Below are 81249 nucleotides of genomic sequence, written 5' to 3'. Positions count from 1 at the left end.
GGTCTGGACTCGGCCGACATCGCCTCGCTGCAGAGCAGTTCGATAGCCGGCGACACCGGGATCCAGGTCGTGGAGGGCACCGGCGCCGAGGTCCAGCACCTGGTGTTCAACCTCAAGGACCCGGTGGTGGGCGACAAGGCGGTGCGGCGTGCGGTGGCCTATCTGATCGACCGCAAGGCGTTCATCCGGGACGTCTACCAGCGCACCGCGACCCCGTTGTACTCGATCGTGCCGGCCGGTATCACCGGTCACAACACCGCGTTCTTCGACCGCTACGGCGAGGGCGGCGACCGGGCCGGGGCGCAGGCCGTGCTGGCGCAGGCGGGGATCACGAGCAAGGTGTCCTTCACGCTGTGGGCGACGCCGGTGCGGTTCGGGCCGGGCACCGTGGCGGAGCTGAAGGCGATCGCCAAGCAGCTCAACGACAGCGGGCTGTTCGACGTGGACGTCAAGAGCGCCGACGCCGACCAGTACGCCAAGGACATCGAGGCCGGCAAGTACGCCGTGTACGTGCGCGGCTGGGTGCCGGACTACCCGGACCCGGACAACTTCACCGCCCCGTTCTTCGGTGACGGCAACGTGCTGTCCAACAACTACGTCAACAAGAAGATCACCGGCGAGCTGATCCCGCGCACCGCCGCCGAGGACGGCCGCGCCGCGACCAGCGGCGACTTCGAGGAACTGCAGGACATCGTCGCCGACGACGTCCCGATCATCCCGCTGTGGCAGGGCAAGCAGTACGTGGTGTCCAAGGACAACATCAACGGCCTGGAGTGGACCCTCGACCCGTCCACCATCTTCCGCTTCTGGGAGATCCAGAAGGGCGTCTCGACCTCCTAGCCGCCGTCTGGTCCGGGCCGCCCGGCCCGGACCACGACGCGACGAACGCCCTGGGGACGCTACTGCGCCCCGGGGCGCACCAGTCCGCTCTCGTACGCGTACACCGCCGCCTGCACCCGGTCGCGCAGCGCCAGCTTCGTCAGCACATGCCCTACGTGGGTCTTCACCGTCGTCTCGCTCACGAACAGCTCCGCGGCGATCTCCGCGTTCGACAGGCCGCGCGCCACCAGCTTCAGCACCTCGACCTCCCGCTCGGTGAGGGTGTGCAGCGCCTGCGGCACCGGCTCCTCACCCGACGGCAGCCGCCCCGCGTACTTGTCCAGCAGACGCCGCGTGATGCTCGGCGCGAGCATCGCCTCACCCGCCGCGACCACCCGGATCGCCTGCACCAGCTCGTGCGCCGGAGCGTCCTTCAGCAGGAAGCCGCTCGCCCCCGCACGCAGCGCCTCCACCACGTACTCGTCCAGATCGAACGTGGTCAGCACCAGCACCTTCGCCGGACCGTCCCGGCCCGGCCCGGTGATCTGCCGGGTCGCCTCCACCCCGTCCATCCGCGGCATGCGGATGTCCATCAGCACCACATCGGGCTGCAGCACCCGCACCTGCTCCAGGGCCTGCTGGCCGTCCCCCGCCTCGCCGACCACCGCCAGGTCGCCCTCGGCCTCCAGGATCATCCGGAAGCCCGTACGCAGCAGCGGCTGGTCGTCCACCAACAGGACGCGAATAGCCACAAGATCTCCTTCGCCCTCAGGACTCCCCATTCTTCCCCACCACGGGCAGCGGATACGGTGGGGGAGTCCCCCCGAAAGAGGGGCACACCGCCCGGTGGTCGCACCAGTCGCACAACCGGCTCGGCCGCGGCCGCCAGTCACCCGACTCCGTGGCCCGCGTGATCGCCTCCCACAGGGCCTCCAGCTTCCGGCCCACCGCCCGCAGCTCACCCTCCGACGGGTCGTACGTCAGCACCTCGCCGCTGCCCAGGTAGACCAACTGCAGCCGGCGCGGCACCACGCCCCGCAGCCGCCACAGCACCAACGCGTAGAACTTCATCTGGAACAGCGCCTCGTCCGCGTACTCGGGGCGCGGCGCCCGGCCGGTCTTGTAGTCCACCACCCGCAGGTCGCCCGAGGCCGCCGCGACGTCCAGACGGTCCACGTAACCGCGCAGCGTCAGCCCCGACTCCAGCTCCGTCTCCACGTACAGCTCGCGCTCGGCCGGCTCCAGCCGCGTCGGGTCCTCCAGCGAGAACCACCGCTCGACCAGCCGCGCCGCCTCCTCCAGCCACTCCGCCAGCCCCTGCCCGTCCGCGGCGGCGAACAGCTCCGACAGCTCCGGACGCTCCTCCAGCAACCGCTGCCACTGCCCCGGCACCATCGCCCGGGCCCGGTCCGCCGTCCGCTCCGCCGCAGGCACGTCGAAGAGGCGCTCCAGCACCGCGTGCACCACCGTGCCCCGCGTCGCGGCCTGGCTCGGCTTCTCCGGCAGCTTGTCGATCACCCGCAGCCGGTACAGCAGCGGACACCGCATGAAGTCGGCGGCGCGCGACGGCGACAGGGAGGACGGCGGCCTGGGAGGAACGGCTTCGGTGCTGGTGCCCATGGCAGGACCCTACGGGGTGGCGCCGACAGCCGGTGTCGGGTCCCCGCAACCGGGCAATACCATCGACGTCGGAGCGTCAGCGACACGAGGGGAACCAGTGAGCGAGAGCCAGCAGCCGCCGCCGGGCGGCGAGAGGACTCCCGGACCCGACGACGGGCCCGCCAAACGTCCCCCGGGACCCGGCGGCGGCATCCTCATGGGCCGCTTCTTCGGCGTGCCCGTCTACGTCGCCCCCAGCTGGTTCCTCGTCGCGGCCCTCATCACCTGGGTGTTCGGCGGACAGCTCGACCGCGTCCTGCCCGAGCTCGGCGGCGCCCGCTACCTCGTCTCGCTCTTCTTCGCGGTCGCCTTCTACGCCTCCGTGCTCGTCCACGAACTCGCCCACACCGTCGCCGCCCTCCGCTTCGACCTGCCCGTGCGCCGCATCCAGCTGCAGTTCTTCGGCGGCGTCTCCGAGATCGAGAAGGAGTCCGAGACCCCCGGGCGCGAATTCGTCCTCGCCTTCGTCGGCCCGCTGCTCTCCCTCGTCCTCGCCGGGGTCTTCTACCTCGGCATGTACGGCGTCGACCCCGACACCGTCCCCGGCGTACTCCTCGCCGGACTCATGATCAGCAACCTGCTCGTGGCCGTCTTCAACCTGCTGCCCGGCCTGCCCCTCGACGGCGGCCGCATGCTCCGCGCCGTCATCTGGAAGATCAGCGGCAAAGCCATGACCGGCACCGTCGCCGCCGCCTGGACCGGCCGCGCCCTGGCCATCGCCGTCCTCGTCGGCCTGCCCCTGCTCTCGTACGCCGGCGGCATGAGCGACGGCGGGGACGGCGCCACCGGCTTCGACTCCCTCACCGACGCCCTGCTCGCGGCCATCCTCGCCGCCATCATCTGGACCGGCGCGGGCAACAGCCTGCGCATGGCGCGGCTCCGCGAGCACCTGCCCGAACTCCAGGCCCGCTCACTCACCCGGCGCGCCCTGCCGGTCTCCTCCGACACCCCGCTGTCCGAGGCCCTGCGCCGGGCCAACGAGGCCGGCGCCCGCGCCCTCGTCGTCGTCGACGGCCAGGGCACCCCCACCGCGGTCGTCCGCGAGGCCGCCATCGTCGGCGTCCCCGAACACCGCCGCCCCTGGGTCGCCGTCTCCGGCCTCGCCCAGGACCTCAAGCCCGGCATGAAGGTCTCCGCGGAACTCGCCGGCGAGGACCTCCTGGACACCCTGCGTGCCACCCCGGCCACGGAGTACCTCGTCATCGAGAACTCCGGCGAGGTCTACGGCGTCCTGTCCACCGCCGACGTCGAAAAAGCCTTCCTCGCCGCCATGGCTCGCCCTTCTTCTTAGGGCTCGTTCGCCTCCGGGGCGCTCAAGACGGTGTCGACAGTCGACCGTGCTCGGTCACTCGTTCCTCGCGACCTCCGCGCTCCCCCGGCTACCGCCGGGAGGTGCCCCCACCCTTTCGACACCGTCCGCGCCCCTTTGGCTCACTCGCCGAGGCAGTCCATCGATGTGCTGCTCCGGAGCAACCCGCAGGGGCGGCTGCCTCGGCCCATCGCGCCGGTCGACCGTCGACAGGTGCAGAGGGCGCCCCGGAGGCGAACCGAGCCTCAAAAAGGGGAGCGCCCCGGAGGCGAACGGAGCCCTTAAAAATGAACGGTAGGCTTGTCCGCATGTCCGAACCGACCGGTGCCGCCCGCCGTCGCGGGCCCTTCAAGGTCGGGGACCAGGTCCAGCTCACCGATCCCAAGGGACGCCACTACACGTTCACGCTCGAGGCCGGGAAGAACTTCCACACCCACAAGGGTTCCTTCCCCCACGACGAGCTGATCGGTGCCCCCGAGGGCAGTGTGGTCCGAACCACGGGAAACGTCGCCTACCTCGCGCTGCGCCCCCTGCTCCCCGACTACGTCCTGTCCATGCCCCGCGGCGCCGCCGTGGTCTACCCCAAGGACGCGGGGCAGATCCTGTCGATGGCCGACATCTTCCCCGGCGCACGCGTCGTGGAGGCAGGCGTCGGCTCCGGCTCGCTCAGCATGTTCCTGCTGCGCGCCGTCGGCGACCAGGGGATGCTGCACTCCTACGAGCGCCGCGCCGACTTCGCCGAGATCGCCACCCAGAACGTCGAACGCTACTTCGGCGGCCCGCACCCCGCGTGGCAGCTCACCGTCGGCGACCTCCAGGACAACCTCAGCGACGCCGACGTCGACCGGGTGATCCTCGACATGCTCGCCCCCTGGGAGTGCCTGGAGGCCGTCTCCAAGGCGCTGGTCCCCGGCGGCATCCTCTGCGCGTACGTGGCCACCACCACCCAGCTCGCCCGCACCGTCGAGGCGATCCGCGAGCACGGCACGTTCAACGAGCCGTCCGCCTGGGAGACCATGGTCCGCACCTGGCACATCGAGGGCCTGGCCGTGCGCCCCGACCACCGCATGATCGGGCACACCGGCTTCCTGCTCACCGCCCGCCGTCTCGCCGACGGCGTCGAGCCCCCCATGCGGCGCAGGCGCCCCGCGCCCGGCGCGTACGGCGAGGACTACACCGGCCCGGGCGGCGGCAAGACGGCCACCGGCGGAGCGTAACCACCCGACCCCGAAGCGCCGCCGCCGGCAAGACCGGCGGCGGCGCTTCGTCACACCCCCGCGGACATCTCCCGAAACACGGGCCCCGGTCGTACCAAGCGACTGTGACCTGTGGCACCATGCTGGCCACCCCGCTCGACCAACTCCACAGGAGACAGGCGCGTGCAGCCATCCGCAGGGCCGGCCCTTCCGCACACCCGAGCCCGTTCGGTGCACTGGATCACGACCGCCGCGGTGATCGCCGCCGTCATAGGCAGCGCCGCGCTCGTGCAGCCCGCCGGCGCCTCCACGGGCAGGCCCGCCGCGGACGCCAGGACCGGCAAGCCCGCGACCGCCGCCGTGACGCCGCCGGACCCCCGTGCCGCGCACTTCCCCCTGGAATGCGCCGGGGCGCCCGTGGACGTCGTGGACCAGGCGTCGGGAGACCTCGACGGGGACGGCCGCCCCGAGACCGTCGCCGTCGTCCGCTGCCACTCCGAGACCGGCACCCCGCCCAGTGGCCTGTACGTGCTGTCGGCGGACCCCGACGCCGGCGCCGCCCCGCGCATCGTCGAGACCCTCGTCGATCCCAAGGAGCAGCGCAGCTTCAAGGACCTGAAGATCGACGGCCGCATCGTGCGGGCCACCGTGCTCGGCTACTCCACCGACGACGTGCCCCGTTGCTGCCCCGACCAGATGCGCGACTACAGCTGGGAATGGAGGTCCGGGACCTACTACGAGATCCCCGGACCGCTCGCGAACAGCGTGTGACAGATCACTCCGCGTCGGGTCCGTACAGTTCTACACTGTCCGAAACCCGACGCACATGAATACAGTCGCCAGGGCAGTCCCTGGCCGAATCCACCACATCGGTCAACAACGGCAGGGGAACCGGGACCGTCGCCCCGGGTGCCTGACGGAGTTCGTCGTCGTCGCCCTTGACGTAGGCGAGCCCGTCGATGTCCAGCTCGAAGACCTCGGGCGCGTACTGCACACAGATGCCGTCCCCGGTGCACAGGTCCTGATCGATCCAGACCTCAAGCGCCTCGACGACTTCCTCGCTCACCGCTACCTCGCCTGCCGTTCATCGTTCGGGAAGGGACAGCCCTTGACGGGCGTTGACCGAACCGACGATACAACCGGCCGCTTTCGGATGGTGATGGCTGGGTATCTCCCTGGCGGGAGGACGTGCGCAAGGGTGAAGATCGGACACACCCAGGACGTCTTTGTGATCTAGGGGTTTCAACCCCTACTGGCCCAGGTAGGGTCTGGAAGCGTCCAGCTCCCCTTGGAGGAGGTGAGGACCGTGGCGGCCCACGACGACGACATCAACCGTGGCGGCCGACCCGCTCGTGGATCGGAAGACCCCATGAGCCAGGTCGCCTTTCTTGAGCAGGAGATCGCCGTCCTGCGACGTAAGCTCGCCGACTCTCCGCGGCACACGAGGATTCTCGAGGAGCGGATCGTCGAGCTGCAGACCAACCTGGCAGGCGTGTCCGCTCAGAACGAGCGGCTGGCCAACACCCTCCGAGAGGCCCGCGACCAGATCGTGGCCCTCAAGGAAGAGGTGGACCGGCTCGCACAGCCCCCTGCCGGATTCGGTGTGTTCCTGCAGGCGAACGAGGACGAGACGGCCGACATCTTCACCGGCGGCCGCAAGCTGCGGGTGAACGTCAGCCCGTCCGTCGAACTGGACGGCCTCCGGCGCGGCCAGGAAGTCATGCTCAACGAGGCGCTCAACGTGGTCGAGGCCATGGAGTTCGAGCGCATCGGAGACATCGTCACCCTCAAGGAGATCCTCGAGGACGGCGAGCGGGCCCTGGTCATCGGGCACACGGACGAGGAGCGGGTGGTGCGGCTCGCCGAGCCGCTGCTGGACGGCACCCTCCGCGCCGGCGACGCGCTGCTGCTCGAACCGCGCTCCGGGTACGTCTACGAACGGGTCCCCAAGAGCGAGGTCGAAGAGCTCGTCCTCGAAGAGGTCCCCGACATCGACTACCGCCAGATCGGCGGCCTCAGCAACCAGATCGAGCAGATCCGCGACGCCGTCGAACTGCCCTACCTGCACGCCGAGCTGTTCAAGGAGTACGAGCTCCGCCCGCCCAAGGGCGTGCTCCTCTACGGCCCGCCCGGCTGCGGCAAGACGCTCATCGCCAAGGCCGTCGCCAACTCCCTTGCCAAGAAGGTCGCCGAAGTCACCGGGCAGCCCCAGGGCAAGAGCTACTTCCTGAACATCAAGGGCCCCGAGCTGCTCAACAAGTACGTCGGCGAGACCGAGCGGCAGATCCGGCTGGTCTTCCAGCGCGCACGCGAGAAGGCCAGCGAGGGCACCCCCGTCATCGTCTTCTTCGACGAGATGGAATCCCTCTTCCGGACCCGCGGCTCCGGCGTCAGCTCGGACGTGGAGAACACCATCGTCCCCCAGCTGCTCGCCGAGATCGACGGCGTCGAGGGCCTGGAGAACGTCATCGTCATCGGCGCCTCCAACCGCGAGGACATGATCGACCCCGCGATCCTGCGGCCCGGCCGCCTGGACGTGAAGATCAAGATCGAGCGGCCGGACGCCGAGGCGGCCAAGGACATCTTCTCCAAGTACCTGGTGACGACCCTCCCGCTGCACGGCGAGGACCTCTCCGAGCACGGCGGCTCGCCCGGGGCCACCGTCGAGGCCATGATCCAGTCCGTGGTCGAGCGGATGTACTCCGAGTCCGAGGAGAACCGCTTCCTGGAGGTCACCTACGCCAACGGTGACAAGGAAGTCCTCTACTTCAAGGACTTCAACTCCGGCGCCATGATCCAGAACATCGTGGACCGGGCCAAGAAGATGGCGATCAAGGCCTTCCTCGACCACAACCAGCGGGGCCTGCGCGTCTCCCACCTGCTCGCCGCCTGCGTGGACGAGTTCAAGGAGAACGAGGACCTGCCCAACACCACCAACCCGGACGACTGGGCCCGCATCTCCGGAAAGAAGGGCGAGCGGATCGTCTTCATCCGCACCCTCGTCACCGGCAAGCAGGGCGCCGACACCGGTCGCTCCATCGACACCGTCGCCAACACGGGCCAGTACCTGTAACACGCGACCACCCTCCGGCTGCGGGTGCCCACGCAGGGGCACCCGCAGCCGGAGCATTTCACCCCGGCACCACCCAGGAAAGCGCGTAATGATCTCCCCACCACCGCCATCGCGTTCTAGGCTCAGCGGTACCGCACGAGGGCCAATTGCGAAGCGGTACTTGAGCGACCGGCCCAGCACGGGCCGCAGCCGGGCAAGGAGGGCCGCATGACCGTACGGCGAGTAATGGGCATCGAGACGGAGTACGGGATCTCCGTTCCGGGCCACCCGAACGCCAATGCCATGCTCACCTCGTCCCAGGTCGTCAACGCCTACGCGGCGGCGATGCACCGGGCGCGCCGCGCCCGCTGGGACTTCGAGGAGGAGAACCCACTGCGGGACGCCCGCGGCTTCGACCTCGCCCGAGAAGCCGCGGACACCAGCCAGCTCACCGACGAGGACATCGGCCTGGCCAATGTCATCCTCACCAACGGAGCCCGGCTCTACGTCGACCACGCCCACCCCGAGTACAGCGCCCCGGAGGTCACCAACCCCCGCGACGCCGTCCTGTGGGACAAGGCCGGCGAGCGCATCATGGCCGAAGCCGCCGAGCGCGCCGCCCAGCTCCCGGGCGCCCAGCCCATCCACCTGTACAAGAACAACACCGACAACAAGGGCGCGTCCTACGGCACCCACGAGAACTACCTGATGAAGCGGGAGACCCCCTTCTCGGACATCGTGCGCCACCTCACGCCCTTCTTCGTCTGCCGCCAGGTCGTCACCGGAGCCGGCCGCGTCGGAATCGGCCAGGACGGCCACGAACACGGCTTCCAGATCAGCCAGCGCGCCGACTACTTCGAGGTCGAGGTGGGCCTGGAGACCACCCTCAAACGGCCCATCATCAACACCCGCGACGAACCGCACGCCGACGCCGAGAAGTACCGCCGGCTGCACGTGATCATCGGCGACGCGAACCTGTCGGAGATCTCCACCTACCTCAAACTCGGCACCACCGCCCTGGTGCTGTCGATGATCGAGGACGGCTTCATCAACGTCGACCTCGCCGTCGACCAGCCCGTCCGCACCCTCCACCAGGTCAGCCACGACCCCACGCTGCGCCGCCTGATCACCCTGCGCAGCGGCCGGACACTGACCGCCGTCCAGCTCCAGATGGAGTACTGCGAACTCGCCCGCAAGTACGTGGAGGACCGCTTCGGCACGGACGCCGACGACCAGACCAAGGACGTCCTCGGACGGTGGGAGGACGTGCTCAACCGGCTCGAGGGCGACCCCATGAGCCTCGCCGGCGAACTGGACTGGATCGCCAAGCGCGAGCTCCTCGAGGGCTACCGGCGCCGCGACTCCCTGGGCTGGGACGCCGCGCGGCTCCACCTCGTCGACCTCCAGTACGCCGACGTGCGCCCCGAGAAGGGCCTCTACAACCGTCTGGAGGCCCGCGGCCGCATCCAGCGACTGGTGACCGAGGACGAGGTCGTCCGGGCCATGAGCAAGCCCCCGGAGGACACCCGCGCCTACTTCCGCGGCCGCTGCCTGGAGCAGTACGCGGACGACGTCGCGGCGGCCTCCTGGGACTCCGTGATCTTCGACCTCCCCGGCCGGGACTCGCTGCAGCGCGTCCCCACCCTGGAGCCGCTGCGGGGCACCCGCAACCACGTCAAGGAGCTGCTGGACCGCTGTCGCACCGCGGAGGAGCTGGTGCGGATCCTGTCGGGCGGCTGAGCAGGGCTGAAATCCGTCCGAACCGGGAATCATCGGGGTGGCCCCCGGACGTTGGGCAATACCGGGGGCCGAAGTCGGACCCTCCTTGTAGGGTCTGATCTTGTAGGACATGGACACCGAGCGGGGTGAGGGACACATGGCTACCAAGGACACCGGCGGCGGGCAGCAGAAGGCCACGCGTTCGACCGAGGAGGTCGAGGAGACCGCGCAGGACGCGCAGGCCGCCTCCGACCTCAAGGAGCGGCAGGAGAAGCTGTCGGACGACGTGGACTCCGTGCTGGACGAGATCGATGACGTCCTCGAGGAGAATGCTGAGGATTTCGTGCGTTCCTTCGTTCAGAAGGGTGGACAGTAGTCCACATCCATGAACGAGGGGGGCGTGAAGCGGTGCTCTCGGTGCAAGCAACTGCTGCCGTGTGAGGCGTTCGCCAAGAACAGGGCGTCGCGCGACGGTCTCCAGGCCTACTGCCGGGAGTGCTGGGCCGGGTACCACCAGCAGAGGCAGTTGGCGAGAGGGAAGAACGTACGGCCGCGAGTGCTTGTGCCCGACGGGCACAAGCACTGCCGTCGTTGCGGGGAGACCAAGCCGCACAGCGAGTGGGACCGCAACAGCAGCGCGTCGGACGGCCTGTCGAGCCGGTGCAAGTCGTGCCGGGCGGTGGAGGGCCGGGCCGGCCATCTGAAGCGCAAGTACGGGATGACCGAGGCCGAGCGGGACGCCATGGTCACCGAGCAGTTCGGTATCTGCTGCATTTGTTTGGACGCCCCGGCCGAACATGTGGATCACGACCACGGGACGGGTAGGGTCCGTGGCGTACTGTGCTTCAGCTGCAACGCCGCGCTGGGGCAGTTCAAGGATCGGCCCGACGTCATACGGCGGGCGGCCGCCTACGTGGAAGGAAACGTGTGGAAGCCAACACTCGTAGCACCGGGCGTCTACCATCTGCCTTCCTGACGCCTGGCTCGTCCTCGTTCGTGGACTTCCTGGGGGCGCACGCGCCGGGGATGCTCCCGGGCAACCGCACCCTGCCCGCCGTGAAGGGGGCCGTGGAGCTGCCGCACGGCACGACGATCGTGGCGGCGGCCTTCCCCGGCGGCGTGGTGCTCGCCGGTGACCGGCGCGCCACGATGGGCAACGTCATCGCCCAGCGGGACATCGAGAAGGTGTTCCCGGCCGACGAGTACTCGGCGGTCGGCATCGCGGGCACGGCGGGCCTGGCGGTGGAGATGGTCAAGCTGTTCCAGCTGGAGCTGGAGCACTACGAGAAGATCGAGGGCGCCACGCTCTCCCTGGAGGGCAAGGCGAACCGCCTGTCGACCATGATCCGGGGGAACCTGGGGATGGCGCTGCAGGGGCTGGCGGTGGTGCCGCTGTTCGCCGGCTACGACACGGACCGGGAGAAGGGGCGGATCTTCTCGTACGACGTGACGGGCGGGCGTTCGGAGGAGCACGGTTTCGCGGCGACGGGTTCGGGTTCGGTGTTCGCGCGGGGCTCGATGAAGAAGCTGTACAAGCCGGACCTCACGGAGTCGCAGACGGCGACGCTGGTGATCCAGGCGCTGTACGACGCGGCGGACGACGATTCGGCGACCGGTGGCCCGGATCTGGGGCGGCGGATCTTCCCGATCGTCACGGTCATCACCGACGAGGGCTTCCGCAAGCTGACCGAGGCCGAGTCGTCGGAGATCGTCCGGGCCGTCCACGAGCGGCGGCTGGAGCTGCCGGACGGCCCGCGGGCCGGGCTGCTCTGACCTGGTCGTCCGAGATGCACTCGCTACTGACAGAAAGGGACGGATAGCCGGTGTCGACGCCGTTCTATGTCTCACCCCAGCAGGCCATGGCCGACCGTGCCGAGTTCGCCCGCAAGGGCATCGCGCGCGGGCGCAGCGTCGTCGTGCTGCAGTACACCGACGGCATCGTCTTCATCGCCGAGAACCCGTCCCGTGCCCTGCACAAGGTCAGTGAGATCTACGACCGGATCGCCTTCGCGGCGGTGGGGAAGTACAACGAGTTCGAGAACCTGCGGATCGGTGGTGTGCGCTACGCCGACCTGCGGGGTTACACCTACGACCGGGACGACGTGACCGCGCGCGGCCTGGCGAACGTGTACGCGCAGACGCTGGGCACGATCTTCTCGAGCGTGGGGGAGAAGCCCTACGAGGTGGAGCTGATCGTCGCGGAGGTGGGCGCGGACCCCTCCGAGGACCAGATCTACCGGTTGCCGCACGACGGTTCGATCGTCGACGAGCACGGTGCGGTGGCGGTCGGTGGCAACTCGGACCAGATCGGCAGTTACCTGGACCAGCGGCACCGTGACGGCATGACGCTTGCGGAGGCGCTGAAGCTGGCGGTGGAGTCGCTGAGCCGGGACAACAACGGCAGTGACCGGCAGCTCACGGCGGAGCAGCTGGAGGTCGCGGTGCTGGACCGTACGCGGCCGCAGCAGCGCAAGTTCAAGCGGATCCTGGGCCGGCAGTTGTCGCGGTTGCTGGAGGGGGAGGGGGCGGCGCCGTCGGTGGAGAAGGCGGAGAAGTCGGAGAAGCCCGCTCCGCCTGCGGCTCCGGTGGAGGGGGACGACGACCTTCCGGAGTTGGACGAGGACGTGTGACGGGTTCCGGCCCGTTGCCGACGCCCCGGCCCGCCTGTGCGGTGGCCGGGGCGTCGGTCGTTTCAGGGGTTGCGTGGTGGGGCGGTGGAGCCGCGGACGACGAGCCGGACGGGGAGTTCGGTGCCGGTGGCGGGGCGGTCGGCGAGGGTGTCGAGGAGTGCGGTCATGCCTCCGGCGCCGACGGCGTCGGCGGGGAGGGCGACGGTGGTGAGTTCGGGTTCGACGGCGGTGGCGAGGGCGGAGTCGTCGTAGCCGGTGACGGAGACGTCGTGGGGGACGCGTAGTCCGTGGCGGCGCAGGGCCTTGCAGGCGCCGACGGCGAGGACGTCGTCGTCGCAGATGAGGGCGGTGGGGGGTGGGCCGGGCCGGGTGAGGAGGCGTTCGGTGGCCTGGCGGGCGTCCTCGTAGGTGAGCGGGGAGCGTTCGGTGGGCGGGGTGGTGCCGAGGGTGTCGGCGAGGGCCTGGGCGCGTTCGTGGAAGGTCCAGGTGTCGATGTCGGCGGCGAGGTGGGCGACGTCCCGGGGGTGGTGGCCGAGGCCGAGGACGTGCCGGGTGATCTGGCGCATGCCGTCGGCGATGGCGAGGTTGACGGTGGCGGCGGGGCCGGGTGCGGCGGGGTCGGCGTCGAGCATGACGAGGGGGAGGCCGCCGTCGCCGATGGCGGCGAGGGCGTCGGCGGCCATGGAGGAGGCGATGATGCCGTCGAGGGCGGCGCGGGCGGAGCCGAAGGGGTCGCGGGCGGGGCCGACGCCTTCGGGGGAGGGGTAGAGGACGACGCCGAAGCCGTGGTCGTCGGCGACGCGGGCGGCGCCGGTGTAGACGCGGGCGAAGTACTCGTTGGTGAGGGTGGGCACGACCAGGAGCGCGGTGCGGGTGCGGCCGAGGCGGAGGTTGCGGGCGGCGAGGTTGGGCCGGTAGCCGAGGTCGCGGGCGGCGGTGCGGACGGTGTCGGCGGTGCGTTCGGAGACCCGGCCGCGCCATTTGTCGCCGAGGACGAGGGAGACGGTGGCCTGGGAGACGCCGGCGGCGCGTGCGACGTCGCGTGAGGTCGGGCGCGCTGTGTCGGTCACCGTGGGGGCCTCTTTCGGCTGGGTGGGCGAGTGGCGGCGGGGTGTGCGGCTGGACCGGTGGACTGGGCTCATGGTACGTATGACCCACGACGTTATACGTACAACTAGCGAAGGGGCGGGCATGGGGACCGGTTACGCGGACCTGCTGCGGGCCCGGCACGCGGTCCGGCTGCTGACCGGCACCCTGGTCGGCCGGCTGCCGAACGCGACGGCGGCCCTGGGCATCGTGCTGCTGACCCGTGCGCAGGGCGGCGACTTCGCCCTGGCGGGGGCGCTGTCGGCCGTCTACGGCCTCGCCAACGCCGTGGGGCAACCTTTGCTGGGGCGGGCGGTGGACCGCCTGGGGCAGCCGAGGGTGATGTTCCCGGCGGCGGTGGTCTCGGCCGTGGGCATGGCCGTCTTCGCGCTCTCCGGGCCCCGGCCGCTGCCGCTGGCGTACGCCGCGATGCTGGTCGCGGGCTTCTTCACCCCGCCCCTGGAGGGCGGGCTGCGGGCGCTGTGGCCGGGCGTGCTCAAGCGCGAGGACCGGATCCACGCGGCCTACGCGCTGGACGCGGCCGCGCAGGAGGTCATGTTCGCGGTCGGCCCGCTGCTGGTGACGCTGCTGGTGGCGGCGTTCTCGGAGACGGCGGCGCTGCTGTGGATCGCGGCGGTCGGTGTGGCGGGGGCGCTGAGCGTGGTCACCGCGCCGCCGTCGCGGGCGTGGCGGACGCAGCCGCGCACCCCGGACTGGCTGGGGCCGCTGCGCGCGCCGGGCCTGCGGGCGCTGGTCGGCTCGTTCTTCTTCGTGGGGCTGGCGCTGGGCTCGATCGCGGTGGCCGCGGTCGCGTACGCCGACGAGCACGGCGGCGGGATGGTCTCCAGCTACGTGCTGTCGGGGATCGGCGCCGGGGCGCTGGCCGGCGGGGTGTTCTACGGGGCGCGGCAATGGGCCGGGGTCCCCGAGCGGCGGCTGCGGCTGCTGATGGCGGGCCTGGCCGTGTGCTACCTGCCGCTGGTGCTGGTGCCGGGCGTCGCGGCGATGTCGGGCCTGGCGGTGCTGGCGGGGCTGTTCCTGGCGCCCTCGCTGGCCTGCGCGTTCGTGGTGGTCGACCGGCACGCCCCGGTGGGCACGGTGACCGAGGCGTTCTCATGGATCGTCACCACGTTCGGGGTGGGTGCGGCGGTCGGCACGGCGGTCGCGGGACCGGCCGCGCAGTACGGCGGGACCGCGGCGGCGTTCGGCGTGGCGGGTGCCGGCGGGGTGGTGGCGCTGGTGGTGCTGCTGGCCAGTGGGCGCTACCTCACGGTTCCAAACCCGGCAAGCGGGACAGAAAAAGATCGAATCGCCGCGGTCGAACCCGGTTTGAGGTCCACGCATCAGGCGTAAGGTCTCATCATGGACCGCCGCATTTTCGGGCTGGAGAACGAGTACGGCGTCACGTGCACGTTCCGGGGACAGCGGCGTCTGTCCCCGGACGAGGTGGCGCGGTACCTCTTCCGCCGTGTCGTGTCATGGGGTCGCAGCAGCAACGTCTTCCTCCGCAACGGCGCCCGTCTCTACCTCGACGTGGGTTCGCACCCGGAGTACGCCACTCCCGAGTGCGACAACGTGACGGAACTGGTCACCCACGACAAGGCGGGGGAGCGCATCCTGGAGGGCCTCCTGGTGGACGCAGAACGGCGCCTGCACGAGGAGGGCATCGCGGGCGACGTCTACCTCTTCAAGAACAACACCGACTCCGCGGGGAACTCCTACGGGTGCCACGAGAACTACCTCGTCGCCCGGCACGGGGAGTTCTCCCGCCTCGCGGACATCCTCATCCCCTTCCTGGTCACCCGGCAGCTGCTGTGCGGCGCGGGCAAGGTGCTGCAGACCCCGCGCGGCGCGGTCTACTGCGTCAGTCAGCGCGCGGAGCACATCTGGGAGGGCGTCAGTTCCGCCACGACCCGCTCCCGGCCCATCATCAACACCCGGGACGAGCCGCACGCGGACGCCGAGCGCTACCGGCGGCTGCACGTCATCGTGGGTGACTCCAACATGTCCGAGACGACCATGCTGCTGAAGGTCGGCGCGACCGACCTGGTGCTGCGCATGATCGAGGCGGGCACCGTGATGCGGGACCTGACGCTGGAGAACCCGATCCGGGCGATCCGCGAGGTGTCGCACGACATAACGGGCCAGCGCAAGGTCCGTCTCGCCTCGGGCCGGGAGGCCTCGGCCCTGGAGATCCAGGAGGAGTACTACTCCAAGGCGGTGGACTTCTGCGACCGGCGCGGCATCCGCAGCGGTGTCATCGAGCAGGTCCTCGAACTGTGGGGCCGGACCCTGGAGTCGATCGGCAGCGGTGACCTGGACAAGATCGGTACCGAGATCGACTGGGTGATGAAGTACCGCCTGATCGAGCGTTACCGGGCGCGGGACAACATCACGATGTCGCACCCGCGCATCGCGCAGATAGACCTCGCGTACCACGACATCCACCGCCGCCGCGGGTTGTACTACCTGCTGGAGAAGCGGGGTCAGGCCAAGCGGATCTGCAACGACCTGAAGATCTTCGAGGCCAAGTCCGTGCCCCCGCAGACGACGCGGGCGCGGCTGCGCGGCGACTTCATCCGCCGTGCCCAGGAGCAGCGGCGCGACTTCACCGTCGACTGGGTGCACCTGAAGCTCAACGACCAGGCGCAGCGCACGGTGCTGTGCAAGGACCCGTTCCGGTCGGTGGACGACCGGGTGGAGAAGCTCATCGCCGGTATGTAGCGGCGGTGGCACAGGCGACGCGGGGCCCCGTACGTGTTCGTACGGGGCCCCGCCCACGCCGTAGAGTGGCGCGCACGCCAGACAACGCAAGATCGACCTGATGGGGATCCCCGTGCGCCGACGCTCTCTTCTCCTCGCCGTCCCTGCCGGCCTGCTCACCCTCGCCGGCTGCGGTGACGACAAGTCCGGCAAGTCCGCGACCAGCGCCACCCCGTCGGGTTCCGCGTCCGCGTCCGCGCCGGTGAAGATCGTGGACGGCCCGCTGCCGGACATCACCGCCGGTACGAAGTTCGGCGAGAAGCCGACGGTCGCCAAGGGCGCGGGCCAGCCGAGCAAGGACCTGGCCGTCAAGACGGTGATCCAGGGCAACGGCACCACCGTCGCCTCGGGTGACTACCTCCAGGCGAACTACCTGGGCCAGATCTGGGACACGGCCAAGGTCTTCGACAACTCCTGGGACCGGGGCGCGCCGGCCATCTTCCCGATCGGCGTCGGGCGGGTCATCCAGGGCTGGGACAAGGCCCTGGTGGGCAAGAAGGTCGGCGACCGGGTCGAGCTGGCGATCCCCCCGAACCTGGGCTACGGCGCGCAGGGGCAGCCGGACGCCGGGATCAAGGGCACCGACACGCTGGTCTTCGTCGTCGACGTGGTGGACACCTTCAACGGCAAGAGCTCCGCCCAGGGCAAGGCCGTCCCGCAGACCGACGCCAAGCTGCCCAAGGTCGGCACCGGCACCGACGGCAAGGCGCCCTCCATCGAGGTCCCCAAGACGGCCGCGCCGGCCAAGCTGGTCGCCAACTACGTGCTGGAGGGCGACGGCGCGGCGGTCAAGCCCACCGACACCCTGCTGCTGCAGTACAAGGGCGTGGTGTGGGACGGCGGCAAGGAGTTCGACTCCAGCTACAAGAACGGCCAGTTGGCCCAGTTCCCGCTGCAGCAGCTGATCAAGGGCTGGCAGGAGGGCCTGGTGGGCAAGAAGGTCGGCAGCCGCGTCATGCTCGTGGTGCCGCCGGACCTGGGCTACGGCGACAAGGCGCAGCCGGGCATCCCGGCCAAGTCCACGCTGGTGTTCAGCCTCGACATCCTCGCGGTGATGTAAGACTAAGCAGGTTGTCCGCACCTCTTTAGGAGCACGTACGTGAGCATCGAGAAGCCCGAGATCGACTTCCCCGGCGGTGAGCCGCCGGCCGAACTGGTGATCAGGGACATCTGGGAGGGCGAGGGCGCCGAGGCGAAGGCGGGTCAGAACGTCACCGTCCACTACGTCGGCGTGGCCTTCAGCACCGGCGAGGAGTTCGACGCCAGCTGGAACCGCAACTCTCCCTTCAGCTTCCCGCTGGGCGGCGGCCGGGTCATCAAGGGCTGGGACCAGGGCGTGCAGGGCATGAAGGTCGGCGGCCGTCGTGAGCTGACCATCCCCGCGCACCTGGCCTACGGCAACCAGAGCCCGAGCCCGCTCATCAAGCCGGGTGAGACGCTGATCTTCGTGGTGGACCTGCTGTCCGTCTGAGCGGCGTCCGGCCCGACCACGGCCCGTAGCCCCCGCCGACCGGCACCGCCGGCCCGGCGGGGGCTCCGTCGTACGGGGGCCGGCAGGGGCGGTCACCGGAACCGGCCTTCGCTTCAGCCACGCGGCCCGGTCGCGATAGGGTCTCGACGGAGAGCTGAACACGGAAGAAGGTTGCTTCGAGTGGCGATTGCCAAGGCCGAGCGGCTGATGAACCTGGCGCTGTGCCTGATGAACACCCGGCGCCCGGTCAGCAAGCGGGAGCTGCGCGCGTCCATCGAGGCGTACCACGAGATCGGCTCCGACGAGGCGTTCAACCGCATGTTCGAGCGCGATAAGGACGACCTGCGTGAGCTCGGCATGGTCATCGAGACGGTGGAGAGCCTGGACGGTGAGATCGGCTACCTCGCCCGCCGTGACCGCAACCGCCTCCCCGAGATCGCCCTGGACGCCGAGGAGGCCGCCGCGCTGAGCCTGGCCGCGAAGGTCTGGCAGCAGGCACGCTTCGCCGAGGCCGCCAGCGGAGCCCTGCAGAAGCTGCGGGCCGCGGGCGTGCCCTTCCACGACGAGGGCGACGACGGCGTGCGGGAGGCGGCCGGGCACAGTGCCCTGGAGCCCCGCATCCCCACCCCCGAGCCGGCGTTCGAGCCGCTGATGGTCGCCACCCGTGAGCGCCGCCCCGTCTCCTTCGACTACCGCAAGGCCAACGCCGTGCGCCCCGAGCCCCGCCAGGTCGAGCCCTGGGCGCTGGAGTGCTGGCGCGGCCACTGGTACCTGGCCGGCTGGGACCGCGACCGGTCCGCCGTGCGCGTCTTCCGGCTCTCCCGGATCACCGGCCGGGTCCGCACCCGCGGCGGCGCCTTCACCACCGAGGTGCCCGACCACGTCGACGTGCGCGCCGCCGTCGCCAGCTGGGCCGGGGAGGGCGCGACCGCGACCGCCAGGATCCGGCTGCGCCGCGACTCCGGGTACCCGCTGCGGGCCCGCGCGGTGGAGATACTGCCGGTCGACGCCGACTGGGACGAGCTGGAGATCCCGTACGGGCACGGACTGGACGCCTGGCTGGTGGAGTTCGGCCCGGACGTGGTCGTACTGGGGCCCGACGAGCTGCGGGCCGACGTCGTGGACCGGCTGCGCGCCGTCGCCAAGGGCTGAGCGGGGGAGTACGGAGAGATGGCCAACGCGATCGACCAGACGCGCCGGATGCTGTCCCTGGTGACGTATCTGCGCGAGCGCCCCGGCGCCCGGGTGAGCGACGTCGCCCGGGCGTTCGGGGTCACCGAGGCCGAGCTGATCGGCGACCTGAACGTGCTGCCGCTGTGCGGCACGAGCTTCAGGGGCGGCGACCTGCTCGACATCGACACCGACGGCGAGCGGATCTGGTGGCACAACGTGGACGACGTCGCGCAGCCGCTGCGGCTGGCCGCCGACGAGGCCGCCGCGCTGCTGGTCGCCGCCCGTGCCGTCGCCAACCTGCCCGGGCTGCGGGAGAGCGACCGGCAGGCCCTGCTGCGCGCCACCGCCAAGATCGAGGGCGCGGCCGGCGAGGCCGCCGGCGCGTCCTCCCGGCTGTCGGTCACCTTCGAGTCCGAGGGCAGCGTCTTCGCCGACGTCGACCGCGCCATCGCCGAACGGCGCCGGCTGTGGATCCGCTACTACTCGCCGTCCCGGGACGAGCTCACCGAGCGCGAGGTCGACCCGATCCGGCTGTTCGCGGTCGGCCACACCTACTTCGAGGGCTGGTGCTACCTGTCGGAGGACCGGCGCACCTTCCGGCTGGACCGGGTCGCCGAGATCCGGCTGCTGGACACGCCCAGCGACCCGCCGCGCGTCGAGCCGCGCGACCTGTCCCAGGGGTTGGTGCAGCCGGCCGGCGACGACCCGGAGGTCGTGATCGAGGTCGGCCCCGGCGGCCGCTGGGTCGCCGAGTACTACCCGCACGACCTCGCCGAGGAACTCCCCGACGGCGGCCTGCGGGTCACCCTGCGCACCCCCGACCCGGGCTCGCTGCGCCGTCTCGCGCTGCGCCTCGGCCGCGACGGGCGGATCGTCTCCCCGGCCGGACTCGCCGGCAGCGCCCGCGACGCGGCCGCCCAGGCCCTCGCGGCCTACGGCGAGTGAGGTGAGCGCCGGCATGGACGACCTCGACACCCTGGACACCCTCGGTACCGTCGGCGAACCCGGCACGACCCCGCCCGGGGTGATCTTCAGGGCCTCCTGCCCGGAGTGCCGGACCAGTTTCGAGCTGTCGGCCGACGCCCTGCGGCTGGCCATCGGCGGCAGCCACCGGACCACCTTCTACTCCTTCACCTGCCCCGACTGCGGCTCCTCCGTCCGCAAGCCGGCGGGCGACCGCATCGTGGAGCTCCTCACCGACGGCGGTGTCCGCACGATGCGGCTGCACATCGGCTGAGCCGCTACGCTCGGCTCCCATGTGGTGGCTCTACCTGTACGTCGGCCTCGCGACCGCCGGCCTGCTCGTGCTCGGTGTCCTCGGCTTGCGTGTGTACGCCGAGGTGCGCGGCCTCGCCCGTCAGGTGGGGCGCAGCAGCGACCGCCTGCGACAGGCCTCCGAGGACCTGCGGCGGGCCGCGGAGCCGCTGGCGCGCGGCGCCGGCGAACTGTCGCGCTGACGACGCCGTCCCGCCGGCCGTGCCCGGACGCCGGGTCGGTGCCGTCCGCGGCACCCTCGTCCTCCCCCCTCCAGGAAGGTACGCTGCTGAAGCGGCCCCGATAGAGCGCGGCGGGGGCGGCAACGGCAAGGACGCCGGGGGATTGCCAGGCGTTTACCCCCGCAGGTTACGATCGCTGGCAGAGCGGACACCGTGTCCACGGACCCGGAGCCCGCTGCTCAAGAACCCATGCCGCCTCGGTGAGAAGGTAAAGCTTATGTTCGGCAGGCTCGGCGCCCCTGAGATCATCCTCATCCTTGTCGTCGTTCTGCTGCTGTTCGGGGCCAAGCGCCTTCCGGACATGGCCCGCGGCCTTGGGAAGTCGATGCGCATCCTGAAGAGCGAGGCGAAGGCGATGAAGTCGGACGACGCGGCCGCCCCGCAGGCGCCGGCCGACGCGCCCGCCGACGCCCAGGCCGCACCGAAGACCATCCAGGCCGCGCCCGGTGACGTCGCCAGCGCCCGCCCGGTCTCCGAGACCCAGCAGCCCAGCCAGACGCAGAGCTGACACGACGACACAGGTACGGGCCGCCGGCGGGGACGCCGGCCACCGCGTGAGATGAGGACCTGGGTTGCTCAAGTCTGCCCGCAGTAAGCCGACGAAGGACCCCGAGGGGCGCATGCCCCTGGTGGAGCACCTGCGTGAGCTGCGCAACCGGCTCGCCAAGAGTGTGCTCGCGATCGTCGTCGTGGCGATCGTGGCCGCCTTCTACAGCCAGCAACTCCTGGAGTTCCTGGCCTCTCCGGTACCCAAGTGCGGCCCCGGGGTCGTCAGCAGCGGCGGCAACTGCGCCATCGTCACGTTCGATTCGCTGACGGCGCCGTTCGCGCTCACGATGCAGGTCTGCTTCATGGCCGGCGTCATCGGCGCCAGCCCGGTCTGGCTGTACCAGCTGTGGGCCTTCATCGCCCCCGGCCTGCACCGCAACGAGCGCAAGTACACGTACATGTTCGTGGGCGCGGCGCTCCCGCTCTTCCTGGGCGGTGCCTTCCTCGCGTACAAGATCATGCCGGTCAGCATCAAGGTGCTGATCAGCTTCACGCCCGAGGGCTCGTCCAACCTCCTGAAGCTCGACGGGGTGCTGGACTTCACCATCCGCATGGTGCTGGTCTTCGGCCTCGCCTTCGAACTGCCGCTGCTCCTGGTCATGCTCAACCTGGTCGGCATGGTCAGCGGCCGCCGCATGGCGGGCTGGTGGCGGGCCGTGGTCATGGGCGTCTTCGTCTTCGGCGCCGTCGCGACGCCGACCACCGACCCGGTCAGCATGATCGCGCTGTCCGGTCCGATCGTCGTCCTCTACTTCGGCGCGGTCGCCTTCAGCCTGGTCAACGACCGGCGTCGGCGCTGGCGCAACCCCGACGCGGAACTCTCCGACGACGAGGCCTCCGAGCTGGACCTCACCCCGGAGTCGATCGACACCGGCGAGCGCGTCACGGCCTCCGTGCCCGAGCAGGCCGGGCCCGTCGAGGACGGACGCCGCTCCGGCGACTTCGACGACGCGACCTGACGCCGTGTGACCCCCGACGGGGCCCCGCCCGGACCAGCCGGGCGGGGCCCCGTCGGCATGGCGCGCAGGAGGCCGTCAGCAGTGGTCGCCCTCGACGCGACGAAGGTCATGGGCCTGTTCCACGCCACCGTGTGGTCCCTGCCGCCGCGCCCACGACGGCGCACCCCTTGTTGTTGAACAGCGCGTTGGCCGTGCCCGCGATGGTCGCCCGGTCTGCGACGCCCCCCCGATCCTCCCCGCCGGAACACGGCCCTCCGTAGGCCCCGAGGATGATCACGACCCCGCCGGAAGAAGGGGTGCCGGTGATCTCGACGGTTGGACTACCGCACGGTAGGGTCCGCGCGTGACCAGCGAGATCACCCTCATCGCCAACCCCACCGCGGGTCGTGGACGGGGCGCCCGCGCCGCCGGACCGGCCGCGGACGCACTGCGCCGCGCGGGCTTCGGCGTGCGCACCGTCGTCGGCACCGACGCGGCCGACGCCCTGGCGCGGGCCCGCGAGGCCGTCGCGGACGGCACGGACGCGCTGGTCGCGGTCGGCGGCGACGGCATGGTGTCGCTGGCCCTGCAGGCCGTGGCCGGGACCGGCACGCCGCTCGGCGTCGTCGCCGTCGGCACGGGCAACGACTTCGCGCGGGCGACCGGACTGCCGATACGCGAGCCCGCCGCGGCCGGGGAGGCCATCGCGCGGGCGCTGAAGGAGGAGACCGTCCGCGAGATCGACCTCGGCCGCGCCGGCGAACGGTGGTTCGGCACGGTCCTCGCCTCCGGCTTCGACTCCCGGGTCAACGACCGCGGCAACCGGCTGCGCTGGCCCAGCGGGCGGCTGCGCTACGACGTGGCGATGCTGGCGGAACTGGCCGCGCTGCGCCCGATCCCGTACCGGATCACCCTCGACGACGGCGCCGAGACGGAGATCGAGGCGACCCTCGTGGCCGTCGGCAACGGCACCTCGTACGGCGGCGGCATGCGGATCTGCGCCGGAGCCGAACTCGACGACGGGCGCTTCGACGTGTGCGTGGTCGGGCCGTGCAGCCGCAGCACGCTGCTGCGCGTCTTCCCGAGGGTCTACCGCGGCACCCACCTCGGCCACCCGGTGGTGACGGTGCACCGCGCGGCCGCGGTCACCCTCGCCGCCGACGGCATCACCGGCTACGCCGACGGTGAGCCACTGGGCCCCCTGCCCCTGACCGCGCGCACCGTACCGCGGGCGCTGCGCCTGCTGGCGCCGCGGTAGCGCGGTGCCGAGCCGCGGGGGCGAGGATTGCCGGGCCGCGCCCGGCGGGCACGTCCAGCCGCAGCCGGCCGCCCGGCCCGGCGTGCACCGCTCCGGCGGGCCCGGAAGACCCCGGGCGGCCGCACCCCCGCCACCGGCCGCGCCGACCGGAGTCCCTCACCGCGTCCCCCTGCCCCGGCGCCCATTCGGCGGCGGGGGACCCCGGCCGCCGCCGCACAGGCCGGCGTCCCGTCACCTCACGTACGTCGGCGATCGTGTGCTGGCCGTCCCCGGACGCGGCCACGGCATCCGCCACCCCTGGCGGCCGAAGCGCCGGACGTCCGGGGGAGCCGTGGGCGAGGGCGTCGTGGGCTCAGGCGGCGGGGGCGGAGCGGAGGGTGTCGACGGCGAGGGTGAGGTCGACGAGCTCGCGGGGGTGGGTGAGGCGGCGGCCGGTGAGCAGTTCCAGGCGGCGCAGGCGGTTGAGGACCGTGTTGCGGTGGCAGTCCATGCGCTCGGCGGCGGCGCGGGGGGAGCCGTCGCACTCCATCCACGTGGCGAAGGTGCCCAGCAGGGACTCGCGTTCCTCGTCGGCGAGCCCCCGCAGCGGGCCGAGGACACGCTCGGCCAGCTCGCCCGCGAGCCGGCGGTCCGAGGCGGCCACGACCGTCGGCATCCGCTCCTCCCACAGCGCCACCTCGCCGTCGGAGGCGCACGTGGGCAGCGCCAGTTCGGCGAGCGTCAGGGCCCGGTGCAGCTGGGCCAGGCCGTGGACGACCGGGCTGACCCCCGCCCGCAGCCCGGGGACGGCGCCCAGGAGCGCGGCGAGCGCCCCGGGGGACCGGTCGCCCAGCAGGACGACCAGGACCTCGCCCGTGCCGCGGGGTGCCCGCAGTACCCGGCTGCCGGCGCCCACCGGGAAGGCGTCGTCGCCGGGCGTGCCGGAGGCCGAGGCCCGCACGCTGGTCACCGCGACCACGAAACGGCCGTCGCCCGGTACGCCCAGGGCCTGGGCGGCGGCGCCCACGCCGAGGCTCTCGGTGCGTCCTTCGAGCAGGGCGCCCAGCACGCGGGCGGCCCGCCTGCTGCCGCCGGCCCCGCCGTCGCCCAGCGTCTCGCGGTAAGCGTCGGCCAGGATCGCGGTCGTGCGCCGGCGGAACCCCCACATCCGCGGGGCGATGTGCACCATGAGCGGGATGTCGCCGGGATGGTGCGCGGCGACGGTGTCGACGAGGTCCTGCCACACGACCGCGCCGCCCACCCCGAAGACGTGCGCCAGCAGCTCCAGCGGCATGCCCCGCTCGGCCTGGCGGCGGCCGGCCTCCCGCATGTGCCGGGACGCGTCCGCGTCGCGCTCCGGGTCGACGAGCCGGTCCAGGTGCATGGTGATCATCGTCGCGAAGCCGTCGAGGGAGCAGTCGGGGTCGTCGGCGTGGTCCACGAAGCCGGGGACCTCGGTGTGCAGCCGGGCCATGACCCGCTCCGACAGCTCGCCGGTCCGCTCCTTCATCCGCAGCGCCGCCGTCCGCAGCAGCTCCCGGGCCGCCTCGTCCTGCGCCTGCGGACGCGCCGTCACCGGGGCGCTCCGGGGCCGTGCGCCGCGGAGATCCGCTCGGCGTCCAGGGCGAGCGCCAGGTGCACCACGTCGCGCGGTCGCGCCACGGAGCGTCCGGTGAGCTCCTCCAGCCGCCGCAGCCGCCTGCGCACGGTGTTGGCGTGGCAGAACAGGGCGGTCGCGGCCTTCTCGACGGAACCGTCGGTGTCCAGCCACGCCCCCAGGGTCTCCAGGAGCACCGTGGCCTCCGTGGCCTCCACGTCCCGCAGCCCGCCCAGGACGCCGGCGGCGACCTCGCTCGCGACGTCCGGGCGGCGGGCGAGCAGCCCGGCCGGGTAGCGGCGGTCGAGGACGGCCACCTCGCCGTCCCGGGTGCAGGTGCGCAGCGCGAGTTCGGCGAGTTCCCTGGCGTGTCCGACCGCGCCCAGCCGGTCCACCTCCGGGCTCAGGCCCGCCCGCGTCCCGGTGGGCACCTCCAGCGCGGCCGCGAAGTCGCCGAGCGTCAGGTCGCCCAGGTCGGCCAGGAGCACCTCGCCGCCGACCGGGAACGCCCGGTGCACCCGCACCCCGGCGGGCACCCCGGCCCGCCGCCGTACGGGTGGAGGGGCCCCTGTCGAGCCGCGCATGACGGCGACCGCGAAGCGGCCGTGTTCGGGCAGGCCGAGGGCGTCCGCGGCCTCGGCGAGGCCCGGGGTGTCCAACCGCCCGGCGAGGAGCCCCTCCAGCGCCCTGCGGCCGCGCTGCCGGTGGAACGTCACCTCGCCGCGGGCCCGCAGGTAGGCGTCGGCCATCAGCCGGCTGTCCCGCTCGAACAGGTCCCAGACCTCCGCGGCGGCGCGGGCGATCAGCTGCGTCCCCTCAGGCCCCCGGCCCTCCCCGGCCCGGACCAGCGCCAGCCACAGCGCGTCACCGGCCGTACGGCAGGCGCCCATCATCGGCTCCAGGGGGAACCCCTGCCACGCCCGGCGTTCCCCCACCCACGACAGGTACGCGGCGGACACCGCGGAGCGCCCCGGGTCGGCGAGCGAGTCGAGGACGGCGGCGACCGAACCCTCGGTCTCCTCCAGCAGTCCGGACGGTGCCAGCGCGGGCTCCCGGTAGGCGGGGTGCCGGTCCCGGATCCGCTCGACGATGTCCGCCGCCACCGGTCCGACCTGCGCGCGCACCTGCAGCGCGGCGGCTCTCAGCATCTCGCGGTGCTCCCGCCCGGAGGCGCCCGCGATGCCCGCGGTGCACATCGGACGCGTCGTGGCGGGGGTGGCCATCCGATCTTCCTCTCGGCTCTGCGGGCGCGGAGCCCGGGTGGGCGGGCACCCGCACGGCATTCCTACCGGCTGGTAGTCCGGCCCCGGAAGACGGGTGACGCAAACGTGACCGACATCCGGACAGAACCCACACATCACCGAACACGCGGTCGTACGGGACGGCTCGGGCGGTGCCGCTGCACAGCCGGGCCCGGCCGCCGTTGGGAACCGCGACCAGAAACGCCCCCGACCCTCGCCGAACCGCCCGCCATCTCTTCCCATGGAGCTCCCGCATCACCGGCCCCGGACGGTGGCCCCCCGGCCGCGCCCGCGGCGGCCCCCCCGCGGCCCACCCCTCCAGGAGCAAGCACACCGTGACCCGGAAACAGCGCCTCAGGTCCACCGTCGTCCTCACCGCCGCCCTCACCTGCGTCCTCACGGCCTGCGGCGGGGACGAGGGCACCGCCGCGGTCGACGGTCCGGTCGACGCGAACGGCGTCAAGACGGGGCCCGGCATCACCGACTCCACCATCACCCTGGGCGTCCTCACCGACCTGTCCGGCCCGTACGGCCCGCTGGGCCGCTCGGTGCTGCAGGCGGAGAAGCTCTACGCCGACCAGGTCAACGCCGAAGGCGGCGTGTGCGGCCGCAAGCTCAAGCTGCTCGTCCGTGACCACGGCTACGACGTCGACACGGCCGTCGTCCACTACGGCGAGATGGAGCCGAAGATCGCCGCGATGCCGGGCCTGCTCGGTTCGACGATCATCAACGCCCTGCTCGACAGCATCGAGGTCGACGACGTCATGACGACGTCCCTCGGCTACTCCTCGGCCCTGCTCGGCCAGCCCACCCTGACGACCATCAACGCCACCTACGACGTCGACATGATCAACGGCTTCGAGTACCTGGCGGACACCCAGGGCCTCGGGCCGGGCGACCGGGTCGGCTACATCTACCTCGAGGGCGACTACGGGAGCAACGCGCGGCGCGGGGCCAGGTTCGTCGCCGACAAGCGCGGCATGACCCTCGTCGAGAAGAAGGTCGGGCCGGCGCGCAAGGACCTGTCCGAGGAGGTGCGGGAGCTCGGCGAGGCCGGGGTGAAGGCCGTCCTGATCAGCACCAGCCCCGCGCAGACCGCCGCGGCGGTCGGTGCCGCCGCCGCGGGCGGGCTCGACGTGCCGTTCCTCGGCAGCGCCGTCGGCTACGACCCGCAGCTGCTGAAGACCCCGGCGGCGCCGGCGCTGCTGAAGATGCTGCAGCTCGTCGCCCCCACCCCGGCGATGACCAGCGACACCCCCGAGGTCAGGAAGCTCGTCGCGGACTACAAGCGCCGCTACCCGGGGGACCCGCTGAACCAGGGGCTGGAGACCGGGCACAACACGATGGCCGTCGCCGTCCAGGACCTGAAGTCGGCCTGCGAGGCGGAGGACCTGAGCAGGGAGGGCATCATCGCGGCGCACCGCCGGCTCAAGGGGTTCGACCCCGGGCTGGGCCCGGCCCTGGACTTCTCCGACCCGTGGCGGCCCAGCGCCACCCGGAGCTACATCGTCAAGCCGGACCAGGGCGTGCCCGGCGGTCTGGCCGGGGTGAAGGACGCCTTCAAGGTCCCGCTGGTGGAGCAGTACCTCACCACCATCTGAGCTTCCCGGGCGCGGGGCGCGGAGGTGGGGCGGGCGCGACACGCCCGGCCTCCGCGCCCCGGGTTTTGCTTCGGCAAAAAGATCATGTCGGCTGTCAGTGCGGCCCGGTAGTCTCGTTTTCAAGATGAACGAAGAGATGTCTCCCGCCGAGCGGTACGCCGCTTCCCGGCTCCGCGCCGCCGAGCAGGCCACCGCACTCGCGGGCTTCCGCGAGCTGTACGAGTTCGGCCTGGACCCCTTCCAGATCGAGGCCTGTCAGGCCCTCGAGGCCGGCAAGGGCGTGCTGGTGGCGGCACCCACCGGCTCCGGCAAGACCATCGTGGGCGAGTTCGCGGTCCACCTGGCCCTCCGCGAGGGCCGCAAGTGCTTCTACACCACCCCCATCAAGGCGCTGTCGAACCAGAAGTTCACCGACCTCGTCAAGCGCTACGGCGCCGAGCGGGTCGGCCTGCTGACCGGCGACAACAGCGTCAACGGGGACGCGCCGATCGTGGTCATGACCACCGAGGTGCTCCGCAACATGCTGTACGCGGGCTCCCAGGCCCTCGACGGCCTCGGCTACGTGGTCATGGACGAGGTGCACTACCTCTCCGACCGCTTCCGCGGCGCGGTCTGGGAGGAGGTCATCATCCACCTCCCGCAGTCCGTGACCCTGGTGTCGCTCTCCGCGACCGTCTCCAACGCCGAGGAGTTCGGCGACTGGCTGGACACCGTCCGCGGCGACACGCAGGTCATCGTCTCCGAACACCGCCCGGTGCCGCTGTGGCAGCACGTCCTGGCGGGCCGCCGGATGTACGACCTGTTCGAGGAGGAGCAGGGCTCCGGCACGGGCGGGCAGCGCGCCGCCGTCAACCCCGACCTGGTGCGGCTGGCCCGCACGGAGAACCAGCGCGCCTTCAACGGCCGCGACCGGCGCGGCGGCAGGATGCGCGAGGCCGACCGCGAGCGCGAGCGGCGTCAGCAGCGCAGGATCTGGACGCCCAGCCGGGTCGAGGTCATCGAGCGGCTGGACGCGGAGGGGCTGCTCCCCGCGATCACGTTCATCTTCAGCCGCGCCGGCTGCGAGTCGGCGGTGCAGCAGTGCCTGCACGCGGGCCTGCGGCTCAACAACGAGGAGAACCGGGCGAAGGTCCGGGCCATCGTCGAGGAGCGCACCAAGTCCATCCCCGACGAGGACCTGAACGTCCTCGGCTACTTCGAGTGGCTGGAGGGCCTGGAGCGCGGCATCGCCGCGCACCACGCCGGCATGCTGCCGACCTTCAAGGAGGTCGTCGAGGAGCTCTTTGTGAAGGGCCTGGTCAAGGCCGTCTTCGCCACCGAGACGCTGGCGCTGGGCATCAACATGCCCGCGCGCTCCGTGGTCCTGGAGAAGCTCGTCAAGTGGAACGGCGAGACCCACGCCGACGTCACCCCCGGCGAGTACACGCAGCTCACCGGCCGTGCCGGACGCCGTGGCATCGACGTCGAGGGCCACGCGGTCGTGCTGTGGCAGCGCGCCTTCGACCCCGTCCACCTGGCGGGTCTGGCCGGTACGCGCACCTATCCGCTGCGCTCCTCCTTCAAGCCCTCGTACAACATGGCCGTCAACCTCGTCGGCCAGTTCGGGCGGCACCGCTCCCGTGAGCTGCTGGAGACCTCGTTCGCGCAGTTCCAGGCCGACCGCTCGGTGGTCGGCATCTCCCGCCAGGTGCAGCGCAACGAGGAGGGCCTGGAGGGCTACCGGTCCTCCATGACCTGCCACCTCGGTGACTTCAACGAGTACATGTCGCTGCGCCGGCAGCTGAAGGACCGCGAGGCCGAGCTGTCCCGGCAGGGCGCGAACCAGCGCCGGGTGGCCGTGGCGGACGCGCTGGAGAAGCTCCGGCCGGGCGACATCATCCACGTCCCCGCCGGCAAGTTCGCGGGGCTGGCCCTGGTCCTCGACCCGGGCGTGCCCGCCGGCCGCAGCCCCGGCCACCACAACCGGCACGACCCGTTCCAGCACGACGGCCCCCGCCCGCTGGTGCTCACCGCGGAGCGGCAGGTCAAGCGGCTCGCGCAGATCGACTTCCCGGTGCCGGTCGAGGCGCTGGACCGGATGCGCATCCCCAAGTCCTTCAACCCGCGCAGCCCCCAGTCCCGGCGCGACCTGGCCTCCGCCATGCGCTCCAAGGCCGGTACGGCCGGCATAGCGCCGCAACGGCAGCGCCGCCAGCGCTCGGCCGCCGCGGACGACAACGAGATCGCCCGGCTGCGGACCGAGATCCGCGCGCACCCCTGCCACGGCTGCGACGAGCGCGAGGACCACGCCCGCTGGGCCGAGCGCTACCAGCGGCTCCAGCGCGACACCAAGCAGCTCGAGCGCCGTATCGAAGGCCGCACCAACACCATCGCCCGCACCTTCGACCGGATCTGCGCCCTGCTCACCGACCTCGGCTACCTCGAGGCCGACAAGGTCACCGCCGACGGCCGCCGGCTGGCCCGGCTCTACGGTGAGCTCGACCTCCTGGCCAGCGAGTGCCTCCGTGACGGGGTCTGGGACGGCCTCGGCCCCGCCGACCTCGCCGCCTGCGCCTCCGCGCTGGTCTACGAGTCCCGCTCCGCGGACGACGCCCTGCCGCCGCGGCTGCCCTCCGGCAGCGCCAAGCAGGCACTCGGCGAGATGGTCCGCATCTGGGGCCGCCTCGACGCCCTGGAGGAGGACCACCGCATCAACCAGGCCGAGGGCGTCGGGCAGCGCGAACCCGACCTCGGCTTCGCCTGGGCCGCCCACCGCTGGGCCTCCGGGCACGGCCTGGACGCGGTGCTGCGCGACGCCGACATGCCGGCGGGCGACTTCGTGCGCTGGACGAAGCAGCTCATCGACGTGCTCGGCCAGATCGCCGACGCCGCCCCCGAGGGCAGCCCGGTGCGGCGCAACGCCCGCAAGGCCGTCGACGGACTCCTGCGCGGCGTCGTGGCCTACTCCTCGGTGGGCTGAGCTGCCGCGGGGCTGCGCTACCGCGGGGCTGCGCTACCGCGGGGCCGGGCGGGCGGCCGCGAGGTACGCCCGCCAGCCGCCGTGCTCCGTGATGTCCCGGGCGCCCGTCAGCGCGGCCGGCTCGCACAGGAAGCCCGGGACGGCGGTACCGTCCGCGAGACGGACCGGGCCGAGGGCCATCGGGTGGGGGAGCGCGGCGAGGAGCCGGCCGAGGCCCTCGGCGGGGAGTTCCCACACCTCGCACTCCACGGTCGCGCCCTGGTCCGGTGGCACGCGCACCAGACCGGGCTTGGGCGGTGTGGTCGGCAGGGCGTACAGCCGGTACTCGGCGGCGGTCGTGGTCGCACGGAGCAACCGGGCGCCCAGGGCCCGCAGTTCGCCGTTGAGCGGCTGGCCCGACAGGTGGGCGCCGACGACCGTGAAGGGGACGGTGGGGCCCAGCAGGCCCGCGATGGCGCTCTGGCGCTCCTCGGTACGGGCGCGGCCCAGCAGCATCACCCCGAACGGCAGGACGCCGACCTCGCCGGCGGGCACCGCGACCCCGCACATGTCCAGGAGGTTGGCGGAGTTGGTGAACCGGCCCAGGCGGGCGTTGGCCCCTACCGGGTCGGCGGCGACCTCCGCGAGCGTGGGGTGCCCGGGGGCCGTCGGCAGAAGCAGCGCGTCGGCGTCGCCGAGTGCGTCCATGGCGCGGTCCGTGAGCGCGGCCAGCCGCTCACGGTCGGCGAGGAGGCGGTGCGCGGGGATGTCGCGGGCGGCGGTGATGATGCGCGCGACGGTCGGGTCCAGGTCCGGGCTCCCGGTGTGTTTGTCGATGAAGCCACCCACGGCGGTGTAGCGCTCCGCCACGAAGGCGCCCTCGTAGAGCAGCGCCGCAGCGGCGGAGAACGGCGTCAGGTCCACCGGGCGCACCTCCACGCCCGCGGCCGCCAGGCGTCCTGCCGTCCAGGAAAAGGCCTCCGCCCACCCCGGGTCGAGCTCCCCGAGCTGCTCCAGGGGCGGCACCGCCACGCGCCACGGCCCCGGACGGCGGGCGGGCGGCGGCGCCTGCGGCACGTCGGCGACGACACCCAGCGCCCGCTGCGCCTCCGGGAGCGTGCGGGCGAACACCGTGACGCAGTCCAGGCTCGCGCAGGCGGGCACCACGCCCTCCGTCGGCACCAGCCCCCGGGTCGGCTTGATCCCCACGATCCCGTTGAACGCGGCGGGCACCCGCCCCGAACCTGCCGTGTCCGTGCCGAGGGCGACGTCCACGATCCCGAGCGCCACGGCGACCGCCGAGCCCGCACTCGAACCGCCGCTGACCCGCGCCGGGTCGTACGCGTTGCGCACCGCCCCGTACGGGCTCCTGGTACCGACCAGGCCCGTCGCGAACTGGTCCAGGTTGGTCGTCCCCAGCACCACCGCACCGGCGGCGCGCAGCCGGGCCACGGCGGGCGCGTCGGCGTCCGGCAGGTACGCGTACGCGGGGCAGCCGGCGGTCGTGGGCAGCCCCGCGACGTCGATGTTCCCCTTGACGGCGACCACGGTCCCGGCCAGCGGCAGCGGGTCCGCGGCGTCCAGGGCGGCGGCCTCGGCCTCCACGTCGGCCTGCGGCCGCAGCGTGATCCACACCTCGGGGCGGTCCACTTCGCGGATGCGCGCGTACGCGGCCCGGACCCGGTCGAGGGCGGGGGTGCCGGAGGGGGGCGGAGTGGGCATGTCGGGTTCTCCTTCACGGGTGTCTTCCCGCCCGGTCACCCCCTACCCGGGACGGCGCCGCGATCACGGCACCGGCGCCGATCAGGGCGTGGGTGTGGCGCCCCGGGTGAGGCGGGTGAGGCGGGTGCGGTCGGTCGGATGGCGGCCGGTGGTGTCCGGCCGGCCCGGGCGGGTGTCCCGGTCGCGGGCACCGGCGGCGACCGGTGGGGCGGGCGGGACGCCCAGGCGTCGAGGGTCGGAGGCAGGTGCAGCAGGGGCGGGCTACACGGGGCGCAGCGTGAGCAGCACCGTGCCGGCGTCGACCTGGTCCCCCGGGGTGACCAGGACCGCGTCCACGACGCCGTCCACGGGGGCTTCGACCGGGGACTCCATCTTCATGGCCTCCAGCGCCAGCAGCCGCTGCCCGGCCCGTACCCGGTCACCCGGACGGACCGCGACCTGCCACACCGACGCCGGGAACTCCGCCTCGACCGCGCTGCCGCCCTCGGGCACCGTGACGCCCGCCGTGGCCGCGCCCGCCGCCGGGGACGCGGCCGCCTCCGCACGGGCGAACTCCCCGGCCGCCTCCCACGCGTCCCGCTCGGCGGCGAACGCGGCCGCCTGCCGGGCCCGGAAGGCGCCGATGGACGCGGCGTTGGCGTCGAGGAAGGCCTGGTGCTCGGCGAGGGCGAACTCGCCCTCCTCGACCCGCAGTTCCAGGCGCCCAGCGGCCATGTCGGCCCGCATCTCCAGCAGTTCGCCGGCCTCGACCGGGAACCACCTGATCCGGTCGAAGAACCGCAGCAGCCACGGCCGCCGCCCGGCCGTCGCGCCCCGCCCCCAGACCTGGACGGTGCGGCCCACGAACTGGTAGCCGCCGGGCCCCTCCATGCCGTACACGCACAGGTAGGCGCCGCCGATGCCGACGGAGTTCTCGGCGGTCCAGGTCCGCGCCGGGTTGTACTTCGTGGTCACCAGCCGGTGCCGTGGGTCGAGCGGGGTCGCGACGGGCGCGCCCAGGTAGACGTCACCGAGCCCCAGCACCAGGTACTCCGCGTCGAAGACGGTGCGCCGTACGTCCTCCACCGACTCCAGCCCGTTGACACGGCGGATGAACTCGATGTTCCAGGGGCACCAGGGCGCGTCGTCCCGCACCCCCGCCATGTAGCGGGCGACGGCCTCGCGCGTGGCGGGGTCGTCCCAGGACAGCGGCAGGTGGACGGTGCGGCTGGGCACCACCAGCCGCTCGGCGGGCGGCAGGTGCCCCTCCGCCTCGCGCACGCAGTCCAGCAGCTTGGCCGTGGACAGCACGTCCGGGTCGACGTGCACCTGGAGCGAGCGGATGCCCGGCGTGAGGTCGACGACCCCCGGCAGTCCGGCGGCGGCCAGGTGCTCCGCGAGGGCGTGGACGCGCATCCGCAGGGCGAGGTCGAGCTGCATCGGCCCGTACTCGACGAGCAGGTTGTCGTCGCCGCTGCGCCGGTAGGTCACCGACGGGCGGCCCTCGCCCTCCGGAAGGCGCCCGAGGACGCCGCCGTCGCCGAGCACGGGTCGCGAGGCGCGCGGCACGACGGCGGGGGAGCGCCGCAGGGCGGCCGCCGTGTCCTCGGTGACCGGCACGAACCGCACGGTGTCGCCGGGACGGAGCTGCCCCAGCTTCCAGCGCTGCCCGGTGACGACGGTCGCCGGGCACACGAAGCCGCCCAGCGAGGGCCCGTCGGGGCCGAGCAGCACGGGCATGTCGCCGGTGTAGTCGACGGCGCCGACCGCGTACGGGGTGTCGTGGATGTTGGAGGGGTGCAGCCCCGCCTCACCGCCGTCGGCGCGGGCCCAGCGCGGTTTGGGCCCGACCAGGCGGACGCCCGTGCGCGCGGAGTTGAAGTGCACCTTCCACTGCGCCGCGTAGAAGTCGCGGACGTCGTCCTCGGTGAAGAACTCGGGCGCGGCGTGCGGTCCTTCGACGGCGGCGACGTGCCACGCGGCGGTGAAGTCCGGTCGCCGGTCCACGGGCACGGGGGTGCCGCCGCAGGGCCCGCCCCCGTGGAGCACGTCCCCGGAGCGCAGCGCCCGGCCGCCGTGGCCGCCGAACCGCCCCAGGGTGAAGGTTGCCGCGCTGCCCAGGTACGCGGGGACGTCGAGCCCGCCGTCGCCGAACAGCACGTACGTCCGCAGCCCCGGGCCCTGCGGTGCCGGTACGTCCAGCTCGCCGCCGGCCGGTACGGTGACCGGCTCCCACTGCGGCACCGGCCTGCCGTCCACGGACACGGCGACGGGCGCGCCGGTGACGCAGACGGTCGTCGGGTGCGTGAAGCGCAGCCGCGGGCCGAGCAGGGTGCACTCCAGGCCGGGGGCGCCCTCGTCGTTGCCCAGCGCCTCGTTGCCGAGCCGGAAGGACAGGTCGTCCATGGGCCCGCAGGGCGGCACGCCGACGTGCCAGAGCCCGGTGCGGCCGGGCCAGTCCTGGACGGTGGTCAGCGTGCCCGGCCGCAGCACCTCGACGCGTGGCGTCGGGTCGGCGACGCCCTCCAGGGTCGCCGTGGTGTGCACGGCCGCGCGCAGCGCCGGCTCGGCGACGGCGGCGCGCAGCAGGCCGAGGTTGGTCTCGATGCCGCCCACCCGGGTCGCGGTGAGCGCACGGGCGAGCCGGTCGAGGGCGTCCTCGCGGTCGGTGCCGTGGGCGATGACCTTGGCCAGCATCGGGTCGTACGCGGTGGTCACCTCGGTTCCGGTCTCGACCCAGGCGTCCACGCGGACGCCCTCGGGGAACGCGACCTCGGTCAGCACGCCCGCGCCGGGCCGGTGCCCGCGGCTGGGGTCCTCGGCGTAGACGCGGGCCTCCACGGCGTGGCCGCGCGGCGGGCCCGGCTCCGTGACCACGCCGGTGTCGCCCTGCGCGAGGCGCAGCATCCACGCGACGAGGTCGACGCCGTACACCTCCTCCGTCACCGGGTGCTCCACCTGCAGGCGCGTGTTGACCTCCAGGAAGTACGCCTCGTCGCGGGCGGCGTCGTACACGTACTCCACCGTCCCCGCCGAGCGGTAGCCGACGGAGGCGCACAGGTCGCGGGCGCTGCCGGCGAGGCGGCGGCGCACGGCGACCGGCAGACCGGGGGCGGGGGCCTCCTCCAGGACCTTCTGGTTGCGGCGCTGCAGGGAGCAGTCGCGGTCGCCGAAGTCGACGACGCGGCCGCGCCCGTCGCCGAAGACCTGCACCTCGACGTGGCGGGCCCGCTCCACCAGGCGTTCCAGGAACACGCCCGCGGAGGAGAAGGAGGCCGCGGCCACGCGCCGCACGCTCTCCCAGGCCTCGGTCAGCTCGGTGGCGGAGCGGCAGGCCCGCATGCCGATGCCGCCGCCTCCGCCGGTGGCCTTGAGCATCACCGGGTAGCCGAGGGCCCGCGCCGCCTCCAGGGCGGCGTCGAGGTCCGCCAGCAGCCCGGTGCCCGGCAGCAGGGGCACCCCGGCGGCCTCGGCGGCGGCGCGCGCGGTGTGCTTGGTGCCGAAGAGCGCCAGCTGCTCCGGCGTCGGCCCGACGAAGACCAGGCCGGCGGCCTCGCAGCGGCGCGCGAAGTCCGCGTCCTCGGAGAGGAACCCGTAGCCGGGGTGGACCGCCCCCGCCCCGGTGGCGCGGGCGGCGGCCAGGACGGCGTCGGCGTCCAGGTAGCTGGCCTTGGCCGGGGCCGGGCCGAGCCGTACGGCGTGGTCGGCGAGGCGCACGTGCGGGGCGGAGCGGTCGGGGTCGGAGAAGACGGCGACCGTGCGCAGGCCCATGCGCCGGGCGGTGCGGATGACGCGGACGGCGATCTCGCCGCGGTTGGCGACGAGGAGGGTGTCGAAGGCGGCGTGGCTCACGGCGTGGGTCATGCGCGGCCGCCGGAGACCGTCATCTCGACCGGGGTCGGGTCGAAGCCGTTGCAGGGGTTGTTGACCTGAGGGCAGTTGGAGACCAGGACGAGGACGTCGGTCTCGGCCCGCAGCACGATCCGGAGCCCTGGGGCGGAGATGCCGTCGACGATGCCGAGGGTGCCGTCGGGCTCGACGGGCACGTTCATGTACCAGTTGACGTTGCCCACCAGGTCGCGCTTGCCGAGGCCGTACCTGGCGCCCTCGGCGAGGAAGTTCTCCACGCAGGCGTGCTGCGACCAGGTGTGGTGGCCGTAGCGCAGGGTGTTGGACTCTTTGGAGCAGGCGCCGCCGATGGTGTCGTGGCGGCCGCAGGTGTCCTCCACGACGGTCATCAGCGGGGTGTGCTCGTTGGAGAGCAGCACGCTGCCGGTGGTCAGGAAGATGCCGCCCTGGGCCTGGAGGGTGTCCGGCGCGCTGTAGCGGACGGCCGTGTCGTGGGCGTCGTACACCAGGAAGTCCACGGCCTGGTTGCCGCCGAGGTCGGTGACGGTCAGGTGCTCCCCGGCGCGGACCACCGCGGACCAGGGCGCGCGGGCGGGGACGACGGTGGTCTCGCTCGTCACTGCAGCCCCCTGGCGGCGAGGTGGTCGGCGGTGTTGAGGAAGGCGCGGCGGCCCTCGGGAGTGGCGTCCCACAACGGGTCCCCGGGCGCGGTCGGCGTAGCGCGCCAGGCCAGCACCTCCAGGGGCGTGCAGACGTACTCCGGCCGCGGGTCCAGCGGGTGCGGCACGTTCGCGATCAGCACGGTCAGCGGCTGCTCGGCCCGCAGGGTGACGGACGCGCCGGGGCCCGCGGAGCCGGTGAACTCCAGCTTCCCGTCGGCGACGACGCGGACGCCCTGGAAGAAGGAGACCGACGGCGGCAGGTCGCGCGGCTCCAGGCCGTTCTTCAGCGCGGCCAGCTTCAGCAGCTCGCGGCCCGCGGGGGAGGGGCCGTGCGTCGAACCGTCCCCGTACAGCGCGGTGTTGCGGATGGCGGTCGAGGTGCCGCAGAGCGCGTCGTGGCGGCCGCCGGTGTCGGCCACGACCGAGGCGAGCACCCGGCCCTGGTCGGACAGGAGCAGGTGGCCCGCACCGAGGTAGGCGTTCCACAGCACCTTCACGGTGTCGGCGGTGTTGAGCCGCTCCCAGGGACGGTCGGCGACGTACAGCAGCAGGTGGGCGCAGGCGTCGCCCGTCAGGTCGGTGAGCCGCAGTTCGGTGCCGCGGGCCAGCACCTTGTGCGTGTAGGTGCCCCCCGCGACGGTCTCCGCCCAGACCAGGTCGCGCGGCTCGACACCGGGCGGCGGCCGCTCCGGCCAGTGCGCGGCGGGCAGCACGGGCATGGCGTCCACCCGCGTCCCCTCCTGCGCGCGGGCGTGGTCACGGGCTCCGTGAGGCGTCCCTGTCGACACGGCGATCCACCTCCAATTTCTGTCGTCCGACAGAAATTACGTGGCGGTGGATTCGGCGCCGTTGCCCGTGCGTTTCCCGGTGGTTACCGGGTGCTCACGCCCGCGCGGCGCGTGATCCCGGTGGCGCCGGACCGGAGCCCGGTGCGCCGGGGCGTCGCCCGGACGCCGGGCGGCACCCGTCACTTCGGGGCTCGCCGCGGGGCCGATCGGCTGTGCGAGGATCGAGGCGTGAGCACCACGGGACGGCGTGTCGGGCGGCCGCGCGCGCAGACGCGGCCGGACAGCGGCCTGACCGCCCGCGAGGAACTCCTCGCCGCCGCGGCCGAACTGTTCAGCACGCAGGGCTACGCGGCCACCACGACCCGCGCCGTCGCCGAGCGCGCCGGGATGCGGCAGGCCTCGATGTACCACTACTTCAGCGGCAAGGAGGACCTCCTCGCCGCGCTCCTGGAGGGCACCGTCCGCCCGTCCCTGGACCTCGCGCACTCGCTCGTCGCCCGCACGGACGCCCCTGCCGAGGCCCGGCTGTGGGCGCTGTGCCGGGCGGACGTCGCCCTGTTGTGCGGGGGGCCGCACAACCTCGGCGCGCTCTACCTGCTCCCCGAGGTCCGTGCCGAGCGCTTCGCCGGTTTCCGCGCCGTCCGGGACGAGTTGAAGGCCGTCTACGCCGCCCTGCTGGCCGCGACGGTGCCGGGCGCCGCGCTCGGCGCCGCCGATCTCGCGGTCCGCGCCGACCTCGTCTTCGGCCTCATCGAGGGCGTCATCCTCATCAGGCGAGACAACCCGATCCCCGACGGGCCGGCCTTCGCCTCCGCGACCGCCGACGCGGCGCTGCGCGTCGCCGGCTGCCCGGACGGCGGCCTGGCCGCCCTGCACCGCGAGGGCGAGGCCCTGCTGGCGGTGTGACGCGGCCCCTGCAGGTCAGTCCCCGGTCAGCCGGGCCGCCAGGGCGATCAGGTCGGCGACGCGCAGGACGCGGCCGGGCCAGCCCGGTACCGGCACGTGCAGGTGGGCCGTCCAGCGCTCGGGTACGGCCGCGAGGCCGTACACCGCGCCGGCGAGGGTCCCCGTGACGGCGGCGACGGTGTCGGTGTCGCCGCCCAGGTCGACCGCGGCGCGCAGCGCGGCCTCGAAGCCGCCGGTGGTCCGCACGGCCCAGACCGCGGAGCCGAGGCACGGCCAGACGGCGCCGTTGAACTCCGTGGCCAGGCCGGGGTGCCAACCGGGCGCGAGGACGGCGGCCCACCGCTCGTGGAAGGGCTCGGGGACCTGTGCCAGCGCGTCGGCCACGACCGCGGCGGCGACCGGGTCGCCGCCGTCGAGGGCCACGCGTACCAGGTCGTGGAGGATCGCGCTGCCCTCCCAGGCGGCGCGGTCGCCGTGGGTGAGGGCGGCGATCCTGCGTGCGGCGTCGAGGGAGGCCGCGCGTCCGTGCCCGGCGAAGTGGACGGCGGCGGGGGCGGCCCGCATCAGGGCGCCGTTGCCCGCCGCCCGGTGATGCGTCTGGAAGTGCACCGCCGCGGCCAGGTCCCAGGGGTCGCCGGAGGTCAGGACGGCCTCGGTCTGCAGGCCGATGTCCTTGGGGTCGGCGGCCGCCCACCGTACGAACCGCGCGAAGACGTCGGGGAGGTCGAGCGTGCCCGACTCCAGCAGGGAATCGGCCACGAGCACCGCCATCTGCGTGTCGTCGGTGGCCTCACCGGGGTCCCAGCCGCCGCCTCCGCACATCTCGTCACCCGCGCCCGGTGCGGGGAAGCGGGCGCTGAAGGCGCCCGCCGGGCCGAACTCGAAGGGCGCGCCGAGCGCGTCGCCGACGGCCGATCCGACGATCGCGCCCGCAGCGCGCTCCTCACGGTGCGTCACTTGTCAGCGCCCGCGCGACTGCCATGCCTGGTGGTCCACGCCGACGGACGGCGCGCCGCGCCCGGTCGCCCTCCGCCACGCATGGCGGGCTCCGAGCCCGAGGCCGACGGGCAGGAGCACCGTGATGGGCAGTGAGGGCATGACGACCGGGGCGTGATTGCCCTCGGCGACGGCGACGACGACGGCGACGACGATGCCGAGCGCGGCGAGGGCCAGGACTGCGGCGGTCCAGTGCGCAGATTTCACGGCTGTACCGTACGCGTCCGCCACGGCAGACGGGGCATCGGGTCGGCCGCGGACGTGCTTGGGGCCGCGAGCGCCCGGCGCCCGGCGCTCGGCGGGGGAGGCGCCTTGTCGGTTTGTCGACGAATAGTGAGCCGCCTCACCCCCACGCCCGACGGATGGTGACCATGGGCCGGTGAGCCGCAGACGGTCGAGCCGGGTTCGCCGTGAAGGCTGATCTCGGACGGCTGCCGGCCGAGGGTGCTTTCGCATGGCCGGTGGGACTGCTCCTGTCGGGGATGGCGCTGCTCGTGTCGGGCGCGATCCTCGCCGGACTGCTGGTGGCCGTCGCCGGCGTCGTGTGGCGTCTGCGGGAACGGGGCAGGGTGGAGGCCGCGAAGCGCGTGAACGAGGAGTGGCAGCGGAAGATGATCTGCCTCGTGTGCAAGAAGCCGTTCGTTCACGTGGCGTGGCCCGGGCGCGTGTTCACGTCCCCGGCAGCTGTTCCTGCTCGACGTCGAAGCGCCCGGTCCGCGGTGCCGCGCCGAGTCCGTGTTTGCGCCGGCAGCCGCGGCCCCGGCCCCACAGCCGGGCGTCGTGCGCGGTGAGGGGCCGGTGGCAGTCGGCGCAGAGGACGGTCGGGCGCTCCTGCGCCGGCTGCCCGTCGGGCGACAGGCCGGGAAGGGGTGACGGCTCGGGTGCGGGTACGGCCATACGGCCAGTGTGGCAGCGCCGACCCCCGGGCGCTGTCGGTGGCCGGTGCCACACCGGTGCCGCACGCCCCTCCCCGAGGTCGAGAGGGGGAGGGGCGTCGTGCCGCCGAACTGCCGTGGCTACCGGGTCGGTTCCGGGAGGGCCTCGGCGAGGCGGGCGTTCTCCGCCGAGCGCCCCGGACGCGCCCTCAGCAGCCGCCACGCGACCCCCGCACCCACGCTGCCCAGCAGGAACAGCACGGTGAACCACTGGAAGTACCAGTGGCCGCCGGCCGGGTCGTAGACCGCCGCCCGCGGCCAGGCGAGGTTGACCGTCATGGCCAGCCCGTAGAGCAGGGCCAGCGCGTTGACGGGCAGGCCCCAGCGGCCGAGGGAGAACAGCGGGCGGCCCCGCTCGTCCGTCCCGCCGGCGCCGAAGCGCTCGCCGCGCAGCCGGCGCAGCAGCATCGGGCCGGTGACCATGGCGTAGGCCAGGTACAGCATGGCGATGCAGGTGGTGCCGATGGCCAGGAAGGCGTCCGGGGACAGGAGGTTGAGCAGGCAGAGCGCGGCCGCCGCGACACCGACGACGAGCGCGGGCGCGACGGGCATGCCGGTACGGGGCGAAACCCGGGACAGGCGGGCGGAGAACGGGAGGACGCCGTCGCGGGCCATGGAGAAGAGCATGCGGGTGCCGGCGGTCTGGATGGCCAGCGTGGCGACGGCGATGGCGACGGTGACGTCGGCGAGCAGCGCCTTCCCGACGCCCGCGCCGAGGCTGCTGGTGAGGACGTAGCTCAGGCCCTCCGTCGCGAGCCGCCCGTCGGTGAGGCTGGGGGCGGCGAGCAGTCCGCCGAGGAGGAGCAGTCCGCCGAGGGCGCCGGCCGCGGCGAGGGCGGTGAGGATGGTGCGCGGGGCGGTGCGGCGCGGCGAGCGGGTCTCCTCGCTCATCTCGCCGGCGCTGTCGAAACCGATGAGGACGTACGCGGCGGTGAAGGAGCCGACGAGGAGCGCACCGACGGCGCCGCCCTGGCCGCCGGTGTGGAGGGTGACGCCGGGACCGCGTTCGGCGTGCGTGAACAGCAGGACGACGATGAGGCCCGCACCGATGATCTCCGCGGTGACGCCGACGCGGTTGACGGCCGACATGACCCGGTTGTCGAGCGTGTTGACCACGGTCGTGAGGGCCAGCAGCACCACGCCGAGCAGAGCCGCGTTGGCCGCCCCGGTCGCGGTGGTGGGCGCCGGATCGCCGCCGAGGACCTGGAAGCCCGGCCAGATCGCGGGCAGGACGACCTGCAGGGCGAGCGCGGCGGCCGCCACGACCACCACCTGGCCGATCACCATGATCCATCCGGCGAACCAGCCCCACGTCGGTGTGCTGAGCCGGGTCGACCACTGGTAGATCGCCCCGGACAGCGGGTAGCGGGCGGCGAGTTCGGCGAAGCAGGCGGCGACCAGCAGCTGCCCGGCGAGCACCGCGGGCCAGGTCCAGAAGAAGGCGGCACCGCCGGAGGAGAAGCCGAAGGCGAAGAACTGGAAGACCGTCGTCAGGACGGAGATGAAGGAGAAGCCCGCGGCGAAGGAGGCGTAGCGCCCCATGCTGCGGTGCAGTTCCTGGCGGTAGCCGAAGCCGGCGAGGGTGCCGTCGTCGGAGGCCGGCGGGGGCGGCGGGGGAGCGGAGGGCGCGGACGTTGCGGTGGTGGTCATGGCGGACCCCTGTCGCTGGATTCCTGTCGGGTGACAGAAATTAGGGGCGGTCCATTTCGCCCGCGTGTCACGTTCATGTCCGCGACGCTCCAAGGTGCTCACCGCCGTCGGGCCGGTGCGACCCTCCCCGCAATTCGCGATGTATCGCGCTTGTCAGGGTGGGTGACTCGCGATATGTTCGGTCACGGATATACGGGTGCGAGTGAGGGAGGTGTTCGGGCATGGCCAAGCGCCGCAAGCTCGGCAACCCGCTGGCCCTCGCCGTCATGGCGACGCTCGGCGAACGCCCCATGCATCCGTACGAGATCGCCCAGGTGCTTCGGCAGCGGGGCAAGGAGCAGAGCATCAAGATCAATTACGGCTCGCTCTACACCGTCGTGCAGAACCTCGAGAAGCACGGCTTCGTGGAGGTCACCGGCGTGCAGCGGCAGGGCAACCGCCCCGAGCGCACGCTGTACGGGCTGACCGGGGCCGGCCGGGAGGAGCTGCACGACTGGCTCGCCGACCTGGTCGCCGTACCGGTGCGCGAGTACCCGGCCTTCGAGGCGGCGCTGTCGCTGCTGCTCGTGCTGCCCGCCGACGAGGTGGTCGACCTGCTCACCGAGCGGGTCGCGAAGCTGGAGGTGCAGGCGGCCGGCGTCCACGGCGTGCTCGCCAGGCTCCGGCACGACCTGCCGCGGATGTTCCTGATCGAGACCGAGTACCAGGTCCACATGCTCGAGGCCGAGGCGCAGTGGATCCGCGGCTTCCTCGGCGAACTCGAGAGGGGGACCATCTCCGGAGCCGCCGAGTGGCGGCGCTGGCATGAGACCGGCGAGATGCCCGAAGCCTGGACGGAGTCCGAGGAGGGGGCCGGGGAATCGGCCACCGCGCGGCACTCCTGGGAGGAGCTGGGGAGGCGGGCCGGCCCCGACGCGACACCGACATGAGGAACGCCCCCGGCGCTCGCTGCGGGAACAGCGCGCGCCGGGGGCGGTGACCCCGGACCGGACGGCTGCGGGAACAGTCGCCAGGCGATCGAGGTGCGGCACACCCAGGATAGCCCGGCAGTCCCCTCCGCCGATCGGTCCGGCCGTTCGTGGAAGGCCCGTTCACCAGGGCCACCGTGCGGCCCGTCACGGGCCCGCGAACCGACCGATCACCGGGCCGTGCAGGCACGGCCCCCTTGGCAGGCGGAGGAATCTGTCATGAGCACACGCGCGCCCGCGATCGTGGCGCACGACCTCGTCAAGACCTATCCCGGAGACGTGCGCGCCCTCGACAGGATGGGCGTCACCGTGGAGACCGGCACCGTCTTCGGGCTGCTCGGCCCCAACGGCGCCGGGAAGTCCACCACGGTGAAGATCCTGACCACCCTGGCCCGTCCCGACTCCGGCACCGCCCTCGTCGCGGGTCACGACGCCCTGCGCCACCCCGACCGGGTGCGCCGGGCCATCGGTGTCGTCGCCCAGAGGTCGGGCGCCGACCCGGTCGCCACCGGCGCGGAGAACCTGCGGCTGCAGGGCCGGCTGTACGGGCTGCGCGGCGCCGCGCTCGACCGCCGCGTCGAGGAGCTCCTCACCCGCTTCGACCTGGCCGACGCCGCGGGGCGGCCGGTGAAGACCTACTCCGGCGGCATGCAGCGGCGCCTGGACGTCGCGCTCGGCCTGGTCCACCGCCCCGAGGTGCTGTTCCTCGACGAGCCGACCACCGGCCTCGACCCCGAGGCGCGCACCGCGATGTGGGAGGAGATCGCGCGCCTGGCGGGCGACGACGGCCTGACCATCCTGCTCACCACGCACTACCTGGAGGAGGCCGACCGGCTCGCCGAGCGCATCGCGATCGTCGACCGCGGCCGGGTCGTCGCCGAGGGCACCCCCGACGGGCTCAAGGGCGAACTGCGCGGCGACGCCGTGCACGTGGAACTGCGCGAGCCGGCCGGCCCGGTCGACGCCCACCTCCTGGAGACGGCGCTCGGCGAGTTCGCCGGCGTGCGCGAGGCCCGGCTGGACGGCCGCCGGCTCAGCGCCCGCGCCGACGACGGCGCCGCGGCCGTGCCGCACGTGCTCGCCGTCCTGGAGCGCGAGGGCGCCGCCGTCGCCTCCGTCACCGTCGCCCGGCCCTCGCTGGACGACGTGTACCTCCGCTACGCCGGGCGCCGGTTCGCCGACGCCGACACCGCCACCCCCGCGGCCGGGTCCGCGACCGTCCCCGCCGGAGGTGCCCGATGAGCGTCGCGCTCACCCAGACCTGGTACATGACGCAGCGTCATCTCATGGCGTTCTGGCGCCAGCCCGCGTACCTGCTCATCACCCTGGTGCAGCCGGTGATCTGGCTCTTCCTGTTCGGCGCGCTCTTCCGCCGCGTGGTGGAGCTGCCCGGCTTCGGCGGCGGCTCGTACCTGGACTACCTCGTCCCGGGCGTGGTCGTGATGAGCGCGCTGTCCTCCAGCATGTGGGCCGGCATGGGCACGCTGGAGGAGATCGAGCGCGGCACCCTCAACCGCTTCCTCACCACCCCGGTCAGCCGCGCCGCGCTCATCAACGGCAACGTCGTCTCCCAGGGGCTCAGCACCGCCCTGCAGTCCGTCGTCATCGTCGCCCTCGGCAAGCTCGGCGGCGCCGACTACCCCGGCGGGGCCGTCGGGCTGCTGGTGCTCGTCGCGGCGTCGGTGCTGCTCGGCACGCTGGTCGGGGCGTTCTCCAACGCCATGGGCATGCTGGTACGGCAGCGCGAGAGCATCATCGGCATCAACACCTTCCTGCTGCTGCCGCTGACCTTCCTGTCCTCCGCCTTCATGGCGCCCGCGCTGATGCCGTCCTGGATGCGGCACCTCGCCGACGTCAACCCGATGAACTGGGCGCTCGTCGCGAGCCGTTCCGCGATGGCCGACAGCCCCGACTGGGGTGCGGTGCTCACCCGCGGCGGCGCGCTGCTGGTGGTGGCGGTCGCCGCGGTCGGGCTGTCGACCCGCACCTTCCGCTCGTACCAGAAGTCGGTCTGAGACCCGGCCGGTACCACGACCAGGCGTGACCCCACGGCGGGGTCACGCCTGGTGCGTACGCGACGTCAGGAAGCGAGCGCCCGCGGCGGCTCCTGCTCCTCCTCGATGCGGCGGTTCCACTCGGGCTTGGAGGCCTGCCAGCCGTCCTCGTCGTGGCCGGTGCGCCAGTACCCCGAGATCGACAGCCGCTCACGCGGCACGCCCAGTTCGACGCGCAGCAGACGACGCAGCTGCTTGACGAAGCCCGCCTCGCCATGGACGAAGGCCTGCACGTCACCCGGCGGGAACTCCAGCCCGGACACGACGTGGAGCAGGGCCTCGCCCACCGGCCGGGAGCCGCGGTGCACCCAGGTGACCTCGGCGTTGCCGGGCGTGGCGAGCTTCTGCTCCTCCTCCGGGCCGGAAACCTCGACGAACACCCGGGCGGGAGCGCCCTCGGGCAGCCGCTCCAGGGAGGCGGCGATCGCCGGCAGCGCGCTCTCGTCGCCCACGAGCAGATGCCAGTCGGCCGCGGAGCCGGGAACGTAGGCGCCGCCGGGGCCGAGGAAGAGCACCTCCTCGCCGGGCTGGACGCGCGCGGCCCACGGGCCGGCCAGGCCCTCGTCGCCGTGGTACACGAAGTCGACGGTCAGCTCGCGCGCCTCCGCGTTCCACCGGCGCACGGTGTACGTCCGGATGCGCGGCCACTGGTCGCGGGGGAACTCGGCGCGGATCCGCTGGATGTCGAACGGCTCGGGGTAGCGCACGCCCTCGACCGGGAACAGCAGCTTGATGTAGTGGTCGCTGTACTCGCCCACGGGGAATCCCGCCAGGCCCTCACCGCCGAGCACCACGCGGATCATGTGCGGGGTCAGCCGTTCCACGTGCTGCACCCGCGCGCGGTTGAGCTGCGGCTTCCTGCGCACCGGACGGTCTGCCATGAGCACACTCCTCGCACTAAGTTAGGCAAGCCTAACCCATCGGGCCGGTCCTGTGCAGCCCGGTCTCGGAAAGATCACGAGATCTTCGAACGCCGGTTCCGATCCGCCGTTCTCCGATTTTGATGGGACGGACGCGATCCGACGCTACCCGGGAGGCCGGCGCACATGGGTTCCGACACCGCCACCGCGATCACCGCAGGACCGCGCGGGGTGCCGCTGCTGGGGAACCTCCCGCAGTTCGCCAAGGACCCGCTCGCCTTCTTCACCGCGCTCCGCGAGTGCGGGTCCGGGCAGGTCACCTGGGCCATGGGCCGCACCCCCGCGCGCTTCCTCAATGATCCCGCGCTCATCGGGGAACTGCTCTCGGCCCGCGAGTCCACCTTCTCGCTGCCCGACCTCGGCTGGTCCTTCCGCTACCTGATGGGCGAGGGGGTCGTGGTGGCCAAGGGCGCCGACTGGCGCCGCAAGCGCTCCCTCGTCCAGCCCTCGGTACGGCCCAAGCAGGTGCGCGCGTACGCGGCGACCATGGCCGACTGCGCACGGGAGGTCGCCGACCGCTGGAACGGGGGCGAACGGATCGACGTACGCCGCGAGATGACCGGGCTGACCCAGCGCATCGCCGTACGGACCGTGTTCGGCACGGACGCCGCCGTCCGCGAGGAGGTCATCGGCCGCTGCATGGACGCCGCCCAGCAGCAGATGGGCGCCGAGTTCCGCGGACTGGGCGCGATGCTGCCCGACTGGGTCCGCACCCCGGGGCGGATCCGCTTCAAGACCGCCGTCGACACCCTCGACGCCGAGGTCGCCCGGATCGTCGCCGTCCGCCGTGAGGCCGGCGGCGAACGCGACGACCTGCTCAGCCGGTTGCTGGCCGCCGTCGACGAACACGGTGTCCGGCTCACCGACAGGGAGATCAGGGACGAGACCGTCACCCTCTACAACGCGGGCCACGAGACCACCGCCACCACCTTGACCTGGGCCTGGCACCTGCTGTCCCGCAACCCTCAGGCGCGTGAGGCGCTCACCGAGGAACTGGAGCGGGTGCTCGGCGGCCGCACCCCGGGCTTCGACGACTACGCGGAACTGCGCTGGACCGAGGCCGTCGTGAAGGAGACCCTGCGCGTGCGCCCCACGGTCTGGCTCAACCTGGCCGTCGCCGAGGAGGGCGCCGCCCTGGGCGGTGAGCCCGTCCCGGCGGGCACCCAGGTCTGGATCAGCCCCTGGGCCACCCACCGTGACCCGCGCTGGTGGCCGGAGCCCGAGGAGTTCCGCCCGGAGCGCTGGCTCGACGGGGCGCCCGACCCGGTCACCGACCACACCTGGTTCCCCTTCGGCGGGGGCACCCGGGCCTGCCTCGGGGCGCGCTTCGCGATGGTCGAGGCGGTGATCGTGCTGGCCACCCTCGGCAGCCGCTTCCACCTGGACACCGGCGACGAGGAGATCCGCCCCACCGTCGGCCTCACCCTCCAGCCCGACCGGGACGTCCTCGCCGTCACCCGGCCCGTTCCGGCCCCAGCACGCTGAGCAGCCGCTGCAGCGAGCCGCCCAGCCCCCAGCGCTCGGCCAGCGCGGCCAGCTCCTGGGGCTGGTGCGGCTCCCGCGGCAGCTGCGGGGTGAACTCCGGCAGCGGCACGTCGGAGGCCACCCGCACCACCTTGGGCGCGACGGCCACGTAGTCCCCCGCCTCCTGCAGCCGCTTGCGCTGCGCCGGGGTGACCTTCGAGGCGGGGTCGTGGGCGGCGGCCATGATCCCGGCCAGGTCGCCGTACGCCTCCAGCAGCTTCGCCGCCGTCTTCTCGCCGATGCCCGGCACGCCCGGCAGGCCGTCGCTCGGGTCGCCGCGCAGCAGCGCCAGGTCCGCGTAACCGGGACCGTCCACGCCGTACTTGGCGCGCAGCCAGGCCTCGTCCACCACGTCCAGCGAGCCGACGCCCTTGACCGGGTACAGCACCCGCACCCCGCGCGCGTCGTCCACCAGCTGGAACAGGTCGCGGTCACCCGTCACGATGTCCACCGGGCCGGGTGCCCGGCCCGTCAGGGTGCCGATCACGTCGTCCGCCTCGTAGCCGGCGACACCCACCCGGGCGATGCCCAGCGCGTCCAGCACCGCCTCGATCACCGGGACCTGCGGCGACAGGGTGTCCGGGACCTCCTCGACGTCCGAGCCGCCGGGGACCTCCTCGGCGACGCGGTGCGCCTTGTACGAGGGGATCAGGTCCACCCGCCACTGCGGCCGCCAGTCCGCGTCCATGCAGGCCACCAGGTCGTCGGGGGAGTGGTCGGCGACCAGGCGGGCGATGAAGTCCAGCAGCCCGCGCACGGCGTTGACCGGCGTGCCGTCCGGCGCGCGCACCGAGTCGGGCACGCCGAAGTACGCGCGGAAGTAGAGGCTGGCGGTGTCCAGGAGCATCAGGCGTCGAGTCACACGCCGATGATGCCGCACGCCGCCGACACCGTGACCTCCGTCACGGAACGGTTTGCTCCGCTTGGGTCGGGGCAGCCGCCGTCCCGGAGCGGGACAGGAGCGCTCCGCGACCTGCGTGCGGGGGCAGCCGGTCGTCCTCCCTACGACACGTGAGGTGTATGTGTACAGGCTGCAGGCAGAGCATCTGTACAAGGTGTTCGGTGCCGACCCCGAGGACGGCGTGCGCCGTCTGGAGGCCGGAGCCGGACGCGACGAACTGCGCGGGAGCGGTACGACCGCCGCGGTGATCGACGCGAGCTTCGACGTCCGCGAGGGCGAGATCTTCGTCGTCATGGGCCTGTCCGGATCGGGCAAGTCCACGCTGCTGCGCACGCTCAACGGGCTGAATCCCCCCACCGCGGGGCGGGTGCTCTTCGACGGCCGGGACCTCACCGCACTCAGCGCCCGCGAACTGCGCCGCGTGCGCTCGCACGGCATCAGCATGGTCTTCCAGCACTTCGCGCTCTTCCCGCACCGCAGCGTGCTCCAGAACGCCGCGTACGGCCTTGAGGTGCAGGGCGTGGGCCGCAAGGAACGCGAGGAGCGCGCCGCGCGGGCCCTGGAACTCACCGGCCTGTCCGGCTGGGGCGACTCCTGGCCCGACGAGCTGTCCGGCGGCATGCAGCAGCGCGTGGGCCTGGCCCGCGCCCTGGCCACCGACGCCGACGTGCTCCTCATGGACGAGTCCTTCAGCGCCCTGGACCCGCTGATCCGCCGTGACATGCAGGACCAGCTGATCGAGCTGCAGCGCAGCCTGAAGAAGACCATCGTCTTCATCACCCACGACCTCAACGAGGCCATGCGCCTCGGCGACCGCGTCGCCGTCATGCGCGACGGGCGCATCGTCCAGATCGGTTCCCCCGAGGACATCCTGCTGCGCCCCGCCGACGAGTACGTCAGTTCCTTCGTGCAGGACGTCGACCGCTCCCGCGTGCTGACCGCCGGCACCGTCATGGAGCCTCCGCACCGCCCCGACGCGGGCGACTGCCGCTGCGAGACGGTCACCCCGCGCACCGCGCTGGCCGACGTCCTGCCGGTCAGCGCGCGGGTCCCGCACCCCGTGGCCGTCCGCGACGAGGCCGGCGACGTGGTCGGCGTGATCGCCAAGGACCGGCTGCTGGCCGCGCTCGGCGACCACGACGGACCGGTGACGCCGTGCACCGACGACACGGCGCAGGCGGCCGTCCCGCACGCCGAGGCCGCCGGGCCGCAGAACGCCGCGCCCAGGGTGCCGGGCCGGCCGCGGAAGGAGGCGGCGCGTGCCTAGGCTGCCCCTCGGCGACTGGACCGACAGCGCCGTCACCTACCTGCGCGACCACTTCGGTCCGCTCTTCGACCTCATCAGCGCCGTCGTCTCCGGCATGTACGACGGCCTGGACGCCGTCCTGCAGGCCCCCGCACCGCTGCTGCTCGCCGGCATCCTCGCGGTCCTCGCGCTGTGGCTGCGCGGTCTGACCGCGGGCGTGCTCTCCTTCGCGGGCCTGGCAGTCGTCGTCTCCGTTCAGCAGTGGGACGAGGCCATGGACACCCTGTCCCTGGTGCTGGTCGCCACCGTGATCACCATCGTGCTCGCCGTGCCGCTCGGCATCTGGTCGGCGCGCAACCGCACCGTCTCCGCCGCCCTGCGCCCGGTGCTGGACTTCATGCAGACGATGCCCGCCTTCGTCTACCTGATCCCCGGCATCTTCTTCTTCGGCGTCGGCCAGGTGCCCGGCATCATCGCCACCATCGTCTTCTCCCTGCCGCCGGGCGTGCGCATGACCGAGCTCGGCATCCGGCAGGTCGACGGCGAGCTCGTCGAGGCCGCGGAGGCCTTCGGCACCGCTCCGCGCAGCACGCTGCTGCGGGTGCAGCTGCCGCTTGCGCTCCCCACGATCATGGCGGGCGTCAACCAGGTGATCATGCTGGCGCTGTCCATGGTCGTCATCTCCGGCATGGTCGGCGGCGGCGGTCTGGGCGCCTCGGTCTTCACCGCCATCAGCCAGGTCGACATCGGCCTCGGCTTCGAGGCGGGCCTGTCCGTGGTCATCCTCGCCATGTACCTGGACCGCGTCACCGGCGCCCTCGGCACCCGGGTCTCCCCGCTGGGCCGGCGCGCGATGGCCGCGGCCGCCTCCCCGCGCGGCCTGCAGCTGTGGAAGTACCGCCCGCAGACCTCCGTCGCCGTCGTCGGCATCGTCGCCCTCGCCCTGGTCGCCGGCGGGGTGAACGTCTTCGGCGCCGCCGACGAGGGGACCGCCGTCCCCGAGGCCGACGACGTCGGCAAGGGCCGTCAGGTCGACATCGGCTACATCCCCTGGGACGAGGGCGTCGCCTCCACCTATCTGTGGAAGGAGCTGCTGGAACGCCGCGGGTACGAGCCGAAGGTCACCCAGTACGACGTCGGCGCCCTGTACACCGGCATGTCCGCGGGGCGGGTCGACTTCGAGACCGACTCCTGGCTGCCCGTGACGCACCGGTCGTACTGGGAGAAGTACAAGAACGAGCTGGACGACTACGGCTCCTGGTACGGCCCCACCTCGCTCGAACTGACGGTGCCGTCCTACGTCAAGGGCATCGACTCGCTGGCCGACCTCAAGGGCAAGGGCAAGCAGTTCGGCGGCCGGATCATCGGCATCGAGCCGGGCGCCGGGATGATGAAGATGCTCAACGACACCGTCCTGGACCGGTACGGCCTGGAGGGCGAGTACGAGGTCACCACCGGCTCGACCGCCAGCATGCTCGCCCAGCTCGACCGCTCCATCAAGGCGAAGGAGCCCGTCGTGGTCACCCTGTGGTCCCCGCACTGGGCCTACGACGAGCACAGCCTGAAGAAGCTGAAGGACCCGCTCGGCGCCTGGGGCAAGGGCGACGGCATCCACACCCTCGCCCGAGGCGGCTTCGCCGGCGAGGAGCCGAAGGTCGCGAAGTGGCTCCAGGACTTCAAGCTGAGCGAGAAGGAGCTGACCGGGCTGGAGGGCGCCGTCCACAAGGCCGGCCAGGGCCACGAGCAGGACGGCGTCCGCGACTGGCTCGACGCCCACCCCGGTCTCACGGAGCGGCTCGCCCCGGTCGGCTGACCGGACCCCGACCCCGGACGGCGCGGCACCCGGCACTTCCCCTCCCTCGTGCCGGAGCCGCGCCGTCCGGCCCTCCCCGTCCCGCGGGGATGGATACGGTGGGGGACATGACCCGTCGCGACTCCGGCCCCGCACGGCGTGTGGTCTCCCTCGTCCCCTCGCTCACCGAGGCGGTGGCGACCACGGCGCCCGCCCTGCTCGTGGGCGCGACCGACTGGTGCAACCAGCCGGCCGACCTGCGCGTCACGCGGGTACGGGGCACGAAGAATCCCGACATCGCGGAGATCGTGCGGCTCGCTCCCGACCTGGTGATCGCCAACGAGGAGGAGAACCGCGAGCCCGACCTCGCGGCGCTGCGCGCGGCGGGGCTGACGGTGCTGGTCACGGAGGTGCGCAGCCTTCCGCAGGCCTTCCGGGAACTGCACCGCGTCGTCGTCGAGGCCTGCGGCCTGCCGCGCCCGGCCTGGCTCGACGCCGCGGAGAAGACCTGGGGGTCGCTGCAGCCCGCGGCCCACCCCCGCAGGGCCGTCGTGCCCGTCTGGCGCCGGCCGTGGATGGTGCTCGGCCGGGACACCTTCGCCGGCGACCTGCTGGCCCGGCTGGGCGTCGAGAACGTTTACGGGACCCACCAGGAGCGGTATCCGCGGGTGCCGGTCGACGAGCTCACCGGCAGCGGGGCGGACCTCGTCGTGCTCCCGGACGAGCCGTACCGGTTCACCGCGGACGACGGGCCCGAGGCGTTCCCGGACATACCCGCGGCCCTGGTCAGCGGCCGTCACCTCACCTGGTACGGCCCCTCCCTGGCCGAGGCGCCGGCCGTGCTCGCCGCCGCCCTCGCCCCGCCGGCCCCCGCCGGCCCCGCCCCCGCCCGGCGCGGCGGCTGACCCGGGGCGCCCGCGCCGTGGAAGCCCCCCGGCGCACGCGGGCCCGTGGCCGTCGCGTGCGCCGGGGAGGGACCTCGGTCAGCCGCGCGCCACGGCCGTGAGGACCGTGCGCCCGGACCCGACCCGGTAGACGGCCCGGCCGTCCTGGACACCCAGGTACGTGGCGTGGCTCCCGGCGGCGGTGTAACGGCCGCCCGCCACCACGGGCAGGGCGACCGTCGCCGTCACGTTGACCGGCACCTCGACCGTCGTGTCCACCCCGTGCCGGTTCCGGCGCCAGTCGACGCCGACGGTGCCGCGCTCGGTCCACTGGCTGCCCGAGGCGTGGCTCACGCCCGAATCCGCCGGGGCGATCCGCACCGACGCGCCGCCCGGGCTGGTCACCGTGAGCCCGAGCACACCCTCCAGCACCCCGACGACACCCGCGCCGCCCCAGCCGTGCGACATGCTCTCGCTGCTGCTCTGCGAGACCTGGCCCGGCGCGCAGTCACTGCTCGCACACCCCGGAGTCCACTGCTCCCACAGGAAGGTGCCGCCCTCGGCCAGGACCTGCGCGGGCCCGTCGGCGGAGGGATCGGTGAGGATCCGCACCAGCGTGTCCGGCCGGTCGACGACCCGCAGCGCCTCCAGCAGGGTCCGCAGCGTCATCGGCCCCTGCCGCATCCCCTGCCGGGACAGCTCCGCGCCCAGCGCGGCGTACTCCGAGGGTTCCGCGACGCCGTAGGCGACCGGGAAGCTCTGCGCGTGCTCGCCCTGATGCGCGATCAGGGCGCCGTCCGAGGACAGACCGTCCGACCACAGTCCGGTGCCGCCGTCCCGCAGCCGCTCCCGCATCGCCGCCGTCAGCTCGTCCGCGCGGCCGGCGTAGACGTCGCGGGTGGCGTGGTCGCCGAGCGCGTCGGCGGCCTCGGCCACCGACCGCATCGCGCCCACCCCGAGGGCGTTGACGACGGTGCGGTTCACGTTGCCGTCGGTGACGTAGCCGTACCGCATCGGGGCGGGCCAGTCGATGATGCCGTGCAGGTAGGCGCCGCTGCCGCCGGGCAGGTCGGCGACCAGACCGCGGTCGTCCACCGCCGAGGAGATGTAGTCCGCGACGTTGCGCATCACGGGCATGGCCCGGGCGAGCAGTTCGCGGTCGCCCGTCGTGCGGTAGTAGCGCATCACCCACTCGGGGAACATCTCGGTGTAGTCGGGGATGTCCCGCTTGGCGTCCCCGTTGGGGTAGACGGAGTTCAGGGCGCCATTGGGCCAATAGCGAGCCTGGGAGTTCATGAAGGACTCGATGGCCTGACGGGTCAGGCTGCGCTCGCCCGACGCGGCCATCGTCGCGAACGACTCGTCCACGGTGTCGCCGAGGAACTGGCCCTTCTCACGGGTCGGGGTGTCCAGGAAGACGTTCTGCGCGGATTGCAGCGCCGAACGCTGCATCAGCGAGAAGACCTGGTCCAAGGTGCCGTCGCTGCTGCGGAACGTCGCGGGGTGGGCCGCGTCGGTGTTCTGGACGACGGCGGTGACGTCCCGCGTGGTCAGCTTCTCGCCCGGGTCGCTGATCTGCAGGTAGCGCCAGCCCCAGTAGGTGAAGGCCCGGGCGGTCTGCGCACCGTCCTTTTCGGTGTAGTGGAAGCGCATGTTGCTGCCCTGGGTGTCCAGACCCGACGTACCCGCGCGGGAGTTCTCCACCCAGCTCGCCGCGGCGTGGTCCTTGCCCAGAGGACGGTCCAGGGTCACCGTCGTGCCGTCCACCGCGCTCACGGTGCGGGTCTCGGGGTGCCCGGCGCCGTACCCCGTGGCGGGCGCGTCCACCACGATCTCGTCGCCCGCGTGGACGTTCGCCGCGTTCGCCAGCGTCACGGAGGCGTCCCCGGCCCGCACTGCGGCGGTCAGCGTGGAGTTGCTGCGCCGGTAGCTGGTGGTGAACGTCAGCTGCCGGCCGGCGGTGCCGGAACGCAGCCGCACCGAGGGCACCGCGGCGTACACCTTGCCGAAGTCGGCGAGGACGGTGCCGTCGGGCAGGTGCAGCAGCGAGACCGGGTGGACGGTCTCCTGCGTGAGGTGGGCCTGCAGCGCCGACAGGTGGGTGAAGGCGCAGGGGGACGAACTTCCCTCGTAGGGAGCGCAGTTGTCCGGGTTCGGCCGCGGGTGGGCGCCGATGACGGTGGCCGCGGCCCAGCCGGAGTCGTCGTAGCCGGGGGTGTTCCAGCCGGCGGGCTCGACCGTGGCGTCGTAGTACTCGACGCGGTCGCCGGCGTCGCCGTTGCGGTAGGTCAGGGTGTCGACCCGCTGCGGCTCGTAGCGGTGGACCTTCCAGGTGCCGTCGGAGACCGCCACGTCGCGGGTGCCGTCCGCGTGCTCGACCACCACCTTGACCAGCAGCCCGGAGGGGCCCTCGGGGGCGTTCGGGCCGTTGGCCCGGCCCTGGCACTTGCAGGACCAGTAGTGCGTCAGCACGCCCACGGCCAGGTCCCGGCCCGCCTTGACGCCCTTGACGGCGGCGACGTCGTAGAAGCCCTCACCGGCGTACTCGTAGGACGAACTGCGCTGCACGGTCTTGCCGTTGACGTCGACCTGCCAGTCGCCGGAGGCCGCGACGTACACCCGGGTGCCGACCACGGGGCTGCCCGCGGACACCCGGACGACCTTGCGGGCCGCCGTCCACTCGTTGCTCGCGTCGTTCCCGGTGGCGGGACGGCGGATCCACTGGGCGCCGGACCAGTCCTGGTCCGTCAGGCCCGTGCCGAAGGAGGCGCCGGCCGAGTAGGGGGAGGCCTCCCCCGCACGGTCCCACGTCCGCACCTTCCACTGGTACGCCGTCCCCGGCGCCAGCGCGGGCCCGCCGTACGGCACCCAGGACTGCTCGGAACCGCGGACCTTGCCGCTGTCCCAGACGGTGCGGCCGCCGGGGACGCGCACGACGACCTGGTAGGCGGTCTGGACCTCGTCGGAGTCGCTGTCGCGGGGCAGCCAGCCGAAGCGCGGCGCGGCGTCGATGGCGAGCGGCTCGGTGCGGTCGTCGACCGTCAGGCCACCGGGGGCGCCCGGGGCGTGGTTGCGGGGCGCGTGTGCGTGGTCGGCGTAGGCCTGGGGCGTGGCCGCGGCGAGCGTCAGGCCGAGGGAGAGGGCGAGGAGAGTGAGGCGGCGGCGGGGGAGGGGCGGACGTCGTTTCATGGACACCTCTCGGCGGGGTTAGAACGTTTCAATCCGCGGGCGTATGGTATTGATACGTTTCAATCCTGTGACCGGGGTGAGCCTAGGCAGGGCGCCGTTGCGCTGTCAACGCCCCTTCGTGTGCGGCGCCGTTGTGGTTGCGGGCGGCTGCGCCGGGCTGCCCGGGTGTTTGTGTGCGGGGTGTTTGCGCCTGCGGCGGGGTGCCCCCGCCCTCCCTCCCCCCAGCCTTCGGCCGGGGGGATCCCCATGGGGGCACCCCCGGCCGAAGGCTGGGGGAGACGAGCGGCGGACCCGGCGTCGAACGATGTGGGCGTATACCGCGAGCGCAGTGGGGGTCCCCCCGGCCGAAGGCTGGGGGAGTGCGCCGGCGCGGCCCCGACTCAGGCACATGGTGCGAGGCCCGCACTGACCGCGCCGGGCAATCGGGAGGGCGGCGGGGAAACCGCCCGCCGCAGGCGCAACGCACCCGCACACAACCACCGGGCAGCCCGGCGCAGCCGCCCGCAGGCGCAAACAACCCGCACACAACAACCGGCCCCAAGGGACACCCCCCGCAGAAGATCTACGCTGCACGCATGAGCGACCCCCACTTCCGCCCCGTCACCCGCCACGACATCCCCGCCGTCGTGGCGATGTTCGCCGACGACGGCCTCGGCCGCGGCCGCGAGACCCCGGACGACCTGGAGCCCTACTACGCGGCGTACGAACGCGTCGTCGCCGACCCCGGCCAGCACGTGGTCGTCGCCGAGCGGGACGGCACGCTCGTCGGGGTGCTGCAGCTGTCGGTGATACCGGGGCTGTCACGGCGCGGCACGACGCGCTCCGTCATCGAGGCGGTCCGCGTGCACCGCGACGCCCGCGGCGGCGGCCTGGGGACGCTGATGATCGAGTGGGCGGTCGAGGAGTCCCGCCGCCTGGGGTGCACGCTGGTGCAGCTGACCTCGGACCGGGCCCGCGCCGACGCGCACCGCTTCTACGAGCGCCTCGGCTTCACCGCCTCGCACGTCGGCTTCAAGCGGCAGCTCTGACCCCTTCGAGCGGCAGCTCCGACCGCTTCAGGCAGTAGCTCCGACCGCCGCGGCGACCAGCGCCCGCATCACCCGCTCGTCCTCGTCCATCTCGGGGTGCCACTGCACCCCCAGCACGAAGCGGTCGCCCGGCAGCTCCACGGCCTCCGGCGTGCCGTCCTCGGCGTGGGCGCCGACCACCAGGCCCCGGCCCAGGGTGTCCACCGCCTGGTGGTGGTACGTGGGCACCGTCATGGCCTCCGGCACCGCCTCCGCGTAGCGCGTGCCGGGGACGGGCTTGACGGTGTGGCCGCCGAACGCGCCCACCCGGGGGCCGCGGTGACCGTCGATGTGCTGCACGAGCGTGCCGCCGAGGGCGACGTTGAGCAGTTGCATGCCCCGGCAGATGCCCAGCAGGGGCACCCCGGCGGCGAGGGCGGCGTGGAGGAGGGCGAGCTCCCAGGCGTCCCGCTCCCGCGCGGGCGGGTCGGTGCGCGGGTCGGGCTCGGCGCCGTACCGCGCGGGCTCGACGTCCGGGCCGCCCGCGATCACCAGCCCGTCCAGCCGGGCCACGGCGTCCGCGGCGTGGGCGGGGTCGTCCGGCGGGAGCAGCGCGGCGAGGCCGCCGGAACGCCGTACGAGCAGCGGGTACCCGGCGGGGAGCAGGGCGGCGGGCAGGTCCCAGCCGCCCCAGCGGGCCGAGTCGACCCAGTAGGTGCTGACACCGATCAGCGGACGGGCCACGGGAGCCTCCCTGCGACGCGCGGATTTCTCCTTGCACCGTACCCAACTGGGCCCCGGGCCCGTACTTTTGGATCACCTGTCGGCCGGTAGGAGAGGTGATCACCCGTGGTGCACCGAACAGCCCCGCTCAGCACCGACGACCTGCGACGACGTGTCGACTCCGGAGAGATCGACACGGTGGTCGTCGCCTTCACCGACATGCAGGGCCGACTGCAGGGCAAGCGCTTCGCCGCGCGGCACTTCCTCGACGACGTCCTGGAGCACGGCACCGAGGGGTGCAACTACCTGCTCGCCGTCGACGCCGACATGAACACCGTGGACGGCTACGCCCTGTCCTCCTGGGAACGGGGCTACGGCGACTTCGCCATGCACCCCGACCTCGGCACCCTGCGGATCACCCCCTGGGACGCCGCCACCGCGCTCGTCGTCGCCGACCTGCGGCTGCTGGATCACGGCTCCACGCCGGTGGCCCCCTCGCCCCGCCAGATCCTGCGCCGCCAGACCGAGCGGCTCGCCGAGCGCGGCTGGTCGGCGTACGCGGGCACGGAACTGGAGTTCATCGTCTTCAAGGACACCTACGAGCAGGCCTGGACGAACGGCTACCGCGACCTGACCCCCGCCAACCAGTACAACGTCGACTACTCCCTGCTCGGCACCGGCCGCGTGGAGCCGCTGCTGCGGCGCATCCGCAACGAGATGGGCGCCGCCGGGATGCGCGTGGAGTCCGCCAAGGGCGAGTGCAACCTCGGCCAGCACGAGATCGCCTTCCGCTACGACGAGGCCCTGGTCACCTGCGACCAGCACAGCGTCTACAAGACCGGCGCCAAGTCGATCGCCGCGCAGGAGGGGTACTCCCTCACCTTCATGGCGAAGTACAACGAACGCGAGGGCAACTCCTGCCACATCCACCTCTCGCTGCGCGACGAGGACGGGCGGCCGGTCTTCGCGGGCGACGAGCCGGGCGGCATGTCGGAGACGATGCGCCACTTCCTGGCCGGGCAGCTCGCCGCGCTCCGCGACTTCTCCCTGCTGTACGCGCCCAACATCAACTCCTACAAGCGGTTCCGGCCCGGCTCCTTCGCCCCCACCGCCGTCGCCTGGGGCCCCGACAACCGCACCTGCGCCCTGCGCGTGGTCGGGCACTCCCCGTCCGCGCTGCGCCTGGAGAACCGCGTGCCGGGCGGTGACGTCAACCCCTACCTCGCCGTCGCCGGGATGATCGCCGCCGGCCTGCACGGCGTGGAGCAGAAGCTCACCCTCCCCGAGCCCGTCACGGGCAACGCCTACGCCAGCGACGGCGTGGCGCACGTGCCGGCCACGCTGCGCGAGGCCGCCGAACTGTGGGAGTCCAGCCCGATCGCCCGGGCGGCCTTCGGCGACGAGGTCGTCGAGCACTACCTGAACATGGCCCGCGTCGAGCAGGACGCGTACGACACCGCCGTGACCGACTGGGAGCGCTACCGCTCCTTCGAACGCATGTGAGGCAGCGAGTGCCCGAAGCACCCGAACCGCTCGAAGCGCTGGACGTGCTCAACCCGGCCACCGAGGAGGTGATCGCCACTGTCCCCGCGGCCCGCCGGGAGGACGTCGACGCCGCCGTCACCCGCGCGGCCCGCGCCCAGACCGCCTGGGCGGCCCTGGCCCCGGCCGACCGCGCGCGGCTGCTGCGGCGTTTCGCGGCCGTGGTCGACGCGCACGTGGAGGAACTGGCCGCCCTGGAGGTGCGAGAGGCGGGCCACACGGTGGGCAACGCCCGCTGGGAGGCCGGCAACGTCCGCGACCTGCTCGACTACGCGGCGGGCGGCGTCGAGCGGCTCAGCGGCCGGCAGATCCCGGTGCCCGGCGGCATCGACGTCACCTTCCTGGAGCCGCTCGGCGTCGTCGGCGTCATCGCGCCCTGGAACTTCCCCATGCCCATCGCCGCCTGGGGGACCGCCCCGGCGCTCGCGGCGGGCAACGCGGTGATCCTCAAGCCCGCCGAGACCACCCCGCTGACCGCGCTGCGCCTGGCGGACCTGGCACTGGAGGCGGGACTGCCCGAGCACCTCTTCCAGGTGCTGCCCGGCCGGGGCCCGGTCGCGGGGGCGGCCCTCGTCGAGCACCCGGGCGTCGCGAAGATCGTCTTCACCGGGTCGACCCGCGTCGGCAGGCAGATCATGGCCACGTGTGCCGGCACCCTCAAGCGGGTCACCCTGGAGCTCGGCGGCAAGTCGCCGAACATCGTCTTCGCCGACGCGGACCTCGAGAAGGCCGCGGCGACCGCCCCGATGGCCTTCCTCGACAACGCCGGGCAGGACTGCTGCGCCCGCACCCGGATCCTGGTCCAGCGCCAGGTGCACGACCGCTTCATGGAACTGCTGGAGCCCGCCGTCCTGGCCGTGGGGGTCGGCGACCCGGCTGATCCGGCGACCGGCATGGGCCCGCTCATCTCCGCCGTGCAGCGCGACCGCGTCCGCTCGTACGTGTCCCCCGACGCGCCCGTCGCGATCCGCGGCACGGCCCCGGAGGGCAAGGGCTTCTGGTACCCGCCGACCGTGCTGACCCCCGCCCACCCGGCCGGGCGCGTCGCGGTGGAGGAGGTCTTCGGCCCGGTGGCCGTCGTGCTGCCCTTCGAGGACGAGACCGACGCGCTGCGTCTGGCCAACGCCACCCCGTACGGACTGTCGGGCTCGATCTGGACCCGGGACGTCGGCCGCGCCCTGCGGCTGGCCCGGGGCACCGCCGCCGGCAACCTGTCGGTGAACTCCCACAGCTCGGTGCGCTACTGGACACCGTTCGGCGGGTTCAAGCAGTCGGGGCTCGGCCGCGAGCTCGGCCCGGACGCGCTGGCCGCCTTCACCGAGACCAAGAACGTCTTCATCAGCACGGAGGAGTGATCCCGGCAATGACGGAAGCAGAAGCAGTGGTGTGCCGCCGCCTGGTGGGCCGGACGGCGGTGGTCACCGGCGCCGGCAGCGGCATCGGGCTCGCCTCGGCGCGCCGGCTGGCCTCCGAGGGCGCGCACGTGGTGTGCGCCGACATCGACGAGGCCGCGGGCAAGGCGGCCGCCGAGGAGGTCGGCGGGCTGTTCGTCCAGGTCGACGTCACCGACGCCGGGCAGGTGGAGGCGCTGTTCAAGGCGGCGTACGACACCTACGGCTCGGTCGACGTCGCCTTCAACAACGCCGGCATCTCGCCCCCCGACGACGACTCGATCCTGACCACCGGCATCGACGCGTGGCGCCGCGTCCAGGAGGTCAACCTCACGTCGGTGTACCTGTGCTGCAAGGCGGCGCTGCCGTACATGCAGCGCCAGGGCAAGGGCTCGATCATCAACACCGCGAGCTTCGTCGCCGTCATGGGTGCGGCGACCTCGCAGATCTCGTACACCGCCTCCAAGGGCGGCGTGCTGGCGATGTCCCGCGAGCTGGGCGTGCAGTTCGCCCGGGAGGGCATCCGTGTCAACGCGCTGTGCCCGGGACCGGTCAACACCCCACTGCTGCGGGAGCTGTTCGCCAAGGACCCGGAGCGCGCCGCGCGCCGCCTGGTGCACATCCCGGTGGGCCGCTTCGCGGAGGCGGAGGAGATCGCCGCCGCCGTGGCCTTCCTCGCCAGCGACGACGCGTCCTTCATCACCGGAGCGGAGTTCCTGGTGGACGGGGGCATCGCGGGGGCGTACGTGACCCCTCTGTGACCGGGTGACTGACGGGAATCTTAAGGGCCGGGCCTTAGGGTGACGCCGTGACCATGACGACCCCGCCCGGCTGGTACCCAGAGCCCGGGCAGACAGGCAACGGGCCCGCTCTGGAGCGCTGGTGGGACGGGACCGCGTGGACCGAGTACACCCGCACGGCCCCGCCCCCCGCCCAGGCGTTCGGCGCCGGGGCGCCGGGCCATCCGCAGTACCCCGGCTACCCCGGCGCGTTCCCCGCCGCCCCCCGCAAGCGGCGCGGCGGTCTGATAGCGACCGCCGTCGTCGCCGCGGTCGTGGTGGCCGGCGCGGTGATCGGAGGCGTCGTCGCCCTCGGCAGGAGCGGCGGCGACGGTGCGGACTCCGCCCGGCCCGCCCCCTCGTTCACGGCCCCCGGGCAGGGCCCGGAGGGCGACGACGGCGGTCCGGGCGGTGGGGGTCCGGACGGCGGCGGCCCGCAGGACGTGCCCAAGAGCGAGCCCGGCTTCGCCCTGGACGCCGTCGACGGCGTCAGCCTGCCCGTTCCCGACGGCTGGACCGGCTCCACCAGCCGGTACGGGCTCGCGGAGCTCACCGTGGGCGAGTACGCCTGCCCCGGCGACGCCTCGAACACCTGCCTGCGCGGCGGCGTCTTCTCCATGCCCGCCGCGTCGGTGAAGCTGAAGTCCACCACCGCCGAGGCCGCGGCCAAGGAGGACATCGCCGGCAACGCCGAGGGGGCCTACGGCGGCAAGGTCTACGGCGACATCACCTCGCACACGCAGCTGCTGTCGAAGAAGGTCACGGTCGCCGGCGAGCAGGGCTACCTGGTGCGCTGGAAGGTCGTCACCGAGAGGGGCGACGACGGCTACGTCCAGTCGCTGGTGTTCCCCTCGCCGTCGGACCCCGACAGGCTCGTCCTGGTCCGCTACGGCTTCGACGTCAACCCCAAGGCGCCCGGCCTCGCCGTGATGGACGAGATCACCAAGGGCATCAAGGCTTCGGGCTCCGGCGGCGGCACCGGCGTCTGACCGCCGCCCCCGGGCGCGGGCGCCCCGGTCCGGTCCGTCCGGCCGGGGCGTCCGGGCGTCCGGGTGTCACAGGAACGTCTTGCCCTCGCCGCGGTAGGTCGGCACCGCCCGCACCACCCGGTCGCCCTCGACCAGGTGCAGCGTGTCGAAGCGCTCGCACAGCTCGCCCGCCTTGGCGTGCCGGAACCACACCTTGTCGCCGATGAGCAGGTCGTCGGCGGCCGTCCCGATCAGCGGCGTCTGCACCTCGCCCGGCCCCTCCTGGGGGTCGTAGCGCAGCCCCTGCGGCAGGTGGGGCACCGGCAGCCGGTCCCGGCCCGCCGCGCCCGATGCCGGGTAGCCGCCGCCGAGGACGGTGACGACGCCCACACCCGGGCGGCGCACCACGGGCTGCGCGAACAGCGCCGCCGGACGGCCCCGGAAGGAGGTGTAGTTGTCGAACAGCCGCGGCACGTACAGGCCCGACCCGGCGGCGATCTCCGTCACCGCGTCCTCGGCGGCCGTGCTCTGCACGCTGCCCGTCCCGCCGCCGTTGACGAACTCCAGCCCGGGCGCCACCTCCCGCACCGCCCGGACGACCTCCGCGCGCCGCGCCGCCAGCTCCCGGCGTGCCGTCGCCTGCATCAGCCGCACCGCGCGCGAGCGCAGCGGCCGGCCGCTGACCGAGTCGCCGACGCCGGCCACATGGCCCTCGTACGCCATGATCCCCACCAGCCTGAACCCGGGCCGCCGGGACACCTCGCGGGCCAGCGCGGCCATCTGCTCGGGCTGGTGGAGCGGGGAGCGCAGCGCCCCGATGCGGAGCCGGCCCCCCAGCATCTTCAGCGAGGTGTCCAGCTCCAGGCAGACCCGGACGATCTCGGAGCCGCCCGCGCGCGAGGAGTCGATGAGGTCGAGCTGCGCCGCGTCGTCGACCATGACGGTCACCGCGGCCGCCAGCTTCGGGTCCGCGGCCAGCTCCGCGTAGCCGGAACGATCCGCCGACGGGTACGCCAGCAGGACGTCGTCGAAGCCCGACCGCGCCAGCCACAGCGACTCGGCGAGGGTGAACGACATGATCCCCTCGAAGCCGTCCCGCTCCAGCACCCGCTCCAGGAGCGCGCGGCAGCGGACCGACTTGGACGCCACCCGGATCGGCTTGCCGCCCGCCCTGCGGACCAGGTCGTCCGCGTTGGCGTCGAACGCCTCCAGGTCCACGATCGCCACCGGCGCGTCGAGGTGGGCGGTGGCCCGGTCGTACCGGGCACGAGCTGCTCCGCGATCAGACATGCGCGAAGCTTGCCAGAATGCCCCTACCGAGCGGTAGGGGCAAGTGATCCGTACTGACGCCTCGTGACGTCGCCGCGCCCAGTAGAGTGACGCCGCAGTCCATCGTGTGAACGGGCCGACCGCCGTGCGGCCGTGAGGGGGCACCGGGTGAGCGCCGGTTTCGACAGCGGGGGAGCGACCCCCCGGCCGAGCTGGTCCCCTCCGCGCCCCATACCGCCGTCCCCGGGCACCGCCCCCCACACCTCCGCCCCGGCCCACTGGGCCGCCTCCGCCGCCGCCGGCCGGGCGTCCGCGCCGTGGGCCGCCGCGGGCCCCGCCGCGACCGGCGAGCCGGAGGGCGGGCTGCCCCAGGAGCTGTACGGTACGACCCCCGCGCCGGCGCCCCCGTACCCGTGGCCCGCAGGCGAGCGGGGCCCCGTCGGCGTTGCCTACCCGGCCGGCCCCGTGCCGCCCCCGGCCGTGCCCGGTGCGCCGCCCGTGCCCGGGCATCCCCCGGCCGCGGCCTGGTCCTCGCCCGTCCCGCCCTCCGCACCGCCGCCGCACCCTCCCCGGCCGCCGCACGCGCCCTCGCACGCCGACCGGGCCCGGCCTCGTACGGCCGCCGCCGCGCTGTGCCTGGTGCTGGGCCTCGGCCTCCTCGGCGGCGCCGGCGCCGGGATGTGGATCAACCACGACCCGGCCGCGCCCACGCCCACGGCGGCGGAGGCGAGCAAGCGCGATTTCGCCCTCGCCCGCGGCCTGTGGCACAGCACGCCCGTCGACACGCTCTTCCCGCCCACCCTGCACGGCAAGGGCCTCGGCCCGGGCGGCGCCGAACGCACCTGGACGCGGATCGGCGTGGCGCCCGCCGGCAACTGCCAGGAGGCCTTCGACCCGCAGCTGGCGAAGGTGCTGCGCCCCGCGGGCTGCGTGAAGCTGCTGCGCGCCACGTACACCGACGCGACGTCGAGCGCCGTGACCACGGTCGGACTGCTCGTCACCAGGGCGGACGCCCCCGCGATGCGCAGCCTGCGCGACCGCTGGTCCGCCGAACGCCTGGGCTCCCGCGTGGATCTGATGCCCCGTCCGGTCGCCTTCCCGGGCACCGTCTCGGCCGGCTTCGGCGACCGCCAGCGCGCCAGCTGGACGGTCATGGTCGCCGCCGACCTCCCCGTCGTCGTGTACGCGGTGAGCGGCTTCGCCGACGACCGCGAGATCGCGACCCCGCAGCCCGCCGCCTCGGCCGTCACCGCGGGCGCCACGGCCGCGCCCGCCCAGGCCGGACTCGGCCACGAGGCCGATGCCCTGGCCGATGCCGTCGACGGCCGGGCCCGTCGTGCCGCACGCTCGCTGACCGCCACCCCGACGGGAGGTTCCGGATGAGGCGACTGGCCACCGGGATGGCCGCCGCGGCCCTCGCCCTGATGCCCGTCGTCCCGGCCCACGCCGACGCCGTACGCGACGCGGACTGGGCGCTGGACGCACTGCACGCACAGGAGGCCTGGCAGCGGACGAAGGGCGCGGGCGTCACCGTCGCCGTCCTCGACACGGGCGTGGACGGTACCCACCCGGACCTGACCGGGCAGGTCCTCAAGGGCAAGGACATGGTCGGCTTCGGGGCCCGCCGCGGCGACAGCGCCTGGGCCCGGCACGGCACCGGCATGGCCGGGATCATCGCCGGCCACGGCCACGGCCCCGGCGGTTCGGACGGCGTGCTGGGCATCGCCCCGGAGGCCAGGATCCTGCCGGTCCGGGTGATCCTGGAGGACAAGGACCCGCAGCGGAAGAAGGCCCGCACCACGCGCGGCAGCGCCCTCGCCGACGGCATCCGGTGGGCCGCCGACCACGGTGCCGACGTCATCAACCTCTCCCTCGGCGACGACAGCCGCACCGCCCACCCCGAGGCGCAGGAGGACGACGCGATCCAGTACGCCCTCCGCAAGGGCGTGGTCGTCGTCGCCTCCTCGGGGAACGGGGGCGAGCAGGGCAACCGGGCCTCCTACCCCGCGGCGTACCCGGGCGTCATCGCGGTGGCCGCCGTCGACCGCTACGGCTCCCGCGCCGCCTTCTCCACCCGCCGCTGGTACGCGACGGTCGCCGCACCCGGTGTCGACGTCGTGATCGCCGACCCCAACCGCCGCTACTACGAGGGCTGGGGCACCAGCACCGCCTCCGCCTATGTGTCGGGCACCGCCGCACTCGTCCGCTCCGCCTACCCCCGGCTCAGCCCCGCCCAGGTGAAGCGGCTGCTGGAGGAGTCGGCGCGGAACACCCCGGCGGAGGGCCGCGACGACGCCGTCGGGTACGGACTGGTCGACCCCGCGGCGGCGCTGAAGGCGGCGGCGAAGCTCAAGCCGGAGGGCGCCGTGCCGAGCGCCGCCCCCTACGCGCGCAAGTACTTCGGCGCCGGCCCCGACGCGGCGAAGGCGGCCGCGGCCGCCGACGGGGACGCCCTGGGCGACGGCATCGCCGTGGCCTTCGCGATCGCCGGCACCGGACTGGTTGCGGCTGCCGCCCTGTTGTGGCTGCGGCCCCGGCTCACGACGTCCGGGAACGGCGGGCGGCGCGGCTGAACGCGTCCACCGCCGCCCGCGCGGCCCGTTCCACCAGCGTGATGCCCGAGGCCTGGGTCGTACTGCCGCGGGAGACCACGGCGACCAGGTAGGTCCGGCCGCCCGCCCGGACCCGCCCGATGCTGTTGATGTCCCACAGCCCGGTCGTACTCCGTTGCAGCCAGCCGTTCTTGACCTCGAACGAGCCGTCCGCCGCGGTCGGCACGCCCCAGGCCTGCGCGGCCGGGACGCGGCCCATCAGCCGCCGCACGTACGCGCGGGACGTCGCGTCGAGGGCGCCGTCGGTGCCGAACACCCGCTGCAGCAAGGTGAGCTGGTCGGCCGCCGTGGTCTGGGTCAGCCCCCACAGCAGCCCGCTGCCCGCCGTGGTCGAGGTGAGCCCGAGGCGGCGGTTGGCGGCGTCCAGCCCGGGGCCCTGGCCTATCGCCCGCCACAGCGCGGTGGCCGCGGCGTTGTCGCTGTTCTCGATCATCACCTCGGCCCGGGCCTCCTCCTGCGCCGTCAGGTCCCGCCCCGCGTCCTGCGCCTGGAGCAGCAGCGCCGCCAGGATGTCGACCTTGACGATGCTCGCCGTGTCGTACAGCCCGTCCCCGTGCACCGCCCGGGCGCCCGAGGCGGTGTCCAGGACCGCCACGGAGCAGTGCGCCCGCGGGTCCCCCGACACGTCCCGCAGCGCCGTCTCCAGCACCTCGCTCCACACCACCTGGGGCTCCACGCTCGCCTTCACGATCATCACGTTCGCCGCCGCCCCGCCGGTCCCGGCCGCGGTGAGCGCCGCCGTGCGCGGCGGCGACGCCGACCCGTACGTCACCGTGCCGAGCACGGCGCACGCCAGGAAGGCGGTCGCGGTCACACCGCGCACGATGCCGCGCGGGGCGCGGGGGACACGGGCAGTTGCGCCCGCACGGCCGGGACGCCGTGCGGCGGGTTCGTCGGAAGCCATGCCCACGGAAGCTAGGGACCGAAACTGCGCGGTCCGTGAGAGGCGGATGAAGGGGGCGTAAGAAATCTCCGCCCGGCACCCCGGATACCCTCGGGAGGTGGCTCTCAAGAACATCCCCGACCCCGGTTTCTCCGACGACGACGGCACCGCCGACCCCCGGCTCGCGGCGGCGCTCGCCGCATACGACGCCGACCCGTCGGCCGAACCCGAGGTGCTCGCCGCCCTCCCGGGCGCGCGCTTCCTGGTGCCGGTGGTGGCACTGCTCGGGGAGGTCGAGGAGGGTCCCGGGGGGCTGCGCCGCGAGAAGACCAGCGACATGGCGGTGCCCACCATCCAGGCGGCCGACGGGCGCAGGGCGCTGCCGGCCTTCACCTCCACCGAGGCCCTCGCGCGCTGGCGGCCGGACGCGCGGCCGGTGGCCGTGCCGCTGGGCCAGGCGCTGCAGGCGCTGGCGCACGAGAAGGCCGACACCCTGCTGATCGACATGGCCGGGCCCGTGCCGTACGCCCTGACCGGTGCCGCGCTGCGTGCCGTCGCCTCGGGCCGCGCGGGCGCGGACCCGCTGGCCGACCCGGCGGTCCGTGCGGCCCTGCGGGCCGCGGTGGGCGCGGCGCCGGAGGTGGTCCGCGCGCACCTGGTCCCCTCCGCCGGTTCCGACGGCACGCTGGGACTGGTCCTGGACCCGGGCGCCGACGTGCGTCAGGTCGCCCAACGCGTCTCGACGACGCTCGCGGCGGACGAGGTGCTCCGCGGCGCGCTCGTGCGCGGCATCGAGCTGGCGCTGCTCCCCGCCGACACCAGGCTAACCGGCGAACCGCTCTTCACGCGCTGACGGCGCCGCCCCACCGGGGGCGACGCCGTCGTGAGCGCGGGGTGCGGGGGGCGGTGCGGGGACTAGCCGTGGACGGGGCCGGTGAACTTCTCGCCCGGGCCCTCGCCCGGCGCGTCGGGGACGACGGACTCCTCGCGGAAGGCGAGCTGCAGCGACTTCAGGCCGTCCCGCAGCGGAGCGGCGTGGTACGAGCCGATCTCGGTCGCGCCGGCGGTGACCAGGCCGGCCAGCGCGGTGATCAGCTTGCGTGCCTCGTCGAGGTCCTTGTGCCGCTCGCCGTCCTCCGCGAGGCCGAGGTTCACCGCCGCCGCGCTCATCAGGTGCACCGCGACCGTGGTGATCACCTCGACCGCCGGGACGTCCGCGATGTCGCGGGTCAGCGTGTCGAAGTCGGGGCGGTCCGCGGAGGGGGACTCGTGCTGGGGGCTGGCGTCACTCATGCCTCACACGATAGGGCCACGTCGGCCGATTACGGTCTGCGGTCGGACGCTGGTATGCTTGACGATCGACCGGCTGGACACCCCGTGGACGTCATGGAAACGGAGCGTTCCAGCCCACAAGTGGAGGCTCCGATCTCCCACCTTGCCGACTCTTCAAGGGCGGCGGGTCACCGGTCAGGTGCCGTGTCCCCGGATGAGGACAGGGCGCCCGATGCGCCCCGCGGGGAATTCCGCGGCGGTGCTCCCGGTTGTTGGAGCATCCGCCTGTGACCCGTATGGGGCGTTTTTTGACGTCTCCTCACGGGCCGGACCAAGTTTCAGACGTTACGCGGCTGTCAATCCAGTCAGACGCGTGGTGCTACCGAGGAGGCCCCATCAGCGCCGAGCCCCGCATCAACGACCGGATTCGCGTCCCCGAGGTGCGACTCGTCGGTCCCAGTGGCGAGCAGGTCGGCATCGTGCCGCTTGCCAAGGCACTGGAGCTTGCGCAGGAGTACGACCTCGACCTGGTCGAGGTGGCGGCGACCGCACGCCCGCCGGTCTGCAAGCTCATGGACTACGGCAAGTTCAAGTACGAGTCGGCCATGAAGGCCCGTGAAGCGCGCAAGAACCAGGCGCACACGGTCATCAAGGAGATGAAGCTCCGGCCGAAGATCGATCCGCACGACTATGACACCAAGAAGGGTCATGTCGTCCGGTTCCTCAAGCAGGGCGACAAGGTCAAGATCACGATCATGTTCCGCGGTCGTGAGCAGTCGCGCCCGGAACTGGGCTTCCGACTGCTGCAGCGGCTCGCCGACGACGTCCAGGACCTGGGCTTCGTGGAGTCCTCGCCGAAGCAGGACGGCCGCAACATGATCATGGTTCTCGGTCCGCACAAGAAGAAGACCGAGGCGATGGCCGAAGCCCGCGAGGCGCAGGCCGCCCGCAAGGCCGGTCGCCTGCCGAGGGACCCCGATGATCAGGAGCAGGAGTCGGAGGAGGAGCACGTGCAGGACGCTCCCGCCGACGCCAGCTGACGCCGTCTGACGGCGTTCGCCAGGACCCGGAGTTCCGCTCCGGGTAACGCAATGAAGGACTGACGCTCTCCGTCCGCTCCAGGGCGGACGGGAGGGCCAGCGACGAGGAGACTACGGCGCATGCCGAAGAACAAGACCCACAGCGGTGCGAGCAAGCGATTCAAGATCACCGGCTCCGGCAAGGTGATCCGCGAGCGCGCCGGCAAGCGCCACCTGCTTGAGCACAAGCCGTCGACGAAGACCCGTGCCCTCACCGGCACTGTCGTCCTGGCCAAGCCCGACGCCAAGAAGATCAAGAAGCTTCTCGGCAAGTGACGGCACGCCCCCTTCGACCAGGGGGCGCGATGTTGGACCGGGACCCATTCGTTTTCGGGCCGTGTGAGCACCCCCACGGTCCCTTAGAAGGAGTTATCTAGTGGCACGCGTCAAGCGGGCAGTCAACGCCCAGAAGAAGCGCCGGGCGATCCTCGAGCAGGCCAGCGGTTACCGCGGCCAGCGTTCCCGCCTGTACCGCAAGGCGAAGGAGCAGGTCACCCACTCCCTCGTCTACAACTACAACGACCGCAAGAAGCGCAAGGGCGACTTCCGTCAGCTGTGGATCCAGCGCATCAACGCCGCTGCCCGCGCCAACGGCATCACCTACAACCGCTTCATCCAGGGTCTGAAGGCCGCCAACGTCGAGGTCGACCGCAAGATCCTCGCCGAGCTGGCCGTGAACGACGCCAACGCGTTCGCCGCGCTGGTCGAGGTGGCCCAGAAGGCCCTGCCGAGTGACGTCAACGCCCCCAAGGCGGCCTGACCCACGCTCTTCCGGACCCGCAGGCCGTGTGCCTGCGGGTCCGTGCTGTGTCCCGGAGCGCCGCGCCGCGCGTCCGGCCGGACCCGACCGAAGTGAGTGCACCCCCATGCCCGGCCCCGAGCTGACCTCCCTGCGATCCCCCCGCGTCGTCGCCGCGCGGCGGCTGGCCAAGCGCAGCTTCCGCGGCAAGGAGCGGCGCTTCCTCGCCGAGGGTCCGCAGGCCGTGCGCGAGGCCATGGCGCACCTGGTCGAGGTCTACGTCACGCCCGAGGCCGCCGCCCGGCACGAGGGGATCGTCGCCGCGGCCCACGCCGCCCGGGTGCCCGTGTTCACCGCGACCGAGGAGGTCGTCGCGGAGATGTCGGACACCGTCACCCCGCAGGGGATCATCGGCCTGTGCCGCTTCCTGGACACCCCGTTCGAGGAGATCCTGCGCGCCCGGCCCAAGCTCGTCGCCGTCCTGGCCCACGTGCGCGACCCCGGCAACGCCGGCACCGTGCTGCGCTGCGCGGACGCCGCCGGGGCGGAGGCGGTCGTCCTCACCGACGCCTCCGTGGACCTGTACAACCCCAAGGCCGTACGGGCCTCCGTCGGCAGCCTCTTCCATCTTCCGGTCGCCGTCGGCGTCCCCATGGAGACGGTGGTCGACGGCCTGCGCGGGGCGGGCGTCCGGCTGCTCGCCGCCGACGGCGCGGGGGAGCGCGACCTGGACGCCGAACTGGACGAGGCCACGATGGGCGGCCCCACGGCCTGGATCTTCGGCAACGAGGCCTGGGGTCTGCCGGAGGAGACCCGCGCACTCGCGGACGAAGTGGTGCGCGTCCCCATCCACGGCCGCGCCGAGAGCCTCAACCTCGCCACGGCCGCCGCCGTGTGCCTCTACGCCTCCGCCCGCGCGCAGCGTGCTCCCGGAGGGTGCCGCACCGTAACAATGAGCTAGTAGTGTGACGCCCTCGGGGACCGCCTTGGAGAGGGGGTTACGGGGATGGACGTCAGGACGACCGGCGGCACGCCGCCGAGCGCGCTGGAGGGCTGGCCGACTGTCCTGACCGAACTCGGCATCACGCCCGACGAGCTCCCGGACGGCCTCGTCGTCGCCGACGAGCACGGACTCGTCCTCTGCTTCAACGCGGCCGCCGCCCGGATCACCGCGCTCGACCCCGCCGACGTCCTCGGCCGCCCCCTCGAGCAGGCGCTGCCCCTGGAGGACCTGGACGGACGCCGCTGGTGGCAGCTCACCGACCCGTACGCGGGCCTGGCCACCCGCACCGGGCAGCCCGAGCGCAACCTGCTGCTCCCCGGCGGACGCGAGGTGCTGGTCTCCGCCAGGTACGTCCGCGACCACCCCACCGGCCCGGTGCGCCGGCTGGTCGTCGCGCTGCGCGGCACTGAGGCGCGGCGGCGCACCGAGCGCAGCCACGCCGAACTGATCGCCACCGTCGCGCACGAGCTGCGCTCCCCGCTCACATCCGTCAAGGGCTTCACCGCCACCCTGCTGGCGAAGTGGGAACGCTTCACCGAGGACCAGAAGAAGCTCATGCTGGAGACCGTCCACGCCGACGCCAACCGCGTCACCCGGCTGATCGCCGAGCTGCTCGACATCTCCCGCATCGACTCCGGCCGCCTGGAGGTGCGCCGCCAGCCGGTCGACATCGCCGCCGCGGTGCGGCGCCACGTGGACGCCCTCGTCGCCGCAGGACAGCCTGCGGACCGCTTCGCCGTACGGGTGACGGAGTCGCTCCCGTCGCTGTGGGCCGACCCCGACAAGGTCGACCAGATCCTGGGGAACCTGCTGGAAAACGCCGTGCGCCACGGCGAGGGAACTGTCACCATTGACGTAGCACCTTCGTCGTCACCGCGCGAGCGCGGATGGTCCGGAACGGCAGTGACCGTGAGCGACGAGGGCCCCGGCATCCCGGAGGAGTCCATGAACCGCGTCTTCACCCGCTTCTGGCGGGGCAGCAAACGCGGTGGCACGGGCCTGGGCCTCTACATCGTCAAGGGCATCGTCGAGGCCCACGGCGGCACGATCACGGTGGGTCGCGCGCCCGGGAAGGGCGCCCAGTTCCGATTTATCCTGCCCGTCGGGGCGCCGGCCTTCACGGTCTGAGCATCGCGTGGTGATCCACCGGCCCCGACGGGCGTGACCAGCCTTTCCCCGTGGCCCCGATAGACTCGACCCTTGGCATTCAGCGGTCGGGCAAGGCAGGTCGGCCACGCCATCACCCACATCGGAACGGGAAGAAATGTCGGCACCGAACAAGTCGTACGACCCTGTCGAGGTCGAGGCACTGAAACCGGAAGAGATCGAGCGCCGGCGCGACGAGGCGCTCGCCGCGATCGCGGAGGCCGCCGACCTTGACGCGCTGCGCGAGGTCAAGGTCGCGCACACCGGGGACCGCTCGCCGCTCGCCCTGGCCAACCGTGAGATCGGCGCACTGCCGCCGCACGCCAAGGCGGACGCGGGCAAGCGCGTCGGCCAGGCCCGCGGCACGGTCAACCAGGCGCTCAAGGCCCGGCAGGAGGTGCTGGAGAGCGAGCGCGACGAGCGTGTGCTGGTCGAGGAGGCGGTGGACGTCACCCTGCCGTACGACCGTGCCCCGCGCGGCGCCCGGCACCCGCTGACCACGCTCTCCGAGCGCATCGAGGACGTCTTCGTGGCCATGGGCTACGAGGTGGCCGAGGGCCCCGAGGTCGAGGCCGAGTGGTTCAACTTCGACGCCCTCAACATCTGGGCGGACCACCCGGCCCGCACCATGCAGGACACGTTCTTCGTCGAGGGCGACAAGCCCGCGGGCTCCGGCCCGGAGGAGAGCGGCGTCGTGCTGCGCACCCACACCTCCCCGGTGCAGATCCGCTCCCTGCTCGACCGCGAGCCGCCGGTCTACGTGATCTGCCCCGGCCGGGTCTACCGCTCCGACGAGCTGGACGCCACCCACACCCCGGTGTTCAACCAGGTCGAGCTGCTCGCCGTCGACGAGGGCCTGACCATGGCCGACCTCAAGGGCACCCTGGACCACATGGTCCAGTCGCTCTTCGGCGAGGACATCACGACCCGGCTCCGCCCGAACTACTTCCCCTTCACCGAGCCGTCCGCCGAGATGGACATGGTCTGCTACGTCTGCCGCGGCGAGTCCGTCGGCAACCCGGACCGTCCCTGCCGCACCTGCGGCAGCGAGGGCTGGATCGAGCTCGGCGGCTGCGGCATGGTCAACCCCCGGGTGCTCACCGCCTGCGGCGTCGACCCGGAGAAGTACAGCGGCTTCGCCTTCGGCTTCGGCATCGAGCGCATGCTGATGTTCCGTCACAACGTCGAGGACATGCGAGACATCGTCGAGGGTGACGTGCGCTTCACCCTTCCGTTCGGGATGGAGATCTGATGCGGGTCCCGCTTTCTTGGCTGCGGGAGTACGTCGACCTGCCCGCCGGCGAGTCCGGCCGCGACGTCCAGGCCAAGCTCATTTCCGCCGGCCTCGAGGTCGAGACCGTCGAGCAGCTCGGCGCCGGGCTCAAGGGCCCGCTGGTCGTCGGCAAGGTGCTCACCATCGAGGAGCTGAGCGGCTTCAAGAAGCCGATCCGCTTCTGCACCGTCGACGTCGGCACCGCGAACGGCACCGGCGAGCCGCAGGAGATCGTCTGCGGCGCGAGCAACTTCGCCGTCGGCGACAAGGTCGTCGTCATCCTGCCCGGTGGCGTGCTGCCCGGTAACTTCGAGATCTCCGCGCGCAAGACCTACGGCCGCAACTCGCACGGCATGATCTGCTCCGCCCGCGAGCTCGGCATGGGCGACGACCACGACGGCATCATCGTGCTGCCGCCGGAGCACGAGGCCGGCACCAACGCCATAGAGCTCCTGGAGCTCGTCGACGAGGTGCTGGACATCGCGGTCACCCCGGACCGCGGCTACTGCCTGTCCATGCGCGGCGTCGCCCGCGAGGCCGCCATCGCCTACGGTCTGCCGCTGCGCGACCCGGCGCTGCTCGACGTGCCCGGCCCGAACTCCTACGGCTACGAGGTGCGGGTCGCCGACCCGGTCGGCTGCGACCGCTTCACCGCGCGCACCGTCACCGGGCTCGACCCGGAGGCCGGCTCGCCGATCTGGCTGCAGCGCAGGCTGCAGAAGGCCGGCATGCGCCCGATCTCGCTCGCCGTGGACGTCACCAACTACGTGATGCTGGAGCTGGGCCAGCCCCTGCACGCCTACGACCGGCACCGCATCGAGGGCGCCATCGGCGTCCGCCGGGCCCAGCCGGGTGAGAAGCTGACCACGCTCGACGGCCAGGTCCGCGTCCTGGACGCCGAGGACCTGGTGATCACCGACAACCGCGGGCCGATCGGCCTGGCCGGGGTCATGGGCGGCGCCAACACCGAGATCGACGACACCGGCGCCTCGACGACCGACGTCGTCATCGAGGCGGCGCACTTCGACCCGGTCGCCATCGCCCGCACCGCGCGCCGCCACAAGCTGTCCTCCGAGGCGTCCAAGCGCTTCGAGCGCGGCGTGGACCCGCAGGCCGCGGCCGCCGCCGCGCAGCGCACCGTCGACCTGCTGGTACTGCTCGCGGGCGGCACCGCCGAGGCGGGCGTCACCGAGGTCATCGCGCCCTCGGCGCCGCACACCCTCACCATCCCCGCCGACCACCCGGACAAGGTGGCGGGCATGGCGTACGGCCGCGAGACCGTGGTGCGCCGGCTGCAGCAGGTCGGCTGCGACGTCTACGGTGCCGACGAGCTGATCGTCACCGTGCCGTCGTGGCGGCCCGACCTGCGCGACCCCAACGACCTCGCCGAGGAGGTCATCCGGCTGGAGGGCTACGAGAACCTGCCCTCCACCCTGCCGAACCTGCCCTCCGGCCGCGGTCTGACCGAGTCGCAGAAGCTGCGCCGCCGGGTCGGCCGTGCGCTCGCCGGGGCTGGCTACGTCGAGGTGCAGAACTACCCGTTCCTCGGCGAGGCCGTCTTCGACCAGCTCGGTCTCGACGCGGACGACCCGCGCCGCATCACCGTCAAGCTGGCCAACCCGCTGTCGGACGAGGAGCCCGCGCTCCGCACGTCCATGCTTCCCGGCCTGCTCGGCGCGCTGCGCCGCAACGTCGGGCGCGGCGCGCACGACCTCGCGCTCTTCGAGACCGGACTGGTCTTCCGCCCCAGCGGTGAGGAGCCCGCGCCGCCGCGGCTGCCGGTCGACCGGCGCCCGACCGACGCCGAGATCGCCGCCCTGGACGCCGCCCTGCCGCGGCAGCCGCGGCGCGTCGCCGTCGTCCTGGCCGGAGCCCGTGAGCAGGCCGGCTGGTGGGGCGCGGGCCGTCCCGCGGGGTCGGCCGACGCGATCGAGGCGGGCCGGATCGTCGCCCGCGAGGCCGGGGTCGAGCTGATTGTCCGCCAGGACCAGCAGGCACCCTTCCACCCCGGCCGCTGTGCCGCGCTCCTCGCGGTCGTCGACGGCGAGGAGGTGCTGGTCGGCAACGCCGGCGAGCTGCACCCCCGGGTGATCAAGGCGCTGCACCTGCCGGAGCGCACCTCCGCCATGGAGCTCGACCTCGACCGCCTTGAGCGGGCCGCCGGCGGCCCGGTCGTCGCGCCCCGTGTGTCCACCTTCCCGGTGGCCACCCAGGACGTCGCCCTGGTCGTGGACGCCTCCGTCCCGGCCGCCGAGGTGGAGGGCGCCCTGCGCTCCGGCGCCGGCGAACTGCTCGAATCGCTGCGGCTGTTCGACATCTTCACCGGTGAGCAGATCGGCGCGGGCAAGAAGTCGCTGGCCTACAGCCTGCGCTTCCGCGCCCCGGACCGTACGCTCACCGCGGAGGAGGCCTCCGCGGCCCGTGACGCCGCCGTCGCCGCTGCGGCGGAGAGCACGGGAGCGGCCCTGCGCGGCGCCTGAGGCGCACGCATGCGGGTCCCTGTGGGGCGCCCCCGGTCCGCCGGGTGCGCCCCACCGGCGTTCCTGCCGGTCACGTAGCCCGATCGGGTGAAATGGCTCCACTGGGTATCCGGTTCGTCGCGCCGAGTCGCCACAATCGATCGCGAACCAGGGCCCACTCGACGCGGGGGCTGTGTCGTCGCCGACCGCGTCAACGGCTTCAGGGGGAGCCCCGAGGCATGATCCGACCCAGGGCAGTGGGCCGCCCGACCGGCCACAGGGTGCGGGGGCTGGCGCTCCTGTCGCTGCCGGGGCTGTGGGTGGCCGCGGTACTGGGCCTGGTCTACGCGGTGCCCGGGGGAGTCCAGTGGGTGCCCGCCGTGGTCGCGGCCCCCGTGATCGCCTGCGCCGGGACGGGACGCCGCCGCTGCGTCCTGGCCAGCGGCGCGCTCGCCGTGGCGGCCGTCGCGGTGCCGGACACCGGGCAACGGCTCGGCACCGAGGTCGCCGTCCTCGCCGTCCTCGCCGTCTGCTTCCTGCTCGTCGACCGTAGGGCCCGGCTCGCCGCCGAGCTCGACCGCACCCGGGAGATCGCCCTCTCGGCCCAGCAGGTGCTGCTGCCCCCGCTGCCGCAGCACGTCGACGGCCTCGCGGTGGCCGGCGACCACCTCTCGGCCAGCCGCGGCGCCCGCGTCGGCGGCGACCTGTACGAGGTGCTCGCCACGCCCCACGGGGTGCGCGCGGTCATCGGCGACGTGCGCGGTCACGGTCTCGAGGCCATCGGCACCGTCGCCGCGCTGCTGGGCAGTTTCCGGGAGGCCGCGCACGACGAGCCTGAGCTCGCCGGCGTGCTCCGGCGCCTGGACCGGGCGCTCCACCGGCACCTGCGGGGGCGTTCGCACGCCGCCGAGGAGTTCGTGACCCTGATGCTGCTCGAACTGGGCGAGGACTGCGACGTCCAGGTCATCAACTGCGGCCATCCGCAGCCGTACCTGCTCCGCCCCGGCCGCCCCGGCCACTTGCGCGCCCACCCGCTGGAGGCCGGCGAACCGTTCCCGCCGCTCGGCCTGTTCGAGCCCGGTCCCGGTACGAAGGCCGTCCCGTGCGGTGAACTCCTGCCCGGCCATGCGCTGTTCCTGCACACCGACGGCGTGATGGACGCCCGGGACGCCGCCGGGGAGTTCTTCCCCCTGGTGCCGGCCCTGGAGGGGGCCGCCCAGGCGGCCGCCCGCGGCGGCGCGTTGTGCGCGCGGTCCCTGGTCGACGGGGTGCGGGCATCGTTCCTGCGGCACACGCGGGGGCGGCTCACCGACGACATGGCGCTGCTCGTGCTCCACCGGGACGCCTCCAGGGTGCCCGCCCAGACGGGCGCCGCCCCCACCGCAACCGGGGTTCCCGGAGTGCCGCGCCCTTGATCCGGCCCATTCCTTGGTAAACCTGGGTCGATCCCCGAGCGAAACGCCCATTGCTCGTATACCGGCCAGAACGAGGAGAGGGGCAGGCATGGCAACCTCCACCGTCACCGGAGCCGAACTGTCCACGCCCACGGGAGAACTGATCGCCGTGGTCGGCCCGCCCGGGCCGCAGCGCTCGGCCCTGCAGCTCGCCCTCAACAGCGCACCCTGGAGCCGGGGTCCGTCCGTCACGACGACCGTCATCAGCCGCGGCGCGTGGAGCGAGCTGCGGCGCGTGGCGGCCGCGGGGATCACGGTCGTCGCGGCGTGCGACAGCGCGGTGGCCGCGGATGCGGGGGCGCACCGCGTGGTGCTGCTGCCTCATCCCGATGGGGTTGCCTGACCCCGTGTCGCCGTGTGCGGGTCGTTTGCGCCCCGGGGTGCCCCTTGCGGCCTGTTGTCGTGTGCGGGTTGTTTGCGCCTGCGGCGGGCGGTTTCCCGCCGCAGGCGCAGTGGAGCCGCACACAACAACCGGCCGCAAGGGGCGACACGGGGCAACCCGGAGGGCGACGTGACTGCGGCCATTGACAAGGCAGTTGAGCAAACGTTGTCATGAGCATATGCCGTCCCTGATCGGGCGTCGGGAGATCCTCGACCATGCCCGGACACAGCTGACCGCCGGTCCGGGTGTACTGCTCCACGGAGCGGCCGGGATCGGCAAGTCCGCCCTGCTCGCGGCGCTGACCGACGAGGTCCCGCCGGGAGGCTCCGTGCTGCGGGCGGTGCCCGTCGAGGAGGACGCCAAGCTGCCCTTCGTGGCGCTGATGGACCTCTTCGCCCGCGTGCCGGAGGAGTACGTCGACGGGCTGACCGCGGGGCCACGGGCCGCGCTGCGGGCGGCGCTGCTGCGGGGGCACGAGCCGGTCGCGACGCAGAGCCGGCTGGCGGTGCGCGACGCGGCCGTCGAGCTGCTGCGGGCGCTCGCGGCGGCCGGCCCTGTGCTGATCGTCGTCGACGACCTGCAGTGGCTCGACGTGCCCAGCGCGGAGGTCCTGTCGCTCGCGCTGCGACGGCTCCCGCCGGGCGAGGGCGTGCGCTTCCTGGCCGCCGAGCGGGTCGTGGAGGGCGAGGAGCCGCCCGGGTTGCGGTGCTGCCCGCCGGGCACCACGGCGCTGCTCGTCCCTCCGCTGTCCGACGGCGACGTGGCGGAGCTGCTGCTGGACGACACCGGGGCGGAGCTGCCCGAACGCGCCGTGCGGGCCGTCCAGGACACGGCCGCGGGCAATCCGCTGTACGCCCTCGAACTCGGCCGCGCCCTGCTGCGGGACGGTACGCCCTTCGAGGCCGGGGACGTGCTGTCCGTACCGCCGCGGCTGCGCGACCTGCTGCTGGACCGGGTGCGGCTGCTGCCCGCCTCCGCCCGGCAGACGCTGCTGGTCGCCAGCGCCGCGGCCCGCCCCACGCTGCCGCTGCTCGGTGCCGCGGGGATCCCGGACCCGGAGGGCGACCTGGGCACCGCCGAGAGCCTGGGGGTCGCCGCGGCCGACGCCGAAGGAACGATTCGCTTCCAGCACCCGCTGATCCGGGCCGCCGTGTACACCGACGCCCCCGAGCACGGCCGGCGCACCGCGCACAAGCTGCTGTCCCGCGTGGTCCCCGAGCCCGTGGAACAGGCGCGGCACCTGGCCCTGGCCCACCCGCACGCCGACGAGGCCACCGCGGCCACGCTCACCGCCGCCGCCGGGTCCGCGCGCCGCCGCGGCGCCCCCGCCACCGCCGCGGAACTGGCCGCCCTGGCGGTGCGCCGTACCCCCGAGGACCGCCCGGCCGAGCGCGCCGACCGGCTGCTGGCCGCGGCCGAGTACGCCAGCGACGCCGGGCTGCGGGGGGACGCCGACCGGGCCGCGGAGACCGTGCTCGCCGAGGCCGCATCCGCCCGGCAGCGGGTACTGGCCCGGCTGATCATGCTCGGCAACGCCGGTCAGGCGCTCGGCGCCGCGGGCCGCCTCATCTCGGACGGCCTGGTGGAGGCCGAGGGGCATCCCGAGCTGGAGGCCCGGCTGCACCACTGGGCCGCCCTGCGGCACCTCATCTGCGGGCGGCCCGCGCAGGCCTCCGCCCACGCCCGCCGGGCCGCCGACATCGCGGTCCAGGCGGGCGCCGTCGACACCCGCGTGGCCGCCCTGGCGTTGCTCGCCCGGCTGCACGCGCTGCACGGCGAGGCGGGGGCCGCCGAGGCAGCGCTGGGCGAGGCGTTCGGCCTCCCGGTGGCGCCCGACGGGCCCGGCGCCCGCGAACTGGTGCGCACCCGCGCGATCCTGGCCGCCGACGCCGACCGCATCACCGAGGCGGAGGGCGAGGTGGCCGGTCTCCTGGGCAGGACCGGCGAGTACGCCTCGGTCGAGGAGACCGCCGCCACGCTGGTGGCGCTGATCCGCATCCAGGTGCGGTCCGGACGCTGCCGCGAGGCCCTGGACAACGTCGCCCGCTGCGCCGTGCTCCCCGTCAGGGCCGGCAGCGACTCACCGCCGGTGCTGTACGCCGCCGCGCTCGCCGAGACCGCCGGGGGGCGCCTGGAGCGCGCGCTGGAGCTCGCCGACCGCACCATCCGGGCCTGCATGACCGACGGGGACCAGCTCTTCCTGCTGCGGGCCCTGGGCGTCCGCGGCCGGGCGCAACTGCTGGCCGGTGGGCGGGAGAACACCGCGGCGGCCGTCGAGACCCTGCGGCAGGTGCGCAGGCTGGGGGAGACGATGGGCATCGCCGACCCGGTGATGCTGCGCTGGTACGGGGACCTGGCCGAGGCGACCGTCATCCTCGGTGACACGGACTCCGCCGCCGAGATCCTGCGCGCGGCGCGCCGCCGCGCCGGGGCCCGGCCCTCCGCCAGCGTGCAGTCCGCCCTGGACCGCGCCGAGGGGCTGCGCGACTGCGTGCTGGGCCGTTCCAAGCGGGGCGTCACCCGCATCCAGGCCGCCGCCGACCGCCTGCGGGGCCGTTCCCTCCCCATCGACCTCGCCCGCACGCTGATCGTGCTGGGTGCCGCCGAGCGCCGTCCGCGGCGGGCGCCGGCGGCCCGGGGCGCCCTGGTCGAGGCCCTGGAGATCAGTTCCGCGGTCGGCGCCGCCCCGGTCGAGGCCCGGGCCAGGGCGGAACTGGCCCGGCTCGACGCGCGGCGGGAGACGACGGCGCGGACGCCGAACTACACGTAGTCGTAGAAGCCGTGGCCGCTCTTGCGGCCCAGCCGGCCCGCGTCGACCATGCGCTGGAGCAGCGGGGGAGCGGCGTACAGCGGCTCCTTGAACTCCTCGTACATCGAGTCGGCGACCGAGGCCACGGTGTCCAGCCCGATCAGGTCGGAGAGCTTGAGCGGGCCCATCGGGTGGGCGCAGCCCATCTCCATGCCGTTGTCGATGTCCTCACGGCTGGCGATGCCGGTCTCGAACATCCGGATCGACGACAGCAGGTACGGGATGAGCAGCGCGTTGACCACGAAGCCCGCGCGGTCCTGGGCCCGGATCGGGTGCTTGCCCAGCACGTCGGTGACGAGCTTCTCGGCGCGCACCAGCGTCTGGCCGTCGGTGGTGAGGGCGGGGATCAGCTCGACGAGCTTCTGCACCGGCGCCGGGTTGAAGAAGTGGATGCCGAGCACCTGCTCCGGGCGGGAGGTCGCCACGGCGAGCTTCACCAGCGGGATGGAGGAGGTGTTCGAGGCCAGGATCGCGTCGCGGCGGGTCACCACCTGGTCGAGCACCTGGAAGATCTCGGTCTTGACCTGCTCGTTCTCGACGACGGCCTCGATGACGAGGTCGCGGTCGGCGAAGTCGCCCAGGTCGGTGGTGAAGGAGAGGCGCTCGAGCGCGGCGTCGCGCTCCTCCTCGGTGATCTTGCCGCGTTCCGCAGCCTTCTGCAGCGAGCTCGTCAGCCGCGTCCGGCCCAGCTCCAGGGCCTCGCCGGTGGTCTCCGCCACCCGGACCTCCAGTCCGGCCCGGGCGCACACCTCGGCGATGCCCGCGCCCATCTGGCCACAGCCCACCACACCGACATAACGGATGTCGTCGTTCAACGCCCAGCCTCTCCCTGATCGCGAGATGGAGACCCGGACCGTCGTGAGGTCCGGACCAGCCCGCTCGACATTACACCCGGCCGGCGTACCGGTCCGGGTCCCGGGGCGGCCCGCCCCGGCGGGCCCGGCCGCCCCGTTGACCGGCCCCGACACCGCCGGTGCCGCCCGCGCGCCGGAAGTGGCGCGGCGCCGCACGGGGCGGGCG

Annotated in this window: 71 protein-coding genes; 49 read left to right on the top strand and 22 right to left on the bottom strand. The window is 73.3% G+C overall.

Annotated features, from left to right (window positions below):
* Positions 1–840, top strand: an 840-nt coding sequence (locus PV410_RS37665; protein WP_500330682.1) for an ABC transporter substrate-binding protein, incomplete at its 5' end; no start/stop codon positions are given.
* Between the two features lie 59 nt (positions 841–899).
* On the opposite strand, the gene PV410_RS37660 is transcribed toward PV410_RS37665, so the two are convergent.
* Positions 900–1571 carry a response regulator gene (locus PV410_RS37660; RefSeq protein ID WP_499510942.1) on the bottom strand — a complete coding sequence of 224 codons (672 nt, stop codon included), beginning with the start codon at positions 1569–1571 and terminating at the stop codon, positions 900–902.
* 16 nt (positions 1572–1587) lie between these two features.
* Positions 1588–2439, bottom strand: coding sequence for a RecB family exonuclease (locus PV410_RS37655; protein WP_500330680.1), 852 nt, complete (start codon positions 2437–2439; stop codon positions 1588–1590).
* 97 nt (positions 2440–2536) lie between these two features.
* Here PV410_RS37655 and PV410_RS37650 point away from each other — a divergent pair, with 97 nt between their 5' ends.
* The 3 genes from PV410_RS37650 to PV410_RS37640 all read left to right on the top strand — a co-directional run bounded on the left by PV410_RS37650 (position 2537) and on the right by PV410_RS37640 (position 5754).
* Positions 2537–3769 (top strand): site-2 protease family protein, encoded by a 1233-nt coding sequence (locus PV410_RS37650; protein ID WP_499510940.1) that lies wholly within the window; start codon positions 2537–2539, stop codon positions 3767–3769.
* A gap of 326 nt (positions 3770–4095) precedes the next feature.
* Positions 4096–5004, top strand: coding sequence for a tRNA (adenine-N1)-methyltransferase (locus PV410_RS37645; RefSeq protein ID WP_500330678.1), 909 nt, complete (start codon positions 4096–4098; stop codon positions 5002–5004).
* A 162-nt stretch (positions 5005–5166) separates the two neighbouring features.
* Positions 5167–5754 carry a hypothetical protein gene (locus tag PV410_RS37640; protein ID WP_500330676.1) on the top strand — a complete coding sequence of 196 codons (588 nt, stop codon included), beginning with the start codon at positions 5167–5169 and terminating at the stop codon, positions 5752–5754.
* Between the two features lie 4 nt (positions 5755–5758).
* Here PV410_RS37640 and PV410_RS37635 read toward each other — a convergent pair whose 3' ends face one another.
* Positions 5759–6049, bottom strand: coding sequence for a ferredoxin (locus tag PV410_RS37635; protein WP_450386264.1), 291 nt, complete (start codon positions 6047–6049; stop codon positions 5759–5761).
* A gap of 240 nt (positions 6050–6289) precedes the next feature.
* Here PV410_RS37635 and arc point away from each other — a divergent pair, with 240 nt between their 5' ends.
* From arc to prcA, 6 genes are all read left to right on the top strand, one after another.
* The gene (gene arc / locus PV410_RS37630) at positions 6290–8056 is read left to right on the top strand and encodes a proteasome ATPase (RefSeq protein WP_500330674.1); all 1767 of its coding nucleotides are present in this window, start codon (positions 6290–6292) and stop codon (positions 8054–8056) included.
* A 207-nt stretch (positions 8057–8263) separates the two neighbouring features.
* Positions 8264–9775 (top strand): depupylase/deamidase Dop, encoded by a 1512-nt coding sequence (gene dop / locus PV410_RS37625; RefSeq protein WP_499510936.1) that lies wholly within the window; start codon positions 8264–8266, stop codon positions 9773–9775.
* A gap of 136 nt (positions 9776–9911) precedes the next feature.
* A complete protein-coding gene (locus tag PV410_RS37620; RefSeq protein WP_354798988.1) occupies positions 9912–10130 on the top strand; it encodes a ubiquitin-like protein Pup in 219 nt (72 codons plus the stop codon).
* Between the two features lie 9 nt (positions 10131–10139).
* On the top strand, positions 10140–10730 hold the full coding sequence (locus PV410_RS37615) for an endonuclease VII domain-containing protein (protein ID WP_500330672.1): 591 nt from the start codon (positions 10140–10142) through the stop codon (positions 10728–10730).
* Positions 10682–11527, top strand: a complete 846-nt coding sequence (gene prcB / locus PV410_RS37610) for a proteasome subunit beta (RefSeq protein ID WP_500330670.1) — start codon at positions 10682–10684, stop codon at positions 11525–11527. Before PV410_RS37615 ends, prcB begins: the two co-directional genes overlap by 49 nt.
* Before the next feature lie 50 nt (positions 11528–11577).
* Complete coding sequence (gene prcA / locus PV410_RS37605; protein WP_500330669.1) at positions 11578–12384, top strand: proteasome subunit alpha; 807 nt, start codon at positions 11578–11580, stop codon at positions 12382–12384.
* 62 nt (positions 12385–12446) lie between these two features.
* On the opposite strand, the gene PV410_RS37600 is transcribed toward prcA, so the two are convergent.
* Positions 12447–13526, bottom strand: a complete 1080-nt coding sequence (locus tag PV410_RS37600) for a LacI family DNA-binding transcriptional regulator (RefSeq protein ID WP_500330667.1) — start codon at positions 13524–13526, stop codon at positions 12447–12449.
* Between the two features lie 49 nt (positions 13527–13575).
* Here PV410_RS37600 and PV410_RS37595 point away from each other — a divergent pair, with 49 nt between their 5' ends.
* The 11 genes from PV410_RS37595 to PV410_RS37545 all read left to right on the top strand — a co-directional run bounded on the left by PV410_RS37595 (position 13576) and on the right by PV410_RS37545 (position 23118).
* Positions 13576–14823, top strand: a complete 1248-nt coding sequence (locus PV410_RS37595; protein ID WP_500330665.1) for an MFS transporter — start codon at positions 13576–13578, stop codon at positions 14821–14823.
* 9 nt (positions 14824–14832) lie between these two features.
* The gene (gene pafA / locus PV410_RS37590; protein ID WP_499510930.1) at positions 14833–16194 is read left to right on the top strand and encodes a Pup--protein ligase; all 1362 of its coding nucleotides are present in this window, start codon (positions 14833–14835) and stop codon (positions 16192–16194) included.
* Positions 16195–16294: 100 nt separating this feature from the next.
* Positions 16295–17293, top strand: a complete 999-nt coding sequence (locus PV410_RS37585) for an FKBP-type peptidyl-prolyl cis-trans isomerase (protein ID WP_500330663.1) — start codon at positions 16295–16297, stop codon at positions 17291–17293.
* Positions 17294–17332: 39 nt separating this feature from the next.
* Positions 17333–17704, top strand: a complete 372-nt coding sequence (locus PV410_RS37580; RefSeq protein ID WP_499510929.1) for an FKBP-type peptidyl-prolyl cis-trans isomerase — start codon at positions 17333–17335, stop codon at positions 17702–17704.
* Between the two features lie 180 nt (positions 17705–17884).
* Positions 17885–18856 (top strand): helix-turn-helix transcriptional regulator, encoded by a 972-nt coding sequence (locus tag PV410_RS37575; RefSeq protein WP_499510928.1) that lies wholly within the window; start codon positions 17885–17887, stop codon positions 18854–18856.
* Positions 18857–18874: 18 nt separating this feature from the next.
* Entirely contained in the window at positions 18875–19822 is a 948-nt protein-coding gene (locus PV410_RS37570; RefSeq protein ID WP_499510927.1) for a helix-turn-helix transcriptional regulator, read from the top strand.
* A gap of 13 nt (positions 19823–19835) precedes the next feature.
* On the top strand, positions 19836–20114 hold the full coding sequence (locus PV410_RS37565) for a hypothetical protein (RefSeq protein WP_500330660.1): 279 nt from the start codon (positions 19836–19838) through the stop codon (positions 20112–20114).
* Positions 20115–20133: 19 nt separating this feature from the next.
* The gene (locus PV410_RS37560) at positions 20134–20334 is read left to right on the top strand and encodes a hypothetical protein (protein ID WP_500330659.1); all 201 of its coding nucleotides are present in this window, start codon (positions 20134–20136) and stop codon (positions 20332–20334) included.
* 256 nt (positions 20335–20590) lie between these two features.
* A complete protein-coding gene (gene tatA / locus PV410_RS37555) occupies positions 20591–20881 on the top strand; it encodes a Sec-independent protein translocase subunit TatA (RefSeq protein ID WP_500330657.1) in 291 nt (96 codons plus the stop codon).
* A 112-nt stretch (positions 20882–20993) separates the two neighbouring features.
* Positions 20994–21881 (top strand): twin-arginine translocase subunit TatC, encoded by an 888-nt coding sequence (gene tatC, locus PV410_RS37550; RefSeq protein ID WP_500330655.1) that lies wholly within the window; start codon positions 20994–20996, stop codon positions 21879–21881.
* Between the two features lie 343 nt (positions 21882–22224).
* Positions 22225–23118: a diacylglycerol kinase gene (locus tag PV410_RS37545; RefSeq protein WP_500330653.1), complete on the top strand. Its 894-nt coding sequence runs from the start codon at positions 22225–22227 to the stop codon at positions 23116–23118.
* 352 nt (positions 23119–23470) lie between these two features.
* On the opposite strand, the gene PV410_RS37540 is transcribed toward PV410_RS37545, so the two are convergent.
* Both PV410_RS37540 and PV410_RS37535 read right to left on the bottom strand, forming a co-directional pair.
* Positions 23471–24673 carry a PucR family transcriptional regulator gene (locus PV410_RS37540; protein ID WP_500330651.1) on the bottom strand — a complete coding sequence of 401 codons (1203 nt, stop codon included), beginning with the start codon at positions 24671–24673 and terminating at the stop codon, positions 23471–23473.
* Positions 24670–25917 (bottom strand): PucR family transcriptional regulator, encoded by a 1248-nt coding sequence (locus tag PV410_RS37535; protein WP_500330649.1) that lies wholly within the window; start codon positions 25915–25917, stop codon positions 24670–24672. Before PV410_RS37535 ends, PV410_RS37540 begins: the two co-directional genes overlap by 4 nt.
* Positions 25918–26270: 353 nt before the next feature.
* Here PV410_RS37535 and PV410_RS37530 point away from each other — a divergent pair, with 353 nt between their 5' ends.
* Both PV410_RS37530 and PV410_RS37525 read left to right on the top strand, forming a co-directional pair.
* Positions 26271–27536: an ABC transporter substrate-binding protein gene (locus tag PV410_RS37530; RefSeq protein WP_500330647.1), complete on the top strand. Its 1266-nt coding sequence runs from the start codon at positions 26271–26273 to the stop codon at positions 27534–27536.
* 124 nt (positions 27537–27660) lie between these two features.
* Positions 27661–30495 (top strand): DEAD/DEAH box helicase, encoded by a 2835-nt coding sequence (locus tag PV410_RS37525; protein WP_500330646.1) that lies wholly within the window; start codon positions 27661–27663, stop codon positions 30493–30495.
* Between the two features lie 33 nt (positions 30496–30528).
* Here PV410_RS37525 and PV410_RS37520 read toward each other — a convergent pair whose 3' ends face one another.
* The 4 genes from PV410_RS37520 to PV410_RS37505 all read right to left on the bottom strand — a co-directional run bounded on the left by PV410_RS37520 (position 30529) and on the right by PV410_RS37505 (position 37405).
* Complete coding sequence (locus PV410_RS37520) at positions 30529–32196, bottom strand: allophanate hydrolase (RefSeq protein ID WP_500330644.1); 1668 nt, start codon at positions 32194–32196, stop codon at positions 30529–30531.
* A 261-nt stretch (positions 32197–32457) separates the two neighbouring features.
* Positions 32458–36039, bottom strand: coding sequence for an urea carboxylase (uca, locus tag PV410_RS37515; RefSeq protein ID WP_500330643.1), 3582 nt, complete (start codon positions 36037–36039; stop codon positions 32458–32460).
* A complete protein-coding gene (locus tag PV410_RS37510; RefSeq protein ID WP_500330641.1) occupies positions 36036–36644 on the bottom strand; it encodes an urea amidolyase associated protein UAAP2 in 609 nt (202 codons plus the stop codon). Before PV410_RS37510 ends, uca begins: the two co-directional genes overlap by 4 nt.
* Positions 36641–37405 (bottom strand): urea amidolyase associated protein UAAP1, encoded by a 765-nt coding sequence (locus tag PV410_RS37505; RefSeq protein WP_500330692.1) that lies wholly within the window; start codon positions 37403–37405, stop codon positions 36641–36643. Before PV410_RS37505 ends, PV410_RS37510 begins: the two co-directional genes overlap by 4 nt.
* 297 nt (positions 37406–37702) lie before the next feature.
* On the opposite strand from PV410_RS37505, the gene PV410_RS37500 reads away from it, so the two are divergent.
* Positions 37703–38380 (top strand): TetR/AcrR family transcriptional regulator, encoded by a 678-nt coding sequence (locus PV410_RS37500; RefSeq protein ID WP_500330639.1) that lies wholly within the window; start codon positions 37703–37705, stop codon positions 38378–38380.
* Positions 38381–38395: 15 nt separating this feature from the next.
* On the opposite strand, the gene PV410_RS37495 is transcribed toward PV410_RS37500, so the two are convergent.
* The 4 genes from PV410_RS37495 to PV410_RS37480 form a co-directional block, all read right to left on the bottom strand.
* Complete coding sequence (locus PV410_RS37495) at positions 38396–39337, bottom strand: ADP-ribosylglycohydrolase family protein (RefSeq protein ID WP_500330637.1); 942 nt, start codon at positions 39335–39337, stop codon at positions 38396–38398.
* A gap of 3 nt (positions 39338–39340) precedes the next feature.
* Positions 39341–39583, bottom strand: a complete 243-nt coding sequence (locus PV410_RS37490) for a hypothetical protein (protein WP_500330635.1) — start codon at positions 39581–39583, stop codon at positions 39341–39343.
* Positions 39584–40045: 462 nt separating this feature from the next.
* Positions 40046–40273, bottom strand: coding sequence for a DUF6011 domain-containing protein (locus PV410_RS37485; protein WP_500330634.1), 228 nt, complete (start codon positions 40271–40273; stop codon positions 40046–40048).
* Positions 40274–40392: 119 nt separating this feature from the next.
* Positions 40393–41961 carry an amino acid permease gene (locus tag PV410_RS37480; protein ID WP_500330633.1) on the bottom strand — a complete coding sequence of 523 codons (1569 nt, stop codon included), beginning with the start codon at positions 41959–41961 and terminating at the stop codon, positions 40393–40395.
* A gap of 221 nt (positions 41962–42182) precedes the next feature.
* Here PV410_RS37480 and PV410_RS37475 point away from each other — a divergent pair, with 221 nt between their 5' ends.
* From PV410_RS37475 to PV410_RS37465, 3 genes are all read left to right on the top strand, one after another.
* A complete protein-coding gene (locus tag PV410_RS37475; RefSeq protein ID WP_500330631.1) occupies positions 42183–42890 on the top strand; it encodes a PadR family transcriptional regulator in 708 nt (235 codons plus the stop codon).
* A 258-nt stretch (positions 42891–43148) separates the two neighbouring features.
* Entirely contained in the window at positions 43149–44171 is a 1023-nt protein-coding gene (locus PV410_RS37470) for an ATP-binding cassette domain-containing protein (RefSeq protein WP_500330629.1), read from the top strand.
* Positions 44168–44944 (top strand): ABC transporter permease, encoded by a 777-nt coding sequence (locus PV410_RS37465; RefSeq protein ID WP_500330627.1) that lies wholly within the window; start codon positions 44168–44170, stop codon positions 44942–44944. Before PV410_RS37470 ends, PV410_RS37465 begins: the two co-directional genes overlap by 4 nt.
* A gap of 65 nt (positions 44945–45009) precedes the next feature.
* Here the strand turns inward: PV410_RS37465 and PV410_RS37460 are convergent, their stop codons facing one another.
* Positions 45010–45864, bottom strand: coding sequence for a siderophore-interacting protein (locus PV410_RS37460; RefSeq protein ID WP_500330625.1), 855 nt, complete (start codon positions 45862–45864; stop codon positions 45010–45012).
* Between the two features lie 165 nt (positions 45865–46029).
* Here PV410_RS37460 and PV410_RS37455 point away from each other — a divergent pair, with 165 nt between their 5' ends.
* Complete coding sequence (locus tag PV410_RS37455) at positions 46030–47388, top strand: cytochrome P450 (RefSeq protein WP_500330624.1); 1359 nt, start codon at positions 46030–46032, stop codon at positions 47386–47388.
* Here PV410_RS37455 and PV410_RS37450 read toward each other — a convergent pair.
* Positions 47357–48274, bottom strand: coding sequence for a 5'-3' exonuclease (locus PV410_RS37450; protein WP_500330690.1), 918 nt, complete (start codon positions 48272–48274; stop codon positions 47357–47359). The two genes, PV410_RS37455 and PV410_RS37450, sit on opposite strands and share 32 nt — an antisense overlap.
* Positions 48275–48449: 175 nt before the next feature.
* Here PV410_RS37450 and PV410_RS37445 point away from each other — a divergent pair, with 175 nt between their 5' ends.
* From PV410_RS37445 to PV410_RS37435, 3 genes are all read left to right on the top strand, one after another.
* Positions 48450–49595 carry a quaternary amine ABC transporter ATP-binding protein gene (locus tag PV410_RS37445; RefSeq protein WP_500330688.1) on the top strand — a complete coding sequence of 382 codons (1146 nt, stop codon included), beginning with the start codon at positions 48450–48452 and terminating at the stop codon, positions 49593–49595.
* Positions 49588–51387 carry an ABC transporter permease/substrate binding protein gene (locus PV410_RS37440; protein ID WP_499510903.1) on the top strand — a complete coding sequence of 600 codons (1800 nt, stop codon included), beginning with the start codon at positions 49588–49590 and terminating at the stop codon, positions 51385–51387. The genes PV410_RS37445 and PV410_RS37440 overlap by 8 nt, the downstream gene beginning before the upstream one ends.
* Positions 51388–51494: 107 nt before the next feature.
* Complete coding sequence (locus tag PV410_RS37435; RefSeq protein ID WP_500330623.1) at positions 51495–52271, top strand: helical backbone metal receptor; 777 nt, start codon at positions 51495–51497, stop codon at positions 52269–52271.
* 78 nt (positions 52272–52349) lie between these two features.
* Here the strand turns inward: PV410_RS37435 and PV410_RS37430 are convergent, their stop codons facing one another.
* Entirely contained in the window at positions 52350–55439 is a 3090-nt protein-coding gene (locus tag PV410_RS37430) for a glycoside hydrolase family 78 protein (RefSeq protein WP_500330621.1), read from the bottom strand.
* Between the two features lie 575 nt (positions 55440–56014).
* Between PV410_RS37430 and PV410_RS37425 the strand changes: the two genes are divergently transcribed.
* Entirely contained in the window at positions 56015–56467 is a 453-nt protein-coding gene (locus PV410_RS37425; protein ID WP_500330619.1) for a GNAT family N-acetyltransferase, read from the top strand.
* A gap of 27 nt (positions 56468–56494) precedes the next feature.
* Here PV410_RS37425 and PV410_RS37420 read toward each other — a convergent pair whose 3' ends face one another.
* Positions 56495–57190 (bottom strand): gamma-glutamyl-gamma-aminobutyrate hydrolase family protein, encoded by a 696-nt coding sequence (locus PV410_RS37420; RefSeq protein ID WP_500330617.1) that lies wholly within the window; start codon positions 57188–57190, stop codon positions 56495–56497.
* Positions 57191–57295: 105 nt separating this feature from the next.
* Between PV410_RS37420 and PV410_RS37415 the strand changes: the two genes are divergently transcribed.
* From PV410_RS37415 to PV410_RS37400, 4 genes are read left to right on the top strand one after another with little or no spacing between them, the layout of a single operon-like run.
* Positions 57296–58672 (top strand): glutamine synthetase family protein, encoded by a 1377-nt coding sequence (locus tag PV410_RS37415; RefSeq protein WP_500330615.1) that lies wholly within the window; start codon positions 57296–57298, stop codon positions 58670–58672.
* A gap of 8 nt (positions 58673–58680) precedes the next feature.
* The gene (locus PV410_RS37410) at positions 58681–60066 is read left to right on the top strand and encodes an aldehyde dehydrogenase family protein (RefSeq protein WP_500330613.1); all 1386 of its coding nucleotides are present in this window, start codon (positions 58681–58683) and stop codon (positions 60064–60066) included.
* 8 nt (positions 60067–60074) lie between these two features.
* Positions 60075–60863: a 3-oxoacyl-ACP reductase gene (locus PV410_RS37405; RefSeq protein WP_500330611.1), complete on the top strand. Its 789-nt coding sequence runs from the start codon at positions 60075–60077 to the stop codon at positions 60861–60863.
* A 53-nt stretch (positions 60864–60916) separates the two neighbouring features.
* Complete coding sequence (locus PV410_RS37400) at positions 60917–61870, top strand: DUF2510 domain-containing protein (protein WP_500330686.1); 954 nt, start codon at positions 60917–60919, stop codon at positions 61868–61870.
* 66 nt (positions 61871–61936) lie between these two features.
* On the opposite strand, the gene PV410_RS37395 is transcribed toward PV410_RS37400, so the two are convergent.
* Positions 61937–63139: an amino acid deaminase/aldolase gene (locus tag PV410_RS37395; RefSeq protein ID WP_500330609.1), complete on the bottom strand. Its 1203-nt coding sequence runs from the start codon at positions 63137–63139 to the stop codon at positions 61937–61939.
* A 147-nt stretch (positions 63140–63286) separates the two neighbouring features.
* On the opposite strand from PV410_RS37395, the gene PV410_RS37390 reads away from it, so the two are divergent.
* Complete coding sequence (locus PV410_RS37390; RefSeq protein WP_500330607.1) at positions 63287–64501, top strand: hypothetical protein; 1215 nt, start codon at positions 63287–63289, stop codon at positions 64499–64501.
* Entirely contained in the window at positions 64498–65691 is a 1194-nt protein-coding gene (gene mycP, locus PV410_RS37385) for a type VII secretion-associated serine protease mycosin (protein ID WP_500330605.1), read from the top strand. The genes PV410_RS37390 and mycP overlap by 4 nt, the downstream gene beginning before the upstream one ends.
* Here mycP and PV410_RS37380 read toward each other — a convergent pair.
* Entirely contained in the window at positions 65657–66544 is an 888-nt protein-coding gene (locus PV410_RS37380; protein ID WP_500330603.1) for a serine hydrolase, read from the bottom strand. The genes mycP and PV410_RS37380 overlap by 35 nt on opposite strands.
* 187 nt (positions 66545–66731) lie before the next feature.
* On the opposite strand from PV410_RS37380, the gene PV410_RS37375 reads away from it, so the two are divergent.
* On the top strand, positions 66732–67466 hold the full coding sequence (locus tag PV410_RS37375; RefSeq protein WP_500330602.1) for an SseB family protein: 735 nt from the start codon (positions 66732–66734) through the stop codon (positions 67464–67466).
* 62 nt (positions 67467–67528) lie between these two features.
* On the opposite strand, the gene PV410_RS37370 is transcribed toward PV410_RS37375, so the two are convergent.
* Positions 67529–67906, bottom strand: a complete 378-nt coding sequence (locus PV410_RS37370) for a DUF1844 domain-containing protein (protein ID WP_431960495.1) — start codon at positions 67904–67906, stop codon at positions 67529–67531.
* A gap of 338 nt (positions 67907–68244) precedes the next feature.
* On the opposite strand from PV410_RS37370, the gene infC reads away from it, so the two are divergent.
* From infC to PV410_RS37320, 10 genes are all read left to right on the top strand, one after another.
* A complete protein-coding gene (gene infC, locus PV410_RS37365; protein ID WP_500330684.1) occupies positions 68245–68925 on the top strand; it encodes a translation initiation factor IF-3 in 681 nt (226 codons plus the stop codon).
* A 120-nt stretch (positions 68926–69045) separates the two neighbouring features.
* The gene (rpmI, locus tag PV410_RS37360) at positions 69046–69240 is read left to right on the top strand and encodes a 50S ribosomal protein L35 (RefSeq protein ID WP_018564306.1); all 195 of its coding nucleotides are present in this window, start codon (positions 69046–69048) and stop codon (positions 69238–69240) included.
* Between the two features lie 100 nt (positions 69241–69340).
* Complete coding sequence (rplT, locus tag PV410_RS37355; RefSeq protein WP_018564305.1) at positions 69341–69724, top strand: 50S ribosomal protein L20; 384 nt, start codon at positions 69341–69343, stop codon at positions 69722–69724.
* Positions 69725–69830: 106 nt separating this feature from the next.
* Complete coding sequence (locus tag PV410_RS37350; RefSeq protein WP_500330600.1) at positions 69831–70664, top strand: TrmH family RNA methyltransferase; 834 nt, start codon at positions 69831–69833, stop codon at positions 70662–70664.
* Positions 70665–70709: 45 nt separating this feature from the next.
* Entirely contained in the window at positions 70710–71834 is a 1125-nt protein-coding gene (locus tag PV410_RS37345; RefSeq protein WP_500330598.1) for a sensor histidine kinase, read from the top strand.
* A 136-nt stretch (positions 71835–71970) separates the two neighbouring features.
* Positions 71971–73104: a phenylalanine--tRNA ligase subunit alpha gene (pheS, locus tag PV410_RS37340; RefSeq protein WP_499510888.1), complete on the top strand. Its 1134-nt coding sequence runs from the start codon at positions 71971–71973 to the stop codon at positions 73102–73104.
* A complete protein-coding gene (gene pheT / locus PV410_RS37335) occupies positions 73104–75605 on the top strand; it encodes a phenylalanine--tRNA ligase subunit beta (protein WP_500330597.1) in 2502 nt (833 codons plus the stop codon). The genes pheS and pheT overlap by 1 nt, the downstream gene beginning before the upstream one ends.
* 218 nt (positions 75606–75823) lie before the next feature.
* The gene (locus tag PV410_RS37330; RefSeq protein ID WP_500330595.1) at positions 75824–76999 is read left to right on the top strand and encodes a PP2C family protein-serine/threonine phosphatase; all 1176 of its coding nucleotides are present in this window, start codon (positions 75824–75826) and stop codon (positions 76997–76999) included.
* Between the two features lie 88 nt (positions 77000–77087).
* Positions 77088–77381 (top strand): hypothetical protein, encoded by a 294-nt coding sequence (locus PV410_RS37325; protein WP_499510885.1) that lies wholly within the window; start codon positions 77088–77090, stop codon positions 77379–77381.
* A gap of 217 nt (positions 77382–77598) precedes the next feature.
* Positions 77599–80190, top strand: coding sequence for an AAA family ATPase (locus tag PV410_RS37320; protein ID WP_500330593.1), 2592 nt, complete (start codon positions 77599–77601; stop codon positions 80188–80190).
* Here PV410_RS37320 and PV410_RS37315 read toward each other — a convergent pair.
* The gene (locus tag PV410_RS37315) at positions 80181–81044 is read right to left on the bottom strand and encodes a 3-hydroxybutyryl-CoA dehydrogenase (protein WP_500330591.1); all 864 of its coding nucleotides are present in this window, start codon (positions 81042–81044) and stop codon (positions 80181–80183) included. The two genes, PV410_RS37320 and PV410_RS37315, sit on opposite strands and share 10 nt — an antisense overlap.
* Positions 81045–81249: the final 205 nt, after the last annotated feature.

It is taken from the genome of Streptomyces sp. PA03-5A, assembly GCF_033792725.1.
In the GTDB taxonomy this organism is placed as follows: domain Bacteria; phylum Actinomycetota; class Actinomycetes; order Streptomycetales; family Streptomycetaceae; genus Actinacidiphila.
This window is presented reverse-complemented; position numbering and strand designations above follow the sequence as displayed.

Excerpts from the sequence above, each read along its gene's own strand:
- PV410_RS37655 (WP_500330680.1), bottom strand. The coding sequence starts at position 2,439 with ATGGGCACCAGCACCGAAGCCGTTCCTCCCAGGCCGCCGTCCTCCCTG.
- PV410_RS37645 (WP_500330678.1), top strand. The coding sequence starts at position 4,096 with ATGTCCGAACCGACCGGTGCCGCCCGCCGTCGCGGGCCCTTCAAGGTC.
- dop (WP_499510936.1), top strand. The coding sequence starts at position 8,264 with ATGACCGTACGGCGAGTAATGGGCATCGAGACGGAGTACGGGATCTCC.
- PV410_RS37620 (WP_354798988.1), top strand. The coding sequence starts at position 9,912 with ATGGCTACCAAGGACACCGGCGGCGGGCAGCAGAAGGCCACGCGTTCG.
- PV410_RS37615 (WP_500330672.1), top strand. The coding sequence starts at position 10,140 with ATGAACGAGGGGGGCGTGAAGCGGTGCTCTCGGTGCAAGCAACTGCTG.
- PV410_RS37600 (WP_500330667.1), bottom strand. The coding sequence starts at position 13,526 with ATGAGCCCAGTCCACCGGTCCAGCCGCACACCCCGCCGCCACTCGCCC.
- PV410_RS37595 (WP_500330665.1), top strand. The coding sequence starts at position 13,576 with ATGGGGACCGGTTACGCGGACCTGCTGCGGGCCCGGCACGCGGTCCGG.
- pafA (WP_499510930.1), top strand. The coding sequence starts at position 14,833 with ATGGACCGCCGCATTTTCGGGCTGGAGAACGAGTACGGCGTCACGTGC.
- PV410_RS37585 (WP_500330663.1), top strand. The coding sequence starts at position 16,295 with ATGGGGATCCCCGTGCGCCGACGCTCTCTTCTCCTCGCCGTCCCTGCC.
- PV410_RS37570 (WP_499510927.1), top strand. The coding sequence starts at position 18,875 with ATGGCCAACGCGATCGACCAGACGCGCCGGATGCTGTCCCTGGTGACG.
- PV410_RS37565 (WP_500330660.1), top strand. The coding sequence starts at position 19,836 with ATGGACGACCTCGACACCCTGGACACCCTCGGTACCGTCGGCGAACCC.
- PV410_RS37560 (WP_500330659.1), top strand. The coding sequence starts at position 20,134 with ATGTGGTGGCTCTACCTGTACGTCGGCCTCGCGACCGCCGGCCTGCTC.
- tatA (WP_500330657.1), top strand. The coding sequence starts at position 20,591 with ATGTTCGGCAGGCTCGGCGCCCCTGAGATCATCCTCATCCTTGTCGTC.
- tatC (WP_500330655.1), top strand. The coding sequence starts at position 20,994 with ATGCCCCTGGTGGAGCACCTGCGTGAGCTGCGCAACCGGCTCGCCAAG.
- PV410_RS37535 (WP_500330649.1), bottom strand. The coding sequence starts at position 25,917 with ATGGCCACCCCCGCCACGACGCGTCCGATGTGCACCGCGGGCATCGCG.
- PV410_RS37525 (WP_500330646.1), top strand. The coding sequence starts at position 27,661 with ATGAACGAAGAGATGTCTCCCGCCGAGCGGTACGCCGCTTCCCGGCTC.
- PV410_RS37520 (WP_500330644.1), bottom strand. The coding sequence starts at position 32,196 with ATGCCCACTCCGCCCCCCTCCGGCACCCCCGCCCTCGACCGGGTCCGG.
- uca (WP_500330643.1), bottom strand. The coding sequence starts at position 36,039 with ATGACCCACGCCGTGAGCCACGCCGCCTTCGACACCCTCCTCGTCGCC.
- PV410_RS37505 (WP_500330692.1), bottom strand. The coding sequence starts at position 37,405 with ATGCCCGTGCTGCCCGCCGCGCACTGGCCGGAGCGGCCGCCGCCCGGT.
- PV410_RS37485 (WP_500330634.1), bottom strand. The coding sequence starts at position 40,273 with ATGGCCGTACCCGCACCCGAGCCGTCACCCCTTCCCGGCCTGTCGCCC.
- PV410_RS37480 (WP_500330633.1), bottom strand. The coding sequence starts at position 41,961 with ATGACCACCACCGCAACGTCCGCGCCCTCCGCTCCCCCGCCGCCCCCG.
- PV410_RS37475 (WP_500330631.1), top strand. The coding sequence starts at position 42,183 with ATGGCCAAGCGCCGCAAGCTCGGCAACCCGCTGGCCCTCGCCGTCATG.
- PV410_RS37470 (WP_500330629.1), top strand. The coding sequence starts at position 43,149 with ATGAGCACACGCGCGCCCGCGATCGTGGCGCACGACCTCGTCAAGACC.
- PV410_RS37465 (WP_500330627.1), top strand. The coding sequence starts at position 44,168 with ATGAGCGTCGCGCTCACCCAGACCTGGTACATGACGCAGCGTCATCTC.
- PV410_RS37460 (WP_500330625.1), bottom strand. The coding sequence starts at position 45,864 with ATGGCAGACCGTCCGGTGCGCAGGAAGCCGCAGCTCAACCGCGCGCGG.
- PV410_RS37455 (WP_500330624.1), top strand. The coding sequence starts at position 46,030 with ATGGGTTCCGACACCGCCACCGCGATCACCGCAGGACCGCGCGGGGTG.
- PV410_RS37450 (WP_500330690.1), bottom strand. The coding sequence starts at position 48,274 with ATGCTCCTGGACACCGCCAGCCTCTACTTCCGCGCGTACTTCGGCGTG.
- PV410_RS37435 (WP_500330623.1), top strand. The coding sequence starts at position 51,495 with ATGACCCGTCGCGACTCCGGCCCCGCACGGCGTGTGGTCTCCCTCGTC.
- PV410_RS37430 (WP_500330621.1), bottom strand. The coding sequence starts at position 55,439 with ATGAAACGACGTCCGCCCCTCCCCCGCCGCCGCCTCACTCTCCTCGCC.
- PV410_RS37425 (WP_500330619.1), top strand. The coding sequence starts at position 56,015 with ATGAGCGACCCCCACTTCCGCCCCGTCACCCGCCACGACATCCCCGCC.
- PV410_RS37405 (WP_500330611.1), top strand. The coding sequence starts at position 60,075 with ATGACGGAAGCAGAAGCAGTGGTGTGCCGCCGCCTGGTGGGCCGGACG.
- PV410_RS37400 (WP_500330686.1), top strand. The coding sequence starts at position 60,917 with ATGACGACCCCGCCCGGCTGGTACCCAGAGCCCGGGCAGACAGGCAAC.
- PV410_RS37395 (WP_500330609.1), bottom strand. The coding sequence starts at position 63,139 with ATGTCTGATCGCGGAGCAGCTCGTGCCCGGTACGACCGGGCCACCGCC.
- mycP (WP_500330605.1), top strand. The coding sequence starts at position 64,498 with ATGAGGCGACTGGCCACCGGGATGGCCGCCGCGGCCCTCGCCCTGATG.
- PV410_RS37370 (WP_431960495.1), bottom strand. The coding sequence starts at position 67,906 with ATGAGTGACGCCAGCCCCCAGCACGAGTCCCCCTCCGCGGACCGCCCC.
- rpmI (WP_018564306.1), top strand. The coding sequence starts at position 69,046 with ATGCCGAAGAACAAGACCCACAGCGGTGCGAGCAAGCGATTCAAGATC.
- PV410_RS37350 (WP_500330600.1), top strand. The coding sequence starts at position 69,831 with ATGCCCGGCCCCGAGCTGACCTCCCTGCGATCCCCCCGCGTCGTCGCC.
- PV410_RS37345 (WP_500330598.1), top strand. The coding sequence starts at position 70,710 with ATGGACGTCAGGACGACCGGCGGCACGCCGCCGAGCGCGCTGGAGGGC.
- pheS (WP_499510888.1), top strand. The coding sequence starts at position 71,971 with ATGTCGGCACCGAACAAGTCGTACGACCCTGTCGAGGTCGAGGCACTG.
- pheT (WP_500330597.1), top strand. The coding sequence starts at position 73,104 with ATGCGGGTCCCGCTTTCTTGGCTGCGGGAGTACGTCGACCTGCCCGCC.
- PV410_RS37330 (WP_500330595.1), top strand. The coding sequence starts at position 75,824 with ATGATCCGACCCAGGGCAGTGGGCCGCCCGACCGGCCACAGGGTGCGG.
- PV410_RS37325 (WP_499510885.1), top strand. The coding sequence starts at position 77,088 with ATGGCAACCTCCACCGTCACCGGAGCCGAACTGTCCACGCCCACGGGA.
- PV410_RS37320 (WP_500330593.1), top strand. The coding sequence starts at position 77,599 with ATGCCGTCCCTGATCGGGCGTCGGGAGATCCTCGACCATGCCCGGACA.